At 68.0% G+C, this 115,343-nt stretch carries 93 protein-coding genes and 1 tRNA gene (2 of these 94 running past the window's edge); 35 read left to right on the forward strand and 59 right to left on the reverse strand.

The window, feature by feature from the left end:
• Positions 1-2,512, forward strand: partial view of a TonB-dependent receptor gene (locus tag NMB40_RS13160; RefSeq protein ID WP_494358687.1) — the 3' portion only. 245 nt of this gene lie to the left of the window's left edge; only the last 2,512 of its 2,757 coding nucleotides appear in the window; the start codon falls outside the window, past its left edge; its stop codon occupies positions 2,510-2,512.
• Positions 2,513-2,652: 140 nt separating this feature from the next.
• On the opposite strand, the gene NMB40_RS13165 is transcribed toward NMB40_RS13160, so the two are convergent.
• Positions 2,653-3,255, reverse strand: a complete 603-nt coding sequence (locus tag NMB40_RS13165) for a TetR/AcrR family transcriptional regulator (protein ID WP_068853700.1) — start codon at positions 3,253-3,255, stop codon at positions 2,653-2,655.
• A gap of 177 nt (positions 3,256-3,432) precedes the next feature.
• On the opposite strand from NMB40_RS13165, the gene NMB40_RS13170 reads away from it, so the two are divergent.
• The 3 genes from NMB40_RS13170 to NMB40_RS13180 all read left to right on the forward strand — a co-directional run bounded on the left by NMB40_RS13170 (position 3,433) and on the right by NMB40_RS13180 (position 7,366).
• On the forward strand, positions 3,433-4,353 hold the full coding sequence (locus NMB40_RS13170; RefSeq protein ID WP_494358688.1) for an alpha/beta fold hydrolase: 921 nt from the start codon (positions 3,433-3,435) through the stop codon (positions 4,351-4,353).
• Positions 4,350-6,827 carry an acyl-CoA dehydrogenase gene (locus NMB40_RS13175; RefSeq protein WP_282247602.1) on the forward strand — a complete coding sequence of 826 codons (2,478 nt, stop codon included), beginning with the start codon at positions 4,350-4,352 and terminating at the stop codon, positions 6,825-6,827. The genes NMB40_RS13170 and NMB40_RS13175 overlap by 4 nt, the downstream gene beginning before the upstream one ends.
• A 65-nt stretch (positions 6,828-6,892) precedes the next feature.
• The gene (locus NMB40_RS13180) at positions 6,893-7,366 is read left to right on the forward strand and encodes a hotdog fold domain-containing protein (protein ID WP_494358689.1); all 474 of its coding nucleotides are present in this window, start codon (positions 6,893-6,895) and stop codon (positions 7,364-7,366) included.
• Positions 7,367-7,842: 476 nt separating this feature from the next.
• Here the strand turns inward: NMB40_RS13180 and NMB40_RS13185 are convergent, their stop codons facing one another.
• Together NMB40_RS13185 and NMB40_RS13190 are read right to left on the reverse strand one after the other, a co-directional pair.
• The gene (locus NMB40_RS13185) at positions 7,843-8,199 is read right to left on the reverse strand and encodes a DUF1304 domain-containing protein (RefSeq protein ID WP_494358690.1); all 357 of its coding nucleotides are present in this window, start codon (positions 8,197-8,199) and stop codon (positions 7,843-7,845) included.
• Between the two features lie 29 nt (positions 8,200-8,228).
• The gene (locus NMB40_RS13190) at positions 8,229-9,566 is read right to left on the reverse strand and encodes an NTP/NDP exchange transporter (RefSeq protein WP_282247581.1); all 1,338 of its coding nucleotides are present in this window, start codon (positions 9,564-9,566) and stop codon (positions 8,229-8,231) included.
• A 144-nt stretch (positions 9,567-9,710) separates the two neighbouring features.
• Here NMB40_RS13190 and NMB40_RS13195 point away from each other — a divergent pair, with 144 nt between their 5' ends.
• Positions 9,711-11,303, forward strand: a complete 1,593-nt coding sequence (locus tag NMB40_RS13195) for a GMC family oxidoreductase (RefSeq protein WP_494358691.1) — start codon at positions 9,711-9,713, stop codon at positions 11,301-11,303.
• A 142-nt stretch (positions 11,304-11,445) separates the two neighbouring features.
• Entirely contained in the window at positions 11,446-12,843 is a 1,398-nt protein-coding gene (locus NMB40_RS13200) for a serine hydrolase domain-containing protein (protein WP_494358692.1), read from the forward strand.
• A gap of 121 nt (positions 12,844-12,964) precedes the next feature.
• On the opposite strand, the gene NMB40_RS13205 is transcribed toward NMB40_RS13200, so the two are convergent.
• From NMB40_RS13205 to nudE, 9 genes are all read right to left on the reverse strand, one after another.
• Entirely contained in the window at positions 12,965-13,516 is a 552-nt protein-coding gene (locus NMB40_RS13205; RefSeq protein WP_171966760.1) for a histone, read from the reverse strand.
• Positions 13,517-14,432: 916 nt separating this feature from the next.
• Entirely contained in the window at positions 14,433-14,828 is a 396-nt protein-coding gene (gene gcvH / locus NMB40_RS13210; protein ID WP_282247586.1) for a glycine cleavage system protein GcvH, read from the reverse strand.
• 62 nt (positions 14,829-14,890) lie between these two features.
• Positions 14,891-16,003, reverse strand: coding sequence for a glycine cleavage system aminomethyltransferase GcvT (gcvT, locus tag NMB40_RS13215; RefSeq protein ID WP_448143350.1), 1,113 nt, complete (start codon positions 16,001-16,003; stop codon positions 14,891-14,893).
• An 89-nt stretch (positions 16,004-16,092) separates the two neighbouring features.
• A complete protein-coding gene (locus tag NMB40_RS13220; protein ID WP_448143351.1) occupies positions 16,093-16,524 on the reverse strand; it encodes an NfeD family protein in 432 nt (143 codons plus the stop codon).
• Between the two features lies 1 nt (position 16,525).
• Positions 16,526-17,488, reverse strand: a complete 963-nt coding sequence (locus NMB40_RS13225) for an SPFH domain-containing protein (protein ID WP_282247589.1) — start codon at positions 17,486-17,488, stop codon at positions 16,526-16,528.
• Between the two features lie 58 nt (positions 17,489-17,546).
• On the reverse strand, positions 17,547-17,870 hold the full coding sequence (locus NMB40_RS13230; RefSeq protein ID WP_282247590.1) for a YnfA family protein: 324 nt from the start codon (positions 17,868-17,870) through the stop codon (positions 17,547-17,549).
• Positions 17,867-18,679 carry a nucleoside triphosphate pyrophosphohydrolase gene (gene mazG, locus NMB40_RS13235; protein WP_494358693.1) on the reverse strand — a complete coding sequence of 271 codons (813 nt, stop codon included), beginning with the start codon at positions 18,677-18,679 and terminating at the stop codon, positions 17,867-17,869. The genes NMB40_RS13230 and mazG overlap by 4 nt, the downstream gene beginning before the upstream one ends.
• 11 nt (positions 18,680-18,690) lie before the next feature.
• Positions 18,691-19,494 (reverse strand): 3'(2'),5'-bisphosphate nucleotidase CysQ, encoded by an 804-nt coding sequence (gene cysQ / locus NMB40_RS13240; RefSeq protein WP_282247592.1) that lies wholly within the window; start codon positions 19,492-19,494, stop codon positions 18,691-18,693.
• Positions 19,491-20,039 (reverse strand): ADP compounds hydrolase NudE, encoded by a 549-nt coding sequence (nudE, locus tag NMB40_RS13245; protein ID WP_282247593.1) that lies wholly within the window; start codon positions 20,037-20,039, stop codon positions 19,491-19,493. The genes cysQ and nudE overlap by 4 nt, the downstream gene beginning before the upstream one ends.
• Positions 20,040-20,101: 62 nt before the next feature.
• On the opposite strand from nudE, the gene bioA reads away from it, so the two are divergent.
• Positions 20,102-21,493, forward strand: coding sequence for an adenosylmethionine--8-amino-7-oxononanoate transaminase (gene bioA, locus NMB40_RS13250; protein WP_494358694.1), 1,392 nt, complete (start codon positions 20,102-20,104; stop codon positions 21,491-21,493).
• Positions 21,484-22,218: a 16S rRNA (uracil(1498)-N(3))-methyltransferase gene (locus tag NMB40_RS13255; RefSeq protein ID WP_494358695.1), complete on the forward strand. Its 735-nt coding sequence runs from the start codon at positions 21,484-21,486 to the stop codon at positions 22,216-22,218. The genes bioA and NMB40_RS13255 overlap by 10 nt, the downstream gene beginning before the upstream one ends.
• A 79-nt stretch (positions 22,219-22,297) precedes the next feature.
• On the opposite strand, the gene NMB40_RS13260 is transcribed toward NMB40_RS13255, so the two are convergent.
• The 7 genes from NMB40_RS13260 to pilG all read right to left on the reverse strand — a co-directional run bounded on the left by NMB40_RS13260 (position 22,298) and on the right by pilG (position 34,087).
• Entirely contained in the window at positions 22,298-22,768 is a 471-nt protein-coding gene (locus tag NMB40_RS13260; protein ID WP_494358696.1) for a chemotaxis protein CheW, read from the reverse strand.
• 34 nt (positions 22,769-22,802) lie between these two features.
• The gene (locus NMB40_RS13265) at positions 22,803-24,125 is read right to left on the reverse strand and encodes a chemotaxis protein CheB (RefSeq protein ID WP_494358697.1); all 1,323 of its coding nucleotides are present in this window, start codon (positions 24,123-24,125) and stop codon (positions 22,803-22,805) included.
• Complete coding sequence (locus NMB40_RS13270) at positions 24,112-30,597, reverse strand: hybrid sensor histidine kinase/response regulator (protein ID WP_494358698.1); 6,486 nt, start codon at positions 30,595-30,597, stop codon at positions 24,112-24,114. Before NMB40_RS13270 ends, NMB40_RS13265 begins: the two co-directional genes overlap by 14 nt.
• Positions 30,598-30,691: 94 nt before the next feature.
• Entirely contained in the window at positions 30,692-32,728 is a 2,037-nt protein-coding gene (locus NMB40_RS13275) for a methyl-accepting chemotaxis protein (protein ID WP_068853718.1), read from the reverse strand.
• Between the two features lie 43 nt (positions 32,729-32,771).
• The gene (locus tag NMB40_RS13280) at positions 32,772-33,302 is read right to left on the reverse strand and encodes a chemotaxis protein CheW (protein ID WP_282247345.1); all 531 of its coding nucleotides are present in this window, start codon (positions 33,300-33,302) and stop codon (positions 32,772-32,774) included.
• On the reverse strand, positions 33,302-33,667 hold the full coding sequence (locus NMB40_RS13285; RefSeq protein ID WP_494358699.1) for a response regulator: 366 nt from the start codon (positions 33,665-33,667) through the stop codon (positions 33,302-33,304). Before NMB40_RS13285 ends, NMB40_RS13280 begins: the two co-directional genes overlap by 1 nt.
• A gap of 18 nt (positions 33,668-33,685) precedes the next feature.
• Positions 33,686-34,087, reverse strand: a complete 402-nt coding sequence (pilG, locus tag NMB40_RS13290; protein WP_068853721.1) for a twitching motility response regulator PilG — start codon at positions 34,085-34,087, stop codon at positions 33,686-33,688.
• A 248-nt stretch (positions 34,088-34,335) separates the two neighbouring features.
• Between pilG and gshB the strand changes: the two genes are divergently transcribed.
• Positions 34,336-35,286: a glutathione synthase gene (gshB, locus tag NMB40_RS13295; RefSeq protein ID WP_494358700.1), complete on the forward strand. Its 951-nt coding sequence runs from the start codon at positions 34,336-34,338 to the stop codon at positions 35,284-35,286.
• Positions 35,283-36,170 carry an energy transducer TonB family protein gene (locus NMB40_RS13300; RefSeq protein ID WP_494358701.1) on the forward strand — a complete coding sequence of 296 codons (888 nt, stop codon included), beginning with the start codon at positions 35,283-35,285 and terminating at the stop codon, positions 36,168-36,170. Before gshB ends, NMB40_RS13300 begins: the two co-directional genes overlap by 4 nt.
• 15 nt (positions 36,171-36,185) lie before the next feature.
• Here the strand turns inward: NMB40_RS13300 and tsaB are convergent, their stop codons facing one another.
• From tsaB to mrcB, 4 genes are all read right to left on the reverse strand, one after another.
• Positions 36,186-36,893, reverse strand: a complete 708-nt coding sequence (gene tsaB, locus NMB40_RS13305) for a tRNA (adenosine(37)-N6)-threonylcarbamoyltransferase complex dimerization subunit type 1 TsaB (RefSeq protein ID WP_494358702.1) — start codon at positions 36,891-36,893, stop codon at positions 36,186-36,188.
• Between the two features lie 5 nt (positions 36,894-36,898).
• Positions 36,899-38,935, reverse strand: a complete 2,037-nt coding sequence (gene yoaA / locus NMB40_RS13310; RefSeq protein WP_494358703.1) for a DNA repair helicase YoaA — start codon at positions 38,933-38,935, stop codon at positions 36,899-36,901.
• Between the two features lie 65 nt (positions 38,936-39,000).
• On the reverse strand, positions 39,001-39,531 hold the full coding sequence (locus NMB40_RS13315; protein WP_494358704.1) for a tetratricopeptide repeat protein: 531 nt from the start codon (positions 39,529-39,531) through the stop codon (positions 39,001-39,003).
• A gap of 23 nt (positions 39,532-39,554) precedes the next feature.
• On the reverse strand, positions 39,555-41,993 hold the full coding sequence (gene mrcB, locus NMB40_RS13320; RefSeq protein ID WP_494361079.1) for a penicillin-binding protein 1B: 2,439 nt from the start codon (positions 41,991-41,993) through the stop codon (positions 39,555-39,557).
• A gap of 95 nt (positions 41,994-42,088) precedes the next feature.
• Between mrcB and NMB40_RS13325 the strand changes: the two genes are divergently transcribed.
• On the forward strand, positions 42,089-44,188 hold the full coding sequence (locus NMB40_RS13325; protein ID WP_494358705.1) for a glycosyltransferase: 2,100 nt from the start codon (positions 42,089-42,091) through the stop codon (positions 44,186-44,188).
• A gap of 9 nt (positions 44,189-44,197) precedes the next feature.
• Here NMB40_RS13325 and NMB40_RS13330 read toward each other — a convergent pair whose 3' ends face one another.
• The 3 genes from NMB40_RS13330 to NMB40_RS13340 are packed head-to-tail and all read right to left on the reverse strand — an operon-like array spanning position 44,198 to position 48,811.
• Complete coding sequence (locus NMB40_RS13330) at positions 44,198-45,040, reverse strand: SDR family oxidoreductase (protein ID WP_494358706.1); 843 nt, start codon at positions 45,038-45,040, stop codon at positions 44,198-44,200.
• 28 nt (positions 45,041-45,068) lie between these two features.
• On the reverse strand, positions 45,069-46,628 hold the full coding sequence (locus NMB40_RS13335; RefSeq protein ID WP_494358707.1) for a hypothetical protein: 1,560 nt from the start codon (positions 46,626-46,628) through the stop codon (positions 45,069-45,071).
• 29 nt (positions 46,629-46,657) lie between these two features.
• On the reverse strand, positions 46,658-48,811 hold the full coding sequence (locus tag NMB40_RS13340; protein WP_494358708.1) for a RelA/SpoT family protein: 2,154 nt from the start codon (positions 48,809-48,811) through the stop codon (positions 46,658-46,660).
• Between the two features lie 96 nt (positions 48,812-48,907).
• On the opposite strand from NMB40_RS13340, the gene NMB40_RS13345 reads away from it, so the two are divergent.
• Positions 48,908-49,444, forward strand: coding sequence for a hypothetical protein (locus NMB40_RS13345; RefSeq protein WP_494358709.1), 537 nt, complete (start codon positions 48,908-48,910; stop codon positions 49,442-49,444).
• A gap of 42 nt (positions 49,445-49,486) precedes the next feature.
• Here the strand turns inward: NMB40_RS13345 and hrpA are convergent, their stop codons facing one another.
• Complete coding sequence (gene hrpA / locus NMB40_RS13350) at positions 49,487-53,587, reverse strand: ATP-dependent RNA helicase HrpA (protein ID WP_494358710.1); 4,101 nt, start codon at positions 53,585-53,587, stop codon at positions 49,487-49,489.
• A gap of 89 nt (positions 53,588-53,676) precedes the next feature.
• Here hrpA and NMB40_RS13355 point away from each other — a divergent pair, with 89 nt between their 5' ends.
• From NMB40_RS13355 to NMB40_RS13380, 6 genes are all read left to right on the forward strand, one after another.
• The gene (locus NMB40_RS13355) at positions 53,677-54,240 is read left to right on the forward strand and encodes a Dps family protein (RefSeq protein ID WP_282247186.1); all 564 of its coding nucleotides are present in this window, start codon (positions 53,677-53,679) and stop codon (positions 54,238-54,240) included.
• A 78-nt stretch (positions 54,241-54,318) separates the two neighbouring features.
• Positions 54,319-56,121: a DNA helicase RecQ gene (gene recQ, locus NMB40_RS13360; RefSeq protein ID WP_494358711.1), complete on the forward strand. Its 1,803-nt coding sequence runs from the start codon at positions 54,319-54,321 to the stop codon at positions 56,119-56,121.
• Positions 56,122-56,213: 92 nt separating this feature from the next.
• Positions 56,214-56,597, forward strand: a complete 384-nt coding sequence (locus NMB40_RS13365) for a CopL family metal-binding regulatory protein (RefSeq protein WP_494358712.1) — start codon at positions 56,214-56,216, stop codon at positions 56,595-56,597.
• A gap of 102 nt (positions 56,598-56,699) precedes the next feature.
• Positions 56,700-58,475 (forward strand): copper resistance system multicopper oxidase, encoded by a 1,776-nt coding sequence (locus NMB40_RS13370; RefSeq protein WP_494358713.1) that lies wholly within the window; start codon positions 56,700-56,702, stop codon positions 58,473-58,475.
• The gene (locus tag NMB40_RS13375; protein ID WP_494358714.1) at positions 58,472-59,425 is read left to right on the forward strand and encodes a copper resistance protein B; all 954 of its coding nucleotides are present in this window, start codon (positions 58,472-58,474) and stop codon (positions 59,423-59,425) included. Before NMB40_RS13370 ends, NMB40_RS13375 begins: the two co-directional genes overlap by 4 nt.
• On the forward strand, positions 59,425-59,937 hold the full coding sequence (locus NMB40_RS13380) for a GNAT family N-acetyltransferase (protein WP_494358715.1): 513 nt from the start codon (positions 59,425-59,427) through the stop codon (positions 59,935-59,937). The genes NMB40_RS13375 and NMB40_RS13380 overlap by 1 nt, the downstream gene beginning before the upstream one ends.
• A 3-nt stretch (positions 59,938-59,940) precedes the next feature.
• Here the strand turns inward: NMB40_RS13380 and NMB40_RS13385 are convergent, their stop codons facing one another.
• Positions 59,941-60,255 (reverse strand): TFIIB-type zinc ribbon-containing protein, encoded by a 315-nt coding sequence (locus NMB40_RS13385; protein ID WP_494358716.1) that lies wholly within the window; start codon positions 60,253-60,255, stop codon positions 59,941-59,943.
• A 163-nt stretch (positions 60,256-60,418) separates the two neighbouring features.
• On the opposite strand from NMB40_RS13385, the gene NMB40_RS13390 reads away from it, so the two are divergent.
• Positions 60,419-60,820 (forward strand): response regulator, encoded by a 402-nt coding sequence (locus NMB40_RS13390; protein ID WP_282247194.1) that lies wholly within the window; start codon positions 60,419-60,421, stop codon positions 60,818-60,820.
• Positions 60,821-60,828: 8 nt separating this feature from the next.
• Here NMB40_RS13390 and NMB40_RS13395 read toward each other — a convergent pair whose 3' ends face one another.
• Positions 60,829-61,167, reverse strand: a complete 339-nt coding sequence (locus NMB40_RS13395) for a YdcA family protein (RefSeq protein ID WP_494358717.1) — start codon at positions 61,165-61,167, stop codon at positions 60,829-60,831.
• Positions 61,168-61,300: 133 nt separating this feature from the next.
• Here NMB40_RS13395 and NMB40_RS13400 point away from each other — a divergent pair, with 133 nt between their 5' ends.
• Positions 61,301-61,963, forward strand: coding sequence for a DUF3011 domain-containing protein (locus tag NMB40_RS13400; RefSeq protein WP_494358718.1), 663 nt, complete (start codon positions 61,301-61,303; stop codon positions 61,961-61,963).
• Between the two features lie 44 nt (positions 61,964-62,007).
• On the opposite strand, the gene NMB40_RS13405 is transcribed toward NMB40_RS13400, so the two are convergent.
• From NMB40_RS13405 to aspS, 21 genes are all read right to left on the reverse strand, one after another.
• Positions 62,008-62,688: an MliC family protein gene (locus tag NMB40_RS13405; protein WP_494358719.1), complete on the reverse strand. Its 681-nt coding sequence runs from the start codon at positions 62,686-62,688 to the stop codon at positions 62,008-62,010.
• Positions 62,689-62,760: 72 nt separating this feature from the next.
• Entirely contained in the window at positions 62,761-63,651 is an 891-nt protein-coding gene (locus tag NMB40_RS13410; RefSeq protein WP_494358720.1) for an NAD-dependent epimerase/dehydratase family protein, read from the reverse strand.
• Positions 63,652-63,826: 175 nt separating this feature from the next.
• Positions 63,827-63,902: transfer RNA gene (locus NMB40_RS13415), tRNA-Lys, on the reverse strand.
• A 71-nt stretch (positions 63,903-63,973) separates the two neighbouring features.
• Positions 63,974-64,639 carry a 7-cyano-7-deazaguanine synthase QueC gene (queC, locus tag NMB40_RS13420; RefSeq protein ID WP_068853746.1) on the reverse strand — a complete coding sequence of 222 codons (666 nt, stop codon included), beginning with the start codon at positions 64,637-64,639 and terminating at the stop codon, positions 63,974-63,976.
• A gap of 75 nt (positions 64,640-64,714) precedes the next feature.
• Positions 64,715-65,413, reverse strand: coding sequence for a 7-carboxy-7-deazaguanine synthase QueE (queE, locus tag NMB40_RS13425; protein ID WP_494358721.1), 699 nt, complete (start codon positions 65,411-65,413; stop codon positions 64,715-64,717).
• A gap of 150 nt (positions 65,414-65,563) precedes the next feature.
• Positions 65,564-66,382 (reverse strand): tol-pal system protein YbgF, encoded by an 819-nt coding sequence (ybgF, locus tag NMB40_RS13430; protein WP_494358722.1) that lies wholly within the window; start codon positions 66,380-66,382, stop codon positions 65,564-65,566.
• Between the two features lie 3 nt (positions 66,383-66,385).
• Complete coding sequence (gene pal, locus NMB40_RS13435; protein ID WP_068853749.1) at positions 66,386-66,901, reverse strand: peptidoglycan-associated lipoprotein Pal; 516 nt, start codon at positions 66,899-66,901, stop codon at positions 66,386-66,388.
• Between the two features lie 65 nt (positions 66,902-66,966).
• Positions 66,967-68,289 carry a Tol-Pal system beta propeller repeat protein TolB gene (gene tolB, locus NMB40_RS13440; RefSeq protein WP_068853750.1) on the reverse strand — a complete coding sequence of 441 codons (1,323 nt, stop codon included), beginning with the start codon at positions 68,287-68,289 and terminating at the stop codon, positions 66,967-66,969.
• 154 nt (positions 68,290-68,443) lie between these two features.
• A complete protein-coding gene (gene tolA, locus NMB40_RS13445; RefSeq protein WP_494358723.1) occupies positions 68,444-69,505 on the reverse strand; it encodes a cell envelope integrity protein TolA in 1,062 nt (353 codons plus the stop codon).
• Positions 69,495-69,923, reverse strand: a complete 429-nt coding sequence (tolR, locus tag NMB40_RS13450; RefSeq protein WP_068853752.1) for a protein TolR — start codon at positions 69,921-69,923, stop codon at positions 69,495-69,497. Before tolR ends, tolA begins: the two co-directional genes overlap by 11 nt.
• 23 nt (positions 69,924-69,946) lie before the next feature.
• A complete protein-coding gene (gene tolQ / locus NMB40_RS13455; RefSeq protein WP_448143381.1) occupies positions 69,947-70,726 on the reverse strand; it encodes a protein TolQ in 780 nt (259 codons plus the stop codon).
• Positions 70,727-70,736: 10 nt separating this feature from the next.
• Complete coding sequence (gene ybgC / locus NMB40_RS13460) at positions 70,737-71,168, reverse strand: tol-pal system-associated acyl-CoA thioesterase (RefSeq protein ID WP_494358724.1); 432 nt, start codon at positions 71,166-71,168, stop codon at positions 70,737-70,739.
• The gene (gene ruvB, locus NMB40_RS13465; protein WP_494358725.1) at positions 71,158-72,198 is read right to left on the reverse strand and encodes a Holliday junction branch migration DNA helicase RuvB; all 1,041 of its coding nucleotides are present in this window, start codon (positions 72,196-72,198) and stop codon (positions 71,158-71,160) included. Before ruvB ends, ybgC begins: the two co-directional genes overlap by 11 nt.
• Positions 72,199-72,297: 99 nt before the next feature.
• A complete protein-coding gene (locus tag NMB40_RS13470; RefSeq protein ID WP_494358726.1) occupies positions 72,298-74,217 on the reverse strand; it encodes a potassium transporter Kup in 1,920 nt (639 codons plus the stop codon).
• Between the two features lie 46 nt (positions 74,218-74,263).
• Positions 74,264-74,854 carry a Holliday junction branch migration protein RuvA gene (ruvA, locus tag NMB40_RS13475; protein WP_068853757.1) on the reverse strand — a complete coding sequence of 197 codons (591 nt, stop codon included), beginning with the start codon at positions 74,852-74,854 and terminating at the stop codon, positions 74,264-74,266.
• A 10-nt stretch (positions 74,855-74,864) separates the two neighbouring features.
• A complete protein-coding gene (gene ruvC, locus NMB40_RS13480) occupies positions 74,865-75,386 on the reverse strand; it encodes a crossover junction endodeoxyribonuclease RuvC (RefSeq protein ID WP_282247640.1) in 522 nt (173 codons plus the stop codon).
• 77 nt (positions 75,387-75,463) lie between these two features.
• Positions 75,464-76,195, reverse strand: coding sequence for a YebC/PmpR family DNA-binding transcriptional regulator (locus NMB40_RS13485; protein ID WP_068853759.1), 732 nt, complete (start codon positions 76,193-76,195; stop codon positions 75,464-75,466).
• Between the two features lie 76 nt (positions 76,196-76,271).
• Positions 76,272-76,904, reverse strand: coding sequence for an esterase/lipase family protein (locus NMB40_RS13490; protein ID WP_494358727.1), 633 nt, complete (start codon positions 76,902-76,904; stop codon positions 76,272-76,274).
• 119 nt (positions 76,905-77,023) lie between these two features.
• Complete coding sequence (locus NMB40_RS13495) at positions 77,024-77,545, reverse strand: GNAT family N-acetyltransferase (RefSeq protein WP_210130899.1); 522 nt, start codon at positions 77,543-77,545, stop codon at positions 77,024-77,026.
• A 20-nt stretch (positions 77,546-77,565) separates the two neighbouring features.
• Positions 77,566-77,904, reverse strand: a complete 339-nt coding sequence (locus NMB40_RS13500; RefSeq protein ID WP_282247643.1) for a DNA primase — start codon at positions 77,902-77,904, stop codon at positions 77,566-77,568.
• 71 nt (positions 77,905-77,975) lie between these two features.
• The gene (aspS, locus tag NMB40_RS13505; RefSeq protein WP_494358728.1) at positions 77,976-79,724 is read right to left on the reverse strand and encodes an aspartate--tRNA ligase; all 1,749 of its coding nucleotides are present in this window, start codon (positions 79,722-79,724) and stop codon (positions 77,976-77,978) included.
• Between the two features lie 158 nt (positions 79,725-79,882).
• On the opposite strand from aspS, the gene NMB40_RS13510 reads away from it, so the two are divergent.
• Positions 79,883-80,815: a DUF3011 domain-containing protein gene (locus tag NMB40_RS13510; RefSeq protein WP_494358729.1), complete on the forward strand. Its 933-nt coding sequence runs from the start codon at positions 79,883-79,885 to the stop codon at positions 80,813-80,815.
• Between the two features lie 53 nt (positions 80,816-80,868).
• On the opposite strand, the gene NMB40_RS13515 is transcribed toward NMB40_RS13510, so the two are convergent.
• Positions 80,869-81,507 carry a hypothetical protein gene (locus tag NMB40_RS13515; protein ID WP_494358730.1) on the reverse strand — a complete coding sequence of 213 codons (639 nt, stop codon included), beginning with the start codon at positions 81,505-81,507 and terminating at the stop codon, positions 80,869-80,871.
• 123 nt (positions 81,508-81,630) lie between these two features.
• On the opposite strand from NMB40_RS13515, the gene NMB40_RS13520 reads away from it, so the two are divergent.
• Positions 81,631-82,953 carry an MFS transporter gene (locus tag NMB40_RS13520; RefSeq protein WP_494358731.1) on the forward strand — a complete coding sequence of 441 codons (1,323 nt, stop codon included), beginning with the start codon at positions 81,631-81,633 and terminating at the stop codon, positions 82,951-82,953.
• Between the two features lie 62 nt (positions 82,954-83,015).
• Positions 83,016-85,262: a glucosylglycerol-phosphate synthase gene (gene ggpS, locus NMB40_RS13525; RefSeq protein ID WP_494361080.1), complete on the forward strand. Its 2,247-nt coding sequence runs from the start codon at positions 83,016-83,018 to the stop codon at positions 85,260-85,262.
• A 94-nt stretch (positions 85,263-85,356) separates the two neighbouring features.
• On the opposite strand, the gene blaL2 is transcribed toward ggpS, so the two are convergent.
• Positions 85,357-86,256, reverse strand: coding sequence for a L2 family extended-spectrum class A beta-lactamase (blaL2, locus tag NMB40_RS13530; protein WP_494358732.1), 900 nt, complete (start codon positions 86,254-86,256; stop codon positions 85,357-85,359).
• Between the two features lie 263 nt (positions 86,257-86,519).
• On the opposite strand from blaL2, the gene NMB40_RS13535 reads away from it, so the two are divergent.
• Positions 86,520-87,416 carry a LysR family transcriptional regulator gene (locus NMB40_RS13535; protein WP_282248369.1) on the forward strand — a complete coding sequence of 299 codons (897 nt, stop codon included), beginning with the start codon at positions 86,520-86,522 and terminating at the stop codon, positions 87,414-87,416.
• 43 nt (positions 87,417-87,459) lie between these two features.
• Here the strand turns inward: NMB40_RS13535 and NMB40_RS13540 are convergent, their stop codons facing one another.
• On the reverse strand, positions 87,460-89,313 hold the full coding sequence (locus NMB40_RS13540; protein WP_494358733.1) for an ABC-F family ATP-binding cassette domain-containing protein: 1,854 nt from the start codon (positions 89,311-89,313) through the stop codon (positions 87,460-87,462).
• Between the two features lie 333 nt (positions 89,314-89,646).
• On the opposite strand from NMB40_RS13540, the gene NMB40_RS13545 reads away from it, so the two are divergent.
• Entirely contained in the window at positions 89,647-92,040 is a 2,394-nt protein-coding gene (locus NMB40_RS13545; RefSeq protein WP_494358734.1) for a TonB-dependent receptor plug domain-containing protein, read from the forward strand.
• A 96-nt stretch (positions 92,041-92,136) separates the two neighbouring features.
• Entirely contained in the window at positions 92,137-93,837 is a 1,701-nt protein-coding gene (gene ybaL, locus NMB40_RS13550; RefSeq protein ID WP_494358735.1) for a YbaL family putative K(+) efflux transporter, read from the forward strand.
• Here ybaL and NMB40_RS13555 read toward each other — a convergent pair.
• Positions 93,834-94,721, reverse strand: a complete 888-nt coding sequence (locus NMB40_RS13555) for an AraC family transcriptional regulator (protein ID WP_494358736.1) — start codon at positions 94,719-94,721, stop codon at positions 93,834-93,836. The genes ybaL and NMB40_RS13555 overlap by 4 nt on opposite strands.
• Positions 94,722-94,937: 216 nt before the next feature.
• Here NMB40_RS13555 and NMB40_RS13560 point away from each other — a divergent pair, with 216 nt between their 5' ends.
• Positions 94,938-96,848 (forward strand): M28 family peptidase, encoded by a 1,911-nt coding sequence (locus tag NMB40_RS13560; protein WP_494358737.1) that lies wholly within the window; start codon positions 94,938-94,940, stop codon positions 96,846-96,848.
• A 46-nt stretch (positions 96,849-96,894) separates the two neighbouring features.
• Here NMB40_RS13560 and NMB40_RS13565 read toward each other — a convergent pair whose 3' ends face one another.
• Entirely contained in the window at positions 96,895-98,196 is a 1,302-nt protein-coding gene (locus NMB40_RS13565; RefSeq protein WP_494358738.1) for an O-acetylhomoserine aminocarboxypropyltransferase/cysteine synthase family protein, read from the reverse strand.
• A gap of 181 nt (positions 98,197-98,377) precedes the next feature.
• On the opposite strand from NMB40_RS13565, the gene NMB40_RS13570 reads away from it, so the two are divergent.
• From NMB40_RS13570 to NMB40_RS13580, 3 genes are all read left to right on the forward strand, one after another.
• Positions 98,378-100,858, forward strand: a complete 2,481-nt coding sequence (locus NMB40_RS13570; RefSeq protein ID WP_494358739.1) for a M13 family metallopeptidase — start codon at positions 98,378-98,380, stop codon at positions 100,856-100,858.
• Between the two features lie 120 nt (positions 100,859-100,978).
• Positions 100,979-101,593, forward strand: coding sequence for a hypothetical protein (locus NMB40_RS13575; RefSeq protein WP_494358740.1), 615 nt, complete (start codon positions 100,979-100,981; stop codon positions 101,591-101,593).
• A 13-nt stretch (positions 101,594-101,606) separates the two neighbouring features.
• On the forward strand, positions 101,607-102,230 hold the full coding sequence (locus NMB40_RS13580) for a hypothetical protein (protein ID WP_494358741.1): 624 nt from the start codon (positions 101,607-101,609) through the stop codon (positions 102,228-102,230).
• A 53-nt stretch (positions 102,231-102,283) separates the two neighbouring features.
• On the opposite strand, the gene clpB is transcribed toward NMB40_RS13580, so the two are convergent.
• A complete protein-coding gene (gene clpB, locus NMB40_RS13585) occupies positions 102,284-104,869 on the reverse strand; it encodes an ATP-dependent chaperone ClpB (RefSeq protein WP_494358742.1) in 2,586 nt (861 codons plus the stop codon).
• A 185-nt stretch (positions 104,870-105,054) separates the two neighbouring features.
• Between clpB and NMB40_RS13590 the strand changes: the two genes are divergently transcribed.
• The gene (locus NMB40_RS13590; protein ID WP_494358743.1) at positions 105,055-105,765 is read left to right on the forward strand and encodes a glutathione S-transferase; all 711 of its coding nucleotides are present in this window, start codon (positions 105,055-105,057) and stop codon (positions 105,763-105,765) included.
• Between the two features lie 132 nt (positions 105,766-105,897).
• On the opposite strand, the gene NMB40_RS13595 is transcribed toward NMB40_RS13590, so the two are convergent.
• From NMB40_RS13595 to NMB40_RS13605, 3 genes are all read right to left on the reverse strand, one after another.
• Positions 105,898-107,496: a SulP family inorganic anion transporter gene (locus NMB40_RS13595; RefSeq protein ID WP_494358744.1), complete on the reverse strand. Its 1,599-nt coding sequence runs from the start codon at positions 107,494-107,496 to the stop codon at positions 105,898-105,900.
• Positions 107,497-107,577: 81 nt separating this feature from the next.
• Positions 107,578-109,299, reverse strand: coding sequence for a thiamine pyrophosphate-dependent enzyme (locus NMB40_RS13600; protein WP_494358745.1), 1,722 nt, complete (start codon positions 109,297-109,299; stop codon positions 107,578-107,580).
• 116 nt (positions 109,300-109,415) lie between these two features.
• Complete coding sequence (locus NMB40_RS13605) at positions 109,416-109,901, reverse strand: DUF3574 domain-containing protein (RefSeq protein ID WP_494358746.1); 486 nt, start codon at positions 109,899-109,901, stop codon at positions 109,416-109,418.
• Positions 109,902-110,152: 251 nt separating this feature from the next.
• Here NMB40_RS13605 and NMB40_RS13610 point away from each other — a divergent pair, with 251 nt between their 5' ends.
• The 4 genes from NMB40_RS13610 to otsA all read left to right on the forward strand — a co-directional run.
• Positions 110,153-112,600 carry a TonB-dependent receptor plug domain-containing protein gene (locus NMB40_RS13610; RefSeq protein WP_494358747.1) on the forward strand — a complete coding sequence of 816 codons (2,448 nt, stop codon included), beginning with the start codon at positions 110,153-110,155 and terminating at the stop codon, positions 112,598-112,600.
• A gap of 86 nt (positions 112,601-112,686) precedes the next feature.
• Positions 112,687-113,463: a trehalose-phosphatase gene (gene otsB, locus NMB40_RS13615; RefSeq protein WP_494358748.1), complete on the forward strand. Its 777-nt coding sequence runs from the start codon at positions 112,687-112,689 to the stop codon at positions 113,461-113,463.
• A gap of 22 nt (positions 113,464-113,485) precedes the next feature.
• Complete coding sequence (locus NMB40_RS13620) at positions 113,486-115,267, forward strand: glycoside hydrolase family 15 protein (protein WP_494358749.1); 1,782 nt, start codon at positions 113,486-113,488, stop codon at positions 115,265-115,267.
• Positions 115,264-115,343 carry the 5' portion of an alpha,alpha-trehalose-phosphate synthase (UDP-forming) gene (otsA, locus tag NMB40_RS13625; RefSeq protein WP_282247409.1) on the forward strand. The gene runs 1,288 nt beyond the window's last position, so the window shows 80 of its 1,368 coding nt (coding positions 1-80); it begins with the start codon at positions 115,264-115,266; its stop codon lies beyond the right edge, outside the window. The genes NMB40_RS13620 and otsA overlap by 4 nt, the downstream gene beginning before the upstream one ends.

Below are 115,343 nucleotides of genomic sequence, written 5' to 3' on the forward strand. Positions count from 1 at the left end.
CAACGGCGCTGCGCTGAACCGTACCTTCAACAACGGTGGTGACGGTTCCGCCGGCATCAGCCTGCGTAACCTGGGCACCCAGCGTACCCTGGTGCTGGTCAACGGCCGCCGCTGGACCACCGGCCTGGACGGCAGCGTCGACCTGAACACCATTCCGGTGGCCATGGTCGAGCGCATCGACGTGCTGAAGGACGGCGCTTCGACGATCTACGGTTCCGACGCCATCGCCGGCGTGGTGAACATCATCACCAAGAAGGACTTCGACGGCGCGGAAGCCAACTTCTACAAGGGCCAGTACAGCGCGGGCGACGGCGAGCGTGAAGCCGCCGACTTCGTGCTGGGCACCACCACCGACCGCGCGTCGGTGATGATCGGCGCCTCCTACGTCAACGAACGCGAAGTCATGGCCGGTGATCGCAAGATCTCCGCCGGCGGCCCGCCGTTCTTCAGCGGCCAGAGCGGCACCGGCATCCCGGGTTCGTACCTGTTCAATGGCCGTCGTTACGTCGACATCAACGGCGTGCAGACCCCGTTCGTGTCCAACGTGCACGGCTACAACACCGCCCCGGACAACTACCTGCTGACCCCGAACGAGCGCACCTCGCTGTTCGCCTCGGGTTCGTACAACGTCACCGACAACATCACCTTCCGTACGGAAGCGATGTACAACGAGCGTAAGTCCGAGCAGCTGCTGGCCGCCATGCCGGTGACCGGCATGACCCTCAGCGCCGACAGCATGTACAACCCGTACGGCGTCGACCTGACCGGCGTGAACCGTCGTTTCAATGAAACCGGCGGCCGTTCGTTCAACCAGAACGTCAAGAACTGGCACTTCTACGGTGGCTTCGAAGGCTTCTTCGAGTTCGCTGACCGTACCTTCGACTGGGACGTCGGCTACCGTTACGACAAGACCGACCAGAACGACCTGACCTACGGCCTGTTCAACGTGCAGAACCTGGACGCGGCCTACGGCCCGTCGGGTATCGACCCGGTGACCGGCCAGGCCGTCTGCTTCGGCGCCGGTGGTGCGATCATCCCGGGCTGCTCCCCGATCAACCCGCTGGGTCCGGAAGGCTCGATCTCGCAGGCTGCGCTGGACTACACCTCGTTCACCGCGCATGACTCGGCCTCGCAGGTCTCCAAGGGCTACTACGCCAACATCTCCGGCACGATCGTTCCGCTGCCGGCCGGTGACCTGGCCTTCGCAGCCGGTTACGAGTACCGCAAGGAAACCGGTCAGTTCGATCCGGATGCCTTCATCGCCGCTGGCCTGAGCACCGGCAACGGCGCCAGCCCGACCAAGGGTGGTTACGACCTGGACGAGGTCTACCTCGAACTGTCGATCCCGGTGCTGGCTGACCTGCCGGGCGCCAAGCTGCTGGACTTCAGCGTGGCCACGCGCTACTCGAAGTACAGCAACTTCGGTAACACCACCAACAACAAGTTCGGGTTCCGCTGGAAGCCGATCGACGACCTGATGATCCGCGGTAACTACTCGGAAGGCTTCCGCGCGCCGAGCATCAACGACCTGTTCCGTGGCGACACCGATTCGTTCGAAACCTACGCCGATCCCTGCGCCGCGGCCAACAACCCGACCGGTGGCGTGCTGGCCCAGTGCCAGGCCCAGGGCGTGCCGGCTGGCCTGGTCCAGCCGAACACCGATGGCGAGCCGGGTCCGCTGCAGACTGCCGAGCCGTTCACCTGGCAGTCCAACCCGAACCTGAAGCCGGAAACCTCGACCAGCAAGACGCTGGGCCTGGTGTGGAGCCCGAGCTTCGTGACCGGCCTGAACGTCACGCTGGACTGGTGGCAGATCGAAATCGAAGACTCGATCACCCGTCCGTCGATCGACGACATCATGAGCCGTTGCTACGGCGGTACGCCGCAGGAACAGGCCCAGTACTGCCCGCTGATCATTCGTGACCCGAACTACGGCGCGACCAACGAGCACTACGCGATCGTCAACGTCAACATGCCGCTGCTCAACCTGTCCTCGTACAACGTGGAAGGCTGGGACCTGGGCGTTGCGTACCGTCTGCCGGAAACCTCGTTCGGCCAGTTCACCGTTACCTGGGACAGCACCTACCTGAGCAAGTGGGAAACCAAGGCCACCGAAGACTCCGCAGTCGACGGCCGCCAGGGTGACTACCTGAACCAGGATCCGTACTGGCGCATCCGTTCCAACCTGTACGTGGACTGGACCCTGGGCGATTTCGGCATCAACTACGGCCTGCGCTACAAGTCCGGCCTGACCGAATCGTGCCTGCTGGGCCCGGCGACCCGCGGTTACTGCTCGGATCCGGACAACCAGAAGAACCACATCGGTGCGACCACCTACCACGACGTCCAGTTCCGCTACAACACCCCGTGGAACGGCACCGTCATGCTGGGTCTGAACAACGTGTGGGACAAGCAGCCGCCGGTCTCCTACTCGGTGTCGTACAACATGTTCGACCCGCAGTACGACCTGCCGGGCCGCTACTACTACGTGCAGTACAAGCAGAAGTTCTGATCGATCCACTGATCGGTACCTGATGCAGCAACGGCCCCGAAAGGGGCCGTTGTTTTTTGTGCCGGCGCTGCGTTCGGCACCATCTTCCACGCATGAAAAAGGCCGCATTCCGCGGCCTTTTCGCTACCTGTGCACTGCGCTCAACCGATCGGGATCAGCGTCTCGATCACATGCTCAACATACGCTTCGAAATCCTCGCGCGCCGGCTTGGGCTGCTGCAGCTGCAGCGACAGCTGCAGGAAGCCCACGTAAGCCGCGTAGGCCAGCCGCGCACGATGCTGCGCATCGGTACGGCTCAACCCGGCCTGGCGGAACGAGGCCACCAGGTACTCCAGGCGACGATGCGACACGCGGTCGATCACCGGGCGTACCATCGGATGGTCCAGCGCCTTGAGCAGTTCGCTGTAGATGATGTGCGGCTGCACTTCGTGCGCCACCACCTGGAACAGCTGGCGCAGGCGTGCGCGCGGATCCGGCACGTCTTCCAGGCTGCCGAACACCTGTTCCTGTTCGAACAGCTCCCAACGCTCCAGCGCCGCCTGCAGCAGCGCATCGCGCGAGGGGAAATGCCAGTAGAAACTGCCCTTGGTCACGCCCAGGCGCCGCGCCAGCGGCTCCACCGCCACCGCGCCCACACCCTGTTCAGCGATGAGATCCAAGGCGGCCTGCGCCCAGTCTTCCGCGCTCAGGCGGCTGTTGCGGCCGGCACGGGGCTCGCCGGCGGAAGCTTCAGGTTCATTCATGCGCTGATTTAACCATACGCCGGGGTCGGTTTGTGTGGAATTGCCCGAAACCGCGGCTGTAAAACCCTGTGCTGTAGGGCCCGCCCCCGGTAGAGCCACGCCCTGCGTGGCTGCCTGGGCGTGCCAACCATACTAGAGAGTATTGACATGCCCAAAGCCAGGTCCATACTAACAAGTATGGTAACCCCGACCCCTCTCCCGCCCGCCACCACTGACGAGCGCCTCACCGCAGCGCACGACGCCGTGCTGGCGGCAACCCGCTCGGCCCCCGGCCGCCGCGGCACCGTGCTGTTCGCCCACGGTTTCGGCCAGACCCGGCACGCCTGGACCGCCTCCGCGCAGTCGCTGGCCGCGGCCGGCTACCAGACGCTGGCCTACGACGCGCGCGGCCACGGCGATTCGGATTGGAACCCGGCGACGCTGGCGTACCACGGCGAGCAGTTTGCCGATGACCTGATCGTGCTGGCCGGCGAACAACCGCAGCCGCCGATCCTGGTGGCCGCGTCGATGGGCGGGCTGTTCGGCCTGCTTGCCGAAGCCCGCTGGCCCGGCCTGTTCTCGGCGATGGTGCTGGTGGACATCACCCCGCGCTGGGACACCGCCGGGGTCGAGAAGATCCTGATGTTCATGACCGCGCATCCGGAAGGATTCGCCTCGTTGGAACAGGCGGCCGACGTGATCTCGGCCTACCTGCCGCACCGCCCGCGCAAGTCGGAAGATTCACTGCGCGCGTTGCTGCGCGAAGATGGCCATGGCCGTTGGCGCTGGCATTGGGACCCGCGCCTGGTTGCCGAACTGGCGCGCGACAGCGAACAGCACCAGGATGCGCTTGCAGAAGCAGCGCGCCAGGTGAAATGCCCGGTGCTGCTGGTCAGCGGCGGGCGCAGCACCCTGGTCACCCCGCAAACGGTGGCCGAATTCCTGGCGTTGGTGCCGCACGCACGCCACGTGCAGTTGCCGGAGGCCACGCATATGGTCGCCGGCGACGACAACAACGCCTTTACCGCTACTGTGTTGGACTATCTGGACGTGTTGCCCTCGGCCTCCGCCGTGGCACAGTCCGCCACAACCGAGCACGTCACCGGAGCACGCTCATGAGCATTGTCGTTCCCTTCCTCGCCATCCTGCTGGCAGGCGCCATCGTCGCCTACCATCGGATGCGGCTGATCACCTGGACGCTCGTCAGCCTGGTGCTGCTGGCTGCCTGCTGGTTCGTTCCCTACATCAACCAGACCGCCACGATCGTGGCTGCGGCCATTGTTGCCGTCATCGCCGTGCCGCTGCTGCTGCCGTTCATCCGCAAGCCGCTGCTGACCGCGCCGATGATGAAGGTGTTCCGCAAGGTGCTGCCGCCGCTGTCGCAGACCGAACGCATCGCGCTGGAAACCGGCTCGGTAGGCTTCGAAGGCGAGCTGTTCACCGGCGACCCGGACTGGAACAAGCTGCTGAACTACCCCAAGCCGCAGCTCACCGCCGAAGAACAGGCCTTCCTGGATGGCCCGGTGGAAGAACTGTGCGCGATGGTCAATGACTGGGAAATCACCCACGTCTACGCCGACCTGCCGCCGGACATGTGGGCCTTCATCAAGAAGAACAAATTCTTCGGCATGATCATTCCGAAGGAATACGGTGGCCTGGGCTTCAGCGCGCTGGCCCACCACAAGGTCATCCAGAAGCTGGCATCGGTGTCGAGCGTGGTCAGCTCCACCGTCGGCGTGCCCAACTCGCTGGGCCCGGGCGAACTGCTGGTGCATTACGGCACCCAGGAACAGAAGGACCAGTACCTGCCGCGCCTGGCCGATGGCCGCGAAGTGCCGTGCTTCGGCCTGACCGGTCCGTTCGCCGGTTCGGATGCGACCTCGATTCCCGATTACGGCATTGTCTGCAAGGGCGAGTGGAACGGCGAGCAGGTGCTCGGCGTCAAGCTCACCTTCGACAAGCGCTACATCACCCTGGCCCCGGTCGCGACGCTGATCGGCATGGCCTTCCGCATGTACGACCCGGACGGCCTGATCGGCCCGACCCGGGACATCGGCATCACCCTGGGCCTGCTGCCGCGCGACACCGCCGGCGTTGAAATCGGCCGCCGCCACTTCCCGCTCAACTCGACCTTCCAGAACGGTCCGATCCGCGGCAAGGAAGTGTTCATTCCGCTCACCCAGCTGATCGGCGGTGCCGAGAAGGCCGGCAAGGGCTGGAACATGCTCAACGAGTGCCTGGCCGTGGGCCGCTCGATCACCCTGCCCTCCACCGCCAGTGGCGGTGCCAAGGCCGGCGCGGTGGTCACCGGTGCCTATGCGCGCATCCGCAAGCAGTTCGGCCTGTCGGTCGGCCGCTTCGAAGGCGTGGAAGAAGCGCTGGCCCGCATCGGCGGCAAGGCCTACGCGATCAGCGCGCTGTGCCAGGCCACCGCCGCGGCGGTGGACCGTGGCGACGTACCGTCGGTGCCGTCGGCGATCGCCAAGTACCACTGCACCACCATGAGCCGTGAGGTGATCTCGGATGTCATGGACGTGATCGGCGGCAAGGGCATCATCCTGGGGCCGCGCAACTTCGCCGGCCGCAGCTGGCAGGCCGCGCCGATCGCGATCACGGTGGAAGGCGCCAACATCATGACCCGCAGCCTGCTGATCTTCGGCCAGGGTGCGATCCTCTGCCACCCGTGGGTGCTGCAGGAAATGAAGGCGGCGCAGGATCCAGATACCAAGGCCGGCCTGCAGGCGTTCGACCGCAGCCTGTTCGGGCACATCCGCTTCGGCATTTCCAACGCGGTGCGTTCGTTCTGGCTGGGCCTGACCGGCGCACGCTTCGGCGCCGCCCCGGGCGACGCCTATACCCGCCGCTACTTCCGCAAGCTGGACCGTTACTCGGCCAACCTGGCGCTGATGGCCGACATCTCGATGATGACCCTCGGCGGCAAGCTGAAGTTCAAGGAATCGCTGTCGGGCCGCCTGGGCGACGTGCTGAGCCACGTGTACATGACCAGTGCGATGCTCAAGCGTTACCACGACGAAGGCGCGCCGGTGGCTGACCAGCCGCTGCTGGCCTGGGCGTTCCATGACAGCGTGCACAAGATCGAAGAGTCGCTCTCGGCGGCGCTGCGCAACTTCCCGATCCGTCCGATCGGCTGGCTGATGTGGCTGCTGATCTTCCCGTTCGGCCGCCGTGCCGAAGCGCCGGGCGACCGCCTGGGCCACCGCGTGGCCGCACTGCTGATGGCGCCCAACGAAGCTCGTGACCGCCTGGCCAGTGGCGTGTTCCTGACCCCGTGCGAAAACAACCCGGGTGGCCGCATCAACAGCTACCTGTCCAAGGCGATCATGGCCGAGCCGGTGGAGCGCAAGTTCATCAAGGCGCTCAAGACCAAGGGCATCGAGGCGCTGGACTTCACCGCGCAGCTGGACGAAGCGGTGGCCGAAGGCGTGATCACCCAGGACGAGCGCACGCTGCTGGAAGAGCTGCGCACGCTGACGATGGACACCATCACGGTGGACGACTTCGAGCCGCACGAACTGCGTTCGGCCAGCTACTACGACCGCGAACGCAAGGACGCCCAGTCGCAGGCAGCGTAACGGCTGCGCATGCATGAACGACAACGGCGGACTTCGGTCCGCCGTTTTTTTTGAGGAGACACACCATGGCAGCTCCCCTGTTGAACCTGTACCACCGCATGCAGCGCTGGCCGGCCGGCCAATGGCTGTTCTCGCGCGCGGTGTGCTTCAAGGCGCCCTACTTCGCCAGCATCGCCCCGCGCATCACCCTGCTCGAACCGGGCCGCTGCGAAGGCCGCATCGCGCACCGGCGCAAGGTCACCAACCACATCGGCACCGTGCACGCGATCGCGCTGTGCAACCTGGCCGAGCTCACCGCCGGCCTGATGGTCGACGCCTCGCTGCCCAAGGGCATGCGCTGGATTCCCAAGGGCATGGATGTGAAGTACCTGGCCAAGGCGACCGGCACCCAGCATGCGGTGGCCACGCCTGCGCAGGCGATCGTTGCTGCCGAAGCAGGCTATGCGTTGCCGGTGAATGTGCAGGTCTGCGACGCTTCGGGCACTGCGGTGTTCGAAGCGCGGATTGATATGTGGGTGTCGCCGGTCAAGCGCGGTTGAGTTTCTGCGCCAACGGCAGCGTTTCAATTCACACGAGCTGGGGCGGCCGTCGGGTAGCCCCGCTCCGGGACACGCCGTGAATACGTCCATGTAGGCTTGTCAAAAACATCCATGTTTTTGACAGTCCCTCCGGGGGCTACCCGCCGGCCGCCCCCGACAGATGGTCGCGTGCGGTGGGTAAAAGCAGACACGCATGGCTTGCCGCTGGTAGGTTCGGTTCCCGAACGAACGCACGGAACGCACCAACACCCGGTAACGCATGAAAGAAGATCGGAGCCGCCCTTGATCTCCCTTGGCCACCAACCCACTGTCGAGGGTCGGCGGGGGTGGGTTTGCGGGACCGTAGAGCGCCATGGATGGCGCGAACGAGCCCCCATGGATGGGTTTACGGCGTGTCCCGCAAACCCACACCCGCCGGCCCAGCGCGAGCACGTTCGCAGACCCCGGCTGTGCGCCGTTGATTTTGATTTGAAACCTCAGGCCGGCACGAACTGCCAGGCGATGACCGCCAGGATCGCAGGCACGGCCTGGATGAAGAAGATCCGCTTGTTGACACTGTAGGCGCCATAGCAGCCGGCCACGATCACGCAGCCCAGCATGAAGTTCACCAGCATCGGCAGGTGGTCGAACAGCCCCCACAGCAGGCCTGCTGCCAGGAAGCCGTTGTAGAGGCCCTGGTTGGCCGCCAGCACGCGCGTGGCCTGCGCCTTCTCCGGCGTGTTGCGGAATGTCTTCAGGCCCAGCGGGCGCGTCCACAGGAACATTTCCAGCACCAGGAAGTACACGTGCAGCAGCGCGACCACCAGGGTCAGGATCAGTGCGGTCCAGTACATGGGCAACCCTCGAACAAGATGGAGGAAGCTTACTCCGGCCGCTCGGCCGGCAGCTTCTTTTCTTCGCGCAGCAGCCCGAACGCCGCCGCCGTCATGATGCCCGCCACCACCAGCCCGCCCGCGAACACCGCGTGCGAGCCGAACAGCGACAGCCCCTTGTGCACCCACGCGAAGGTCAGGTCGCCGCCGCGGTACACCACCGTGTCGATCGCCGCGCCCGCCTTGTAGCGCCACTGCCGGTCCACCCGGGTGAAGATCGTCTCGCGGGCCGGCTTGGCCAGCGAGAACTCGCTGGCACGCGTCATCACCTGCACCACCGCCACCAGCATCGGCAGCGGCGAGGCGGCCAGCACCGAGAAGCCAACGATGATCGCAAAGCCCGGGATCAGCAGCGCCGGCGCGATGCCGAAGCGCGACAGCAGCCAGCGCGTCACGCCCAGCTGCAGGATCAGCGTCAGCGCGTTGATCGCCAGGTCCACCCGCGAATAGAACGCCGTGCTGGCCGCCGGGTCCGTGTACAACCGGCGCACGATCGAGGCCTGCTCGTTGTACAGCAGCGTGCCGATGCCCACCCCGAACACCACCATCACCGCCAGCCAGCGCAGCAGCGGCTCGCGCGCGATCAGCTTCAGCCCGTCCAGCACGCCGCCGCCCATCGGTGCCTCGCCCGAGGCCAGCTGCAGCTCCTGCTCGCGCGCCACCGCCCAGAGGCGCAGCCGCCAGATGCAGAACAGGCACACGCTGAGGAAGCCGGCCGAGACCAGCATCAGGTTGGCAATGCCCACCCGCTGCACCAGCGTCGAGGTCAACGTCGGGCCCAGGAACGCGCCGATCGTGCCGGCCGCCCCGATGTAGCCGTAGAACGCACGCGCCTGCACGTTGGAGAACACGTCGGCCATGAAGCTCCAGAACACCGCCACCGCGAACAGGTTGAACACCGTGGTCCAGAAGAAGAACAGCATGCCCCGCCCCGGCACCCCGCTGTCGAACAGCACGTAGAAGCCCAGCAGCGTCACGATGAAGAACCCGTACACCGCCGGCAGGAACACCCGCCGCGGGTAGCGGCTCACCAGCGCCCCGTACAGCGGCTGCAGCACCACCATGATCACGAACACGCAGGTGAACAGCACCTGCAGCACGAAGTCCTGCAGCGCGATGCCATGGCCGTCGAACCACGCGATCAACGCCGGCGGGAACACCGTCTGCAGGTCGGCCGACGCCGCCATCGCCTCGCGCACCGGGCGCAGCACGTAATAGCCGCTGAGCAGGCAGAAGAAATACACGCAGGCCCAGAACAGCGGCGGCGACTGCCGCAGCGCCGCGCGCAGGCCCGGCTGCGCGGGCGCGCTCGGGTCCGGGGCATTCATGGCGCGCAGGTCCCGCACAGGCGGCGTGGCAGCGGCAGCATCGTGGCGATTCCGGGCAGCAAAGCGCGCACGGTAAACGATGCACCGCAACATCGCTAGGGGTGGACTGCCTTATGCTCGTGCCATCACCGTTGGGGAACGGACATGTACGACTACATCATCGTCGGCGCCGGCTCGGCCGGCTGCGTGCTGGCCAACCGGCTCAGCGCCGACCCGCACTGCCGCGTGCTGCTGCTCGAAGCCGGCCCGCGCGACCGCAATCCCTTCATCCACATGCCGGCCGGCTTGGCGCGGCTGGTCAACAACCGCCGCATCAACTGGAACCTGTACACCGAACCCGAGCCGGCGCTCGATGGCCGGCGGCTGTGGTGGCCGCGCGGCAAGGTGCTCGGGGGCTCCAGCGCCATCAATGCCATGTGCTACGTGCGCGGCGTAGCGGCCGACTACGACGGCTGGGCTGCCGCCGGCGCCACCGGCTGGGACTGGTCGCACGTGCTGCCCTGGTTCCTGCACAGCGAAGCCAACAGCCGCGGCGCCGGCCCCTGGCACGGCGGTGGCGGGCCGCTGTCGGTGTCCGACCTGCGCCACCACAACCCGCTCTCCGATGCCTTCCTGGATGCCGCCGTGCAGGCCGGGCACGCGCGCAACGACGACTTCAACGGCGCGCACCAGCTCGGCGTGGGCCTGTACCAGGTCACCCAGCGCGACGGCGTGCGCTGCTCCAGCGCCACCGCCTACCTGCGCCCCGCGCGCGGCCGGCGCAACCTCACCGTGCTCACCGGGGCCCGTGCACGCGCCCTGAGTTTCCAGGGCGACACCGCCACCGGCGTGTACTTCCGCCACCGTGGTGCGCACCGGCATGCGCATGCGGCTGCCGAGGTGATCCTGAGCGCCGGCGCGATCCACTCCCCGCACCTGCTGATGCTCTCGGGCATCGGCCCGCACCGGCAGCTGCGCGCGCACGGCATCAGTACCCGGGTCGACCTGCCCGGGGTGGGCGGCAACCTGCAGGACCACCTGGACATCTGCACGCTGGTGCACACCCAGCCGGGTGTCAGCTACGACCGCAGCAACCAGGCGCGCATCGCCTTCGACTACTTCCTGCGCGGGCGCCGTGGCGCCGGCACCAGCAACATCGCCGAGGCAGGCGGCTTCGCCCGCTCGCCGCTGGCGCAGGGCGACGGCGCCGACGTGCAGTTCCACTTCGTGCCGGCGATGCTGGACGACCATGGCCGCCACCGCCTGCCCGGCGACGGTTACACCCTGCATGCCTGCGCGCTGCACCCACGCAGCCGCGGGCGGATCCTGCTGCGCGATGCCGACCCCGCCTCCGCGCCGCGGATCGAGGCCAACTACCTGGGCGATCCGGAGGGGCACGACCTGGCCATGATGAAGGCCTGCGTGCGCATGTCGCAGCAGATCCTGGCCCAGCCGGCGTTCGACCGCTGGCGCGGTGCGCCGATCTTCCCGGCCAGCAACGACCTGGACGATGCCGCCCTGGACGCCTTCATCCGCGCCAAGGCCGAGACCATCTACCACCCGGTGGGTACCTGTGCGATGGGCCAGCATGCCGACGCCGTGGTCGACCCACAGCTGCGCGTGCGCGGCGTACAGGGCCTGCGCGTGGTGGACGCCTCGGTGATGCCCCGCCTGGTCAGCGGCAATACCAATGCCCCCACCATGATGATTGCCGAACGCGCCGCGCGCTGGCTGGGGGCGCGCGTGCCTGCCACCTGAACAGGGCGTCGACGACACCCCTCCCATTCGATGCAAAAACCGGGCCTTTTCAATGCGATACGCATTCATCTTCGCTTCGTTTGTGCAATCAGGAAAAGCAGCGCTAGAATCGGTCCCAGCAGTTGCGCACGGGCCCCAAACGATGAAAGAGAACAGCAGGCGCCGACCGATCCGTTCGGCGGCAACCGGGTTGCTGGGCATGCTCATGCCCATCGCGATGTCGTCCACCGCACAGACCCCCAGTGCGACACCGGCCGCGTTCCCCGTGAACATCGAGAACAGCGCCGCGTCCGCCATTCCGCACACCCAGCCTGCGGCGTACCGGGCCACCACGACCAACCCGAAGGTGCTGCCGCCGGCCGCCGGGTTCAACGTGGCCAACATCGAATCCATGGCCCAGCAGCTCACCTATGGCGAGCGCGTACCGGGCATGGCGGTGGCCATCGTGCAGGGCGGCCGCGTGCTCAGCGCGCGCGGCTACGGCGTCACCGACGTCAACAACCCGCAGATGGTCGACGCGCACACCGTGTTCCGCCTGGCATCGCTGTCCAAGGCCTTCGCCGGCACCATGGCCGGCCTGCTGGTCAACGATGGCACGCTGCGCTGGGACAGCAAGGTCACCGACTACGTGCCCGGTTTCCAGCTCAGCAGCCCCGAAGCGACCGACCGGTTGACCGTGGCCGATCTGCTCAGCCACCGCGTCGGCCTGCCGTACAACGCCTATGACCGCGACGTGGAAGCCAACGCCGAGTACTACACGCTCACCCACAAGCTGGCCTCGACCTCGCTCAAGTGCCAGCCCGGCGACTGCTACGCTTACCAGAACGTGGCCTTCAGCCTGATCGGCGACGTGGTCTACGCCGCGTCCGGCAGCTTCTACGAGCAGTCGGTGGAACGCCGCCTGTTCAAGCCGCTGGGCATGGACGATGCCAGCCTGGGCCTGGCCGGCATCCAGGCCAGCTCGCGCTGGGCGCGCCCGCACGTGCGCAGCCGCAATGGCTGGGTGTCGCTGAGCCCGAAGCCCACCTACTACCGCCTGGCCCCCGCAGCAGGTGTCAACGCCAGTGCCAGCGACATGGCGCAGTGGCTGCTGGCCCACACCGGGCACCGCCCCGACGTGCTGCCGGCGCCGCTGCTGGCCACGCTGCACTCGACCCTGATCAACACCCCCGGCGAGATGCGCTCGGGCTGGCGTCGCGAGCGCCTGCACTCGGCCGGCTACGCACTGGGCTGGCGCAACTTCGATTACGCCGGGCATGAGGTGATCTTCCATGCCGGTGCCGTGCAGGGCTATCGCGGCCTGGTGGCGCTGGTGCCCGAACGCGACCTGGGCATCGCCATCATGTGGAATGGCGAAAGCAGCCTGCCCAGCGGCCTGCTGCCGACCGTGCTCGACGCGGCCATGGGCCTGCCCACCCAGCGCTGGCTGGACGTGGACACCGACTTCGGCAGCGACAACCTGATGACCGAGGACAGCACGCCGGCGCCGGGCAAGCGCAAGGGTGTTTCGTCGGATCGGGCGGTGGCGTCGCCGAGGTAAACGGCGGCTACAGCTGAAAAGACAAAGGCGGCCGCGATGGCCGCCTTTTTCGTTGGGCAAAAAAAACCCCCTCCCGCTGGGCTGCCGGGAAGGGGGTTTCAGTACGGCTATCGGGAATGGATCAGATCAGCGGTGCCGGGGTTGCCGGCAGGGCGACCGGTGCAGCCTTCTTCTTGCGGACCGCCGGCTTGCGCTTGGCGACCTTCTTCACTGCCTTCTTGGCCGACGCCTTCTTGGCGGCCGGCTTGCGCGCGGTGGCCTTCTTGGCGGTGGCCTTCTTGGCTACCTTGCGGACGGCCTTTTTGGCGGTCTTCTTGGCAGTCTTCTTGGCAGCCGCCTTCTTGGCTACCTTGCGGACGGCCTTCTTGGCAGTCTTCTTGGCAGCCGCCTTCTTGGCTACCTTGCGGACGGCCTTCTTCGCGGTCTTCTTTACTGCCTTCTTTGCGGTCTTCTTGGCGGCGGCCTTCTTGGCGACCTTGCGGACCGCCTTCTTTGCCGTCTTCTTCACTGCCTTGCGGGCAGTCGCCTTCTTGGCTGCCTTCTTTACCGTCTTCTTGGCAGCGGCCTTCTTGGCTACCTTCTTCACGGCCTTCTTGGCAGCCGCCTTCTTGGCGACCTTCTTCACGGCCTTCTTGGCGGCCGGCTTTTTCTTCGCAGCTTTCTTGGTTGCCATGGGATTGGCTCCTCGTCAGTGATCTATGGAGTTGAAACGCCCAGGTAAAGCAAACCCGCCGTTACTGCTGTGCGGGGACCGCCGTCGCGTCGAGCGCGTCGTGACGGATACGGGGATACCTGCCACAGGATGCCAGGCAGGTATCGAATGCGGGGTGCCCTTGCATTTCACCGGAGGTAGCGAAGCCGACTCCACCGTCTTGGGACGCGCGGCGGATGTTCTGGTTGTGCTTCGCGACTGGATGTCGATTCGGCTCACTCGTTTGGCAGGCAAGGTCTGCTGGGCGAAACCTAATCACGCTTTTTTTCACTGTCAACAACCCCCGCGAAAAAAATTCACATGGACGCCCTCCAGCGCACCTCGCCCGGACCCTCCGCAAGCGCTCGGCAGCACCCCTTCAACACGCGTTGTCCGCGTTCGCGCATCCGTTCAAGCGGCGATGCGTTGAAAGAAAAACACTTAAAAGAAGCACTTTCGCAAATTGCACTGCAGCTGCACCGGTGTTGTCGCCGACGACAGGTTCCCGCACTGAAGGCGTCGCAACGGCTTCCCGCACGGGAACAAAACAGGGTCGAAAACTTTTCACATCCGCGAACGCTTTTTGCGTCCGGATTTGCAGAACTGCGCAAACTTTTGGGCGGTGGTCGGCGCCGGGTTCGTGCCGGTTACGTGCATCGACGACCCGTTCGACGGGGGACGATGCGCGTCGATGCGACGTCGATGCGTGCTCATGAGCTGCACGTTGGCATGCCGGCACCGTCCGGCATGAGCACACCAGCGACGGCTAGAACACGTCGACGGCCTGGCCATCCCTCACGCACGGATAACGCAAGGGACGTCGGCAACCGGACGATGGCGCGTGCAGGCAAAAAAAAACGGCCGCACAGGGCGGCCGTCTTTTCCAGGCAGGCGAGGATCAGTGATCCTCGTCTTCCAGCACTTCGGCGTAGGCGTCCGGGTCCAGCAGTTCGTTCAACTCGTCCTTGTTGGACAGCTCGATCACGCAGATCCAGCCTTCGCCGTAGGCGTCTTCGTTGATGGTTTCCGGCTTGCCTTCCAGCGCGTCGTTGACCTCGACCACGGTGCCGGAGATCGGGCTGTACACGTCCGAGGCGGCCTTCACCGACTCCACCACCGCGATCTGCGCGCCGGCCTTGGCCTCGGCGCCGACTTCTGGCAGCTCGACATAGACCAGGTCGCCAAGCAGGCCCTGGGCGTGGTCGGAAATGCCGATGGTGACGCGGCCGTCGCCTTCAACGCGTGCCCACTCGTGGGACTTGAGGAATTTGAGGTCGCCGGGGATCTCGCTCATGGGACTGCTCCGAAGAAATTCAGGGGGGTCAGAAAACGGGGGTAGTGTAAAACAACCGGTGATCAGCCTTCGACCAGCACGCCGGGTTGGGCCTGGCCTTCGCGCACGAACGGGAACTTCACCACGCGCACCGGCACCTGCCGGCCGCGGATGTCCACGTGCACCTGGCCGAGCTCACCGCCCGGCACGCGCGCGAACGCGATGCCCTTGCCCAGCGTCGGCGAGAACGTGCCCGACAGGATCTCGCCGGTGCCGCCAGCGGTGGTCACCGCCTGGCCATGGCGCAGCACGCCCTTCTCGTCCATCACCAGGCCGATCATCTGGCGCGCGTCGCCGGCGGCCTTCTGCGCTTCCAGCACGTCGCGGCCGATGAAGTCGCGGCCTTCGTCCAGCGCCACCGTCCAGGCCAGCGCGGCTTCGAACGGGCTGATCGCTTCGTCCATGTCCTGGCCGTACAGATTCATGCCCGCTTCCAGGCGCAGCGTATCTCGCGCGCCCAGGCCGGCCGGACGCACGCCGGCGGCCGCCAGCGCATTCCAGAAGGCGATCACCTGGTCCTGGGCGACCAGGATTTCAAAACCGTCTTCGCCGGTGTAACCGGTGCGGGCGACGAACAGCGGTGCGCCGCTGGCCGCAGTGGCGTCCACGGCGGCGAAGCGTCCCAGCTTCTGCAGTGCGGCGCGGTCGGCTTCGGCCACCAGGCCGGTGACACGCTCGCGCGCGGTCGGGCCCTGCACGGCGATGATCGCCAGGTCTTCGCGCTCGGTCACCTGCACGTCGAAGGCGGCGGCCTGCTCGCGGATCCAGGCCAGGTCCTTCTCACGGGTGGAGGCGTTGACCACCATGCGGAAGAAGTCGTCGGCCAGGTAGTAGACGATCAGGTCGTCGATCACCCCGCCCTGCGCGTTGAGCATGCACGAGTACAGCGCCTTGCCCGGCACCTTCAGCTTGTCCACCGAGTTGGCCAGCAGGCGGCGCAGGAACGGGCGCACCTGCGCGCCGCGCAGGTCGACCACGGTCATGTGGCTCACATCGAACATGCCGGCATCGGCGCGGACCAGGTGGTGCTCGTCCAGCTGCGACCCGTAGTGGATGGGCATGTCCCAACCGCCGAAATCGACCATCTTGGCGCCAAGCGCGCGGTGGGTATCGTTGAGTAGCGTCTTCTGGGTCATGACCACGGTCCGGGGGATGAAAAATGCAGGATTTCATTATCCCAGAACCGCCCGCGCAACGCCTGCGGCGGTGCGCCATGTCTGCGCCGTCAGGCTTCCTGGACTTTCAGGGTCATGCCATCCACGGCCACCACGCGCACCGGCGTGCCGGCCGGCAGGTCCGGGCCGGCGACCACCCAGAACGCGTCGTCGACCTTGGCGCGGCCAATGCCCGACACGATCGGCTGGTCCAGCGCGACCACCCGCCCTACCAGCTGTTCGGCCCGGCGGTTCAACAACGGCGCGTCGGTTTCCCGCGCACGCTTGCGGCCCCACTGCCGGTAGCACTGGATCGAGACCACGCTGAGCAGCACGAACGCCACCACCTGCCACAGCAGCGGAATGTCGGCGAACACGGCCACCAGCACGAACACCGCGGCCGCGCCTATCCCGATCCACAGCATGAAGGCGCCCGGCGCCAGCGCTTCGGCGGCAAACAGCACCAGCGCCAGCGCACCCCACCCCACCACTTCCCAGCGCATCTCAGCCTCCGATGCGCGGCGGCACCGCGCGGGTGGTCTTCTTTTCTTCCTGCCTGGCGAACGCTTCCTTGGCCAGTTCGGCCACGCCGGCGATCGAACCGATCACGCCACTGGCCTCCATTGGCATCAGCACCAGCTTCTGGTTCGGCGAGGTGGCCAGTTCCTTGAACGCTTCCACGTACTTCTGTGCGATGAAGTAGTTGATGGCCTGCACGTCGCCGTGCGCGATCGCCTCGGACACCACCTGGGTTGCCTTTGCCTCGGCCTCGGCCTGGCGCTCGCGCGCCTCGGCGTCGCGGAAGGCAGCCTCCTTGCGACCCTCGGCCTCCAGCACGGTCGCCTGCTTCTCGCCTTCGGCACGCAGGATTTCCGATTGCCGCGAGCCTTCGGCTTCCAGGATCTGGGCGCGCTTCTCGCGCTCGGCCTTCATCTGCCGCGCCATGGCGTCGAGCAGGTCGCGCGGGGGCTGGATGTCGCGGATCTCGATGCGGTTGACCTTCACGCCCCACGGATTGGTGGCGTGATCGACCACGCTCAACAGCTTGGCGTTGATCACCTCGCGCTGGCTGAGCGATTCGTCCAGGTCCATCGAACCGATCACCGTGCGGATGTTGGTCTGCACCAGGGCGATCATCGCCACTTCCAGGTTGGCGACCTCGTAGGCGGCCTTGGAGGCATCCAGCACCTGGAAGAACACCACCCCGTCCACGCGCACGGCGGCGTTGTCCTTGGTGATCACTTCCTGGCCGGGCACATCCAGCACCTGTTCCATCATGTTCACCTTGCGGCCCACCCCGTACACGATCGGGATCAGGAAATGCAGGCCGGGCGACATGGTGTGGGTGTAGCGGCCGAAGCGCTCCACGGTCCATTCATAGCCCTGCGGCACCATGCGCACGGCCTTGAACAGGATGACCACGGCCACGAAGGCCAGAATCAGCGAGAACAGCACGGTCGGAAACATCGCACACTCCTTTCCCTGGGTCGTGCCGAATATACCGCTGATCCGCCGTCGGCCCCGCCTAGCCCGCGCGCGGCGCGAACATGATCACCGCCATGCCGGCCAGGCACAGCCCGACCCCGAGCAGGTCCCAGCGGCCCGGGCGGATGCCATCCACCACCCACAGCCAGGCCAGCGCGGTGCCGATGTACACCCCGCCGTAGGCGGCATACACGCGCCCGCTGGCGGCCGGGTGCAGGGTCAGCAGCCAGGCGAACAGCGCCAGGCTGGCGGCCGCCGGCAACAGCAGCCAGGCGCTGCCGTCGCGGCGCAACCACAGCCACGGCAGGTAGCAGCCGACGATCTCGGCCACGGCGGTCAGCACGAACAGCAGCAGCGTCTTCACGCCTTGGCTTCGCCGGCCTTGGCCTGCTCCCACAGGCGCTCCTGCGCCTCCAGGTCCAACGCCGCCATCGAAGCACCCTCGGCGGCGGCCTGCGCTTCCATGGCGCGGAAGCGCCGTTCGAACTTGTGGTTGGCGTGGCGCAGCGCGGCACCGACGTCGACCTTGGCGTGCCGCGCCAGGTTGGCGCAGACGAACAGCAGGTCGCCGAGCTCTTCTTCCAGCCGTGCCTGGTTGTCCTGCACCGGCCCGCGCGCGAACTCCGCCGCGACTTCGTCCAGTTCCTCACGCACCTTGTCCAGCACCGGCGCGGGGCCGGGCCAGTCGAAGCCCACGCGCGCCGCGCGCGCCTGCAGCTTCACCGCCCGCTGCCATTCGGGCAGACCGCGCGAGATGCCCGCCAGCGCAGAGCTGTCGCCATCGCCCTTGGCGGCGCGCTCGGCGCGCTTGATCGCTTCCCAGTTGCTGTTGACGTCTTCAGCCCCGTCGACCTGCACCTGCGCGAACACGTGCGGGTGGCGGCGCTGCATCTTGTCGCTGATCGCGCGGGCCACATCGGCAAAGCCGAACGCGCCCTGCTCACTGGCCATCTGCGCGTGGAACACCACCTGCAGCAGCAGATCGCCCAGTTCGTCGCAGAGGTCGTCCAGGTCGCCGCGATCGATCGCATCGGCGACCTCGTAGGCTTCCTCGATGGTGTACGGGGCGATGCTGGCGAAATCCTGCTGCAGGTCCCAGGGGCAGCCCTGCAGCGGGTCGCGCAGGCGCGCCATGATGCCCAGCAGGCGTTCCAGTTCGGCGGGTGCGGACATCGGTGCTCCGGTCAGGCGGGAATCCAGGTGCGCCACGGCAGGCGGGTGTCGCCCAGCGCGATGAAATCGCCGTTCAACAGGGTTTCGCGGCGGTTGTAGCGGAATGGCTTGCCGGTGGCGGCCGACAGCACCGCGCCGCCTGCGGCGTGCAGCACGCACTGGCCGGCGGCGGTATCCCACTCGGCCGTCGGGCCCAGCCGCGGGTACACATCGAGCGTACCTTCCGCCAGCCGGCAGAATTTCAGCGACGAGCCCTGCGCGACGACCTCGATATCACCCATGCGATCCAGCAGCGCCTGGGTTTCCGGGCTGCGGTGCGAGCGGCTGGCGGCCACCTGCAGCGGCGGCAGCGCCGGGGTGCGGGTGCGCAGCACCGAGTCATGCATGCCGTCGCGACGGTAGGCCAGCTCGCCGCGCATGGCGTGCCAGGCCACCCCGCTGACCGGGGCCAGCACCACCCCGAACGCCGGCGCGCCCTGGTAGATCAGGGCGATGTTGACGCTGAACTCGTCGTTGCGCTTGACGAACTCGCGGGTGCCATCGAGCGGGTCCACCAGCCAGTAGGCGCCCCAGTGCCGGCGCACCTCCCACGGCACCTGCGCCGATTCCTCGGACAGGATCGGCAGGTCCGGGGTCAGCTGGCCCAGCCCGCGCAGGATCACCTGGTTGGCGGCCAGGTCGGCGGCGGTCACCGGGCTGCGGTCGGATTTGATCTCGACATCGAAGGGGGTGGCGTACACCGCCATGATGGCGGCGGCGGCGTCCTGGGCAATGGCAATGACCGTTTCGCGCAGATCGGTGGTGAGTTTGATCATTCCCCGCGTTCCAGCCACTGGCGGGCAATGAACAACGCCGCCAGCGAACGCCCTTCGGAAAAGTCCTCGCGCAGCATCAGCTGGTCGAGCTCGGCGAGTTTCCAGGGCACCACTTCCAGCTCTTCGGGCTCATCGCCGACCAGCCGTTCGGGGTACAGGTCACGCGCCACCACCAGGTGCGAGAGGTGGCTCATGTAGGTCGGGGCCAGGGTCATGGCGCGCAGCACGTCCAGGCGGCGCGCGCCGTAACCGGCCTCTTCCTTCAGCTCGCGGTCGGCGGCCTGCTCGGGGGTTTCGCCCGCATCGATGCGTCCCTTGACCAGCCCCAGTTCGTAGCGGTGCACGCCGGCTGCGTATTCACGCACCAGCAGCACGGTCTCGTCATCCAGCATCGGCACCACCACCACCGCACCGTGGCCACGGCTGACCAGGCGTTCGAAACGGCGGCGTTCGCCGTTGGAGAACTCCAGGTCCAGGTGCTGCCGCTGGAACGGGCCGCTTTCCTCGTCCGTGATCTGGTGGATGGTGGGCAGCGGACGGGTCATGCGAACTGGCTCTTGGAGATCGATAGAATGCAGGCAGGTGAAAACGTGGCCATGAGCTCGAAATGCTAGCAGACCCAGCCCCCCTTACGTTGGCCGACCGGTGGCGGCAACGCGACCTGGCCGTGCTGTGGCACCCGTGCACGCAGATGCGCGAGCACCCGGACACCTTGCCGCTGGTGCCGATTGCGCGCGGTGAAGGCCCGTGGCTGGTCGATCACGAGGGACACCGCTACCTGGATGCGGTGAGCAGCTGGTGGACCAACCTGTTCGGCCACGCCGAACCGCGCATCGGCGCGGCCATCGCCCGCCAGGCGACCCAGCTGGAACAGGTGATGCTGGCCGGCTTCAGCCACGAACCGGCGGTGGAACTGGCCGAACGCCTGCTGGCGATCGCGCCGCGGCAGGCCGGGCGTGCGCCGCTGTCCAAGGTGTTCTATGCCGACAACGGCTCGGCCGGGGTCGAGGTGGCGCTGAAGATGGCGTTCCATTACTTCCGCAACCGCGGCGAGGAACACCGTACCCGCTTCGTGGCGCTGGAGAACGGCTACCACGGTGAAACCCTGGGGGCGCTGTCGGTCGGGGATATTCCGCTGTACCGCCGCGTGTACGCGCCGCTGCTGACCGAGGCGCTGTTCGCGCCCTCGCCCGACGCCTACCTGGCCGAACCCGGGCAAAGCGCCGCCGAGCGCGCCCATGAGGCGGCTGATCGCCTGGCCGACCTGTTCGACCAGCACCCGGGCGAGATCTGCGCGGTGATCCTGGAACCGCGCCTGCAGTGCGCCGGCGGCATGCGCATGCACGACCCGGTCTATCTCAAGCGGGCGCGCGAACTGTGCGATGCCAATGGGGCGTTCCTGATCGCCGATGAGATCGCCACCGGCTTTGGCCGCACCGGCACCCTGTTCGCCTGCGAACAGGCCGGGGTGATGCCCGACCTGCTGTGCCTGTCCAAGGGCCTGACCGGCGGCTTCCTGCCGCTGGCGGCGGTATTGGCCACCCAGGCACTGTACGACGCGTTCCTGGACGACAGCCGCGAGCGCGCCTTCCTGCATTCGCACAGCTACACCGGCAACCCGCTGGCCTGTGCGGCGGCGCTGGCCACGCTGGACATCTTCGCCAGCGAGGATGTGATCGCGCGCAACCGCAGCACCGCCGAGGTCATGCGCACCCTGGCCGCGCCCTTCACCGACCACGCCCACGTGGCCGATGTGCGCCAGACCGGCATGGTGGTGGCGTTCGAGCTGACCCGCAACGGCGACAAGCGCACGCCCTTCCCCGCCGAAGCACGGGTGGGGCTGCACGCCTACAACGCCGCGTTGCGGCGCGGCGTGGTGCTGCGCCCGCTGGGCAACGTGCTGTACTGGATGCCTCCCTACTGCGTGGAGGACGAACACCTGGACCTGCTGGCCCAGACCACCCTGGCCGCGATCGAGGAAGCTGTTGCATGCGCGTGACCCGTTCTTATGTGGATGCCCCGCTGGCCGTCGGCCAGACCCTGTCGCTGCCGGAAGAGGTGGCCAATCATCTGGTCCGCGTGATGCGCCTGCGCGAAGGTGAAGGCTGCGTGCTGTTCAATGGCGATGGCCACGACTACAGCGCCACGCTGGTGGAATCGGGCAAGCGCGACGCGCGCGTGCGGATCGAGGCCGCGCAGGCGCTGGACAACGAATCGCCGTTGTCGATCACCCTGCTGCAGGGCATCGCGCGCGGCGAGAAGATGGACCTGATCCTGCAGAAGGCCACCGAACTGGGCGTGCAGGCGATCGTGCCGGTGAATGCCGAGCGCACCGAGGTCAAGCTGGATGCGGCGCGCGCGGAGAAGCGGTTGGCACATTGGCGCAGCGTAGTGGTGTCGGCCTGTGGTCAGTCCGGGCGCGCTCGGGTGCCGGAGGTAGCGGCGCCGCTGGGCGTGCAGGAGGCAGCCAAGGCGATGCCGGCGGAAGCGCTGAAGCTGACGCTGGACCCGCTGGGCGAGCACCGGTTGTCGACGTTGGAGGCCGCGCCCGGGGGCGTGGTGATCGCGATCGGGCCGGAGGGTGGCTGGTCGCCGCGTGACCGGCAGGCCTTGGCGGCCGCCGGGTTCCAGGGGTTGCAGCTGGGGCCGAGGATCCTGCGTACCGAGACCGCGGGGTTGGCTGCTATTGCGGCCTTGCAGGCGCAGTTGGGGGATCTTGGCTGATCCGGCGGCGCGCAGCCACGCAGGGCGTGGCTCTACTGCACCGCCCGTAGAGCCACGCCCTGCGTGGCTGCACGCGATGTCAAACTACGGGAAGCACTTCATCCAGCGCGGCTTCCAGCGCATCCAGGTCGGGCAACAACGCACTCTGTTCACCCAGCAGCACGCGCATGTGCACGCCCTGCGGCAGGGTTTCTTCGGAGGCGTCGGCCAGCAGGCCGTCGCGCGGCACCGCGATCAGCTGCGGGAAGGTCTGGGTCAGCAGTGCGAAGTACGGGCGGTTGGCGTTGCCGCCCAGCGCCTTGAGCACCACGACCTTGTTGTTGCTCACCACCGCTTCCTCGCCCAGCCCGGACAGGCGCGCGAACGACATCAGCGGCACGTCCCAGCCCTGCCAGCGGATCTCGCCGACCAGCCACGCGGGCGCGTTGTCCACCGGGGTAACCGGCACCTTGGACATCATTTCGGCCACCGTCGCATTGGGCAGCAGCACGCGCTCGCTCCCGGCCTGGATCAGTACCCCACGGATTTCGTCGTTGCTGGCGTAGCTCATGAGTCTGCTTCCTGAAAGTGATACGGCGTGGCGATTACTCGCTCACGCCCCAGCGTTCGGCGATGGCGACGGCCAGCTGCGGCGGATCCCCGGCGGCCATGCCGGCGGCAACCACCGCGTTGGCGGCGATCGGGTCGTAGCAGCCTTCACCGGTCTGCCCGGCGACCCAGCCGCCGGCCACGGCCAGCGACAGCACGTCGTCCAGCAGCGCCACGTCACTGCCGCTGAGCATCACCACGGCGCTGTGCGCCGGCGGCAACGCGGCCACCTGGATGCCCTTGGCGTCGGCGGTGAAATGCAGGCCACGGTTGTGCACGGCCACGCCCACGTCATCGGGCAGGATGTAGGCATTGCCTGCCAGCACCGGCTGGTCGGATTCGGCCAGCACCACCGGCAACGCCGATACACGGGCCATCTGCTTGACCAGGTTGCCGTAACGGCCCCCGTCCAGGCGCATGTAGACCAGGATCGGCACCGCCAGCCCGGCCGGCAGCGCGGCCAGCAGGCGGCGCAGTGCGTCGGGCCCACCGATGCCCGCCAGCACCAGCACGGCGCCGGGTGCGGCACCGCTCGGGTCGGCGTCGGCTTCCAGCTCGACCAGCGACAGGCGGTCGATATCGAACGCGCTGGGTTCGATCGGCGCGCTGACCGGCGCGGCCGGCGCGGCAACGGGAACGGCGCTGTCTTCATCCACCAGCGCCCAGCTGCTGTGGTCGCCCAGCGGCGCGCGCGGCGCAGCCGGGGCCGAGGCCGGGACCGGCGGCGGCACGCTGGCCGACGGCGCGACTACCGGGGCCTGCATGGCCGCCAGTGCTTCTTCCAGCGAGATCGGCTCGCTGTAGCCTTCCGGCGCCGGGTACAGGCCATCGGGCGGCACGTCACCGGCCGCGTCGAAGGCTTCGCGCACATGGAATTCCAGCGGCGCGTCGGCATGCAGTTCGGCAGGCGTCTGCGGCAGGCCGGGTTCGGGCTGCAGCAGGCCTTCCTGTTCGGCGCCCGGCGGCAGCACGTCCTGGTGGCCGTGCAGCTTGGCCACCAGGTGGCGCGCCCAGCGCTGGGCTTCCCAGCCTTCGCGGCGGGCAGCCAGTTCGGCTTCGTCGAAGATGACGGTCAGCGACGGCGAGGCCAGCACCGGGTCGAGGCGTTCCAGCGCATCCTCGATGGCCGGTTCCAGCGCGATCAACACCGCGCCGGCGTCGGCGCCGCCCAGGGTTTCCAGATCCACGCTGTTGGGATCTTCTTCCAGCACCACGGTCGCACCGGCCTGGGCCAGCGCTTCGCGCAGGCGCTCACGCGCCGGGCCGACCCGTGCCAGCAATGCCACCGACGGCAGCGGGTTCAGGTCATTCACGGGCACGGGCGATCCCCAGCAGGTCATACACGTTTCGCATCAGGTCCAGCTCCTGGTACGGCTTGCCCAGGTAACGCTGGACACCGATTTCGAAGGCGCGTTGACGGTGCTTGTCGCCGCTGCGCGAGGTGATCATCACGATCGGCACGCCCTTGTAGCGTGGATCGGCGCGCATGGCGGTGGCCAGTTCATAGCCATCCATGCGCGGCATTTCAATATCCAGCAGCATCAGGTCGGGCACCCGCTCTTCCAGGCGCTCCAGCGCTTCGATACCGTCGCGGGCAACGGCCACTTCGAAGTTGTGGCGTTCCAGGATGCGGCCGGTGACCTTGCGCATGGTCAACGAGTCGTCGACCACCATCACCAACGGAGCCTGGCGGTCGGTGGCCTGCGCGGCCGGTGCGATCGGCTTGAGCGGGTTGGCCTGGTAACGGCGCACCAGCGGGGCGACGTCCAGGATCACCACCACGCGGCCATCGCCGGTGATGGTGGCGCCGTAGATGCCCGGTACCGAGGCGATCTGCAGGCCGACCGGCTTCACCACGATTTCGCGGTTGCCCAGCACCTGGTCGATGGCCACGGCCGCGCGCAGTTCACCGGCGCGCACCAGCAGCAGCGGCACCTGGTCCTGCCCTTCGGCACGGGCCTGGCCCTGGCCGACCAGCGTGCCCAGGTCGTGCAGCGCGAATTCTTCGCCGCCGTAGTGGTAGCCGCCGCTGGCCGATTCGAAGCGCTCGCGCGAAATCCGGCCGATACCGCTGACCGAGGCGACCGGCACCGCGAAGGTGGTGTCGCCGATCTGCACGAACACCGCCTGGGTGACCGCCAGGGTCTGCGGCAGGCGCAGGGTGAAGGTGACGCCCTTGCCCGGCACCGAGTGGATGTCCACCGAGCCGCCCAGCTGGCGCACTTCGTTGTGCACCACGTCCATGCCCACGCCACGGCCCGCCAGCTGGCTGACCTGGTCGGCGGTGCTGAAGCCGGGCGAGAAGATCATCGCGTCCAGTTCGGCATCGCCCAGCACGGCATCGGCCTCGACCAGGCCACGCTGTTCGGCGCGGCGACGGATCGCCTCGCGGTTCAGCCCGGCGCCGTCATCGGCCACTTCCAGCACGATTTCCGAGCCTTCGCGGCGCAGGCGGATGGCGATCTCGCCTTCCTCCGGCTTGCCGGCGGCGCGGCGCTGCTCCGGGGTCTCCAGGCCATGGGCCACGGAGTTTCGCAGCATGTGTTCCAGCGGCGCGACCATGCGGTCGAGCACGTTGCGGTCCAGTTCGCCGTGGGTACCGTCCAGGGTGACGTGGACCTGCTTGCCGGTGTCCTGGCCAGCCTGGCGGACCACGCGGCGCAGGCGCGGCACCAGCCCGTCGAACGGCACCATGCGCGCGCGCATCAGGCCATCCTGCAGTTCCGAGCTGACCCGCGACTGCTGCTGCAGCAGGACGTCGTACTGGCGCGACAGGTCGTCCAGCACGCCCTGCAGGCCGCCAAGGTCGGCTGCGGATTCGTTCAGCGCACGGCTGAGCTGCTGCAGCGTGGAGAAGCGGTCCAGTTCCAGCGGGTCGAACTTGTGGTCGACCTGTTCCTGCTCGCGCTGGTAACGGGCCACGATCTGGGCTTCGGTTTCCAGGTCCAGGCGACGCAGCTGGTCGCGCAGACGCGCATTGGTGCGGTCCAGTTCGCCCATTGCGCCACGGAAGGCGCCGAGCTGCTGTTCCAGGCGCGAACGGTAGATCGCCACTTCGCCGGCGTGGTTGACCAGGCGGTCCAGCAGGTCGGCGCGCACGCGCACCTGTTCCTGCTGCGGACGCGCCAGGGTGTCTTCCTCGCTGGACGCTTCCAGCGGCACCGGTGCGGACAATGGTGCCGATGCAACGGCGGTATCGACCACCGCCGGGACCTCGACCGCGGCAGCGGTCGTGGCGGGCGCGTCTTCTGCTTCGGCGCGGCCCAGCGTGCGCGCTTCAAACGCGGCGATCAGGTCGTCCGGCATGGCCACGTCACGGTGGCGACCGGTGCGGGTCAGCATCTGGTGCAGGCGGTCGAAGCCACGCTCCAGCAGGTGGACGTCGCTGCGGTCGATATCGGTACGGTTGGCGGCGACCGCCTCCAGCAGCGATTCGATGCCGTGGCCCAGGTCGCCGATGGCGTTGATGCCGGCCATGCGTGCGCCACCCTTGAGGGTGTGCAGGTCACGCTGCAGCCCGGCGATTGCTTCGCGGTCCTGGGGTGCGGCACGCAGTTCGCTGATCAGGCCATCGCAATGGTCGAGCAGGTCCTTGCCTTCCTCGACGAAGATGTCGACCAGTTCGCGGTCCAGGACGCTAAAGTCCAGCGAACCGGCATCGTCGAGTTCCTCTTCTTCGACGGCCGCTTCGTCCGCCGCAACGGCGGCGGACAACGGAGCGTCTTCCAGTTCGAACAGCGGTGCCGGCGGCGACGCCTCTTCGGCATCGGACAGGCCTGCTTCGGCCTCGGCGAAGGCATCGCGCTCGTCCAGTGCCTCATGGCGGGCATCCAGGCCCAGCACCGGTGCGTCTTCGGCAGTCGCTTCCGCATCAGGGCCGTCGACGATGGTCAGACCATCGTCCAGCGCCTGCTGCAGTTCAACGGTTTCACCGAACGCCGGGGTCGCCGGGAGGATGTCTTCAAGCGCTGCGGCGTCTTCGTTCTCTTCGATGGCCTCCAGGCTGTACCCGGCGCTGTCATCGGCGATGACCGGTGCGTCGGCCTCCGACTCGATCGCGTCGTGCAGCGCCTCGACTTCCACGGCTTCCAGTTCGATGGCCTGGATTTCTTCGGCCACGATTTCGAGCGGCTGCGACGGCTCCGAGGCAGCTACGTCGACGACCTCCAACGACTCCGGCAGAGTGTGTTCGTAGAAGCGCGACAGATCGTCCGCACCCGTCAGCTCCACCGTTTCCAGGCCACGCTCGACGATCGGGGCTTCCACGGTTTCCGGCGTGGTATCGACCGGCGCGCTGGACGGCGCGTCGAACGGGGTCACCAGCTCGGCGTTGAAATAGGCGGAAAGATCGTCGCTGCCGGTCAGCTCATCCACAACCAGGGCATCGTCCGCAGTTTCGCCGGCGTCGACCACCGACAGCGCGTCGGCCTCGACGATGGCCTGCTGCAGCCCGGTGTCGGTGCTGTCGTCGGCAACGGCATAGCCATTGCGCTCATCGAACTGTGCGGAGAACGCGGCCAGCTCATGGGCGGTGACGTCGTGCGCGGCCTGGGATGCATCGGCCTCCGCATCGGCATCGGCGACGGCGACTGCATCCAGTTCGTCAGCGTCATCACCGTCCAGGTCCACGCCATCGTCGGCAACCAGTGCCGGCCAGCGTGCTTCGGGCAGCGTTTCGGCCAGCGCCTGCAGGCGTTCGGCCAGCGCAGCCTGCGACGGAATGCGCGGGGATTCGGCCTGCAGCGCCACCATCGTGGTACGGATCGCAACGGCGGCAGCGGCCAGTGCCTCGACGCCTTCGGTGCCCGGAACCGCATCGGCGGCCAGCGAGCGCTTGATGAAGCTCTCGGCGTTACCGGTGACAGCGGTGATTTCCGGCACGTCGGTCATCGCGAACGCACCGTTCATGGTGTGCACCGCGCGCAGCAGGGTATCAGTGACCGGTTGCGGCGCCGACTGTGCTTCTTCCAGCCAGGCCTGCAGCGTGGCGTGGTGGGCCTCGACTTCGGCCTCCAGGATCTCGCGCAGTACCTCGTCGATGTTGGCCGGGGTACCCGTGATCTCTTCCACTGCTTCGACGGCCTCGACGTCGGCGGCTTCCTGCGCGACGTCGGGCACGACCACGTCGGTCGGTTCCACCGGCGCGGCGGCCGGGGTCGGCCGCTGCAGCGGCACATGGAAGGTTTCCTCGCCCGCGGCAACGCGGTCGGCGATGCCCTGCATGGCCTGCAGGTCGGCGCTCACGCGGCTGCCATCGCGCAGCGCAGCGTTGAGCTGCGGCAGCACTTCATAGGCCTGGGTGACCATCGCCACCACCGCCGGCGATGCCGGGCGGCTGCCGTCCAGCACGCGGTTGAGCATGCCTTCGATCTTCCAGCTGAACTCGCCCAGGGTGCGCGCGCCCACCAGGCGGCCACTGCCCTTCAGGGTGTGGAACACGCGGCGGATCGGACGCAGGCGGTCCATGTTGTCCGGGGCCATGCGCCAGACCGGCAGCAGGTTGCCCAGGTTGACCAGTTCCTCGTCGAACTCTTCGATGAAGACCTCGCGGATGTCCTGGTCGATGTTCTCGCCATCGTCCTCGAAGCCGGCCTCGATGGTGCCCGGCTCGTCGACGGCAACCGGCGCGTCGACGACGGCAGGCGACTCGACCGCCGGCGCGGTGGAGAACTGCGCTGCGGCGGCATCCAGCTCGGCAAGGAAGCGCGCGGATTCGTCGTCCAGCTCGATCTTGCTGATCACCGCTTCCTGCACGCCAGCGACGGAGCCTACGCCCGTTGCTTCAACGGCAGCTTCGTCTTCGCGAGCCTCGTCCTGACGGGCCTCGATGAGGTCGTCGGCCGGTACGGCGACCGCTTCAACCGGTTCGTCTTCAACCGGTTCGGCCTGCTCCTGCAGGAACGCCGGCAGTGCCTGTACATCCAGCTCGTCGCTGTCGGTGGCCGGCGCGTCGTCGATCTGCAGCGAGAGCACGTCGCCGGCATTGTGCAGCGGCTCGTCGAAGGTGAATTCGATCGGCTCGTCGCTCAGTTCCAGTGCATCGTGTTCGGCGGCGACCGGGTCGAACCCGGTGGCGATCGGTGCCGCGGTGTCGGACGGCGAGGCGGCCACGCCATCCAGGGCGATCGGGGCGATGTCGGATGCTGCTGCAACCTCCCACGTCGTACCCGCGCTGGCATCTTCCGCCAGCACCGGATCGAAGTTGGCGAAGGTGGGCGCGTCATCGGTACGCAGGGCTTCGCTGTGCAGCGTCCACTGCGGCGCGTCCGCGGCGACCGGGGCGGTCGAGGCTTCGAACACCAGCGTCGGCGCGGGCTTGCCGGCCGGCGCGACGGGCGCGACGGGCGCGGCGGCAGCGACCTCAGGCAGCGGCTCGAACGTGAAGTCCGGCAGCGGCGGCGAAGGAACCTCGCCCGGTGCCGGGGCGGCCGGTGTGACCGCCGTTTCCACCGGGGCCACCACGGGCGCATCCCAGCCACTCAGTTCTACGTGTTCCGGGGCCACCGGCAGCGCCTCGGCGCTGGCATCGACCGGCGCCGCGTTCTCGTCCGGCAGCGGCCAGTAGCGCAGCGTTTCCAGACTGGTGCGGGTGATGTCGAGAATGTCGTCGCGACCCTGGCGGCGTTCGCGCAGGGCTTCCAGGTAATACTCCAGGCTGGCCATGGCGTCGGCCAGGGTGTCCAGCTGGCGGCCGCTGGGCACGCGCTGGCGGCCGATCAGCTCGACCGCGATGTACTGGCGCACGCCCTGCAGGTAATCGGCTGGCGTGGACAGGTCGAGCATGCGCAGCGCGCCGGCGACCTCGCCCAGCAGGCGCGGCACTTCGTGCAGCTGCTCGTGGTTCCAGTTGGTTTCGATGAAGGCGACGAAATGCTCGCGCGCGGCCGAGAAGTTGGCGATCGCCTCATGGGCAAGCACTTCAACGGTACGCCGGCCTTCGGCCGCACTCGGATCGTCTTCGCCACTGCCGCCGGCGCCCAGGTGGGCGACCTGGTCGTCCAGCGAGGCATCCACGTACAGCAGCGCCCCGGCGATATCCAGCAGCAGGGTTTCATCGATCTGCTGCTGGCCGTCGACCACGCCGCGCAGCGCATCGCGCTGCTGCACGACCACGCCACGGGCCACGCCCAGGCCCATCATCCCCAGGGTGTCGGCGACCGCGCCCAGTTCGTTGACCTGGGTCTGCAGCTGGGCCGGCTCGCCGCCGGTACGCAGGTGCAGGTCCAGCGCGTCCTTGATCCGCAGCAGCTCTTCCTTGACCGCATTGCCCACGGTGTCGAGCAGCTCGCGGTTGCGCCCGCTCAGGCTGCCACGTGCGTGGTCCAGTTCGGCCTCGGTGGCGCTGGCGCTGTCCGGCGCGAACGCGAACAGCACGCTTTCATTGATCACCGGCGCGGCGCGCGCCAGGCGGATGTCGTTGAGCAGCGGCAGCAGCACGATCGGGATGTCGCGGTGACCGTTCTGCAGGCGCTCCAGATAGTCGGGCAGCAGCACGCTGCCGCGCATCAGGGTGGCGCAGGCTTCGTCGCGGTCGGGGACTTCCCCCGCGCCGATGGCATTGGCCAGCTGTTCCATCTCCTCGGCCACCATCGCCGGGGCATACAGCTCGACCATGCGCAGGGTGCCCTGCACCTGGTGCAGGTAGCCGGCGCAGAAGCGCATGCGGCTGCCATCGGCAGGGTCTTCGGCGTAGTACTCGAGCTCGTTGCGCACCTGGCGCAGGGTCTCGTCCAGCTCCGGCTTCACCCAGCCCAGGGCGGCGTGGCTCATGGCATCGCGCAGCGTGCTCATGCCAGGTCTCCCGGCAGGTGGGCGCGCATGTCGTGCTGTGCTTTATCGCGATGCATCATCTGCTGATTCCTTCCCTCTCCGCCCTGCCCGCGGCTCACGCGGGCAGCTTGAAGTCGGCAACCGAGCGGCGCAGGTCGGCCGCCAGCTGTGCCAAATGACCGATCGACTCGGCGGTCTGTCCCGCGCCCTGCGAGGTCTGGCCGGTAATCTGACGGATCACGCCCATGGTGCGGGTGATGTCCGACGCGGCCGACGACTGCTGCTGGGCGGCGATCGAGATGTTCTTGATGAGGTTGTTGAGCGCGTTGGACACGCGTTCGATTTCAGTCAGTGCCGTACCGGCATCCTCGGCCAGGCGTGCACCGGACACCACTTCGGCGGTGGTCTGCTCCATCGAGCTGACCGCTTCGTTGGTATCGGCCTGAATGGCCTGGACCAGGTTTTCAATTCGGCGGGTCGCACCGGAGGTGCGTTCTGCCAGGCGCTGCACTTCGTCGGCCACGACCGCGAAACCACGACCGGCTTCACCGGCCGAGGCGGCCTGCACCGCGGCGTTCAACGCCAGGATGTTGGTCTGCTCGGAAATGTCGTTGATCAGTTCCACGATCGAGCCGATTTCCTGCGAGGACTCGCCCAGGCGCTTGATGCGCTTGGAGGTTTCCTGGATCTGGTCGCGGATCTGGTCCATGCCCTGGATGGTTTCACGCACCACGCCGGCACCTTCGGCGGCGATGACCACCGAGCGCTGTGCCACGTCGGCCGATTCGGCCGAGTTGCGCGACACCTGCTCAATGCTCGACGCGATTTCGCCGATGCGGTCCGATGCCGAGGTGATCTGGTTGGCCTGGTGGCCGGCCGCTTCGGCCAGCTGCATGGCCGTGGCCTGGGTTTCCTGGGTGGACACGGCGACCTTGGCCGAGGTGTCGTTGATGGTGGTCACCAGGTGGCGCAGTTCGTCCACGGCGTAGTTGATTGCGTCGGCGATCGCGCCGGTCATGTCCTCGGTCACCGAGGCCTTCACCGTCAGGTCGCCTTCACCCAGCGAGCTGATTTCGTCCAGCAGCCGCATGATGGCCTGCTGGTTGCGGCTGTTGAATTCCACCTGGGTCTGGTAGCGCAGTTCCTGTTCGCGCGAACGGCTGCGCACGGTGCTGCTGACGAAGCCGATGATGGCGATCAGCGACAGCGCGCCGGAGATCACGCCCAGCCAGAAGTTCGGGAACAGGCGGGTATCACGCACCGAACCGAACGAGGAGAACGCCTCGAACAGCTTCTTGCTGTCATCCAGCATCTTGGTCGAACCGCCGGTCAGCGCCGCGGCCGAGGACTGCGCCGAGAACAGCTGGCGCGAGCTGGCCAGGATCGCGTCGGCGTCCTGCTTCATGGTGTCCCACTGCTTCTGCGACTGCTCCAGGGCGGCCAGCGCGGCGGCATTGCGGACCGGGGCGATGCCCAGTTCTTCGTTGCCGTTGCGCAGCGCGTCCAGCACCTGGGTGAACACCACCGAGTCGCGGGCCAGCGCATCGCCCGCGGCGGCGGCGTTGCCGCCACCGGCGCGCATTTCGGTCACGCGGCGGGCCATCGAGCCCACCACCACGACCTGCTGCAGGGCGTTGTACACCTGCGACGCCGGGGCGCCGCTGGCCGACATGGCGCGCACCACTTCATTCAGCTGGGCCTGCAGGGCAGGCACGCCGTTGACGAAGTTGTTGGCGTTGCCAGCCAAGGCCAGCACGGCCGGTTCGCTGGCCACCAGCTGGGCGGCGCTCTTGCCGAGCGGCTCCCAGGTCTGGGTCAGCTGGTTGAGCGGACCGGACACGTTGGCTTCGCTGCCGTAGCGGCCCTGCAGGCTGCTCACGGTGCTTTCGATGCGGGCCTTGGTGTCCTTGAAGGCGGTGAACGCCTGGGCGTTGCCCGAGACCGCTTCACGGCCCTGGTTGGCCAGCTGCTGGGACAGCACCTGGAGATCGGCCGCGCCGGTGCTGGCGCCGGCCAGGCGACTGCCCTGCCAGGTGGCCACGCCGGTGTTGACGCCGAACACGATCATCGACAGGGCAAGCAGGCCCAGCCAGAAATTGGTTCCTACCGTGCCCAGCTTGCCGGCCTTGGCGGTTTCCGAAGAAGTACTCATCGTTCAACCTCGATCTTCAATGCAGTGAGGCAGGCAGCAGCGATCACGCCGCGGCCTGCCTGAATTCGGGGGTACGCGACAACAGCGACAGCGAGAACACGCCCCAGTCGTGGCCGTCGCCATGGAACGCGCGGTCGATGAAATGGGCGTAGCGGCCGCTGGCCAGGTCACCGCTCTCGATGTCCTGGTCCAGCTCGAAACTGCGCTGGCCGAACAGTTCATCGATGGTCAGGGCAACGTCGCCGCCGGCCTGGCGCATGATCAGCACCCGCTGGCCTTCCTGCTGCACGGTGCGCTCGCCTTCCATGAAGTACTTCAGGTCGACCACCGGGAACAGGTTGCCGCGCAGGTTGCCCACGCCCAGCAGCCACGGCTGCGCGCCGGGCACCGGGGTGATCGGCGGCATCGGCACGATTTCGACCACCTCGCGGAAGTCCGAGACCAGGTGGCGCTTGCCGACCCGGTAGCCGACGCCGCGCCACAGGTCCTGGGCGAACTGCCGCTCGGGCAGCTGCACCGCATGGGCCAGGCTGCGCCGTTCGTAGGCTTCAAGGATGTCGAAGGGAGAACGCATCAGGACACCAGCAGTTCATTGATCTGCGCGATCAGGTCTTCTTCGCGCGGTGGCTTGACCACATAGGCGGCCGCGCCCTGGCGCAGCCCCCAGGCCTTGTCGGTTTCCATCGCCTTGGTGCTCACGATGATCACCGGGATGGCCTTGGTCTTGTCATCGCGGTTCAGCGCGCGGGTAGCCTGGAAGCCGCTCATGCCCGGCAGCACCACGTCCATCAGCACGAGCTGCGGCTGGTGTTCCTGGACGAGCTTGATCCCGTCCTCGGCGTTGCCGGCCTCGAGCACTTCGTGCCCGGCCTTGGTCAACCATTGGATGAACACCGCCCGGTCGGTCGGTGAGTCCTCGATCAGAACGATTCGAGCCATTGTGCCTTTCCCCCCTGGTCAGGCGTTTACGTATGTGCGGATGGCACCCAGCAGTTCTTCACGCGTGAAAGGCTTGGTCAGGTACTGCTCCGAGCCCACGATGCGACCGCGCGCCTTGTCGAACAGGCCGTCCTTGGACGACAGCATGATCACTGGCGTGGCCTTGAACAGCTGGTTGTTCTTGATCAGCGCGCAGGTCTGATACCCGTCGAGACGGGGCATCATGATGTCCACGAAGATGATCTGCGGCTGTGTGTCGGCGATCTTCGCCAACGCCTCGAAACCATCGGTCGCGGTCACTACTTCGCAGCCTTCACGCTTGAGCAGCGTTTCGGCCGTTCTGCGGATGGTCTTCGAATCATCGATGACCATCACCCTGAGCCCTGCGAGTTCCCCACCCGCAGCCATGTTTTCAGTCATTACCTTTCCCCGAGCGCGCGACGCTTCTGCTTTGGTCCGGCGCCGCTGCGAAAGCGTATCTATATCCCACCACGCGGCCGTCATCAAGGGTGTGCTTCCGAAGCCAAGCCGGGAGCGCCTCCCCGGAACCGGCCCGGCCCGGAATTGCGCAAAGCGTGAAGACCGCCGGACGCTGCGTTCCGCCGCTCCGGGCAGGCAATACGGGCGCATTGCCGCTACCATCAGCGCCTGCCCGCCAGGTTGCGACCATGCCGTTGAACGTCATCGTGGTGATGGATGCCATCGCCCACATCAAGATCGCCAAGGACACCACCTTCGCCATGCTGCTGGAAGCCCAGCGCCGTGGCCACGCCCTGCATTACGTCAGCCCCGGTGGGCTGGCGCTGCGCGACGGGGTGGCGGTGGCCCGTACCGCGCCGCTGCAGGTGCGCGACGACAAGCATGACTGGTTCACGCTGGGCGAATTCAGCCAGACCACCTTCGGCCCCGGCCAGGTGGTGCTGATGCGCAAGGATCCGCCGGTGGATGCCGAATTCATCTACGACACCCAGGTGCTGGGCGTGGCCCAGCAGGCCGGTGCGCTGGTGGTGAACGACCCGCAGGGCCTGCGCGACTACAACGAGAAGCTGGCCGCCCTTCTCTTCCCGCAGTGCTGCCCGCCGACCCTGGTCAGCCGCCGCCACGCCGACCTCAAGGCGTTCGTGCTGGAACATGGCCAGGCCGTGCTCAAGCCGCTGGACGGCATGGGCGGGCGCTCGATCTTCCGCAGCGGCACCGGTGATCCGAATCTCAACGTGATCCTGGAAACGCTCACCGATGGCGAGCGCAAGCTGACCCTGGCGCAGAAGTTCATCCCCGACATCACCGCCGGCGACAAGCGCATCCTGCTGGTCGACGGCGAGCCTGTGGACTACTGCCTGGCGCGGATTCCGCAGGGCGACGAGTTCCGCGGCAACCTGGCCGCCGGCGGCCGCGGCGAAGGCCGCCCGCTGAGCGAGCGCGACCGCTGGATCGCCGCCCAGGTCGGGCCGGAGATGAAGCGCCGCGGCATGCGCTTCGTGGGGTTGGACGTGATCGGCGATTACCTGACCGAGGTCAACGTCACCAGCCCCACCTGCGTGCGTGAGCTGGATGCGCAGTTCGGGCTGAACATCGCCGGCACCCTGTTCGATGCGATCGAGGCCAGCCTGGCGCAATGAATACGGCGGTCGCTCCGATGGTGCCCCTGCAGGCCCGCGAATCGCAGCGCCTGGGCGCGACCCTGGCGCTGTCGGCGCTGGTGCATGCGCTGTTGATCCTCGGGGTGGGCTTCGCGGTCAGCGACAACGCCGCGCTGGTGCCGACCCTGGACGTGATCTTCAGCCAGACCCAGACCCCGCTGACGCCCAAGCAGGCCGACTTCCTGGCCCAGGCCAACCAGCAGGGCGGCGGCGACCACGACAAGGCGCAGCGGCCGCGTGACAACCAGACCGGCATCGTGCCGCAGCCGCAGGCCGGGCTGTCGCCGGTGCCGCAACAACGCCAGGATGCCGCGCGCCCGCCACCGCCGCAGGCGCGCGTGGTGGCCAGCCGCAACAGCCCCGACCAGGTCGCCGAGGCGCAGCCACAGCCGCTGCCGGAGAATCCGCAGCCGGACGCGGCGCTGACCGCACGCGAGCAGCGCGATGCCGAAATGGCCCGCCTGGCCGCCGAGGTGCACCTGCGCTCGGCGCAGTACGCCAAGCGCCCGAACCGCAAGTTCGTGTCGGCCAGTACCCGCGAGTATGCCTACGCCAATTACCTGCGCGCCTGGGTGGACCGCGCCGAGCGCGTGGGCAACCTCAACTACCCCGATGAGGCGCGCCAGCGCCGGCTGGGCGGCCAGGTGGTGATCACCGTGGGCGTGCGCCGCGATGGCAGCGTGGAAAGCAGCCGGATCCTGCGCAGCAGCGGCACGCCGCTGCTGGATGAAACCGCGCTGCGGGTGATCCGCCTGGCCCAGCCGTTCCCGCCGTTGCCCAAGACCGATGACGGCGTGGATATCCTGCAGGTCACCCGGACCTGGGTGTTCCTGCCCGGCGGCGAGCTGCGCGACGACCGGTAACGCCGGCCGCTGGAATCATCCCCCGTGTTTCGCAGCGCGCGCGGCCTGCTGTTCCACCAACGTCAACGCCACGTTGTTGCGCAGGTAGGCCGGTTCCACCAGCTCCGGCGCCATCGCCTCACCGCGCTCGAACATCGGCACTGCCAGCGTCAGCAGGTCGGAGGCACGCGGCAACGCCTGCGCATCGACACCCTCCAGCTGATCGGCCAATCGCATGGCCAGCACGCCGTCGGCCGCACCGAAGCCCGTACCGACACCGAACCAGCGCGTGCCATCGGGCAGTTCCACGGCCTCCGGCGAACACACCACTTCCTCGCCCTGCAACTGCCACTGGCCGTCTACGCGCACGTGGCGCGCCGCATAGACCTCGCCCATGCGTGCATCGATGCTGCTCAGCACGTGGGTGGCCGCGGCCGGCGCGCGCAGCGCCAGCACCTGCAGGGTGGACACCGGAATCAGCGGGCGGTCCAGCGCCAGTGCGATGCCCTGGGCAATGGCAATCGCCAGCCGCACGCCGGTGAAGGCGCCGGGACCGCGCCCCAGGGCGATCGCGTCGAGCTGCGAGCGCGCCAGCCCGGCCTCGGCCAGCAGTTCCTCGGCCCAGGGCAGGCTCAGTTCGGCATGGCGGCGCGGGGCGATCTCGAAGCGCTCACGGACCTGCCCGTCCACGTACAGGGCGACGGAACAGGCTTCGGTGGCGGTTTCAAAGGCGAGCAGTTTCATGGGGATCAGAACAGGGAAGTAGGAAAGGCGTCAGCCACCGGGGCGGGACTGGCAGTCCCGATGTCGGCAGCAGCGGCGGGCCATTGTGGCGCAAAGAAGGTCTGCACATCGCCCAGCGAGCGGGTGCGCCGGAACGGCGGCAGCGAATCCAGGAAGGTGCGGCCGTAGCTGCGGCTGACCAGGCGCGGGTCGCACAGCACCAGCACGCCGCGGTCGGTCTCGCTGCGGATCAGCCGTCCCACGCCCTGCTTGAGCGCGATCACCGCCTGCGGCAGCTGCTCGTCGCGGAAGGGATTGCCGCCGTCGCGGCGGATCGCATCCAGCCGTGCCTCGAACACCGGGTCGTCGGGGGCGGCGAACGGCAGCTTGTCGATGACCACCACGCTCAACGCATCGCCCACCACGTCCACGCCCTCGCGGAAGCTGGCCGAGCCCAGCAGCACGCCATTGCCCGATTCGCGGAAGCGCTGCAGCAGCGTGGCGCGCGGCGCCTCGCCCTGCACGAACAGCGGCCAGGGTGCGTCGCGCAGCGCTTCGGCCGCCTCGCGCAGCGCGCGATGCGAAGCGAACAGCAGGAACGCGCGCCCGCCCGATGCCTCCAGCACCGGGGTCAGCGCGCGGATCAGCGCGGTACCAAAGCCGCGCGCGGCCGGATCCGGCAGGTCGGTCGGCAGGTAGCACAGCGCCTGGTGGGCCCAGTCGAACGGGCTGGGCTGCAGCAGCGTGATCGGGTCGTCCAACCCCAGTCGCTGCGCGATGTGCTCGAACTTTCCATCCACCGTCAGCGTGGCCGAGGTGAAGATCCACGCCGCCATCGAGCGGTCTCGATGCTCGCGCAGCGGCCCGGACACGTCCATCGGCGTGCGCTGGCAGCGGAAGCCACGCGGGGTGAGTTCGTACCACAGCACGTCGGCCGCGGCCGGCACCTGTTCCGGGTCGGCGTCGAAATCCAGCAGCGGCGCGTCATCGCCCAACCAGCGCGACAACCGCGACACCGCCTCCATCGCCCGCGCGTGGCAGGCATCCAGCCCCGGCGATGCGGCGCGCACGCCATCCAGCACGTCGCGCAGCGCCACCAGCGAACTCATCGCGGCATCGAAGCCGTCGCGCACCTGCGGCACCGCCAGGGCGCGCCACTGGGTGCCCCGCGCCGGCAGGCCGTCCATCGCCGTGCGCAGATCGCGCAGGGTCTGCTCCAGCGTGCCGGCATGCGCCTGCAGCGCGGCCTGGGCGCCGGCCACGCTGCGGCTCTCGGCCAGGCAGTCGCGGGCCAGCTCCTGCCACGGCCGCATGCCGAAGCCTTCGCCGAAGAAGTTGGCCGCCAGCTCCGGCAACTGGTGTGCTTCGTCGATCACGAACGCCTGCGCGCCCGGCAGGATTTCGCCGAAGCCCTCCTGCTTGAGCGCCAGGTCGGCCAGCAGCAGGTGGTGGTTGACCACCACCACGTCGGCCGCCTGTGCACGCTGGCGCGCCTGCACCACGAAGCAGTCATCCCAGAACGGGCACTCGGTGCCCAGGCAGTTGTCCACCGTGGAGGTGACCATCGGGTACAGCGGCGAGTCGTCAGGCAGCGCTTCCAGTTCGGCCATGTCGCCGAACTTCGTGCGCCCCGACCAGGCCAGGATGCGCTGGAACTGCGCCACTTCCTGCGGCGAGGTGAAGCGCGGTTCACCCCGCGCCTGCTGCAGCCGGTACCGGCACAGGTAGTTGGAACGGCCCTTGAGCAGCGCGCTGCTGTGTCCCACCCCGAGTGCGGCGCGCACGCGCGGCAGGTCACGGTGGTACAGCTGGTCCTGCAGTGCGCGGGTACCGGTGGAAATGATGGTCTTCAGCCCCGACAGCAGTGCCGGCACCAGGTAGGCGAAGGTCTTGCCGGTGCCGGTGCCGGCTTCGGCCAGCAGCACCTCGCGCTGGTCGAAGGCCTCGGCGATGGCCGTGGTCAGGCGCAGCTGCGCCGGGCGCGCAACGAACGCATCGAGTTGGCTGGCGAGCGTGCCGCCCTCGCTGAGGGCTTCACTGCTGGCGTGGGCAAGGCGGGACATGTGGACATGATAATGCGTCGCCCGATGACGCGTGCCGTAGAGCCGGGCCCTGCCCGGCTGAACCGTCAATAGCGCTTGATGCCAGGCACCGTGCAACCCTCGAGCTGGGCGTGCGCCGACACCGCGTTTTCCTTCTCGCCGCGCGCCAGGCGCGCCTGTTCGATGGTGGCCCAGTGGCGGCGGCACAGCGGGCCGGTCTTCGAGCCCAGTTCCACCGCCTTGCGCGCCAGCGTTTCAGCGCGGGCCCAGTCGCCCTGCAGCAGCGCGATCTCCGCGCGTTCCTGCACGATCGACGGATCGCCTTCGTTGATCAGCAGCGCCTGGTCCAGCGCTTCGGCCGCGCCCGCCAGGTCATTGGCCTGGCGCTTGGCCTTGGCCACCACGCGCAGGTCTTCGATGCCGGCATCACGCAGCGGCTGCACATCCAGCTCCTTGTCGTCCTTGCCGGCGCTGGCATCCACGGCGGCCATGCGCTGGGCCGGCGTGGTGGTATCGACCGGCGGCTTCACCGGCGGCGCGGTGGACACGCAGGCGGCCAACGCCAGGCCGAGCGCGAGCGCGGAAGCGGTACGGATCACGGTGCGGGAGGTCGTCATGCGGAGCTGCCTTGCGTTGCGCTTCATCGAGCGGGGGGAGTGGCCGCGGGTGCGGCCTGCGCCGGCTCGGCGGCCGGTTCGGGCTTCTTGTCCAGGCCGAACCAGCTGCGCCAGCCACCGCCTTCGCCACCCTCGCCGCCTTCGCCTTCCGGCAATGCGGTGGGGGCCACGCAGGCAGTGTAGGCCGGCGCGTAGCCAACCACGAACGGGAAGCGGCGCGCGCCCGGGCAGGACTCGTCGGTGGCGGCGGTACCGCCGGCTTCCACCGGCTGCCAGTCCAGGCCCTTGTTGCTGACCTTCAACGGTGCGCTCGGCAGGCGGCTGAAGATGCCCGACCACACCCGCATGGCGCCGGTGGCGCCGAACAGGCCGGTCTGCTCGTTCTGGTCGTTGCCCATCCAGACCACCGCCAGGTGGTCGCCGGTGTAGCCGGCATACCAGCTGTCGCGGCCGTCGTTGGAGGTGCCGGTCTTGCCGGCGGCCTGCAGGCGCGACAGGCCGTCGGCATTGAGGCGCGCCGCGGTGCCGCTGGAGACCACCTGCTGCAGGCCGATGCTGATCAGGTTGGCCGCGATGGAGTCGCCTTCCTGGGCCGGTGCCGGAGTCTTGTCATAGCGTTTGAGCAGCTTGCCCTGCGGATCGAGCACGCCGCGCACCGCGTGCAGCGGCTGGATCTCGCCACCGGACGCCAGGAACTGGTACAGCTGCGCCATCGCGTACGGGCTCTGGTCGGTCGCGCCCAGGATCACCGATGGATTGCTCTCGGCCTTCAACCCGGCCAGCACGTGGATCAGCTGGGTAACCCGCTCCGGGCCCACCTGCATGCCCACGCGCACGGTGGCCTGGTTGTAGGAATTGGCCAGCGCATCGACCAGGCGCACGGTGCCGTGGCTGCGGTTGTCCGCGTTGCCCGGGGTCCAGCGCTTGCCACGGCTGAGCTGCACGGTCACCGGCGAATCGTCGACGAAGGTGGCCAGCGAATACTTGTCCGGTTGCGCCAGCGCCAGCAGGTACACGAACGGCTTGAGCAGCGAACCGACCTGCCGCTGCGCCTCGATGGCGCGGTTGAAGCCCGGTTCGGACACGTCGCGGCTGCCGACCACGGCCAGCACGTCACCGTTGTGCACGTCGGTCAGCACCAGCCCGGCCTGCAGTTCGGGACGGCGCTTGTTTTCCAGCGACTTCAGCGTCTTGGTCACCGCGCCTTCGGCATAGGCCTGGGCAGACGGCGCCATGCCGGTCATCACGCTCAGGCCGGCGCCCTGCAGCACCGCTTCCGGGTAGTCATGGCCCAGCTGGCGGCGCACCAGGTCGACGTAGGCCGGGAACCGGTTCGCCGCGATCAGGCCCGGGTTCTTCGGCACGCCCAGTGGCGCCTTCAGCGCGCGCTGCAGTTCGGCGTCGTCGATCAGGCCGTTTTCGTGCAGCTTGCCGAGCACGAAGTTGCGGCGGTCCAGCGCACGCTCGGGATTGCGGCGCGGGTCGTAGTAGGACGGCCCCTTGACCAGCCCGATCAGCAGCGCGATGTGTTCGGTGTTGAGCGAGGACAGGTCGCGACCGAACCAGAATTCGGCGCCGGAGGACATGCCGTGGATCGCCTGGCTGCCGCGCTGGCCCAGGTACACCTGGTTGAGGTAGGCCTCCAGGATGGTGCGCTTGTCGTAGCGCGCTTCCATGATCAGCGCGTACAGCACCTCGTTGAACTTGCGGGTGACGGTCTGTTCCTTGCCGATCCCGAGCAGGCCGCTGCGGGCCAGCTGCTGGGTCAGCGTGGAGGCGCCCTGGCGGCTCTGGCCGCCGGAGCGCACGGTGACCCAGACCGCGCGCGCGATGCCGCTCAGGTCGATGCCGTGGTGCCGGTTGAAGTCCTTGTCTTCCACCGCCTGCAGGCCGGTGACCAGCAGCTCGGGGGTGTCCTCCAGCCGGACCAGGCGACGCTCTTCCTGCTTCTGGCCGTACAGCGTGGCGATACGCGCCGGGTCCAGGCGCGCGGCCTTGAGCGCCTTGCGGCTGTCGGCATCGCGCAGCGAGGCGATCTGGCCACCGGAGAGGCTCAGCTCGATCCGTCGCGGCGCGACCTTGCCGTCCACGTCGTTGTAGCCGCGGCTGGACACCACGAAGCGACCGCCCTCCTGGCTGAAGGTGGCCGGCGACTTGCCGGTGCCGTCATCGCGGTAGGCCGATGCCGCCAGCTCGGTCTTGAGCGTCTGCGCATCCATGACCACGCCCGGCGCCAGCGCCAGCGGCCGTGCATAGACGCGGGTGGGAATCTGCCAGCGCAGCTCGCCGAAGCGCTGGGTGACCTGGGTGTTCAGGTACACCGTATAGGGAATGAGGAAGCCCAGCGCGAGCGCAACGGCGGCCATGCCCCAGGTGATCAGGCGACGACGCCACTGCGGCCAGCGGCTGTCGGTGTCGTCCTCGAACGCGTCGTTGTCGTCGGAATCGTAGCGTGGGGGCACGGGCATGCAAGAATGTAAAAGTCCGGCGAGTCTAGCGCAGCCTTGGTGGCGCGCGTGTTCCCCGGTTTTCCCCGCTTAGCTGGAGTTGTAACGGGATGTCCACATCCTTGGCCGATGCACGCTACTTCCTGAACCGCATGATCGGCCTGTTCCGGCGCAGCCTGGCCAGCCTGCGGACACGGGGCTGGCAGGCCACCTGGCAGCGTATCCGGGTGCATACCCGTGCCCTGCCCGAGCTCCAGCGCGAGCCGCTGTACCTGCCCGCCGCCGCCCCGTTCGCGCCGGTTTCGGTGCCGCACAGCGTTGAGCCGCGGGTCAGCATTGTGATCCCGGTGTACAACCATGTGGGCCACACCCTGGCCTGCCTGCGCGCCCTGGCGGCCCACCCGCCGCAGGTGGCCTGCGAGATCCTGGTGGTCGACGACGGCAGCAGCGATCACACGGCGACGTGGATGCCGCAGGTGCAGGGGCTGCGTTATGAGGTGCGCGCAGCCAACGGCGGTTTCATCGAGGCCTGCAACGATGGCGTGGCACGTTCGCGCGGCACCTACGTGGTGCTGCTCAACAATGACACCGTGCCGCAGCCCGGCTGGCTGGACGCGCTGCTGGACACCTTCGACGCGGTACCCGACGCCGGCCTGGTGGGCTCGCAGCTGTTGTATCCGGACGGCCGCCTGCAGGAATCGGGCGGCGTGGTGTTCAACGATGGCAGTGCCTGGAGCTACGGCCGCTTCGAATCGCCCGACGACCCGCGCTACCGCGCGCTGCGCGACGTGGACTACTGCTCCGGTGCGGCGTTGATGCTGACGCGCGCGCTCTGGGACCAGCTCGACGGGCTGGATACGCGTTACCGCCCGGCGTACTACGAAGACACCGACCTGGCCTTCGCGGTGCGCGCGGCCGGCCGCCGGGTGCTGGTGCAGCCGGCCAGCCGGGTGGTGCACGACGAAGGCACCAGCAACGGCACCGATACCGGCAGCGGGGTCAAGGCCTACCAGGTCCGCAACCAGGGCGTATTCGCCGCCAAGTGGGCGCAGGTACTGGCCGGCCATCCTGCCGTGGGCAGCGTGCCCACGCCGGCACTGCTGCACCGCCAGCAGCGCCAGGTGCTGATCCTGGACGAACGGGTGCCGCAGCCGGACCGCGATTCCGGCTCGCTGCGCCAGTACAACCTGATCCGCATGCTGCTGGCCGAAGGCCTGCACGTGGTGTTCGTGCCGACCCTGCGCGAACATGCCGGCGCGCCCACCGAAGCGCTGCAGAAGCTGGGCGTGGAGGTCTGGTACGCCCCGTTCCTGGAAGGCGTCGGCGCGTGGCTGCGCGAGCACGGGCCGCGCTTTGCGGTGGTGATGATGGTGCGCCACCACGTGGCCAGCGAATGCCTGCCGCTGCTGCGGCGCTATGCACCGCAAGCACGCCGCGTGTTCGACACCGTAGACCTGCATTACCTGCGCGAACGCCGCGGCGCGGAGCTGGCCGGCGATGCCGGGCTGCTGCGCAATGCCCAGCGCACCCGCAGCCGCGAACTGGCGGTGATGGCCGCCAGCGATGTGACCGTGCTGGTCAGCGAGGCCGAGCGCGTGCAGCTGCAGGTCGATGCCCCGGCCGTGCACGTGGAGCTGATCTCCAACCTGCATGAAGTGGCCGGTGGCGGCGCCAGCTGGGCGCAGCGCCGCGACCTGGTGTTCGTCGGCGGCTTCCGTCATCCGCCGAACGTGGATGCCATGCACTGGTTCATCGGCGAGGTGTTCGCGCGCATCCGCGCGCAGTTGCCGGAGGTGCGCTTCCACTGCATCGGCGCCGACGTTCCCCCTGCCCTGCAGGCGCTGGCCGCCACCCAGCCGGGCGTGCAGATCCATGGCTTCGTGCCGGTGGTGACGCCCTACATGGACGAGGTGCGCATCGCGGTGGCACCGCTGCGCTTCGGCGCCGGCGTGAAGGGCAAGGTCAACCTGAGCATGGCCCACGGCCAGCCGGTGGTGGCCACCACCGTGGGGGTCGAAGGCATGCACCTGCGCGATGGCGAGGATGTGCTGGTAGCCGACGATGCCGACGCGTTCGCCGACGCCGTGGTCCGCCTGTATCGCGACGAAGCGCTGTGGCAGAAGCTGTCGACCGCCGGGCTGCACAACGTGGCCGACCACTTCTCGCTGGATGCCGCGCGCGACACGGTGCGGCGGGTGTTCGTCCAGTAACCGCCTGCGTCAGGGGCGGCTCGGCCGCCAGGTGTCGGGCGTGGGCTGGAACGCGCGCGGTACCACGCCCAGGCGTCGGGTCAGTTCGGTGTTGTCCGCCACCAGGTCCTGCTGCAGCCGCGACACCGGACCGCGGGCGCGCGGCACGGCGGCCGCAAGCAGGCCAAGCGCCGCCTGCGGCAGGTACAGCGGCAGCGTGACGCTGCCCATGCTCGCCCGCACGCGCTGGAACATCTGCTGGTAATCCAGCCGTTCGCCACCGCCGATCTGCAGGGTCTGGCCGGATCCCGCATCGCAGCGCAGCACCGCCATCACCGCCAGCGCGATGTCATCGGCGTGGACCGGCTGGCGCAGCCCGTGGGCCATGGGAATGGGAAACAGGCGCGTGCGCCGCGCCCGCGCCACGATCGGGGTCAGGCTGCGGTCGACCCCCGCGCCATACACCAGCGTGGGACGCAGCACGGTCCACTGCATGCCCAGCCGCTCGGCCTGTTCGGCCAGGTTCCGCTCGCCCCGCTGCAGCAGCGCCACCAACGCCTGTTCATCGGCTTGTGCCGATCCCTGCTTGGTCAGCACGCTCATGGAGCTGGTGACGATGATCTTCGCCGCCGGCGCGGTGTGCTGCCGGGCCAGCCAGTCGCCCCATGCATCCAGCGGCGCGAAACTGACGATCGCCTGCAGCGGTTGCGGCGGTGCCGGCAGCGCGCGCATGTCCCCCACCTGCCAGTCCACCCCCGGCTGTGCCGGCTGTGCATGCCGGCTCAAGGCCCACACGGGCACCTGCGCCGCCACCAGCCGCGGCAACAGGAACCGGCCAATCTGGCTGGTCGCACCCGAAACAAGTACCGTCATCGCCTTCCCACGTTGGAACGAGCGCGCACTATAGCCGACCGGGTGCATCGCGCAGGCGCTGCTGCAGCGCCTCGTACTCGGCCGTCGCCGGGGAAACACCCCAACGCGCGGCCTGTTTCAGCGCTTCCTGCGCGAACGCCACGTCGCCCCGTCCCAGGCGCTCGCTGCCAATGGCCAGCCAGCGTTGGCCCAGGCGCTGGGCGGCATCGGCCTGGCCACCACCGCGCGACAGCGCCTGCCACGCTTCCAGGCACGCGCCTGCGGCCTGCACGCGGTTCTCGCGCAGGCGATCTTCGACGCATTGCCGAGTGGCGGGCACCAGCTGCTGCGCGGCCGCACGCACCCGCGCATCCTGCGGGGCCAGCGCCTGCGCTTCGCGCAGTGCGTCATAGGCGCTGCTGCCGGGCGGCGACAGGATGTCGCCACGCGCCTGCGCCTCCTCGAAACGCTCAAGAAGGGCGCGCACGGCCTGCTCGCGGCGCCGGTTCGGTGCGGCGGGTGCGCTCAGCGCCCGCTCGGCCTGGCGCGCCTGCGCAACGGCCTGGCGCGACGCCGCCAACTGGCGTTCGGACGCGCCAAACTTCTGCGCCGTGGCCAGCGCCTGTGCTGCCAGATCGAAACGGAAATCCGCGGCCTGCCGGGTCGCTGCCGCCAGCAGCGCCTCGATCACCTGCTGCAGCCCGCGCTGCGCGACGGCGTCCTCCGGGCGCACCGCCAGCACGGCCTGGAAGGCGTCACCGGCCGATTGCCAGCGCTGCCGGCGCAGCAACCGCTGCCCGTCGCGCACGCGCGCCTCCAGCGCGGCGTTCAAGGCGGCTTCGCTTGCCGGCAGGTCGACATGGCCTGCATCAAAGTCACGTGCGCGCTGCACGCGCGCCGCCGCACCGGCGACATCGCCCTGCGCCGCCGCGTCGCGTGCCTGCTGCAGCAGGTCTGAGAGCGCATCCTCGCGCCCTTCCAGTGCGCGCAGGTGGTTCGGCGCGCGCGCCAGTACCTGCTGGAACAATGGCAAGGCGCTGTCATCACTGCCATCCAGCCGTTGCGCCTGCAGCGCCGATTCGGCCCAGCCCAACAACGCGCCGATACCGGCGCCCTCCTGCTGGTGGTCGCGCAGCCGCCGCGCCACGGCATCGGCGTCGCGCTGCGGCACCTGCAGCTCGCGGGCCAGGGCCAACGCGCGTTGCGCGGTGGCCGCATCGCCGGCATCGAGTGCGGCATTGGCCTGTGCCAGTGCGGCCTGCGCGGTACGCGCCAGGCCTGCGCGGGCCTGCGGACGATCGCTGTCCAGTGCCAGCGCCGCCTGGTACCACTCGCGCGCGCCGCTGCCATCGGCTGCGGTCAGGCGGCCGGCCGCCAGCGCACGGTCGCCCCGGTCCAGCAGCTGCTCCACCTGCGGTTCGTTCCAGAACCAGTTCGCCAGCGGGCGCCGGAACGCCACCAGCAGCACGAACACCGCCACCGCCACCAGCAGCGCCCAGCGCCAGATGCGCCGCGACTGCCACGCCTGCACCCACCACCAGCGGCCTTCGCGGCGCACGCGGCGCAGGGCGGCATGCGCGGCGTCCTCATGGTCGGGGTGGCGGCTCATTCCGTGAGCGTAGCGTGGGTCACGTGAGGTCAGCCCAGACGCCGCGCGTCGCTGACGCCGGGCAAGGCATCCAGTTTCCCCAGCAGGGTCGAGAGCTGGCCGTAATCGCTCACCTTCAGGCGCAGGCGCAGGTGCGCACGGCCGCTGTTGCGGACGTTGTCGCTGTGGATGTCCAGCACGTAGGCATCTTCCTGCGCGATCAGGTTGGTGATGTCCTTGAGCAGCCAGCGCCGATCCACCGCATCGACCACCACATCCACCTCGTAGCCACCGCCTGCCTGGCCCCATTCGACCGGCAGGATGCGCTGCGGGCTGGCGGCGGACAGCCGCGCCAATGCGGCACAGTCAGTGCGGTGCACGGTGACTCCGCGGGTGCGGGTGAGGTAGCCGACGATGGGTTCGCCGGCCACCGGCTGGCAGCAGCGCGCCAGCTGCACCAGCAGGTTGCCCACGCCCTGCACGGTGAACTTGGACTTGCCCAGGCTGTCGCGGCGCGCGGTGGGCCGGGGCAGCGCGGGCACCGCCGGCTGCGTGGCCGCGCGTTCGGCTTCGAGCAGGGCCCGGCTGACCTGGTGCGGGCCGGTGTCGCCGAGCGCGACCTGGATGTACAGGTCATCGACGCTGTCGGCATGGAACTTCTTCGCCGCCACGGCCAGGTCGGCCTGCGCCAGCCCGAGCCGCTTCAGTTCGCGGTCGAGCAGGTCGCGCCCGGCCTGCACGTTGCGCGCCCGGTCCAGCTTGTGGAACCAGCCGCGCACCTTTTCGCGCGAGCGGTTGCTGGCCAGGTACCCGTTGGAGGCCAGCAGCCAGTCGCGGCGCGGGTCGGCCTCCTTGCCGGTGAGGATTTCCACCCGGTCGCCACTGCGCAGGCGGTAGGTGAGCGGCACGATGCGCCCGTTGACCTTCGCACCGCGGCAGCGGTGGCCGACCATGGTGTGCACGTGGTACGCGAAATCCAGCGGCGTGGCGCCCTGCGGCAGGTCCATCACCTCGTCCTTGGGGCTGAGCGCGTAGACCCGGTCCTCGGTCAGTTCCGCATCCAGCGCGCCGGCCAGCTCACCGCCATGGCCTTCCTGCGACTGCTCCAGCAGCTGGCGCATCCAGGTGATCTTGCGGTCGAACGCCTTTTCCGCGCCCTTGCTGCCTTCCTTGTAGCGCCAGTGCGCAGCCACGCCGAGCTCGGCCTGGGCATGCATGTCGTGGCTGCGGATCTGCACCTCGATCGTGCGCCCTTCCGGCCCCACCACGGCGGTATGCAGGGAGCGGTAGTCATTGGCCTTGGGCCGGGCGATGTAGTCATCGAACTCGCTCGGCACCGGCGCCCACAGCGAGTGCACCACGCCCAGCGCGGCGTAGCAGGCCGCCACGTCCTTGACCATCACCCGCACCGCGCGGATGTCGTAGAGCTGCTCGTAGGCGAGCCGCTTCTTCTGCATCTTCCGCCAGATGCTGTAGATGTGCTTCGGGCGCCCGCTGACCTCGGCCTCGATGCCCTGCGCCAGCAGCTCGCGCGACAGCACCTTCTTGACCGATTCCACGTAACGTTCGCGCGCCAGCCGTGTTTCGTCGACTTCACGTGCGATGCGCCGGTAGGTCTCCGGCTCCAGGTGGCGGAACGCCAGGTCTTCCAGTTCCCACTTCAGCTGCCAGATGCCGAGCCGGTTGGCCAGCGGCGCATGGATGTCGCGGGTCAGCTGGGCCAGCGCGCGGCGTTCTTCTTCGGGCAGGCGATCAGCCGCGCGCATGCGCGCCAGCTGCCGGGCCAGCAGGATCGGCACCACCCGCAGGTCCTGGATGATCGACAGCAGCAGCCGGCGGAGGCCTTCGCTGTTGCGCCCGGCATCGCGCCCGGCGTGCAGCGCCCAGACCTGGTCGGCCGCGTCCAGGCCCTCGAGCAGGCCGACCACGGCGGTCTTGTGGCTGCCCAGCGGAAGCGCGTCCAGCCCGGCACGCAGCCACGGCAGGTCGAACAACAGGGCCGCCAGCAGCGCGCTGTCGTCGGCCGACAGCAGGGCCAGTGCATCCAGGGTATCGGCCAGCACCGGCCACGGGGCGGCCTGGGCGTGGTCGGCATCGTCGGCCCGCCAGCGCTGCAGCAGCGCCTCGCGCAGCGCGGGGGACAGCGAGGCCGCCGAGGGTCGGTTCAACAAGCCATCCAGGCCGGGGACAGAAGCGCGGTTCACAGCATCATGCAGACAAGATAGAGAGCCCTACACTAGCGCTGGTATCGTTGCCGGACAATCAGAACCGGTTCCATCGTGCATTCCTGGAGAGCTGCCATGCGTTTTTCCCGTCTTAGAGTGTTGGCCGCTGCGGCCGTCCTGCTGGCCATGGCCGGGCCCGCCCTCGCCCAGCGCGTGGTCGAAGGCGACCTTCAGCAGCAGATGTCCCCGGCTGAATTCAAGGCGGCCGGCCTGGACAAGCTGAGTTCCACCGAACTGGCCGCCCTCAACGGCTGGCTGCAGGGCAAGGTGGCCGCGGTCAGCGCCGACGTGCGTGAGCAGGTGCGCGAGCAGGTGCGCGAAGAAGCGCGCGAGGAAGGCCGCCAGGAAGTGATCGTGAAGAACCGCGGCTTCTTCGACTTCGGCAGCAATGAGCCGATCGTGAGCACGCTGCAGGGCGAATTCCGCGGCTTCGGCAAGGGCCGCCGTTACGTGCTGGCCAACAAGCAGGAATGGGAACAGACCGACGAGACCACGCTGGCCGGCGTGCGCCGCACCGATCCGGAAGTGTCCATCGCGCCGGGCATGATCGGTGCGTGGTACCTGCAGATCAAGGGCGTGAACACCCGCGCGAAGGTCCGCCGGGTCAAGTGATGGTGCACGCCCCGCGCGGTTGCCGCGCGGGGCGCTGCAGGTTCAGGCCTGGCGCAGGGCGGCCACCCGCTGGGCCAGTTTCTTGGCCGAAATGCCGGTCTTGGCCCCCAGCTCCTGCGCGAACAGCGATACCCGCAATTCTTCCAGGTCCCAGCGCAGCGCCTGCCACTGCGGGCGCTCGCGCAGGCCGCGTGCCTGCGCTTCTTCCAGCGCATCCAGGAACGGACGCAGTTCCAGCATCCGGGCCTGGTCGCGGGGCGGATCGCGCTTGGCCCGCTCGCTGCGCAGGATCATCGCGCGCAGGTAGCGCGGGTACTGCGCCAGCGCATCGGCCGGCGTTTCGCGCAGGAACCCGGGATGGACCAGCGCCGCCAGCTGCTGCTCCAGGTCATCCAGGTTGCCGCGCGCCCAGCCCATCAGCGGTGCTTCCAGCAGCGGCTTGAGTTCGGCCACATGCGCCAGGATGTTCTCGGCCAGTTTCAGCCGTGACATCGCCTCGCCGAACAGCTCGCGGCCAACCGCATCGCGCCGCTTGGCAAAGGCCGCCGGGTCGCGGATCTCACCCAGGCCGTCGGCCAGCACGGCGTTCATGGCCGCGTCGACCAGGTCACCGCGCAGGCGCTCCTGCGATTCGATCGAGGCGTACAGCAGCCCGGTCTTGGGCGGCACCGGCAACTGCTTGCGCGCCTGCTTGGCCTTGTCGGCCAGCGCGATATCCATCAGCCGGCGAACGCCGCGCGGGTGCTGTTCCAGTGCTTCGTTGCGGTCGGCGAAGATGCGCAGTGACGCGGATTCACCGGCATCCACCAGCGCCGGATACGCCGGCACGCCGGCTTCACCGGGCACCTGCAGTGGAATCGGCGCCGCCGGGAAATCACGCAGCCCTTCGGCCGCCAACGCACGGCCCGCGCGTGCGGCGAACGCATCGCCGGCCTGCTCGCCGAAGCGGGCGCGCAGCGCGTCCAGGTCGCGCGAGGCGGCCAGCAGCTTGCCCTGCGCATCGTGCAGGCGCAGGTTCATGCGCAGGTGCGCATCCAGCGCACTTTCATCGAAATCGATGGCCGCCACCTGCGCGCCGGTTGCGCGCGACAGGAACCGGGCAAGCTCGCCACGCAGGTCATCGGCGCTGGGCGCGGGGAACGCCTCGGCGAAGGCACGCCCGAAGTCCGGCGCCGGCACGTAATTGCGGCGCATGGCCTTGGGCAGGCTGCGGATCAACGCGGAGGCCTTGTCGGCCACGAAGCCGGGCGCCAGCCACGACAGCCGTGCCGGATCCAATGCATTGAGCAGGTGCAGCGGCACATCCAGGCTGACGCCGTCTTCGTCGCTGCCCGGCTCAAAGCGGTAGTGCAGCGCCAGCCGCGCATCGCCCAGCGGCAGGTACTTCGGGTAGCGCTCGGCATCGCTGCCCTCGCCCGGCAGCAGGTCGGCCAGCGTCCACGCCAGCGCGCGCTTCTTCTCCGGGGCCAGCGCCTTCCACCAGGTATCCAGCCCGGTGGCCGAATGGATCTCGGCCGGAATCCGGTCCAGGTACCAGCGCGCCTGCCAGCCTTCATCGGCCACGATGCCGGCGCGGCGCAGCTTGGCTTCTTCTTCGCGTGCCTGCTCCAGCACCTTAAGGTTGTCGGCGATGACACTGGCGCGGGTGTTGATCTCGCCGGTGACCAGCGCCTGGCGCACGAAGATGTCGTGCGCCTCGCCCGGGGCGATGCGCCCGTAGTGCACCGGCTTCTTCGGCGCCAGCACCAGCCCGAACAGGCTGATCTGCTCCGAGGCCAGCACCTGGCCCTGCGCACGCGACCAGTGCGGATCAAAGTGTTTGCGCAGCAGCAGGTGCGGCAGCTCGGCGATCACCCAGTCCGGTTCGATCGCCGCATTGGTCAGGCCCCACACCTTCTGCGTATCCAGCAGGGTGGCCGCCAGCAGCCACGGCGGCGGCCGCTTGGCCATGACCGAGCCGGGGAACGGCAGGAAGCGGCGCTGGCGCGGGGCCAGGAAATCGCCCTTGTCGCTGCGGTGGCCGATCTGGGTCGGCAGGCCGGCGATCAGCGCGCGGTGCAGGGTCTGGTAGGCCGCGGCACGCACGCGCTCGCTGAAGGCACTGCGGGCCTCGTCGGTCGCTGCCGGGACGGCGGCGGGCGCAGCGGCGGGAGGCGTTTCGGTCTTGCCCTCGCGGGCCAGGCGGGCGGCGCGGTGCTGCTGGCCACGGGTGGCCTTGGCCTTCTCGGCATCATCGCGACCCGGCGCAGGGGCCGACGAACCGGCCAGCAACGGCGCCATCGCACTGTCCGCCGGCTCTTCGCTCCAGCCAAGCTCTTCGCACAGCACACGCAGCTGGCGGTGCAGCTCGCGCCATTCGCGCATGCGCAGGAAGCCCAGGAAGTGGCGGTCGCACCAGCCGCGCAGCTTGGATTGGGTCAGGTCTTCGTGGGCCTGGCGGTAACCTTCCCACAGGCGCAGCACGCCGACGAATTCAGAACGCCCATCGGCAAACAGCGCGTGTGCGTTGTCGGCAGCGGCACGCGCTTCCGGCGGGCGTTCGCGCGGATCCTGGATGCCCAGGAACGAGGCGATCACCAGCATCGGGCGCAGGCAGCCCTGCGCCTGCGCGGCGACCAGCATGCGGGCCAGCTTCACATCCACCGGCAGGCGCGCCATCTGGCGACCGATCGGGGTAAGCCGGCGCTCGTTGTCCACCGCACCCAGCTCGCCCAGCTGCTGCCAGCCATCGGCAATGGCGCGCTCGTCGGGGGCTTCCAGGAACGGGAAATCCTCGATCCGGCCCAGGCCCAGCTGCAGCATGCGCAGGATCACCCCGGACAGGCTGGAACGGCGGATTTCCGGATCGGTGAATTCGGCGCGCGACTGGAAGTCCGCTTCCGAGTACAGCCGGTAGCAGATGCCTGCAGAGACGCGCCCGCAACGGCCCTTGCGCTGGTTGGCGCTGGCCTGCGAAATCGCCTCGATATGCAGCCGGTCCAGCTTCTGGCGCGGGCTGTAGCGCTTGACCCGGGCCAGGCCCGGATCGATCACGTAGCGGATGCGCGGCACCGTGAGCGAGGTTTCGGCCACGTTGGTGGCCAGCACGATGCGGCGCTTGCTGCCCGGGTTGAACACCGCATCCTGGTCTTTCACCGACAGCCGCGCGTACAGCGGCAGCACTTCGGTTTCGCGGTATTTGCGCCGTTCAAGGGCCTGGTGCGCATCGCGGATCTCGCGTTCGCCCGGGAAGAACAGCAGGATGTCGCCGCGCGGATCGAGCCGGGTGATTTCATCCACCGCGGCCACCACCGCATCGTTGACGGTGCGTTCGCCATCGCGGCCGCCGTCCTCGTCGCCACCGCCCTCGCCTTCCAGCGGGCGGTAGCGCACGTCCACCGGGAAGGTGCGCCCTTCCACGCTGATCACCGGCGCATCGTCGAAGTGCTGGGCGAAACGCGAGGTATCGATCGTCGCCGAGGTGACGATCAGCTTCAGGTCCGGCCGCTTGCGCAGCAGCTGCTTGAGGTAGCCGAGCAGGAAATCGATATTGAGGCTGCGTTCGTGCGCCTCGTCGACGATGATCGTGTCGTACTGCGACAGCCAGCGGTCGCTGCTGATTTCGGCCAGCAGGATGCCGTCGGTCATGAACTTGATGCGGGTATCGTCGCCCACGCGGTCGGTGAAGCGCACCTGGTAGCCGACCGTGGTGCCCAGCTCGGAGTGCAGCTCCTGCGCCACGCGGGTGGCCACCGCACGCGCGGCAATCCGTCGCGGCTGGGTGCAGCCGATCATCCCGGCCACGCCACGGCCAGCGGCCAGGCACAGCTTGGGCAGCTGGGTGGTCTTGCCCGAGCCGGTTTCACCGGCGATGACCACCACCTGGTGTTCGCGGATCAGCGCGGTGATGCGTTCGGCTTCACGCGCGATCGGCAGGCTGTCGTCCAGACTGATCGACGGCTGGTTGAGTGCCCGCGCCTGGCGCCGCTGCACCGACGCCTGCAGCGCCTGCTGGAATGCCGCCGCCACGCCGGCATCGGCCGGTTTGGCCCGCCAGCGCGAGAGCATGCCGAGCAGGCGGCCGCGATCACGGCTCATGGCCCCGTCAATGGCAGCCTGCTGCGAAGACAGGGACGAAGCATCGGGTTGTTTGATAGCGGTCATCAATCGAATCGTTTAGAACTTATGAGTACAACTGAAGGTTAGTCTGACTTATTGTGAAGGCCATCCCATCCAACAGGAGGATTTCCCCCATGGCGAAGACCAAGACCCCGGCCAAACCCAAGGCCGCCAAGCCCCAGGGCGCCAAGCAGAAGCTGGCAGCAGCGGCACCCTCGGCCCCGAACATTGATATCGGGATCAAGGAGAGCGATCGCAAGAAGATTGCCGATGGCCTGTCGTCCTTCCAGGCGGACGCGTTCACGCTCTACCTGAAGACCCACAACTTCCATTGGAACGTGACGGGTTCGATGTTCAACTCGCTGCACCTGATGTTCGAAACCCAGTACACCGAACAGTGGGCTGCCCTGGACGACGTGGCCGAACGCATCCGCGCACTGGGCTTCAATGCCCCGGGCTCCTACCGCGAATTCGCCGCCCTGACCTCGATCGCCGAGGAACCGGGCCTGACCGACAGCGCGGACTGGCGTGAAATGGTACGCCAGTTGGTGGCCGCCAACGAGGCCGTGTGCCGGACCGCCCGCAAGGTGCTGGACGTGGCCGACGACGCCGACGACGCCCCGACCGAAGACCTGATGACCCAGCGCCTGCAGACCCACGAGAAGTACGCCTGGATGCTCCGCTCGCTCCTCCAGTAACGCCGGGCCCGTTCCCCCGATGCTCCATCGGGGGAATTCCGGACGGGGAACGCCCCCCGGAACCGGTAAACTAGCGCGATGTCTTCCCGCCCCGCGCACGAACTGCTGCACCGCATCTTTGGTTACGACGATTTCCGCGGTCCGCAGCAGGCGATCGTCGAGCATGTCGCGGCCGGTAATGACGCGCTTGTGCTGATGCCCACCGGCGGCGGCAAGTCGCTGTGCTACCAGGTGCCTTCCCTGCTGCGCGAGGGCACCGGCATCGTCATCTCGCCGCTGATCGCGCTGATGCAGGACCAGGTGGAAGCCCTGCGCCAGCTGGGCGTGCGCGCCGAATACCTGAATTCGACCCTGGATGGCGAAACCGCGGCCCGGGTCGAGCGCGAGCTGGCCGCTGGCGAGCTGGAGCTGCTGTATGTCGCGCCCGAGCGACTGCTGACCGGCCGCTTCCTGTCCCTGCTGGCGCGCAGCCGCATCGCCCTGTTCGCCATCGACGAAGCCCACTGCGTGTCGCAGTGGGGCCACGATTTCCGGCCCGAATACCGCCAGCTCACCGTGCTGCACGAGCGCTGGCCCGACGTACCGCGCATCGCGCTGACCGCCACCGCCGACCCGCCGACCCAGCGCGAGATCGCCGAGCGGCTGGACCTGACCACCGCCCAGCACTTCGTCAGCTCCTTCGACCGCCCCAACATCCGCTACACCGTGGTGCAGAAGGACAACGCCAAGCGCCAGCTGCTGGATTTCCTGCGCGGCCACCGCGATGAAGCGGGCATCGTCTACTGCATGTCGCGGCGCAAGGTCGAGGAAACGGCGGAGTTCCTGTGCAAGGAGGGCATGAACGCCCTGCCCTACCACGCCGGCCTGCCGGCCGAGGTGCGAGCGACCAACCAGCGCCGCTTCCTGCGCGAGGACGGCATCGTGATGTGCGCCACCATCGCCTTCGGCATGGGCATCGACAAGCCGGACGTGCGCTTCGTGGCGCATACCGACCTGCCCAAGTCGATGGAAGGCTATTACCAGGAAACCGGCCGTGCCGGCCGCGACAGCGAACCGGCCGAGGCCTGGCTCTGCTATGGCCTGGGCGACGTGGTGCTGCTCAAGCAGATGATCGAGCAGTCCGAGGCGGGCGAAGAGCGCAAGGCGCTGGAACGCTCCAAGCTCGACCACCTGCTGGGCTATTGCGAATCCATGCAGTGCCGCCGCCAGGTGCTGCTGGCCGGGTTCGGTGAAACCTATCCGCAGCCGTGCGGCAACTGCGACAACTGCCTGCAGCCGCCCGATGCCTGGGATGCCAGCGTGGCGGCGCAGAAGGCACTGAGCTGCGTGTACCGCAGCGGCCAGCGGTTCGGCGTGGGCCACCTGATCGACATCCTGCGCGGCGGCGAGAACGACAAGATCCGCCAGTTCGGGCATACCGAGCTGAGCACCTACGGCATCGGCAAGGACCTCGATGCCCGCACCTGGCGCAGCGTGTTCCGCCAGCTGGTCGCCGCGAGCCTGCTGGAAGTGGACAGCGACGCCTACGGCGGCCTGCGCCTGACCGACGGCAGCCGCCAGGTGCTCAAGGGCGAGCGCAAGGTGATGATGCGCCGCGAAAGCCCCAAGACCCGCGAACGCGAGCGCGGCGGCCAGCGCACGGGCCTGTCGGTGCTGCCGCAGGACCTGGCCCTGTTCAACGCCCTGCGCGGCCTGCGTGCCGAGCTGGCGCGCGAACAGAACGTGCCGGCCTTCGTGATCTTCCACGACAGCACCCTGCGCAACATCGCCGAACAGCGCCCCACCAGCATCGATGCGCTGGGGCGCGTGGGCGGCATCGGTGGCACCAAGCTGTCCCGCTACGGCGAGCGGCTGGTCGAGATCGTCCGCGAAGAAGGCTGATGCGCGCGGCCCCAGCCAGACCCACGTCCAACGTTGAACCTGCCGTTCAGGCACGGGTGCGTGGTGGGCGCTTTGGCGTTAAGGTGGCGCCCATGTCCGCCGGTGGCCTGCTCCTGCGAGTGGTATTGATGCTCAGCCTGTTGCTCAACGGGCTGAACGCGGCCATGGCCGGCCCCATGGTGCTGGCGATGGCCACGCCTGCCGCTGCCGCAGACGCGCCTGCACCGCCCTGCCATGGCCAGGATCATGCCGCCATGCACGGTGCCCCGGCCGAACCACCGGCCCAGGCACCGGACGACAGCGAGCACTGCAGGATCAAGGACTGCCTGCGCAACTGCGCCCAGCAGCCCAGCCTGGCCGTCCAGATCGCCTGGCTTCCGGTACCGCCACCGCCGTCGCCGGTGCTGCTGCGCGTTGCCCATCCCGCCCTGCCCAGCCCGCCGCTGGACCGCATCACCCGCCCTCCCATCGCCTGAGCGCGCGTTCGCCACGAACGCCTGCGTGACGCGATGCCGTGCTGACGCACGTGCGTCCTGCCGGCACCTGCGCGTGCCCCTCGGATCCGATTCGGAGTTGCAATGTCACACCCCTCTTCCCCCGGCGCGGGCGCCCCGCCCCTGCCGTCGCGGCGCCTGTTCGTGCAGGGCCTGGCCGCCGGCGGCGTGGTCGCCGGCCTGGCCGGTCCCGTGCCGGCGCGCGCTCTGGCCAACGCCGGCCCCCGCGTGGCCACCGCCCCGCAGGTGCTCAGCGGCCAGCAGTTCCAGCTGAGCATCGGCGAATCGCTGGCCAACTTCACCGGCCGCAACCGCCCGGCGATCACCGTCAACGGCAGCCTGCCCGCGCCGATCCTGCGCTGGCGCGAAGGCGACACCGTCAGCGTGCGCGTGGCCAACGCCCTGCAGGGCCACCCCACCTCCATCCACTGGCACGGCATCCTGCTGCCGGCCAACATGGACGGCGTACCCGGCCTGAGCTTCAACGGCATCGCCCCGGGCGAGGCCTACCAGTACCGGTTCACCCTGAAGCAGTCCGGCACCTACTGGTACCACAGCCATTCCATGTTCCAGGAACAGGCCGGCCTGTACGGCGCACTGATCATCGACCCGCTGCAGCCGGCGCCGTACCGGTTCGACCGCGAGCACGTGATCCTGCTCTCGGACTGGACCGACATGGACCCCGGCGCGCTGTTCCGGCGCATGAAGAAGCTCGCCGAGCACGACAACTACTACAAGCGCACGCTGCCCGATTTCCTGCGCGACGTGCGCCGCGATGGCTGGAGCGCGGCCACTGCCGACCGCGGCATGTGGGGCCGGATGCGGATGACGCCCACCGACATCTCCGACATCAACGCCCACACCTACACCTACCTGCTCAACGGCACCGCGCCGGCCGGCAACTGGACCGGCCTGTTCCGCAGCGGCGAAAAGGTGCTGCTGCGCTTCATCAACGGCGGTTCGATGACCTACTTCGACGTGCGCATTCCCGGCCTGAAGATGACCGTGGTGGCCGCCGACGGGCAGTACATCCACCCGGTGAGCATCGATGAGTTCCGTATCGCACCGGCGGAAACCTTCGATGTGATCGTCGAACCCACTGGCCAGGATGCGTTCACCATCTTCTGCCAGGACATGGGCCGCACCGGCTACGCCGCCGGCACCCTGGCCGTGCGCCACGGACTGCAGGCGCCCATTCCCGCGCGCGACCCGCGCCCGCTGCTGACCATGAGCGACATGGGGCATGACATGGGTGCCATGGGCCACGACATGAAGGGAATGGAAGGCGGCTGCGGCGCGAACATGGGCCACGCCGGCCATGGCAGCGCCGGCAAGGCACCGCGCCACGCGCCGAGCGAGAACGGCAACCCGCTGATCGACATGCAGAGCTCGGCCACCGAGCCCAAGCTTGATGACCCCGGCATCGGCCTGCGCGACAACGGCCGCCAGGTACTCACCTATGGCGCCATGCGCAGCCTGTTCGAGGATCCGGACGGACGCGAGCCGTCGCGCGAAGTCGAACTGCACCTCACCGGCCACATGGAAAAATTCAGCTGGTCGTTCGATGGCATTCCGTTTGCCAGCGCCGAACCGCTGCGCCTGAACTATGGCGAGCGCATGCGCATCGTGCTGGTCAACGACACCATGATGCAGCACCCCATCCACCTGCACGGCGTGTGGAGCGACCTGGAGAACGCCGACGGCGAATTCAAGCTGCGCAAGCACACCATCGACATGCCGCCCGGCACCCGCCGCAGCTACCGCGTGCGCGCCGACGCGCTGGGCCGCTGGGCCTACCACTGCCACCTGCTTTACCACATGGAAGCCGGGATGATGCGCGAAGTGAGGATCGAAGAATGAAGATGCTTACCGTTGCACTTCTGACCGCCATCGCGGGACCGGCGTGGGCACAGTCGCATGCGCACGCACACACCGATGCAGCTCCCGCGGCTGCACCGGCGGCGGTCGACCATTCGAAGATGGACCATTCGAAGATGGACCACTCGAAAATGGACCATTCAACGATGGATCACTCGACCATGGATCACTCGACCATGGATCACTCGACCATGGGCCATGGCACCGTGCCGAGCGCACCGCGCGAACCCATTCCCGAGGTCACCGATGCCGACCGGGCGGCCGCCTTCCCACCCATCAACCATGATGCGATGGAGCACGCGCCCAACGTGCACAGCCTGCTGCTGATCAACCGTCTGGAGCACTGGGATGGCCAGCACGGCACCGGCCAGGCGTGGGAAGCCAGCGGCTGGGTCGGTGGCAACATCAACCGCCTGTGGCTGCGCAGCGAAGGCGAACGCAGCGGGGGGCGCACCGAATCGTCCGATCTCGAAGTGCTGTACGGGCGCAGCGTGTCGCCATGGTGGGACGTGCTGGTGGGCGTGAAGCAGGACTTCCGCCCGGCGGATTCGCGCACCTGGGCCGCGCTCGGCATCCAGGGGCTGGCCCCGTACAAGTTCGAAACCTCGGCGACGGCGTATGTCGGCGAAGGCGGCCAGCTGGCTGCCACCCTGGAGGTCGAGTACGAGCTGCTGCTCACCAACCGCTTGATCCTGCAGCCGCTGGTGGAGGCCACGCTCGCCGCCAAGGACGAACCCGAGCACGGCATGGGCTCCGGCCTGAACAAGGTCGAGGCAGGGTTGCGCCTGCGCTACGAGTTCAGCCGCCGCTTCGCCCCGTACATCGGCATCAGCCATGAGCGCCTGTTCGGCGACACGGCCGACTACCACCAAGTGGCGGGCGAGCACACCCGTGACACCCGCTGGGTGGCCGGCGTGCGGGTCTGGTTCTGATGGCAGTGCAGATCCGCCGTGCAATGCCTGCCGATGCAGAGCTGCTCTCTGCATTGGCCATGGCCACCTACACCGAGACCTTCGGCGATTCATATCCGCCCCAGGACCTGCATGACTTCCTCGACGCGCACTACTCACCCGCACCACAGCGTCGTGAACTGGAAGATCCGCTCAGCGCCGCATGGCTGTTGTTCGATGGCGACCAGGCAATTGGCTATCTCGCGGCGGGGCCGAACAGCCTGGCCCATGCATTGGCGGCGGAAGGCGACATTGAACTGAAGCGGCTGTACGTGCTCGCCACCCATCAAGGTGGCGGGCACGGTGCCCAGTTGATGGACGCGTTCCTGGACTGGCTGGACCAGCCCCGGCGCCGCACGCTGTGGGTGGGCGTGTGGTCGGAAAATTCCGGCGCGCAGCGCTTCTACGCGCGCTACGGCTGTGTGCAGGTTGGCAGCTATGAATTCCCGGTGGGCGAAAGCCGCGATCTGGAATTCATCCTGCGCCGGCCCTGAGCATCAGAAATCGAACAGGTCGGACAGGAAGCTTTCTTTCTTCTTCTTGCGGTAGCCCTGTCCATCGCCGTAGTGCTGCTGGCCCAGGTGGCGGGTGTCGCGGTGCTGCACCTGCTGGTGCACCTGCTGCGGCGGCGGAGGCGGCGGCGCGGCGGCACGCACCGGGGCGGGCGCGGCGGCACCGGCCGAGCGCTCGATGATCTTGTCCAGCTCACCACGGTCCAGCCACACGCCCCGGCACTGCGGGCAGTAATCGATTTCGATGCCCTGGCGCTCGGACATCACCAGCGCTTGGGTAGTACAGACGGGGCATTGCATCGATCAGGCTCCAATCAGGGGTCAGATCCTGACTGTACCGGGGCCTACCTGACCGGCGCACAACAAACCGACACCCAATGACGCTGTTTGCACGATCCCCTCACCTGCCGCTGGCCCATACTGCCGCGCCTTTCCACCCAAACCCTGCAGGGGAACCCGCGTCATGTTGTTGTCCAAGCGCCATGTTGCACCGCGCGTGCTGTTGATCGAAGACACTGAAGACACCCGTGAACTGAGCCGCATGGCGCTGGAAAGCCAAGCCTGCGATGTGGCCGCGGTCAGCTCGGCCGAAGCCGCCCTGGGCCTGCTGCAGGCCGGCGAGCGCTTCGACCTCGTGTTCACCGACGTCTGCCTGGGCGGCCTGAGCGGCATCGAAGCTGCGCACCGCATCCGCCAGCACCAGCCCAGCCTGCCGGTACTGGTCACCTCCGGCCTGCAGCCGGACCGGGTCACCCCGCAGCTGGCCCCGGGCATCCACTTCCTGCCCAAGCCGTATTCGATGAGCGAGCTGCTGGACGCGATCCGCGCCTGCTTTGGCGATCACGACGTGGACCGGGCGGCCTGAGGCCCCCATCAATCGCGCGGCTTGTAGCTCTTGTTGCCTGCGGGTGTAAGGCAGTAGCGACCGCCGCGCGGCCCGGTGCACAGGTTACCGCTGCTGCAAGGGCAACTGCCCGCGCCCACCGGAGCCGCCCTCGCCGGTGCGAGCCGCGCGCCGCCGCCGACGGCGGTGCCGGCCGTGCAGATCTTCTTCGACGCACTGATCGAGCCGTCATTGCAGACGAACGATCCACCGGCACAGCGGGAGATACCCCCTTTCTTTCCCGAGCACGGTGTATTGCCCGCTTCGGCCTGACCGACGCATAGCCCGGCCAGGAGCAACAGCCCCAGTAGTCCCTTCTGTATACGCATGAAGCTCCTTCCGCATGTACGCGCGCCTGGCGCGGGGAAAGCCTACCCTTTCATGCGGATTTCATCCAAGTCTGCGCATCGTTCGCCGGACGGGGCCGCGCCGCGGTCCCACTCGCTGACTGGAAGCCGAAACATGCAGACCCGAATACTGCTGGGCACCCCGTTGCTGTTGCTCGCCTCACTGACCGACGTGCGCGCGGATGACTTTGTCACCTGCGAAAGCCGCGACAACCGCTACCAGTCCTGTGCAGTGCCTTACGCTGGCTATGTCACGCTGGACCGAAAGCTGTCCGGCGCGGACTGCCGCCAGGGGCGCAGCTGGGACTATGACCGCCGCAATGTGTGGGTCGATGACGGCTGCCGCGCCTCGTTCCGGGTGCGCGGCGATGACCGCCACCATGACCGCGATGACGACAACCACGATGCGAAGGTGGCTGCCGGCGTGCTGGTCGGTGCGGCCATCCTGGGCGCGCTGGTGCATAACGCCAACAAGCAGGATGCGCGCTACGACGATGACAACTACCAGGGCGCGCGCCATACCTCGTACGTGCCCGAATGGATGGTCGGTGAGTTCGAGGGCTACAACCCTATGTACAACCGCGACATCCGCATGCGCATCGAAGCCGATGGCCGGATGTCGGCGCAGGCCGACGGCCAGAACCTGTCCGGCTGGGTCAATGGTGGCCAGCTCAACGTGGGCAACAGCGTGTTCGACATCAACCAGAGCCGCGACGGCTTCGTGACCACCGAAGTGGGCGACCGACAGAACGAAGTGCGCTACCGCCGCGTGCGCTGAGCGGTGAGGCGGTGCCGGCGGACACCACCGGCACCGCCTTGGTTTTACTTGCCCGCGACCTTGCAGCTCAGGCGCGTACCGTAGAACTCCAGCGTGGCCTCGCCCTGGTGCTCCCAGAATTCCACGCCCTCGCGGGTGTAGCGGCTGCCACTGGCTGAGGGCGCGGCAAAGGCAATGGCCTGGTCGCGGCCCAGGCGTATCACCGCCACCTGCGGTTCAAAATTATTGTGGAAGACCACCGAGAGCGGCTTGCTGGCGTCGTCGCACTGATACTGCGTTGCCGCCGGTGCCGGCCCATTGGCTGCCGCCAAGCGGAGCTCGACGATACGGGTCTGATACGACTCCAGCAGGCAGCGATTGGCGTCCACCGCCTGCCAGCAGGCGTCGCGACCCTTGATCCAGCCGCGCTGCTCAGCAGCCACGTCCAGCTCGCCCGGCCCGGTCTGCGCCGCCTTGTACAACCCGGCCAGCTCCCGATCCAACGCCGACAGCCGTGCGTCACCGCATACGGCCTTCTCCGCATCGGAGCCGGCCTTGGCGCAATCGAACGACGGGCCCTCGGAACCCGCCGCTGGCAGCGCGGCCGGCGCGGCTGCCGGCTTCGGCGATTCGGACGCGGCTTCGCTCGTGGCGGGCGCGGTGGGTGCAGCCGTCGTTTCGGTCGGCGTGGGTTTGCAGGCCGCCAGCGCCAGCGCGCCCAGGCCGATCAGGACAAAACGGTTCATGGCACCTCCACAGCGCCTGTCATTCACCCGCATAGTCTGCGCCACGCCGCGCTCAGGCGGCGTGTACGCGCGCTATTCGATGGTGCAGTCATCGACGCGGACGGTATCGGGCAGCACCTCGATGCTGCCCACCGCCAGCTGCTCCAGGATCGTTTCGGGCCCACGCCAACTGCGCCACTGCAACCCGACGCTGGCGGCGCGCGCGTCGTGGATGCGATCTACCACTGGCAGTGTCCAGCCGCGACGGTCGTACTCGGCCAGCCATTGCGGGCAGCGCTGGGCCAGTACGTCACGCGGGTGCGTCACCAGCGCCTCGCAATCCTCCCGCTGGAACGGCGTCCAGCCGCTGGCCAGGTAACGCTGGAACGCCGGGCCGCCGTTGGTCAGCGCGGCCACATGCGCATCCGCCACGTCACGGACGTCGATGCCGCGATGTAAGCGGTACAGCATCATCCGTTCCGGTGGCTCCGGGAAGCAGCGCGACATCCGGATCACACGCACGTCCATATCCGGGCCGGCCGCGCCTTCCAGCCACTGTTCGGCCGCAAGCTTGGAACGGTGGTAAACGGTGCGGGGCTGGGGCGTGGTCTGCTCATCCACCCAGGTGCAACGCCCCGGCACGATGGCGTGCCCGTACAGCGCGGTGGTGCTGGTGAACACCAGCCGCCGCACGCCCGCCTCGCGCGCCAGCATCGCCAGCGTGCGCGTGCCTTCCACGTTGATGCGTTGGAATTCGCTGTCGCTGAAGAGTCCCACATGGGGCGCGTGCAGCGCAGCGGCATGGATGACCGCATCCACGCCCTGCAGCGCCTTGGCCAGCACCCGGGTATCGGTGAAATCGGCCACGTGACGCGTGGTCGCAAAGGGACTGCGGTCGATGCCCACCACCTCGTGGCGAGCGGCCAGGGCACCAAAGATGGCGCGACCTACCCGGCCTGAACTTCCTGTCAGGAGAATCTTCACTGGAGAGCACATGTCAGCGCCCGGGAGCTACCGGGATCGATGGATTGTATCCATCGGGAACACGCTCTGGCGTACAACGTGGATGACACCGGTGGCGAGTGCCGCGCGTTGTGACCGACGTCTTCGCCAGAAACAAAAAAGGCGCCCATGGGGCGCCTTTAATGATCTGATGCAGTGGTGGGCCGTGATGGATTCGAACCATCGACCAAAAGATTAAAAGTCTTCTGCTCTACCGACTGAGCTAACGGCCCATTGCATGCCCCGACTTCGCGCCGGGGGTGCGCATTCTAACCCATCTTGCGCCGCAGGCGTACCCCGCCGATCAGGCGTAGCGGGTCGGGTCGGCCACGCCGGCGTCGGCGAAGCCCTGCGCGCGCAGGCGGCAGGCGTCGCAGTGGCCGCAGGCGGCGCCGCTGTCGTCGGCGTTGTAGCAGGACACGGTGAGGCCGAAGTCCACGCCCAGGCGCACGCCTTCACGCACGATGTCGGCCTTGCTCAGGAACTGCAGCGGCGCGTGCACCTGGATGCCCGCCCCTTCCACGCCGGCCTTGGTGGCCAGGTTGGCCAGGGTCTGAAAGGCGCTGATGAACTCGGGGCGGCAGTCCGGGTAGCCGGAGTAGTCCACGGCGTTGACGCCGCAGAAGATGTCGTTGGCGCCCAGCACTTCGGCCCAGCCCAGCGCAACCGACAGCATGATGGTGTTGCGCGCCGGCACGTAGGTGACCGGGATGCCCTCGCCGCCCGCTTCGGGCACGTCGATGTCGTCGGTCAGCGCCGAGCCGCCGATGCTGCGCAGGTCCACGTTGACGGTCTTGTGCGCGACCACGCCCAGCGCCTTGGCCACGGCGGCGGCGGCATCCAGCTCGGAGGTGTGGCGCTGGCCGTAGCGCACGCTCAGCGCATGCACGGCGAAGCCCTGCTCGCGGGCCATGGCGACGACGGCGGCGGAATCCATGCCGCCGGACAGGAGGACAACTGCGTTCTTCATGAGGGTGTTTCCGGTGGGTTGCGGGAAAGCCAGCACGCTGTCCCGCGCCGGTACATCAAGGGGCAACGAGCGGGCTCAGCGGCCCGGCTCGTCGTCCCAGAGGATTTTGTGGAGCTGCATCTGGAAGCGCACCGGCAGGCGGTCCTCCACGATCCAGTCGGCCAGCTCGCGCGGGCTCACCTGGCCCTTGCTGGGCGAGAACAGCACCATCGAGCGCTCGTTCAAGCGGTGCTCGCGGACCATGCCGCGCGCCCAGTCGTAGTCCTCGCGGCTGCACAGCACGAACTTGATCTGGTCACGGCGGGTCAGCAGCGGCAGGTTTTCCAGGCGGTTGCGCGCCATTTCGCCGGAACCGGGGGTCTTGAGGTCGACCACGCGCGACACGCGCGGGTCCACGCCGCTGACATCCAGTGCGCCGGAGGTTTCCAGCGAGACGTCCAGGCCGGCGTCGCAGAGCTTCTCCAGCAGCACCAGGCAGCGCTTCTGCGCCAGCGGCTCGCCGCCGGTCACGCACACGTGGTGGACGCCCTGGGCCAGCACTTCGCGCACGATCTCGTCGATGTCCCACCAGGTGCCGCCGTGGAAGGCGTAGGCGGTGTCGCAGTAGGTGCAGCGCAGCGGGCAGCCGGTCAGGCGCACGAACACGGTCGGCCAGCCGGCGGTATCGGCTTCGCCCTGCAGGGAGGTGAAGATCTCGGTGATCTTCAGCCGTGGCAGGGGCGACTGCACGATCTCGCTGGGGAGCGCGGCGGCGGCGGACAGGGTGGTGGTCATCGTGGGCGTCTGGGAATGCGGTTTACGGAAACGAGAGCAGCCAGGCAGGGCCTGGCTCTACGGGGCCGCGCGGGCGTTTTCAGCCGCGCGGGTGCACCGGCTTGGCCGGCGCGCAACAGATGATTATACCGGCCTTAGCCGGTCGGGGCCTCAGCGGATCTGCTGGCCGAGGCGGATGGCCTGCAGACGGTCCTGCGCGGTGCGCGCGGCGTCCGAGCCGGGATAGGTGTTCACGACCTGCTCCAGGGTGGCCTGGGCTTCATCGATCCTGCCTTCGCCGTACTGGGAAAGGCCGATCTTCAACAGGCCACCAGAGGCCTTGTCGTGGGTCGGGTAACGCGCGATGAGGTCGCGGAACTGCGCCTCGGCGAGCGGGAAATTGCGGGTGGCGTAGTAGCTTTCACCCAGCCAGTACAGCGCGTTGGGGGTGTAGACGCCATTGGGGTAGAGCTCGAGGAAGCTCAGGAACAGCTGGGCCGAGTCGTCGTACTTGCCGGCCTTGAGCGAATCAAAGGCCACGTTGTACGCGGTGCGCTCGTCGCCACTGGCGGCAAGGCTGCCCGGGTCGCCGTGCACGGAGGGCGGCCGCTCGGTGGCGGCCGCTGCCGGTGCGGCGGGCTTGGGGGCGACGGCCGGTGCATTCGCGGCCGGAGCGGCCGGAAGGATCGGGGCCGAGCCACCTTCAATACGGTTCAGACGCCCGTCCAGGTCCAGGTACTGGTCCTGCGAGGTCTGCTTGAGCTGGGCGTTTTCGTTCTGGAGCTGCTCAACCGTGCTCTGCAGCTGCTGGATCTGCTGCCGAAGCTGGTTGACCTGGTTCAACAGGTCCTGGTTGGAACTGTTGTTGTAGGCCTGCTGCTCAAGCGCGCCAACGCGGTCGGCGAGGCTCTGCCGCTGGGCCTGCGCCGGTGCGGCAGCCACGAGGGCTGACGCAACGACCAGCATCAGGGATGTGATGCCGATGCGCATGGATTACTGCGCGGTGTAGACGATTTCGACGCGACGGTTCTGCGACCAGCAACCTTCGTTCGACTCGGTGCAGGTCGGACGCTCTTCACCGTAGGAAACGACGGTGATCTGGCTGGCCGAGCCACCGTTGGCCTGCAGCGCCGAGGACACGGCATTGGCACGACGCTCACCCAGGGCCTGGTTGTAGGCGCGCGAACCACGCTCGTCGGTGTGACCCTGCAGGGTCATGCGGGCCGACGGACGGTCACGCAGGTACTTGGCGTGGCAAGCCATCTGGGCCTGGAATTCCGGCTTGATTGCATCCTGGTCCAGGTCGAAGAACACAACGCGCTGGCGCAGGCAGGCGTCGGTGTCCAGGTCGCCCGGGCCGTACAGGCCGGAGGTCGACGGGCCGGTCGGCTGCGAGGTGCTGCCGGTGTCGACCGGAGCAGCAGGCTGTTCCTTGACCTTCTTGGAGCAACCGGCCAGAGCGGCCACGGACAGCAGGGAGACAAGCAAAACGCGGGTGGTCTTGTTCATGTAGTTACCTTTGAGGCTCCTAAAGCCGGATGTAGGGATGAATACGTGCGGATCTTAACACTCTGTTAGCGCTTTGTACGGTATGGCGACCAAGAAGGTTCGCGAACATCACCGTCGGCCAGGACCAGCCGCTGGCGCACGCGCGCATCAGCCGACACGGCATACAACACTCCACGACCACCCTCGCGGGCGGCATACAGCACCATGCTTGCGTTGGGCGCAAACGTGGGGGACTCGTCAAGCGAACCCGGCGACAGCGTGCTCCAGCGCGGCGAGCCCAAGCTGCTGTCCATCATCGCGATCTTGTAGGTATTGCCGCTGCCCTGCGCCACGACCAGCTTCTTGCCGTCGTAGGACATGCTCGGGGTGGCGTTGTAGTTGCCCTGGAAGGTCACGCGCGAGGCGCTGCCACCGCTGGAGGAGACCTGGTAGATCTGCGGGCGGCCGCCACGGTCGGAGGTGAAGTAGACGCTGGAACCGTCTGCGCTCCAGGTCGGCTCGGTGTCGATGGCGAAGTGGTTGGTGAGCTGGGTGAGCTGCTTGCTGCCCAGGTCCATCACGTAGATTTCCGGGTTGCCGCTGCGCGACAGCGACAGGGCCAGGCGGCGGCCGTCCGGGGAGAACGACGGGGCGCTGTTGATGCCGCGGAAGCTGGTGACCAGCTCACGGGCGCCGGTGGCGATGTTCTGGATGTAGATCGCCGAATTGCCACGCTCGAAGCTGACGTAGGCCAGGCGGTTGCCGTCCGGGCTCCACGAGGGCGACAGCAGCGGTTCGGCCGAGCGCACGATGGTCTGCGGGTTGAAGCCGTCCGAATCGGCCACCATCAGCGCGTAGCGCATGGCATCGCCCTTGCCGCTGGCGGTGACATAGGCGATGCGGGTCCAGAAGGCGCCGCGCACACCGGTGATCTTTTCGTAGATGGCATCGGCCATCTGGTGGGCAACGTCGCGCATGGCGTTGCCACGGGCGGTCATCGCCAGGCCCAGCAGGCGCTCGCCCTTGGGCACGTCATACAGCTCGTACTCGACCCGGTAGGCGCCGGCACCGGCGTCCATGACCCGGCCGACCACGATGTAGTTCTGCTTCAGCGCGCGCCAGGTGGCGAACTGGATCTCGCCGCCACGGGTGGGCTTTTCGACGATCTGCGCTTCGGGGAGGGTGCGGAACTGGCCCGAACGCTCCAGGTCGGCGCGGACCACCTGCGCCACGTCGGTCTGCGGGGCGGCCGCCGAGCCCTGGTAGGGCATGGGCACCACGGTGATGGGCAGCGCGGAGGCGTTGCCGCCGATGATGTCGATGTCCAGGCCCCTCTGCTGCGCAGCGGCGGCAAGTGGCAGGAACAACAAAGCCGCGAACACGGCAAACCAGCGAGGCATCTTCTTCATGGGCGCTCTATAGGGGGAAAACCAGAACGAGGGATAACAGCAGTGCGGTGAACAGTTTCGCAATCATGAACCAACCGGGTGTGAAATCCGAGTGGTCACCCCACGAAAAATCACGGGCCATTAACGAAACCGGGCACCGCCTGCCCGCCCGGGATCAGTTGTCCTGGGCGGTAAAGGTGAAGTTGAGCTGGCGCGAGAACACCTCTTCGAAGCCGCGGTACGGCAGCGGCTGGGCGTTGAGCACGGCCGCTTCGATGGAGCGGCGGCCGGCCTCGTCGAACGGGCAATCCGGGCTGACCTTGGCCGAATTCACGTTGCCACCGGGCAGCTGCACGATCACGATCTTGCAGCGCTGGCCGAACGGCACGTTGTCCGGGCGGGTCCACGACGCCAGCACCTTCTGCTGGATCGCTGCCGCGTACTTGGCGCGCAGGTCGTCGCTGGTACCACCGCCACCGGCGGCCGGCTGGGCGGCGCCGCTGGAGCCGGCGGTGGACTGGCCTGCCGCGGCGCGGGCGGCGGCCAGCTGGCGCAGCTTCTGCTCGGCCAGCTTGGCTTCCTTCTCTGCCGCCTCGCGGCGGCTGCGGATTTCGGCGATCTTCTTCTGGCGCTCGGCTTCGGCCTTTACGTCGTTGGCCTTCTGCTCCTGCTCGGCCAGCTTCTTCTTCTGCGCGGCCTCTTCCTGCTGCTTGGCCAGGCGCAGTTTCTGTTCGGCCTCTTCCACGCGCTTGCGCTCGGTCAGGTCGATCTGCTCCTGGCGGCGCTTGGCTTCCTGTTCCTGCTTGGCCTTCTCGGCCGAGATCGACATCGCGTTGACCGCGGCCTGGTCGACCGTGTCGGGCTGGGCGATGCGTTCCTGGGCGTTCTGCTGCTGCGGGGTGGGTGCGTCCTGCGGGCGCGGCTCGGGCAGCGGCTGCGGCGGCGGCACGGTGTCTTCTTCCACCGGGATCGGCTCGGCCACCGGCTCGGGCAGGTCAGGCAGTTTTTCCGAGGCGCGCAGCGCCTGGCGTGCCGCGGCGGCTTCCGAGGCCGACAGCTGCAGGCTGGCTTCAATGGCCGGATCGCCGGCGGCCGCTTCGGTGCTGCGCTGGGGTGACCACAGCCAGGCGGCGATGAACACCAGCGCGAGCAGTACGTGGACCAGGATCGCCAAGGCGATCGGCAGGCCCCACTGGCCTTCCGGCTGGCGCTGCGGTGGCAGGGCTTCAGCGTGCATCGGTCGCCAGGCCTACCTTTTCCACGTTGGCGCGCTTGATCACGTCCATCGCCGCGACCACCTTTTCATAGGCCACGGCCTTGTCGGCGGCCACGATCACGCGCAGGTTCTTGTCCTGTGCGGCGAGCGCGCCGAGCTGGGCCTGCAGCTGGCCGGCGTCCATCGGCGCCGGCTCCTTGGCTTCGGGCAGCTTGAGGCTGAGCTGGCCGTCCAGGCGGACCGAGACGATCACCGGGTCCTGCTTGCTCTCCAGCGCCTTGGCCTGCGAACTGGGCAGGTCCACTTCAAAGCTCAGGGTGAGCAGCGGCGCGGTGACCATGAAGATGATCAACAACACCAGCATGACGTCGATGTACGGCACGACGTTGATTTCGGATTTGAGCTTGCGGCGCTTGCGGCGGCCGATGGCAGCGGTCATGGCAGTGTCCTTGTGCTGGGCGCTTACTCGTCGCCCGCGGACTGGCGCTGCAGGATCGAGCTGAACTCTTCGGCGAAGGTTTCGAAGCGGACCGACAGGCGCTCGACGCGGGTGGTGAAGCGGTTGTAGGCCCACACCGCCGGGATGGCCACGAACAGGCCGATGGCGGTGGCGAACAGGGCTTCGGAAATACCCGGCGCGACCGAGGCGATACCGGCCTGCTCACCGCTGTTGATCATGTCGTGCATGGTCACCATGATGCCGAACACGGTGCCGACCAGGCCCACGTACGGGGCGGTGGAACCGATGTTGGCCAGCAGCTCCAGGCTGCGCTCCATCTGGTCCACTTCACGGGTGAAGGTGGTGCGCATGGCGCGCTGGGCGCCTTCCAGCTGGGCGCGGCCATCCAGGCGGCGCTTGTCGCGCAGGCGGGTGAATTCGCGGAAACCGGCTTCGAAGATCGCCTCCAGGCCGCCTACCTTGCGGTTGCGGTCGGTGGCGGCGCTGTACAGCTTGCCCAGGTCGGCGCCCGACCAGAAGCGGCTTTCGAACTCGTCGGCTTCGCGGTTGGCGGCGTTGAACACGCGCGACTTGCGGAAGATGATCACCCAGCTGATGAACGAACCGGCCAGCAGCAGCAGCACGATGATCTTCACCGGCAGGCTGGCCTTGATCATCAGGTCCAGGTAATTGATGCCACCGCCGTGCGCGGCTTGGGCGACGGTCTGCGACGCGGCGCTGGTGACTTCCTGCGGCAGCGCTTCGACCACCGTGGCCTGCAGGGCCAGGAGCATTCCGATCATCCGTTGTTCCTCAATATGCGGCTATTTGAATTTCGTGGGGTTTCAGCGCGGCGTGGAGAACATCGTCCATGCCGCGCGGCTTGAATGTGGCAGCGTCCAGTGCCGCGATTTTCACCTGCGCGGTCAGCAGCGTTTCATCGCCGCGACGCACCGCCTGGTCGAACACCATGCTGGCGCGCTTGCACTGCACCAGCGTGGCGGTCACGTCCAGCGCGTCGTCCAGCCGCGCCGGCCTGAGGAACTCCATGGTCATCGACCGGACCGCGAACACCAGGCCATGCTCGGTGCGGGTGCGTTCCTGGCCGTAGCCAAGGGCCCGCATCCATTCGGTGCGCGCCCGCTCCATGAAGGCCACGTAGCGGGCGTGGTAGACCACCCCGCCAGCGTCGGTATCTTCCCAATATATGCGTGTCGGCCAACTGAACCGCGGGTCAACCGACATCGGGGACCTCCGCGAACAGGTCGGCCGGGGGGGTCTTCGGCTTCAGGCCCAGGTGGCGGTAGGCCTTCTGGGTGGCCATGCGGCCGCGCGCGGTGCGCACCAGGAAGCCCTGCTGGATCAGGTAGGGTTCGACCACGTCTTCCAGCGTGCCACGCTCTTCGGACAGGGCCGCGGCCATCGATTCCACGCCGACCGGGCCGCCGTCGAAGTAATCGATCAGCGTGCGCAGCATGCGCCGGTCGAGGTCGTCGAAGCCTTCCGGGTCCACCTTCAGCATCTGCATGGCGGCCTGCGCCACGGCCTGGTCGATGTGGCCGGCGGCCTTGACCTGGGCGTAATCGCGCACCCGGCGCAGCAGCCGGTTGGCGATACGCGGGGTGCCGCGCGAACGCCGCGCGATTTCCGCCGCGCCGTCGGCGGTGCAGTCGATGCCAAGGATGGCGGCCGAGCGCCGGACGATCTTCGTCAGCTCTTCGGGGGTGTAGAACTCCAGCCGGTGCACGATGCCGAAGCGGTCGCGCAGCGGCGCGGTCAGCAGGCCGGCCCGGGTGGTGGCGCCAATCAGGGTGAACGGCGGCAGGTCGATCTTGATCGAGCGGGCCGCAGGGCCCTCGCCGATCATGATGTCGATCTGGAAATCTTCCATCGCCGGGTACAGCACTTCTTCCACCACCGGCGACAGGCGGTGGATTTCATCGATGAACAGCACGTCGTGCGGCTGCAGGTTGGTGAGCAGCGCGGCCAGGTCGCCGGCTTTTTCGATCACCGGCCCGGAGGTCACCCGCAGCGCCACGCCCAGCTCGTTGGCGATCACGTGGCTCAAGGTGGTCTTGCCCAGGCCGGGCGGCCCGAAGATCAGCACATGGTCCAGCGCATCGCCACGGGCCTTGGCCGCTTCGATGTAGATCGACAGCTGCTCGCGCACGGGCGCCTGGCCAAGGTAATCGGCCATGCGCTTGGGGCGGATGCTGGCGTCGGTGGTGTCATCCTCGCGGGTGGCACCGGCGCCGATGATGCGGTCGTCGGTCATCCCGCGATTATGCGGCAAAACGGGTGACGACCAACGGTCGTCACCTACCGGGGCATTGAAAATCAAGCGGTAGCGGCCGACCGTTGGTCGGTCGTCGCCTCAGATCTCGACCTGGGCGCCCAGCTCAACCAGGCGATTCCCCGGAATCCGGAAGAACCCGGTCGCCGGCGCCGCGTTCCGGTGCATCAGCGCGAACAGCTTGTCGCGCCAGATCGGCATGCCGCGGTTGGCGGTGGCCACGATGGTTTCGCGGCTGGCGAAGAAGGTGGTGTCCATCGGGTCGAAGTAGATCCCGCCGTGGTCGCACGAGCGCATCAGCGCCAGCGGCACGTCCGGGGTTTCCATGAACCCGAAGCGCACGAACACGCGGTAGAACTCATCGCCCACCGATTCGATCTTCAGGCGCTTGCCTTCCATCGCGTACGGGATGGGCAGGGTTTCCACGTGCAGGAACACGTTGCGCTCGTGCAGCACCTTGTTGTGCTTGAGGTTGTGCATCAGCGCATGCGGGGCCACCGAGGGGTCGGCGGTGAGGAACACCGCCGTGCCCGGCACCCGTACCGGCGGGGCCAGCATCAGCCCGGGCAGGAAGGTATCCAGCCGGATGCCGTCCTTGCGGATTTCATCGCGCAGCAGCTCGCGGCCGCGCCGCCAGGTGCGCATCATGGTGAACAGCACGATGCCCAGCACCACAGGGAACCAGGCGCCCTGCAGCAGCTTGGCGCCGTTGGCGATGACAAAGCCCAGGTCGATGACGAAGAACACCACGCACAGCGGGATGATCCAGTAGCGCGAGGTCGGCCACAGCGCGCGGGCCACCAGGGCCAGCAGCAGGGTATCGATGAGCATCGTGGCCGACACCGAGATGCCGTAGGCCACCGCCAGGTTGGAGGAGCTGCGGAAGGCCAGCACCAGCCCGATCACCATCACCGCGATGCCCCAGTTGATGCCGGGGATGTAGATCTGGCCGATGGTGTCGTGCGAGGTATGGGTGATGCGCATGCGCGGGATGTAGCCCAGCTGCATGGCCTGGCGCGAGACAGAGAACGCGCCGGTGATCACCGACTGCGAGGCGATCACCGCGGCCATGGTGGCCAGGATGATCATCGGGTACAGCGCCCACTCCGGCACCGCTTCGAAGAACGGGTTCTTCACCGCTTCGGGGTTGTTGAGCACCAGCGCGCCCTGCCCCAGGTAGTTCAGCACCAGGCACGGCAGCACGAAGAAGTACCAGGCGTGGCGGATCGGCTTGGCCCCGAAGTGGCCCATGTCCGCGTACAGCGCCTCGCCACCGGTCACCGCCAGCACCACCGCGCCGAGGATGAAGATGCCGTGCCAGCCGTGTTCCATGAAGAAGCGCAGCGCCCACATCGGGTTGAAGGCCTTGAGCACTTCCGGTGAATCCACGATGTTCCAGATGCCGATCGCGGCCAGTGAAATGAACCAGATCGAGGTGATCGGCCCGAACAGCTTGCCGATTTTCTCGGTGCCGAAGCGCTGCACGGCAAACACCGCCAGCAGCACCACCACGGTGATCGGCACGATGAAGGCATGCAGGCCGGGGGCGGCCACTTCCAGGCCCTCGACCGCGCCCAGCACCGAAATGGCCGGGGTGATCACCCCATCGCCGAAGAACAGCGAGGCACCGAAGATGCCCAGGATGCCCACCACGTAGGCCGAGCGTGACCCATGGCGCAGGGTGCGCTGGGTCAGCGCCATCAGCGCCATGATGCCGCCCTCGCCGTCATTGTCGGCGCGCATGATGATGGTGACGTACTTCAGCGTCACCACGATGTTCAGCGCCCAGAACGCCAGCGACAGCACGCCCAGCACGGTGTCGTGGTCGCTGTTGAGGCCGTAATGCGGCGAGAACGCTTCCTTCAGGGTGTACAGCGGGCTGGTACCGATGTCGCCGAACACCACGCCGATGGCGCCGACGATCAGGGCCAGGCCGCTGGCGGCCGGCGCGTGGCCGTGCGCGTGGTGGCCGCTGTCGTGCTGGGTGGAAGAGGTGGACATGGGACTCCGGGAGGGCGTCGGTCGGTATGGGAAAAGGCCGGCGCGCTCAGCGCAGCGCGGCCTGCAGGGCCTTGCGGATCACGGTGGCGACATCATCGCCTTCGGCGTTGGCATCGCGCGCCATGCGCGCGGCCTCGGTCGGCTTGTAGCCCAGCTGCTGCAGGGCCACGGTGGCTTCGGACACCGGGTCGGTGGCCGGCGCGGCGCCGGCAATGGGGGCACCGCCGCCGCCAAAGTTGGCCGCGCGGTCGCGCAGCTCCAGCACCATGCGCTCGGCAGTCTTCTTGCCGATGCCCGGGATGCGGGTCAGCGCAGTGATGTCACCGGCCTGCACCATCTTGGCGAACTCATCCACGCTCACCCCGGACAGCACCGCCAGCGCGATCTTCGCGCCGATGCCGCTGACCTTCTGCACGTCGCGGAACAGCCGGCGCTCGCCCTCGCGCAGGAAACCGTACAGCGACACGCTGTCTTCCTTCTGCGCGTAGTGGGTGAACAGGGTCACCTCGCGCCCCAGTTCGGGCAGGTCGTAGAAGGTGCTCATCGGCGCCTCCAGCTCGTAGCCGACGCCGTTGACGTCGATCAGCAGCCACGGCGGCGCCTTGTACGCCACGATCCCACGCAGACGACCAATCATGCAGATGTCCTCATTTCCGGCTCCAGGCCTGGCGGGCATTGACGCCAAGGCGCTGCGCCGTTGCCCTTACATGGGCGTGGGTGATGGCCACGGCCAACGCATCGGCGGCGTCGGCCTGCAGCTTGGTTTTCAGGTTGAGCATAAGCCCGACCATGTGTTGGACCTGTTGCTTCTCCGCCCCACCCCGGCCCACCACCGCCAGCTTGATCTCGCTGGCCGCGTATTCGTGCACCGGCAGGTCGCGCATGACCACCGCCGAGATGGCCGCGCCGCGCGCCTGGCCCAGCTTCAGGGCCGAATCGGGGTTGCGCGCCATGAACACCTTCTCGATGGCCACTTCGTGCGGGCGGTATTCCTCCACCAGCGCGTTGAGCCCCAGCACCAGCAGCTTCATGCGGTTGGGGAAGTCGTCGGCGCCCAGCAGCACCAGCGGCAGGTGGTGCACGTGCAGCACCTTGCCGGTGGGGTCCACGTCAATGATGCCCACCCCGGTGCGTTGCGAACCGGGGTCGATGCCGAGGATGCGGATCATGCGTGGAACGTCGGGAGTCATCATGGTCCGCATTGTCCGCCCCCGACGTCGCACTTGGCGAGACGGGGGCATGGACATCAGGCGTAGGCGTCCGCGCCGAGGTCGGCGTTGGAGAACACGTCCTGCACATCGTCCAGGTCTTCCAGCATGTCCAGCAGCTTCTTGACCTGCAGGGCGGTGTCACCCTCGACCTTGATGTCGTTGTCGGCGCGGAAGGTCAGTTCGGCGTGGTCCGGCTTCAGCCCGCCCGCTTCCAGCGCATCCTTGACCGCGTGGTACATGTCGGCCGCGGTCAGCACGTCGATGGCGCCGTCTTCCGGGTACACCACGATGTCATCGGCGCCGGCCTCGATGGCCGCTTCGGTCACCGCGTCCTCGTTGGCGCCGCCGGCGAAGTGCAGCACGCCCATGCGCTTGAACATGAAAGAGACCGAGCCTTCGGTGCCCATGTTGCCGCCGCACTTGCTGAACGCGTGGCGGACATCGGCCACGGTACGCACGCGGTTGTCGGTCAGGCAGTCCACGATCACGGCCACGCCACCGGGGGCATAGCCCTCGTAGCGGATCTCTTCGTATTCAACGCCTTCCAGCTCGCCGGTGGCCTTCTTGATGGCCCGTTCGATCACGTCCTTGGACATGTTCGAGGCCAGGCCCTTGTCCATGGCCACCCGCAGGCGCGGGTTGTTGTTGGGGTCGCCTCCACCGCCGCGCGCGGCTACGCCGATCTCACGGATGATCTTGGTGAAAATCTTGCCGCGCTTCGCGTCAGACGCGTTTTTGCGGTTTTCGATGGAAGGGCCTCTACCCATGGGTGTTTCCGTGCTTGCGTCAGGAACAGGGCGCGGATTCTACCTGATCGGCCGCCCTCACCGTGTTAGCCGGGTCTCAGGCGGCGTGCGCGGCCCGGTCCGGGCGGAAGCAGCCGTCGCGCAGGAAGGCGGCGGTCTGGCGGGCGGCATCGGGGGAAAACACCAGCCCGCTGTGGCTGGCGGCCACCACGCAGTGGTCGGCCAGGCCCGGCAGGCGGGTCTCGTCCAGCGCCACGGTGCCGTCGGAGGCGTCGCCACAGGCCCCCAGCAGGCTGCCCAGCCCATGCGGCACCGAACCGGCGATCAGCCCCACCCGCGCCCTGCCCTCCCAGGCCGGCAGGCCATCCAGCAGCAGCTCGCTGCTGCGGCCCAGCGCCAGCGACCAGCCGTGCTCGGCCAGCGAACGGGCCGTACCGCTGCCGCGCAGCGGCGAGCCCAGGCAGACCACCCGCGACACCGGCAGGTCCGGCTGGCGGCGCAGGGCCTCCAGCGCCACCAGGCCACCCAGGCTGTGCCCGACCAGCGCCACCGGGCCACTGTCCTGCAGCCGCTTCAACAGCTGCGGCACAGCCACGTCGGGGCCGCCGAACACGCTGGAATAGCCGAAGGTGTCCACGCTGAAGCCGCGTGCGCGCAGGCGCCAGGCCAACGGGCCAACCCAGGCGCGGGCATTCCAGATGCCGTGCAGCAGTAAAACGGGGGGAGTCATGTGCTCAGCGTAGCCGGTGCGAAACCGATCCAGAGGTAGGAAACGGTGTCATTAGACAAATGGACGAAGGAACGGCGGGTGAAACCCGCCGCTCACGTCGTTTCCTGGAGAAGGGCCGTTCAGGCCGCCTGCGGCGGGCGGCGCAGGATGAATTCCAGGTCGCGCACCTGGCCGACCGGGAATTCGTAGGTGCCCACCTTGCTGAACCCGTAGCGGGCGTAGAAGCGCTGGGCGCCGAAGTTCTCCGACCACACCCCCAGCCACAGGGTGCGCGGGCCGTTGCGCTCCAGCCAGGTCAGCGCGGTTTCGAGCAGGCGGCTGCCCCAGCCGCAGCTCTGCTGCTCCTTGATCAGGTACAGGCGCTTGAGCTCGCCATCACCCGGTTGAACGTCCGGGTGCGGCAGGCCACACGGGCCGGCGGCGGCATGGCCGACGGCCACGCCATCCAGCTCCAGCAGCCACACCGCGTAATCGGGATGGGACAGGATCACGCGCTGGCGGTCTTCGGCGTAGGCCTCGTCCAGGAAGTCCTGCAGGTCCTGGGCCGGGTACAGGTGGCCGAAGGTTTCCACGAAGGTACGGGTGGCCAGCACCGACAGGGTCGGTGCGTCTTCGGGGCCGGCGCGGCGGATGGTGTACATGGACGGGTGCGGGGCAGGCCTCAGGCCTGCGTCCCCTTGGCGGCGTCTTCCTCTTCGCCGTCTTCTTCGTCCTCTTCCTCGTACTCCTCCTCGTCCTCGTCTTCCTCGCCCTCTTCGTACTCTTCGTCTTCGTCCTCGCCCTCTTCCTCTTCGTCGTCCTCGTAATCCTCGACGCCGAAGTCCTCACCGTCCCAGCGGCCTTCGCCATCGGCGACGAAAGTCAGCGCCATCGCGGCCGGGTTGGTACCCACGCGCACCAGCCAGCCACCGAACACGCGCGCGCGCTCGGTCACCAGGTTGGCATCGGCACCTGCGTTGCCCAGCTTTTCCCATTCCACTACGAATGCAAACTCGCTCACTGCTGGATCTCCTGGACGATGTGGTGGTGGTGCAGCCGGGCAGGGCCCGGCTCTACGGTTTGGGCGATGATTTATTTCTTGGGGCGGACCTGGATGTGCACTTCGGCCAGCTGCTCATCCGGGATCGGCGACGGGGCGCCGGTCATCAGGCACTGCGCGCCGGTGGTCTTCGGGAACGGAATCACGTCGCGGATCGATTCGGTGCCGGCCATCAGCGCGGCGATGCGGTCGATGCCGAAGGCGATGCCACCGTGCGGCGGCGCGCCGAAGCGCAGCGCGTCGAGCAGGAAGCCGAACTTGGCTTCGGCCTCTTCGGCGCCGATGCCCAGCAGCTCGAACACCGTGCTCTGCATGTCCGAGCGGTGGATACGGATGGAGCCGCCACCGATCTCGTTGCCGTTGAGCACCATGTCATAGCCGCGCGACACGGCCGTCTTCGCGTTGGCGCGCAGGTCGGCGATGTCGTCCACCGCCGGGGCGGTGAAGGGGTGGTGCAGGGCCACGTAGCGCTGGGCTTCGTCGTCGTACTCGAACATCGGGAAATCGGTGACCCACAGCGGCGCCCAGCCGGCGGCGACCAGGTCGAAGTCCTTGCCGGCCTTCAGGCGCAGCGCGCCCATGAAGTCGGACACCTTGTTGTAGCCACCGGCGCCGAAGAACACGATGTCGCCGTTGCCGGCGCCTACGTGGGCCACCAGCGCGGCGAACGCCTCTTCGCTGAAGAACTTGGCGATCGGCGAGCTGATTTCGCCGTTCTCGGCGATCTTGATGTAGGCCAGGCCCTTGGCGCCGTACTTGGCGGCGTGCGCGGCGTACTCATCGATCTGCTTGCGCGACAGGCTGGCACCGCCCGGGATGCGCAGCGCGGCCACGCGGCCATCGGGGTCGGCCGCGGCGCTGGCGAACACCGGGAACTCGCTGGCCTGGACCAGCTCGGCCACGTCCACCAGTTCCAGGGGGATGCGCAGGTCCGGCTTGTCCGAACCATAGCGACGCATCGCCTCGGCCCAGGTCATGCGCGGGAAGCTGGCAGCCAGCTCCACGTCGACCACTTCCTTGAAGATGGCGCGGATCATGCCTTCCACGTAGTCCTGCACGTCGCGCTCGCGCACGAAGGCGAACTCCATGTCCAGCTGGGTGAATTCCAGCTGGCGGTCGGCACGCAGGGCTTCGTCGCGGAAGCAGCGGGCAATCTGGTAGTAGCGGTCGAAGCCGGCCACCATCAGGATCTGCTTGAACAGCTGCGGCGACTGCGGCAGGGCGTAGAACTCGCCCGGGTGCATGCGCGCCGGCACCAGGAAGTCGCGCGCGCCTTCCGGGGTGGCCTTGGTCAGGATCGGGGTTTCGATGTCCTGGAAGCCGTCGCCATCAAGGTGGCGGCGCAGCGCCTGCACCAGCTTGATGCGGGTGCGCTGCATGCGCTGCATTTCCGGGCGGCGCAGGTCCAGGTAGCGGTACTTCAGGCGGGTTTCTTCGCCCGGGTTCTCGTGGGCGTGGAACGGCAGCGGCTCGGCCTTGTTGAGCACGGTGATGCGGGTGGCGACGATCTCCACCTGGCCGGTACGGATCTTGTCGTTCACCGCATGGCGCCTGCGCACCACGCCTTCCACCTGCAGCACGTCCTCGTAGCCGAGGCTGGCGGCGACCTTGAACACCTCCGCGTTTTCAGGCTCCACCGTCACCTGCACGATGCCCTCATGATCGCGAAGATCGATGAAGCACACGCCGCCCAGGTTGCGGGCAACGTCGGTCCAGCCGGCGAGGGTGACAGTCTGGCCAATCAGGGTCTCGTCGACCAGGCCACAGAAGTGGGTACGCATGGGGGTAAAGCTCCGCAGGAGATTGCCGGCGCCAGGCGGCACCGGTCAGCCCGTTATTCTGCGGCCGGCGACCCGATCGGGCAAATCCGGACGGTCACACGGGCTTAATCCGGCCCGTACCTATAGTCCGCGCACCACCATGCGCAAGGGGATTTGCCATGAACCGCCTCGCTGTTGCTTGTTTCACCGCCCTGCTGGCCTGCGGCGCCCCGTCGCTGCCGGCCCAGGCCCAGGTCAATGCCCGGGCCTACGCCCCGGAGAACCTCCGCACCCTGTCGGTCCAGGACCAGCAGCGGGTCATCTCCCAGGAATATGCCGAGCAGTCCGGGGGGCGGCGCATTCCCGACGACCAGATGCGCTTCTACCTGGACCAGGTGAACCGCTCCTCCTGGGGCTTCTCCCGCATCAAACAGGACATCGCCACCTCGCTGGGCGGCTCCGGGGGCGGCTGGAACCCGGGCGGCGGCGGCAACAACGGGGTCGTCCGCTGCGAAAGCAACGACAACCGCCAGCGGGTCTGTACCACCGGCTGGCGCAGCGCGCGCCTGTCCCGGCAGATCTCCGGCACCCGCTGCGTGGAAGGCAACAATTGGGGCTCGCGCAATGGCCAGGTCTGGGTCAGCGGCGGCTGCCGGGCCGAATTCGTCGAAGGCCGTGGGGGCGGCTGGGGCCCCGGTACCGGCGGTCCGGGCAGCACCATCCGCTGCGAAAGCAACGACAACCGTGAGCGCAGCTGCCCTACCCCGTGGCGCAATGCCGCACTGGTGCGGCAGATCTCCGGCTCGGCCTGCGTGCAGAACCAGACCTGGGGCATGCGCGGCAACACGATCTGGGTCACCCGCGGCTGCCGCGGTGAATTCGCCGAATCGCGCGGCAACTGGGGCGGTGGCGGGGGCGGCAGCAATTACAGCGTGACCTGCAGCAGCAACGGCAACCGCCAGCAGACCTGCGCCTGGGACTCGCGCCAGGGCCGGCCGGTGCTGCTGGAGCAGCTGTCGGGCAGCAGTTGTGTCGAAAACCGCAGCTGGGGCTATCGGCCGAGCATGGTGTGGGTCAGCAATGGGTGCCGGGCGAGGTTCGGCGCGCGTTGACCAGACGGCGGCCCGACCAACGGTCGGGCCCTACCGGCAGGCGTCGATCGGCATTACGGGGCCGGTGGCGCCTCGGCGCCCCAGGGCGCGGGCGGCAACGCCACCGGGTGGGCCAGGTCGAACACCACCTGGAACCTGCGTCCACCCGGGCGGGTGAGCTCGTACACGAACGTCTTGTCCGGCTCGACTTCCATCGCCCACGTGTTGGTCACCGACGCTTCCATGCCGGCCTTGCGGAACATCGCCACCGAATCGGCATCCACCGGGAACGACTGGCGCTGCGCGGTGCCCGGCGGCGCACTGTCGCCCCCGTACATCGTGACCGCATCCGGACTGCCATCTGCATGGCGGTGATCGTGCTTGAGGCGCAGCCCGGTATCGGTGCGGCTCAACACCCAGGTACGCGAGTGATCGTCACCCACGTGGAACGGAATGCGCAGCGTATGCGAGGCGTCATCGCAACCGCGCACATGCATCACCAGGCGCTTGCCGTCGAACGGGTCCGGCGCGGTGCCCTTCGGCTCATTGACGGCGATATGGCCTTCGAACGCCTTGCCGCAATGCGCGGCGACAGCAGCGAGAAACGCATCGGCCGGCGCCATCGCAACATCGTGGGCCACGCTGTCACGCTGGCCACCACACGCGGCGAGCAGGGATGCAGCCGCGAGCGGCAGGAACTTGTACACAGTCATGCGGACACCGTAGCCCGCATGGGCGCACAGCGCAAATCCGGGCCATCGGCGACAAAGGATTAATCACGTCTGTGTTAGGGTCGTTGTCGTGACCGGTTCGCCTTCCCCACGAAGGTCGCACGCGTGTTGCGGCTGACCGCCCTGCTGACGGGAGTAGCGCTGCTTTTGACCGGCAGCGGGCTTCTGGGCACCCTGCTGGCGGTAAGCGGCGGTGAGGCCGGCTTTGGTGCCGGTACGTTGGGCCTGGTGATGTCCGGTTATTTTGCCGGCTTCTTCATGGGCACCTTCTTTGCTCCGTCGCTGATCGGCCGTATCGGGCATATCCGTGCGTTCGCCTTCTTTGCCGCCCTCGCCGCCATCGCGGTGCTGCTGCATCCGCTGTGGCTCAACGCCTGGCTGTGGGGGCTGCTGCGCATCATCACCGGCATCGCGCTGGTGGGCCTGTACACGGTGATCGAAAGCTGGCTCAACGCCGAGCCGGATCCGCGCCAGCGCAGCCGCGCCTTCTCGCTGTACATGGTGGTGAACCTTTCCGCGCTGGCGCTGGGCCAGATCCTGCTGATGGTCAGCAATGCGCCGGCCATGTCGATGTTCATGCTGATCGCCATGCTGGTCTGCGCCGCGGTGCTGCCGATCACCGCCACCCGGCTCACCCCACCGGAAGTGCCGTCGGTGCCGCGCCTGACGCTGTCGCGGCTGTACGCGATGGCGCCAGTGGCCACGGTCGCCGCCGGGCTGTCGGGCCTGGCCATGGGCGCGTTCTGGGGCCTGCTGCCGGTGTATGCCGGCGAGGTGGGCCTCAACAACGACGGCGTGGCCCGCTTCATGCTCACCGCCATCGCTGGCGGCGCGCTGCTGCAGTGGCCGCTGGGCCACATCAGCGATGGCCATGACCGTCGCGTGGGGCTGGTGGCGCTGTGCGTGGCCGCCGGCGCTATCGCGGTCATTGCCGCGCTGCCGATGATCCAGGTGCAGACGTACCTGTTGTTCGGGCTGTTCTTCTTCTATGGCGGCCTGGCGTTCTCGCTGTATCCCTTCGCAGTGGCGCACATGCTCGATTACCTGCCGCGCCAGGACCTGCTGTCGGGCTGTTCCAGCCTGCTGCTGGTGCACGGCGTCGGCGCGGCGATCGGCCCGACACTGGCCGGCGCGGCCATGCAGCAATTCGGCCCGGCCGCCCTGCCCCTGTATTTCGCCGGGGTGCTCGGCGTGCTGGCGCTGTTCACCACCGCGCGCCTGCTCCGCTTCGACCGGCTGCGCACGCACCCGGTGGTGTTCCGGTTGATGCTGCGCACCACGCCGGCGGCGCTGGAACTTATTCCTGAAACCGATGCTGTTGCGCCGTCGGACGGCCACCCGACCAACGGTCGGGTGCTACCGGCGGACGACGCACCGGCGGATACATCCCCCCCTTCACCCATCGACTCCGATAAGGAAGTGCATTGACTGTTTTGACACCCACCCCGTCCACCTCATCCCGCACGCCGGCGGCTCCCCCGGCCCAGCAACTGATTCTCGCCACCGACCTGGATGGCACATTTCTCGCCGGCGACGCCGCCGCGCGCCACCGCCTGTACCGGCTGGTCGACCAGCACCCCGGTATCCGCCTGATCTTCATCACCGGCCGCGGCCTGGAAGCGGTGATGCCACTGCTCTCCGATCCGGCCATTCCCCGCCCCGATTACGTGGTCTGCGATGTCGGCGCAACCGTGGTCGATGGCCACACCCTGCAGCCGCTGCAGCCGCTGCAATCGATGATCGACGCGCACTGGCCGGGTGAGCAGGTGGTGGCCGCCGCGATGCGGCCGTTCACCGCGCTGCAGCGCCAGGACGTGCCGCAGGAGCGCCGCTGCTCCTACTTCTGCGACCCGGCCACGCTGGCGCCGCTGCGTTCGCAGATCCAGGCTGCCGCGCAGGCGCTGGGCTGCGACGTGCTGTATTCGGCCGACCGCTACCTGGACATCCTGCCGCCGGACACCGACAAGGGCCGCACCCTGGCTGCGCTGGCGCGCCTGCTGGACCTGCCGCGTGACCGCATCCTGGTAGCCGGTGACACCCTCAACGACCTGTCGATGTACACCGCCGGTTTCCGCGGCGTGTGCGTGGGCGATTCCGAACCGGCGCTTACTGCCGCCACCACCGGGCTGGCGCACACCTACCATGCGCAGGCGCCGGGCTGCGGCGGCATCCTGGAGGCAATCGAACACTTCGCCCTGCTGCCGGCCGACGATGCGTGGCTGAAGCCGCCTGCGGCCAAGCGCGCCGAAGGCGCCGACCTGGTGATGCTCTACCACCGCATGCCCTTCGATGAAGTGATGGAAGACGGCGTGCTGGTGCAGCGCCCACCGCGCTCGCCCAACGGCATCATTCCCTCGCTGCTGAGCTTCTTCCAGGGCGGCCAGACCGGTTCGTGGGTGGCCTGGGGCATCGACGACCCAAAGCGCGGCCCGTTCCAGACCCACATGGCGGTGGACGCCGAGCGCTACCCCACCCTGACCGCCGCGCGCGTGCCGTTGACCCGGCAGGAAGTGGACATCTTCTACAAGCGCTTCTCCAAGGAAGCGTTCTGGCCGATGCTGCATGTGTTCTGGGAGCGCGCGCGCTTCCGCGAGGATGACTGGCAGGTGTTCCTGAAGGTCAACCGGCGCTTCGCCGAGGCCACCGCGGCCGAAGCCGCGCACGGCGCCACCGTGTGGATCCACGACTACAACCTGTGGATGGTGCCGGCCACGCTGCGCGAGCTGCGCCCGGACCTGAAGATCGCCTTCTTCCACCACACCTACTTCCCGTCGGCCGACGTGTTCAACGTGGTGCCGTGGCGCCGCGAGATCATCGGCAGCCTGCTCAGCTGCGACTACATCGGCTTCCACATCCCGCGCCAGGTGGAGAACTTCGTGGATGTGGTGCGCGGGGCGATGCCGGCCGAACGTTTGTCCTGGGAAAGCTGCGCGCCGCGCTTCCTGACCTATGGCTGCGCGGTGGGGCTGGATACCATGACCACGCGCATCCGCGTGGGTGACCGTGAAGTGGCCTTGGGTGCGCACCCGGTCGGCACCGACCTGCGCCGCATCCACGACGTACTGGCCCGGCCCAGCGTGCGCAACGACATCTTCAAGCTGCGCCGCGAGATCGGCGCGCGCAAGCTGGTGCTGTCGGTGGAGCGGCTGGATTACACCAAGGGCACGCTGGCCAAGCTGGAAGCGTTCGAGCGGCTGCTGGAACAGCATCCGGACCGCCAGGGCAAGGTCACCCTGCTGATGGTGTGCGTGCCGGCCGCGCGCGAAATGACCGTGTACCGCACGCTGCAGAACCAGATCGAACAGGCGGTGGGCCGCATCAACGGGCGCTTCTCGCGGCTGGACTGGACCCCGGTGCGCTTCTTCGCACAGGCATTGCCGTTCGAAGACGTGGTGGCGCATTATGCGGCGGCGCAGGTGATGTGGATCACCCCGCTGCGCGATGGCCTGAATCTGGTGGCCAAAGAATTCGTGGCCACCCACGGCATCGAAGGCAGCAATGGCGTGCTGGTGCTGAGCGAATTCGCCGGCGCGGCGGCAGAGTTGAAGGGTGCGGTATTGACCAACCCGCACGATCCGGCCGACCTCACCGCCGGGCTGCTGCAGGCCCTGTCGATGCCCGACGAAGAAGCCGGCGGTCGCATGCGCCAGCTGTTCGGCACGGTGGAGTACCACGATGTGGATCGCTGGGGCCGCGAGTTCCTGGATGCGGTAAAGGAGACCGGCAACCCGGTGTAACGACGCAGCTTGGGTGGCCTCCGGCTCCGGACGTAGAGCCACGCCCTGCGTGGCTTTGCGGTCCCGCCGAAGAGCAGCCACGCAGGGCGTGGCTCTACGCGCCGATCATGCGCTCGGCAATTACCCCCACCTGGCGCAGCACGTCGTTGCGCCCGGCATCATCCACCGTGGCGCCCTGCAGGTAGCTGGTCAGCACCCACGGGGCGCCGCCGGCCAGCGGCCACAGGATCGCGATGTCATTGGTGGTGTCTTCGCCATTGCTGCCGGTCTTGTCGCCCACCCGCCACGCCGGCGACAGCCCGGCACGCAGGCGGGTATCGCCGGTTTCGTTGTCGATCAACCAGTCGGCCAGTTGCAGGCGCGACGCTGGCTTGAGCACATCCCCCAGCACGAACCGCTGCAGGCTGGCCGCCATCGCGGCGGGGCTGGTGGTGTCGCGCGGGTCATCGGGCGCGAACCGGTTCATCTCCGGCTCCAGCCGATCGTTGCGGGTCACCGCATCGCCATTGGCGCGCAGGAACGACGTCACCCCGGCCGGCCCCCCGACCACACCCAGCAGCAGGTTCGCGGCCGGGTTGTCGCTGGTCACCATGGTCGCGCGGCACAGGTCGCGCACGGTCAGGTCCTTGCCCACATGGCGCTTGGTCACCGGTGCGTGCGAGAGCATGTCCTGCTGGCGCACCGGCAAGCGCCGGTCCAGCGACAGCGTGCCCTGGTCGGCCAGGTGCAGCACCGTCGCCGAGAGCACGAACTTGAAGGTGCTGCACATCGGGAAGCGCTCGTCCTGGCGATGGCCGATGCGACGGCCGCTGGCGGTGTCGAGCAGGGTCACGCCGAGCCGCCCGCCGCTGGCTTTTTCCAGCGCGGCGAAATCGGCTGCCTGCGGCTTGTCACCCGCCAGTGCGGTCGGAGGCGCTTTGGCCAGCACGGTGGCGGCCAGGGCCGAGGCGGCGGCAGCACCGGACCATTGCAGGAATTGGCGGCGGGCAATCATGGGCGGTTCCTTGTTGGGCAGGACTGCAGTATCGACACGCCAGCGGCGCAGGCACCAGCGCGAAATTTGAAGGAGAGGCATTAGTTTGAATAATGCCTGGTAGCGCCGACCGTTGGTCGGCCCAAGCGGTGCCGGACGCAACGCCAGCGGTGATTTCACCCTGCTGCGTGAAGGACCGTCCGGGCCGGCCAACGGCCGGCGCTACCGCTCCACCGCAGTTTGCCGGGTTACCATCAGGCATCAACATTCCTCACGGCTCGCTAATGCTCCGCCCCCAGCTCCCGCTCAACGCGCTGCGTGCCTTCGAGGCCGCCGCGCGCCACCAGAACTTCACCCGCGCCGCGCTGGAGCTGTGCGTGAGCCAGGCCGCACTGAGCCACCAGATCCGTGGCTTGGAGGAGCGACTGGGGGCGGTGCTGTTCCACCGGCTGCCGCGTGGGGTGGCCCTGACCGACGAAGGCGCGCGCCTATACCCGGTGCTCAACGAGGCATTCGACCGCATCGCGGTGAGCCTGGACCGGTTCGTGGGTGGGCATTTCCGCGAGGTGCTCGGGGTCGGCGTGGTGGGCACCTTCGCCACCGGCTGGCTGCTGCCACGGCTGGCCGACTTCAACGCGCGGCACCCGGATATCGAGCTCCGCCTGCAGACCCACAACAACCGCATCGACCTGGCCGGCGAAGGGCTGGACCTGGCGATCCGCTTTGGCGACGGCGACTGGCAGGGCCAGGTGTCCACGCCGGTGCTGGCCGCACCCTTCGCACCGGTGTGCGCGCCGGCACTGGCGCGCACGCTGCGGCAACCGCGCGACCTGGCCAGCGTGGCGCTGCTGCGCTCCTACCGCAGCGATGAGTGGCCGCAGTGGCTGCAGGCCGCTGGCGTGGGCGAGCTGGAGGCGCGCGGCCCGGTGTTCGATTCGTCGCTGACCCTGGCCAGCGCGGCGGCGGCAGGCGCCGGCGTGGCATTGCTGCCGCTGCGCATGTTCGAACAGGACCTGGCGCAGGGACGGCTGGTGCAGCCGTTCGCGCAGACGCTGGCGCTGGGGAGCTACTGGCTCACCCGGCTGCGCTCGCGCGCGGAAAGCGATGCGGCGGCGCGATTCCGGATATGGCTGGAAGCGCAGGGCGACGTGCCCACCAACGGTGGGCACCTACCGAAATAGGGTCGCGGATGCGGTAGTGCCGACCGTTGGTCGGCACGCGGGTTCAGGCCATCAACTCCATCCAGCTTGCTTCGGCCTTTTCCAGCTGCTGCGCGGTGGCTTCGCGGTCGCGGCCGAGCACCGCCATGCGGGTGGCGTCGGCGTAGTTGGCCGGGTCGGCCAGCTGCCGGTCCAGCTCGGCCAGCTGGCCTTCCAGCTGGTTGACCTTGGCTTCGGCGGCGGCCAGCTTGACCGGGTTGACCGTCTTCTTCGGCGGCAGCGGCGGGGTCGGCGGCACCGGCTCCGGCGCGGCGGCGGCCATCTTCTGCTTGGTGCCCTGCGCGGCCGGGCGCGAACGCAGCCACGCCGCGTACTCGTCCAGGTCGCCGTCGAACGGCTCCACCACACCGTCGGCCACGCGCCAGAAGGTGTCGCAGACCAGGCCGATCAGGTGGCGGTCGTGCGAGACCATCACGATCGCCCCTTCAAAGGTCGCCAGCGCTTCGGCCAGCGCTTCGCGCATTTCCAGGTCAAGGTGGTTGGTCGGTTCGTCGAGCAGCAGCACGTTCGGCTGCTGCCAGGCGATCATCGCCAGCGCCAGGCGCGCGCGCTCACCACCGGAGAAACCGTCCACCGGCTCGAAGGCACGGTCGCCGGCGAAGTTCCACTTGCCGAGGAAATCTCGGAAAGCCTGGTTGCTGCCATCCGGGGAGATATCCCGGAAGTGGTCCATCGGCGACTGGCCTTCATGCAGCGACTCCACCGTGTGCTGGGCGAAGTAGCCGATGCGCAGGTCCGGGTGCGCCGAGCGATCGCCGGCCACCGGCTCCAGCTCACCGACCAGGGTCCGTACCAGCGTGGTCTTACCCGCGCCGTTGGGACCCAGCAGGCCGATGCGCTGCCCCGCTTCCAGGCCGAAGCCCACGTTGTGCAGGATCACCGCATCCGGGCTGTAACCGGCTTCCACATCGTTGAGGCGGATCAGCGAGAAAGGCAGCTTGGCCGGCGGCGCGAATTCGATGCGGAACTCGCGCTCGGCACGCACCGCTTCGGTGCCGGTCAGCTTGGCCAGGCGCTTCATGCGGCTCTGTGCCTGGGTGGCCTTGCTGGCCAGCGCCTTGAACCGGTCGATGAAGCTCTGCAGGTGGGCGCGCTCGGCTTGTTCCTTCTCGTGCGCGATCTGCTGCTGGCGCAGCTGTTCGGCGCGCTGGCGCTCGAAGTCGGTGTAGCCGCCCGGGTACAGCTTGGCGCCGCCGCCATGCAGGTGCAGGGTGTGGGTGGCCACGTTGTCCAGGAACTCGCGGTCATGCGAGATCAGCAGCAGCGTGCCCGGGTACTTGAGCAGCCACTGTTCCAGCCAGAACACCGCGTCCAGGTCGAGGTGGTTGGTCGGTTCGTCGAGCAGCAGCAGGTCGCTGGGCATCATCAGCGCGCGCGCCAGGTTCAGTCGTGCGCGCCAGCCACCGGAGAACGTCGCCACCGGCCGTGAATGGGTGTCGGACGGGAAGCCCAGGCCATGCAGCAGCTTGCCCGCACGCGACTCGGCGTCGTACGCGCCGATCTCGGCCATCTTCTGGTGGGCATTGGCCACCGCTTCCCAGTCCTCACGCGCGGTCGCCTCGGCTTCCTCGCGCAGCACGGCCGCCACTTCGGTGTCGCCTTCCAGCACGAACTGCAGCGCCGGGTCCTGCAGCGCCGGGGTCTCCTGGGCCACGCTGGCGATGCGGATTTTGCCGGGCAGGTCCACATCGCCCTTGTCGGCTTCCAGCTCGCCCTGCACGGCCGCGAACAGGCTGGACTTGCCGGCCCCGTTGCGGCCGACCACGCCCACGCGGTAGCCCGCATGCAGGGTCAGGTCGACATTGGACAACAGCAGCCGCTCGCCGCGGCGCAAGGCGAAGTTACGAAGGGAAATCATCTGGGGGGTCCATATAACGGAATGGAATGTGCTGGTGAGCACCTTTCCTGCGACGCAATTCTAGCGTTAACGAATACTTGACGCGCCCCGGGATGCGCGGCAGGCCTCGTCTCTCTCCCACGAACCTGCCTGCGCTTTCCCCGGGACCCTCTCCCGCCTGATTGCTCAAATCTTCCTAAATCGTTGCTTTTGCAACGTTTTTTCAATTTGACAGTCAGTAAAAATACCGTTAATCCGTTAATTGCGCACCGCAACACCCGCCCTCGCTGACCCGCTTTGCCGCAGTCGTGATGTCGCCCGGTGCCGCCTTGTCCCAACCGGAGCCACATCCTGATGAACCGCAAGACCCGTACGCTTGCCGCCGCCGTCGCCGTCGCCCTCGGGGCCTCCGCCTTCAGTGTCGCCGCCCAGGACGCCCCTGCCCGCGCCACCGCCAACACCCTGGACACGGTCATCGTGACCGGCACCCGCGTGGCCGACCGCACCGTGGCCGAGTCGCAGTCGCCGATCGACATCATCACCCCCGAAGCCCTGCAGTCCACCGGCACCACCGAACTGGCCACCGCGCTGGCGCGCGCCCTGCCCTCGCTGAACTTCCCGCGCCCGGCACTGACCGACGGCACCAGCGGCATCCGCCCGGCGCAGCTGCGCGGCCTGTCCCCGGACCAGGTGCTGGTGCTGGTCAACGGCAAGCGCCGCCATACCTCGGCCCAGATCAACGTCAACGGCAGCATCGGCCGTGGCTCGTCGGCAGTGGACATCAACGCCATTCCGATCGCCTCCATCGAGCGCGTGGAAGTGCTGCGTGACGGCGCCTCGGCGCAGTACGGCTCGGACGCCATCGCCGGCGTGATCAACATCGTGCTCAAGGGCTCCAGCGCCGGCGGCAGCCTGGCCCTGGACGCCGGCCAGTACTCGGCCGGCGACGGCAACAAGTACCAGCTCTCCGGCGACACCGGCATCGGCTTCGCCGACGGCCGCGGCAGCGTGCACGTGGCCGGCCAGATCACCCAGCAGGATGAAAGCAACCGCGCCGGGCCGTACCAGGGCACCGCGCCGAACACCGGCAACTTCCCCAGCGTGGGCCAGACCACCTTCGTGGTCGGCGACCCGCAGGTGGATGCCACCGCCGCCTCGGCCAACGCCAGCTTCCAGTTCAGCGACCACGTCTCGGCCTACGCCACCGCGCTGGCCAGCAACCGCGACATCACCTCGTTCGCGTTCTACCGCTCGCGCACCAACAGCGGCCAGGGCGCGCTGCTGGCGCAGACCTATCCGGACGGCTTCGTGCCGGAAATCAACCAGTACTCCAAGGACCGCTCGCTGGTGGCCGGCGTGAAGGGCGACACCGAAAGCGGCTGGACCTGGGACGTGAGCTACAACCACGGCACCAACAAGATCGATTTCCACACCCGCAACAGCATCAACTACGCGCTGGGCGTGGACAGCCCGCGTTCGTTCTACGCCGGCGCGCTGGAATACACCCAGGACATCGGCAACGTGGACATCACCAAGCAGCTGGACTGGGGCCTGGCCTACCCGGTCACGCTGTCCTTCGGCGGCGAGTACCGCCGCGAGAAGTGGGAACAGAGCGCGGGCGAGCCCAATTCGTACTTCGGCAGCGGTTCGCAGGGCTTCGGCGGCTTCACCCCGCTCAACGCGGTGGATGCCGACCGTGACAACTACGCCGTCTACGCCGGCCTGGAAGCGGACCTGACCGACAAGTTCTCGGCCGGCGTCACCGGCCGCTATGAGGACTACTCGGACTTCGGCGACAAGTTCTCCGGCAAGCTGTCGGCGCGCTACGCCTTCACCGACAAGGTCGCGCTGCGCGCCACTGCCTCGTCCGGCTTCCGCGCCCCGTCGCTGGCCCAGCAGAGCTACCAGGCCGTGACCAGCACGATCGTCAATGGCGTGTTCGTCGAACGCGGCACCTTCCCCACCACCAGCACCGCCGCGCAGGCGCTGGGGGCCAGCCCGCTGAAGGCCGAAAGCTCCACCTCCTACAGCCTGGGCCTGGTGCTGCAGCCGATCGACCGCCTCTACCTGACCGTGGATGCGTACCAGATCGACATCGACGACCGCATCATCCTGTCCACCAACATCACCACCAACGCGGCCACCAATGCGCTGCTGGCCGACCTGGGCCTGCCGCAGGTCACCGCGTTCTCCTACTTCACCAACGGCGTGGATACCCGCACCCGCGGCGTGGATGCAGTGTCCAGCTACACCATCCCGTTCAGCGCCAGCTCGCTGGAACTGACTGCGGCCTACAGCTACAACGACACCGAGGTGAAGAAGTTCATCGCCTCGCCGGCCGTGTTCGGCTCGCTGGGCCTGACCCAGTCGCTGATCGGCCGCGATGAAGTGGGCCGCATCGAAGACAGCTACCCGCGCGACAAGACCATCCTCAGCGGCACCTGGCGTTCGGACCACTGGGACCTGAACCTGGCCGCCACCCGCTACGGCTCGTTCACCGTGCGCAATTCGGCCACCCCGACCCGCGACCAGACCTACGACGCCTCGTGGGTGCTGGATGCCTCGGTGGCCTACAAGCCCAGCGAGAACTGGACCCTGACCCTGGGTGCGGACAACCTGCTGGACGAATACCCCGACCGCACCGTGGACCTGCAGAACTCCACCTGGGGCATGCTCCCGTACAGCAACTACTCGCCGTACGGCTTCAACGGCGCCTATGTGTACGGCCGCGTGACCTACAAGTGGTAAGCGCCGGGTGACACCGGATCCGGCAGACCGCACCGCGGTTTGCCGGATCGGGCCGCATCGGTGAAAATCGGGGCATCCCCCAAGTTGCGAGCCCCGATGCACCATGACACCGACCTGATCAACATCGTCGCCGTTGGCCTTGGGCTCGCCTTCATTCTCGGCGCGCTGGCCAACAAGCTGCGTTTGTCTCCGCTGGTCGGTTACCTGGTTGCGGGCATCTGCGTAGGACCGTTCACTCCCGGCTTCGTTGCCGACCAGGCGCTGGCCAACCAGCTGGCCGAAATCGGCGTGATGTTGCTGATGTTCGGTGTCGGCCTGCACTTCTCACTGAAAGACCTGATGGCGGTCAAGGCGATCGCCATCCCCGGCGCGGTCGGCCAGATCCTGGTCGCCACCCTGCTGGGCTGGGGCCTGGCCTGGTTGATGGGCTGGCCGGTGATCCACGGCATTGTGTTCGGCTTCGCGCTGGCCACCGCCAGTACCGTGGTGCTGCTGCGCGCAATGGAAGAACGCCGCCTGCTGGAAACCCAGCGCGGCAAGATCGCGGTCGGCTGGCTGATCGTCGAAGACCTGGCCTGCGTACTGGCACTGGTGATGATGCCGGTGCTGGCCGGCGTGTTCGGGCCGGATGCGGCCAATGAAACCCACACCGTCGGCAGCGTGCTGGCCAGCATCGGCTGGACCTTCGTGCAGCTGGGTCTGTTCGTGGCGGTGATGCTGGTGGTCGGCCGCCGGGTGATTCCGTGGATCCTGGAGCGCATTGCCGGAACCGGTTCGCGCGAACTGTTCACCCTGGCGGTGCTGGCCATCGCGCTGGGCGTGGCGTTCGGCTCGGCCATGCTGTTCGGCGTGTCGTTCGCGCTGGGCGCGTTCTTCGCCGGCATGCTGCTCAACGAATCCGAACTCAGCCACAAGGCCGCCAACGATTCACTGCCGCTGCGCGATGCGTTCGCGGTGCTGTTCTTCGTCTCCGTGGGCATGCTGTTCAACCCGGCCATCCTGGTCGAGCACCCGTGGCAGGTGCTGGCCACCGCCGCCATCATCATGTTCGGCAAGTCCGCCGCCGCGTTCTTCATCGTGCGTGCGTTCGGCCACCCCAACGGCACCGCGCTGACCATTTCGGCCAGCCTGGCGCAGATCGGCGAGTTCGCCTTCATCATCGCCGGCCTGGGCGTGAGCCTGAAGATCCTGCCGCCCACCGGGCAGGCGCTGGTGCTGGCCGGCGCGCTGATCTCGATCATGCTCAACCCGCTGGTGTTCGGCCTGCTCGACCGCTGGCTGGTGAAAAACCAGGAAACCCCCGCCGCCGCAGTGGAAACCGAACTGCCGCCCGGCCCCTCGCTGGACCTGCACGACCACGCCATCGTGATCGGCTATGGCCGGGTCGGCAGCGCGCTGGCGCAGGTGCTGCGCGACCGTGGCGTGCCGGTGCTGGTGATCGATGACAACAAGGAACACGTGGCCGAAGCGCATGCGGCAGGGCTGCCGGCGATCCGTGGCAGCGCCGCCTCCGACCGCGTGCTGGCCGAGGCCCATCCCGAACGCGCCAAGATCGCGGTGCTGGCCATTCCGCAGCCGCTGGAAGCCGGCGAAACCCTGGCCAAGCTGCGCGCGCTCAACCCGGGCCTGACCCTGCTGGCGCGCGCGCACAGCGACGCCGAGGTCAAGCACCTGCTCGAACACGGCGCCGACGGCACCGTGATGGCCGAGCGCGAGCTGGCGTACTCGCTGGCCGAGATGGTCATGGCCACCCCGCCCTACCGCAACATCGGCAAGCACACCATTCCAGTGGTTTAACGGACCGCCAGCGGCACGCAGATATCGGCGCGCAGGATCGCCTCGGGCACTTCCTCGGGATCGTCCAGGTAGTGGTAGTACAACGGCGCATCGCGCAGCACGCGCCCGCTGTCCGGCAGCCACTGCCGCAGCAGCGCGTCGGTGGCGGCTTCAAGACCGGCGTAGCTGCCCACGTGGCGCAGCACGGCATGCTCACCGCCGCCGAGGGTCACGTGGCGCAGCGGCGGATGGACGGCCTGCGTGAGCGGGCCGAAGCCCATTCCGCAGTCGAACCGGCAGTCGTTGGGGGCCACATCGCGGTGATCGTTGAGCGCGATGCCCACCAGCTGCTGCAGCTGTTCGGCCAGCCCTGCCCCTGCCGCCCAGGCAAACACCTGGCCGAACGCCTGGTCGAGGTCGTCGAACGCGCCCTGCGTGCGCAGTACCACCACGTCGAACGGTTCCAGCTCCGCCACCCGCACCTGCAGCGCGGCGGCCGGTTCGGCATGGTCGCCGGCCGGGACGGCCAGGTGCTGCTGCCAGCGTGCACGCAATGCGATGTCGTCGCGCAGCGCCGCCGGGGTGGCATCCAGCTCCCGCCGGCAGGCGCGAGCCAGAGCCTGCGAACTCTCCAAGCCCACCTGCAGGGCCACATCGGTCACCCGCGCGCCGGGTTTTCCCAGCAGGTGCAGCGCCTGCGCCAGCCGCAACCGCGCCACGCTGCGTCCGGGGGTTTCGCCGGTCAGCGCGCGGTACAGCCGGTGGAAGTGGTACGGCGACTGATGCGCGATGGCGGCCAGTGCATCCAGGTCGGGCAATGGCTCGCCCGCGCGCAGGCAGTGTTGCAGCTGGGCGATGACGCGATCGATACCGTGGCGCTGGCGGATCTGGGCAAGGCGGTTCATGTCGGGCTCCATCCGGGGGTGGGTCCAGCGTGCAGCGCGCGCCAACGCCGCGCGTGCCCGATCTTGCGCAGTTGCGGCTCCTGGATCGTAGCGGTTCGCCATCGCTGCATGTGACGGCGGTCCCATCCAGGCACCACCCGCAACTGCTCCGATGGGCAGCGGCGCCGCAATGCGGCACGGTGCAATGGACCTGCGCCCGCCATTGGAGAGATTGCCATGCCGCTCGACATCCCGTTTGCCCGCCACGTCCAGGGCCACTTCGACAACACCGTGGCGCGCAACCTGCGCTCGCGCGGCGTGCCGCGACAGCCGCTGCCGCCCTCCGGGGCGCGCCCCCTGACCGTGCGCAATGGCCGCGAATGGCTGGTCAACGCACTGGCGCTGTCCTCGGCGATGGCGCTTGCCCGCGTGCCGCCGCGCGCGCCGCAGGGAGCAGGCACTGCCACGGTCGCCGCCTTCCTGCCCGGCGCACAGGCCCATGGCGGTGCCGGCTACCAGGCGGTACCGATGGCGACCGATGTGCCCACCACACCCTCCGCGGCACTGGGCCACATCGCCAATGCCGCTACCCTCAGCTGCGTTGCGCAACCGCGCCAGTGCCCGCTCACGCTTGCCGCCGGCACGTTGGCTGCCGCAACGGTGATGACCAGTGCGGGCGCCGGCGCCGTGGTGGGGTTCGTGCTGGGCCGCGACAGCGCATTGGACGCCAACAACGCCGACCGCACGCCCGCACCTGCCTCGCTTCCGCTGACCCTGTACGACCTGCTACCCGACGAACAACGCCACCGGCTGCTGGAAATCGTCCGCGACTGCGGCACCGACGCGGCGGCCTGCACCGCGCCGGCGATCCGGTCGTTGTTGCAGGACCTGCCTGAGGACACGCGCCGCCAGATTATGGTGACGCTCGGCGTGGCCCGCCAAGCGGAAACGCACGGGCACGGCGGCTGGCCGAGCGGCGCCGAGGCCGCCGCGCTGGCGCCCATGCTGTCGTGGGTGGATTGGGCGGCCGAACTGCTGGGCAGCGTGGCGAGCCCGGCACAGGCCCGCTTCGAGCTGGACCTGGAACAGATCGCGCAGGCCACGCTCGGCGCGCAGCAGCCGGGCATGACCGGCGCGCTGCGCGAGTCGGCTGCCAACGCCGCCCGCTTCGATACGATCCGCGCGCTGTTCAAGCGCGACGGCCACACCCTGCAGCAGCTGCCGTTCACCGGCAGCACGCGCGACAGCTTCGGTTTCAACCAGACCTACCACGGCTGCAACCTGATGCTGGAATTCGCGGGCGTGGGTACCCCGGCCCGGACCCTGATGGTGCTTGCCCATGGCGACATGACCGGCGCACGCGACGGCTCCAGCGGTGCCAGCGACAACGGCACCGGGCTGGCCACGCTGCTGGCGCTTGCCCGGAAGCTGGGCGCGGAAACACTGCCCGAGGGCATGCGCGTGCAGCTGATGGTGACCGATCTGGAAGAGCACGGCATGCTGGGCGCCAAGGCCTACGCCGAGCAGTGCCTGGCGCAGGCCAGCTGTCCGGACGTGGCGCTCAACCTGGACATGACCGGGCGCGGCGATGGCATGACGTTGTCCGGCTCGGACCGCCATCACCTGTACATGGATGGCGATTCGCGCGCGCTGCAACCGCCTCCCGCGCCGGTGACCGCCCACGAAGCACAGTTGCGTCGATTGCTCGAAAGCGCTGCCACCGATGTCGGGCTGACCGTGCATGACAGCGCTGGCTGGGTGATGCAGTCGGATCAGATTGCCCTCCAGCGCGAAGGCATTCCAGCGCTGGGCATGAACCTGGCCGACGCCGCCGACATCCCCCTTGAACGCGACATGCAGCAGGCGCGTGCGCGGTTGTGGCTTGCCAATGCAGACGTGGACTGGAGCCGGTTCGAGCACTACCTCAAGGGCACCCTGGGACCGGACGAGACGCAGGCGATGGAAACCCGGATGGATGCCATGGAGCACGCCATGCACACCTACAAGGCGTTGCCGCTGTCACCTGCGATGGCGCGCATCCACAACCGGTACGACCAGCTGGACCAGGTCGACCCGCGCCGCGCGATGGCCGCGCTGGCGGTGCTGGAAGGCGCCATCGACGCGTGGCTGCACGCGCCGGCCCCCTGATAAAAACCCACCCCGGCCGGCCCGCACCGGCCGGGATGGTCCCGCCTCACGCCTTGGCCAGCGCCTGCTCCAGATCGGCCAGCAGGTCGTCCACGTGTTCGATGCCGATCGACAGCCGCACCGTGTCTTCGCTCACCCCGGCCCGCTCCAGTTCCGCCGCATCCAGCTGGCGGTGCGTGGTCGATGCCGGATGGGTAGCCAGCGACTTGGCATCGCCCAGGTTCACCAACCGGGTAAACAGCTGCAGGGCATCCAGGAAGCGCGCACCTGCTTCGCGCCCGCCCGGCAAACCGAAGGTCAGCACGCCGGAGCCGTGCCCGCGCAGGTAGCGCTGCACCAGCGCGTGCTCGGGGTGGTCGGGCAGCGCCGCGTAGTTCACCCACGCCACCTTGGCGTGGTCGCGCAGGAAGTCGGCAATGGCCAGCGCGTTGGCATTGATCCGGTCCAGCCGCAGCGCCAGCGTTTCAATGCCCTGCAGGATCAGGAAGGCATTGAACGGCGACAACGCCGCGCCGGTATTTCGCAGCGGCACCACCCGGGCGCGCCCGATGTAGGCCGCCGGACCCAGCGCCTCGGTATAGACCACGCCGTGGTAGCTCACATCCGGCTCGTTGAGGCGGCGGAAGCGCTGCTTGTGTTCGGCCCACGGGAACCGGCCCGAATCGACGATCGCCCCACCTACGCTGGTGCCGTGCCCGCCCAGGTACTTGGTCAGCGAATGCACCACGATGTCCGCGCCGAAGTCGAATGAGCGCTGCAGGTACGGGGTGGCCACGGTGTTGTCGACGATCAGCGGCACCCCGTGCGCATGCGCGATGTCGGCCACCGCCTGGATGTCGGTGATGTTGCCGCGCGGGTTGCCGATGGACTCGACGAACACCGCCTTGGTGCGGTCATCGATGAGCCCGGCGAACGCATCGGGATCGCGGTAATCGGCGAACCGGGTCTGGATGCCGAACTGCGGCAGCGTGTGCGCGAACAGGTTGTAGGTGCCACCGTACAACGCGCTGGACGCCACGATGTTGTCGCCCGCTTCGGCGATGGTCTGGATCGCGTAGGTGATGGCCGCCTGCCCCGACGCCAGCGCCAGTGCGCCGATGCCGCCTTCCAGCGCGGCCAGGCGCTGCTCCAGCACGTCGGTGGTCGGGTTCATGATGCGCGTGTAGATGTTGCCCGGCACCTTCAGGTCGAACAGGTCCGCCGCGTGCTGGGTATCGTCGAAGGCGTAGGCCACGGTCTGGTAGATCGGCACGGCCACCGCCCGCGTGGTCGGATCGGGGCTATACCCGCCATGCACGGCGATGGTTTCCGCTTTCCACGGCGGCAGCGAGCTGTCCGGTTCCGACATCGTGAGGTCTCCGCGCACGGTGCGTGCGAAAACGCACCATAGCCGAGCCCCGCCGCGCCCCGTCATTCCGGTTGCTCATGATTTCATTCCCGTCCTATGGGCGACCCCGCGCGGCACCGGCATCATCGCGCTCGGCCTGCAACCGGCAGGGACCCGCACGACTGATAGGGGAGGACACGCCATGCGTGCCGATGCCGTACAACACCACCGCCGCAGCGTGGGCGAATTCGATCGGTCGCTGCGCGGGCGACAGCCCGCGCAGGACCACGCCCGCCACCAGCGGTTCGGTTCCGCCCATCCACCGCTGCTGCGCGTGGGCAACGCGGGCGTGCTCACCCTTGCCGCGCTCTCCAGCCTGATCGTGCCGGCGGCGGCGGCGGGCGCGGCGCGCGCGGATTCGACCCCACCGGCAAGGCCAGCGCTGCTGCCTGGCGCGGCCGCTACCCGTGGTGAGGCGTACCTGGCCGTGCCGGTGCAGGAGCCATTGAACGGGATTGCATCCGCAGCTGCTGCAGGCTGCCTTTCCCGCCCTCGCCAGTGTCCGCAACTCCTCGCCGGTGCCGCCGTCACCGCGCTGGGCGGTGCGCTCGTCGGCGGGTGGTTGGGCTACCAGGCTGGCCACCGCGCAGCGCGGGACGAGTGCATTGCACGCTTCGCGGGTCATCCTGCCGCTGACGCGCAGGTCCAGCCCCCGGAAACGGCCGATGGCCTGCCAGCGCCGTTGCGCTTCAACCCGGCCGACATCGACCCGTCGCAACCGCCTTGCGAATCGCTCTATGCGCACATCAACCACCGCTGGCATGAAACGGCGCAGCTGCCGCCCGACCAGTCGCGCTGGGACATGCCGACCATGCTGCAGGAACGTTCGCTGGCATTGCAGCGGCGGGTGGCGGAACAGGCCGCCAACCTGGACATGCCAACCCACGTGGAAAAGGTCGTGGCTGACCTCTGGCGCACCGGCATGAACCAGCGCCAGATCAATGCCGACGGCATCGCACCACTGCGCGCCGAGCTGGCGGCCATCGACGCGCTGCAGACATCTGAGGCGATCGAGGCGCATCTGCACGCGCTCACTGCGGTCGGTCTCAACCCGGTGTTCGGGTTCGGTGTGGACCTGGACATGGACGCGCGCGACAGCCAGATCGCCTACGCCTTCCAGGGCGGGCTGGGGCTGCCGGACCGCAATTACTACCTGGACCCCGAACATGCCGAAGCCGCCCTCGCCTATCGCGCGCATATCGCGCACGTGTCGCGCCTGGCCGGTGATTCGCCGGCCGAGGCCGAGCGCCAGGCCGACGCGGTCCTGGCGCTGGAACGCCGCCTTGCCAACGCGTCAGCGCCGTGGGACGAGCTCAACGACAACGTCACCAACTTCTATCACCCGCTGACGGTGCCGGAGGCCGATGCGCTCACCCCCGGGTTCCGCTGGAGCGCCTTGTTCCAGGCGTTGGGCGTGGCCCCGCCGGACCGCTTCTCACTGGCCACGCCCGCCTTCCACCAGGCGGTGGGCCGGGCGTTGAGCTACGAAGCGCCGGCCACGTGGCGTGCCTACCTGCGCTTCCATACCCTTGATTCGGCCAGCCCTTTCCTGGGCGACGACTTCGTCCGCGCCCACCATGCATTCCACGCCAAGGCGCTGCAGGGCCAGGACGCGATGCCACCGCGCTGGAAGCAGGTGCTGGCCGCCATCGAACGCGTGGCCGGTGAAGCGCTCAGCGAACTGTACGTTCCGGTCGCGCTTCCGGCGGAGACCCGCGCGCGGGCGGTCGCGCTGATCGAGCAGATCATGGCCGCGTTGAAGCGTCGCCTGGCTGTGGTGCCGTGGATGGATGCCGAAACGCGCGCCACCGCACTTCGCAAGGCCGATACGTTCCGGCCGCGCATCGGCCATCCCGAACGCTGGCCCGACTGGTCCGGGCTGCACACCGAGTCGTGCGGCTACCTGCGCAACCTGCGCGCGGCCACCGCGTATGCCCAGCGCAACGAACTGGCCCGGTTGGGTGCACCGGTGGACGATGCACGCTGGCGGATGACCGCGCAGACCGTTGACGCGTACCACGACGTGATGAACAACGACATCGCCTTTTCGGCGGCGCTGCTGCAGCCGCCTTACTTCGACGTGGAGGCAGACGACGCGCTCAACTACGGCGCAATCGGCGCGGTCATCGGGCATGAGATTTCGCATGCGTTCTCGGCTGAGTCCAGCCAGTTCGGGCTGGACGGCAGCCTGCACAGCTGGTGGAGCGATACCGACCGGCAGAATGCCGCCGCGATCTCCGCACGGCTTGCCGCGCAGTTCGACCAGCAGGAAGTGGACGGCCTGCCGCTCAATGGGCGGCTGACCGCCAATGAGAACCTGGCCGACCTGAGCGGGCTGACGATTGCCTTGGACGCCCTGGAATTTGCCACCCGCAATGAGAGCGATCCCATGATCGACGGGCTCAGCCGCGAACAGCGCTTCTTCCTCAATTGGGGCTTGCTGTACCGCCGCCTGCACACCCCGGAGCGGCTGCAGCGAGACGTGGAAACCGACGTCCATGCCTTCGGGCCGCCACGCGCCGACGTCGGCCCAGCCAACCTGCCCGCCTACGCACAGGCCTTCCAGTGCCCCCCTGGAACCCCCATGACCCGCAGCAATGCCGAACGGGTCGTTTACCTCTAGCCACTACTCACATTACAAACCGCCAGCTGAACGTGCATACTCCGCGACGGTCGCCCGGGAAGCTTCCGGCGACGTCGCAGCAGGGGCGGGGTCCCTGCGATTGTCATCAAGGGACGGAACATGCGCTTTGCCTTACGAACGCTGCTGGCGGCTGCGCTGCTGTCGGGCAGTTTCGCCTGCCTGGCCGAGACGGCCACCGGCACGCTGGTCATGGAAGTGGACAAGCTGCAATCGGAAGTACCGCTCAGCAAGGATCTGCAGGAACTGATCCGCACCGGCGGCGTGGACTGGGGCATCAAGGGCAACGAACTGGTACTCACCGTCGTCGATACCCGGTACCTCGACTTCGACTACGGCTTCACCACCCGCTATGGGTACCGGCACGCGTTGCAGTTGCCGGTGGGCACCTACCGGATCACCGCCGTGAGCCGGGAGCCGCGCCGCAGCTACAGCGAACAGCGGCTGCTGGACCGGGCCACCTTCGTCAACCGGAACGTGGCGTCATTCACGATCGAAGCCGGCAAGACCGTCACCCTGCAGGTGGGGCCCGTGATCCTGGATGAGGACGCCCTCAACCCGGCAGTGTTCATCCCCACCCTGTTCGCCGGCGTGTCCAGCGCGGACGGCGAGGCACCGGGCGGCGCAGCGCCCCGGCGCAAGGCAGTCACCCTGCGCGACAACACCTCCACCGCCTGGCCGGATTACCGCGGCCCCATCAAGTTCATTCCACGCTGACCAAGGACGATATATGCGTTTTGCCATCCGTTTTGCATTGGCTTCGGTGCTGCTGCTGGGCAGCTTCACCAGCTCGGCCGAATCCGAACCCGCTACCGGTACGCTGGTGCTGGATCTCAAGCCGTTCCGTTCCGAAGTGGCGCTCAAGCCCAAGATCGAGTCGCAGCTCAAGACCGGCGGCATCGAGTGGGGGCTTCGCGATGGGCAGATGGTGGTCACCATGCTCAACAAGCGTTTCGTCGACTTCGATGTCAATTACATGACCCGCTTTGGCAGCACCCAGACCCTGCAGGTGCCCGCCGGCAGCTATCGGCTGACCACCGTCGGGTTCGAACCGCACACCGGCTTCAACGTCGAAAAAGTGGTCGCCAAGGGTGCCTACGTGAACCAGGACGTGCTGTCGTTCACCGTGGAGCCGGGCAAGACCACCACCATGACCATGGAACCGCTGATCGTGGACGAGGAGCGCACGCTGTTCGTCACGTTCTTCATCCCCACGCTGTTCACCACGGTGGCGGTGGAAGGCAGCGCTGACGCTACGGCAGCGCCCGCCGAGCCGGTGGCGCTCAACGTGCGCGACGAGCGCTCCATCTCGTGGCCCGATTACAAAGGGCCGCTGAAGTTCGTCGCCAAGTAAAGAAAAAAAAGGCCCCGGAAAACCGGGGCCTTCTGTCTGGGTCACCTCGCTACTCAACCCTTGGCGAACGCCAGCCGGCCTTCGGCCGCATCCACCCGGATCACATCACCGCCGACGAACTCGCCGGACAGGATCTTCTGCGCCAACGGGTTCTCCAGCTGCGCCTGGATCGCACGCTTGAGCGGACGGGCACCGTAGATCGGATCGAAGCCGACGTTGCCCAGCAGCTCGAACGCCGCGTCGCTGACCTCGATGCGCAGGCCACGTTCGGCCAGGCGCTTTTCCAGGCCCTGCATCTGGATGCGTGCGATCTGCTTGATCTGCACCTTGTCCAGCGGGTGGAACACCACGATGTCGTCCAGCCGGTTGATGAACTCCGGGCGGAAGTGCGCCTGCACCACGCCCATCACCGCCGCCTTCATCTGCGTGTAGGCCTCCGGGCTGTCATCGCTGGACATGTCCTGGATCTGGTGCGAGCCCAGGTTGGAGGTCATCACGATGACGGTGTTGCGGAAGTCCACGGTGCGACCCTGGCCATCGGTGAGGCGGCCATCGTCCAGCACCTGCAGCAGGATGTTGAACACATCGGTGTGCGCCTTCTCCACTTCGTCGAGCAGGATCAGCGAGTACGGGCGACGACGCACGGCCTCGGTGAGGTAACCGCCCTCTTCGTAGCCCACGTAACCCGGGGGCGCACCGATCAGGCGCGCCACGCTGTGCTTTTCCATGAACTCGCTCATGTCGATGCGGATCATGGCGTCGCTGCTGTCGAACAGGAACTCGGCCAGCGACTTGCACAGCTCGGTCTTGCCCACGCCGGTCGGGCCCAGGAACAGGAACGAGCCGCTCGGCCGGTTCGGGTCGGACAGGCCGGCACGCGAACGGCGCACCGCATCGGAAACGACCTTGATCGCCTCTTCCTGACCCACCACCCGCTCATGCAGCACGTCTTCCATGCGCAGCAGCTTGTCGCGCTCGCCTTCCAGCATGCGGTTGACCGGGATGCCGGTCCAGCGCGACACCACCTCGGCGATCTCCTCGGCGGTGACCCGGTCCTGGACCAGCTTGAACTCGGTGTTCTCCGCTTCCTGCGCCACGTGCAGCTGCTTCTCCAGCTGCGGCAGCTGGCCATACTGCAGCTCGCTCATGCGGCCGAAATCCTGGCGCCGCTGCGCCGCTTCCAGTTCCAGCTTCACCTGTTCGATCTGTTCCTTGATCTTGGTGGTGCCCTGCAGCGCCGCCTTCTCCGACTTCCATATCTCGTCCAGGTCGGAGAACTCGCGCTCGAGCGCATCGATCTCGGTTTCCAGGTCGGCCAGGCGCTGGCGCGAGGCGTCGTCCTTTTCCTTCTTCAGCATCTCGCGCTGGATCTTGAGCTGGATCAGGCGCCGTTCCAGGCGGTCCAGTTCTTCCGGCTTGGAGTCGATCTCCATGCGGATGCGCGAGGCCGCCTCGTCCATCAGGTCGATGGCCTTGTCCGGCAGCTGGCGGTCGGCGATGTAGCGGTGCGACAGCGTGGCCGCGGCCACGATCGCCGGGTCGGTGATTTCCACCCCGTGGTGCACCGCGTACTTCTCCTTCAAGCCACGCAGGATCGCGATGGTGTCTTCCACGCTCGGCTCGCCCACGAACACCTTCTGGAAGCGGCGCTCCAGCGCGGCATCCTTCTCGATGTACTTGCGGTACTCGTCCAAGGTGGTGGCACCCACGCAGTGCAGCTCGCCGCGCGCCAGCGCCGGCTTGAGCATGTTGCCCGCGTCCATCGCGCCATCGGCCTTGCCCGCGCCGACCATGGTGTGCAGCTCGTCGATGAACAGGATGATCTGCCCTTCGCTCTTGGACAGGTCGTTGAGCACGCCCTTCAGGCGCTCTTCGAATTCACCACGGAACTTCGCACCGGCGATCAGCGCGCCCATGTCCAGCGACAGCACGCGCTTGCCGCGCAGGCCCTCGGGCACTTCGTCGTTGATGATGCGCTGGGCCAGCCCTTCCACGATGGCGGTCTTGCCCACGCCGGGTTCGCCGATCAGCACCGGGTTGTTCTTGGTGCGGCGCTGCAGGACCTGGATGGTGCGGCGGATTTCCTCGTCGCGGCCGATCACCGGGTCCAGCTTGCCGCTCTCGGCACGCGCGGTCAGGTCGATGGTGTACTTCTCCAGCGCTTGCCGCTGCTCTTCCGCGTTCTCACTCTGCACGCTGTCGCCACCGCGGATCTTCTCGATGGCCGCATCGATCTTTTTCTTGTCCGCACCGGCCGCGCGCAGCGCCATGCCCAGCGTGCCGCCATCGTCCAGCGCCGCGCGCACGAACCATTCGCTGGCGATGAACGCATCGCCATGCTGCTGGGCCAGCTTGTCGGTACTGTTGAGCAGCCGGTTCAGGTCATTGCCGATCGACAGGCTGCCGGCCTGGCCGGAGACCTTCGGCAGCGCATCCAGCGCCTCGGTCAGCCGCTCGCGCAGCACCGGCACGTTGACCCCGGCCTGGGCCAGCAGCGGGCGCGTGCTGCCGCCCTGCTGGTCCAGCAGCGCGGTCAGTACGTGCACCGGTTCAATGATGTTGTGGTCGCGGCCCACGGCCAGCGACTGTGCGTCCGCCAGCGCCTGCTGGAAACGCGAGGTGAGCTTGTCCATCCGCATGGGGGAATCCTCGATATGTTGCCGCTGGCCGAGCCAGCACTATCTGACAGATGCGGTTATGCAGGCGTGTTTCAAGGGGGGATGAGAACGCATTCAGGCCCCGGACGACGTGGCAGCGACATCCCCATCACGCCTGCTTGGCAGCGCGGGCGGGAGGCTGGGGGTCCCTGTCGCGGAGCATGCGCATGCATTACGAGCTGTACTACTGGACCGGCATCCAGGGCCGTGGCGAATACATCCGGCTGGCGCTGGAAGATGCCGGCGCGTCCTACACCGACATGGCGCGCGTGCACGGCGACAAGGTGATGCAGCCGTTCCTGGACGGCAAGGCCGAGGGGTTGCGTCCGTTCGCGCCGCCGTTCCTGGTCAGTGGGCGGCAGGTGATCGCGCAGGTGGCGGCGATCCTCGACCATCTGGGGCCGGAGCTGGGGCTGGTACCCGAAGCGGCCTCACGCCGCGTGCAGGCATTGCAGCTGCAGCTGACCATCGCCGACCTGGTCGCGGAGGTCCACGACACCCACCATCCCATGGCGGCCTCGAAGTACTACGAAGACCAGAAGAAGGAAGCCAAGGCGCGCGCCGCTGCGATGCGCAGCGAGCGGCTGCCGAAGTATCTGGGCTGGTTTGAAAGCGTGCTGGAGGCCAATGGCGGCCTGCACCCGCTGCGCGAGCATTCCTACGTGGACCTGTCGCTGTTCCAGCTGCTCAGCGGGCTGCACTACATGTTCCCGCAGCGGATGCAGGCGCTGCGTCCCTCGTTGCCGCTGCTGCATTCCTTGAAGGACCGGGTGGAGCGGCGACCCAATGTCGCCGCCTACCTGGCCTCCGAACGCCGGTTGGCGTTCAACACCAATGGCATCTTCCGCCATTACCCGGAGCTGGACGGCGATGAATGACGCCCGGTCACGACCAACGGTCGTGACCTACCGTCGGCGCCAGATGCGGTTGGCGGTTGATCACGACCGTTGGTCGCGATGCAGTTGGCCGGTAGATCACGACCGTTGGTCGTGATGCAGTTGGCCGGTAGATCACGACCGTTGGTCGTGATTGCTCTTCTGCAGCGACAACAGTCCCAACAACGCCGCCAGCGCGACATAGGCGCCCGCGAACTGCCACATGATCTGCTGCGGCAGGCCGGCCAGCTGCCACGGCAGGTAGATGCCGCCGCGCGGGTCCACCGAATGGATCAGCCCGAACAGGGTCAGCGCGGCCGCCACCAGCAGGATGCCCGAGGCACGCAGCAGCCGCCCGTCGATCATTGCCACCACCGCGGCAATCCACAGCATCGAGGTGATGATGAAGCCATTGCCCAGGGTGAAGATCACCGCCAGCTCCGGCAGCCCGTGGCCATCGAGCGTGGTGGTCATCGCCACCAGCTGCTCCGGCGGGATCCAGCCCGGTGCCTTGATCGCCAGCAGATAAGCCACCGACGGCAGGAAGCCCAGCACCATCGCACCGGCGTGTTCGCGTGGGGTGGCCTGGAAGGCCTGGGTGGTGATGTCGATGGCCACGTACACGATGATCGGCGCCAGCACCGCCAGCGGCAGCCACTGCACCAGCCCGGAAATTACCCCCAGCATGCCGCCGATACCCACGAACAGGCCGGTCAGCAGCGTGTAGCCGCTGCGAGCGCCCATGTGCTTGTAGGCCGGCTGGCCGATGTACGGCGTGGTCTGCGCCACGCCACCGCACAGGCCGGCCACCAGCGTGGCCACCGCCTCCACCAGCAGGATGTCGCGCGTGCGGTAGTCATCGCCGGCCGCGCGTGCGCTTTCGGAAACGTTGATGCCGCCCACCACCATGAGCAGGCCGAACGGCAGCAGCAGCGGCAGGTAGGTGATCGCCGTGGGCAGGCCATCGATGAAGCCCAGCGTCGGCCACGGCAGCACCATCTGCAGCGGGGTCCACTCGGGCACCTTGAAGCCCGGTGCACCCAGCCCGGCCAGGCCGAGCCCGTAATACAGCACCGTGCCGAACACGAACGCCACCAGCACGCCCGGCGCGCGGATCGGCAGCTTGCGCTTGGCCACCAGCACGTACAGCAGCAGGCCCAGCGTGACGAAGCCGACCACCGGCGAGCGCAGCGTTTCCAGCAGCGGCAGGAAGCCCATCAGCACGATCGCGATGCCGGCGATGGAGCCCAGCAGCGAAGCACGCGGCAGCGCGCGGGTGACCGCTTCGCCGAAGAACGAGAGCACGGTCTTGAGCACGCCCATGATCACCAGCGACGCCATGCCCAGCTGCCAGGTGGCAATGGCCGCATCGTGCGGGGCCAGCCCCTGCGCCTTGAAGGCCAGGAACGCCGGGCCCAGCACCAGCAGCGCCATGCCGATGCTGGTCGGCGCATCCAGGCCGAGCGGCATGGCGGTGACATCGTCGCGGCCGGTACGCGCGGCCAGCCGCCGCGCCATCCAGGTGTAGAGCACGTTGCCGACCAGCACGCCGAAGGCGGTGCCGGGGAACATGCGCCCGAAAACCACGTCGGCCGGAAACTGGAAGATGCCGACCAGCGCCATCGCGATGAAGCCCAGGATCGACAGGTTGTCGACCACCAGGCCGAAGAAGCCGTTGAGATCGCCGGCGACGAACCAGCGGGGGCGTCCGGAGACAGGAGCGGATGCAGGCATGCGAGGGGGCACGGGGTGGGGGGTACCCGATGGTAGGCCCTCCCCGCCCCCGCGCACAGGTGCATGGATGGAACAGCGGAACTACGGTTTGTTGAGGAAATTGTTCGCCAGCAGGTCCCGCACGTCCCCCACGCGCCCGTGCAGCAGCGCCTTGGCCGCATACAGGGCGGTGCCGGCCACCTGCTTGGCCTCCACCTGCGGCGGCATCACCAGCTCGGTCGGGCTGGTGTGCACGTCCAGCAGCGCCGGGCCGGGGTGGGCCAGCACGTCCTGCACTGCCTGTTCCAGGTCCTCACTGCGGGTCACGGTGCGCCCGTAGAAGCCGATCACCTCGGCCAGGCGGCCGAAATCGGGGTTCTTCAGGTCGGTGTAGTTGTCCAGCAGGCCCTGCACCTTCTGCTCCAGCTCCACGAAGTTCAGCGAGCTGTTGTTGTAGACCACCACCTTGATCGGCAGGTTTTCCTGTACCGCGGTGAGCAGCTCGCCGAGCAGCATCGCGATCCCGCCATCGCCGCACATCGCGATCACCTGCCGGCCCGGGAACGCCTTCTGCAGGCCCAGCGCCTGCGGCAGGGCATTCGCCATCGTGCCGTGCAGCAGGCTGGTCAGCGTGCGGCGGCGGCCGTTGGCGCGGATATGGCGCAGGATCCACACCATCGGCGAACCGCAGTCGGCGGTGAACAGCGCATCGTCATCGCCATGCCGGTCGAGCAGCGCGGTGAGGTGCTGCGGATGGATCAGCTCGCCCTCGCCCGGGTGCTCTTCCTTCGCGCGGGTTTCCAGCGCCTTCTCGCGGTGGCCGATGCACTCGTCCAGGAAGCTGCGGTCATCGCGTTCGGGCAGCAGCGGCAGCAGGGCCTCCAGGGTCGGGCCGATGTCGCCCACCACGCCCAGGTGCACCGGATGGCGCCTGCCCAGGTGGCTGCCATCGCGGTCGACCTGGATCAGCGTCGCCTTGTCCGGGTAGTACTGGCCCCAGGCGAAATCAGCACCGAGCAGCAGCAGCGTGTCGCACGCCATCAGCGTGTGGTAGCCCGATTCAATGCCGAAAATGCCGGTCATGCCCATGTTGTACGGATTGTCATGCTCGACGAAGTCCTTGGCCCGCGAGGTATGCGCGACCGGCGCCTTCAAGCGCGCGGCGAGTGCTACCAGCGCGTCATGCGCATGCTCGCAGCCCGCGCCTGCGTAGATGCCGATGCGCTTGCCCGTGCCGATCAGCGCGGCGATGCGCTGCAGTTCGTCGTCATTCGGGCGCAGCACCGGCTGGGTGTAGTGGACGGAGAACGGCTGCTCGTCCTTGACCTCCGCTTCGGCAATGTCCGCCGGCAGGATCAGCACCGCCACGCCGCGCCGGCTGATCGCCGCCTGGCAGGCCAGCGTCGCCATCCGCCGCGCCTGGAGCGGCGTGGATACCTGCTCGCAGAACACGCTGCAACTGGCGTACACCGCCTTGAAATCCACCTCCTGCGGGAACTCCATGCCCAGCTCGGTGGTGACCACCTGGCTGGCGATCAGCACCAGCGGGGTGCGGTTGCGGTTGGCCTCGAAGATGCCGTTGATGAAATGCAGCCCACCGGGGCCGCACGAGCCCGCGCACGCCGCCAGGCGGCCGCTGACCAGCGAATCGGCCCCCGCCGCGAACGCGGCCGCCTCCTCATGGCGCACGTGCACCCACGCGATATCGCTGTTGTGGATGGCATCGGTGACATGGTTGAGGGTGTCGCCGACGATGCCGTAACAGTGCCGCACACCGGCGGCCTGCAGGGTATCAACGACGATTTCGGCAACGCGCTTGCTCATGACGGCACTTCCACGTTCTGGGGGAAGTCCGAGCCTAGACCCGCGCAGGTGACACCGGCGTGCGAATGCACGCCGATTCATACGAAGGTAGGTACCGACCGTTGGTCGGTACGCCGTTAGAACGAAACCTCGACCGCCTGTTGCGACCACAGCACCGACTGGTGTCTGGTGGCCTGCTTCCATGCCAAGCGGATCGCCTCGATGTCCGAGCGCCGCTGCGGGGTGTTTTCGTGCAGCACCACCAGCACTTTGGTGCGCAGGCGGTTGGGTTCCTTCGCGCCGCGGAACAGCCACTGGCCGTAGGCATCGAACACGGTCAGGCCATCCGGGAAGCGCGGGGTGACCTGCTTGTCCAGGAACTCGCGCCACTGCGCCTCGCTGATCGCATCGGTCTGCTCGCGGTCGGAAGCGCCGCTTTCCTCGCCCACCCCGAAGTACAGCTCGCTGCGCACCCAGCCGGCGGCGGCATCCGGGCGGGCGGCATCGCCCTGCAGGCTGGCCGTGGTGGTCGTGGATTCGGGTGCGCGCGTGACCGGAGCGGTGGCGGTGGCGCAGCCGCTGAGGGCGAGGAAGGCGGCTAGCAGGAGGGGATGGGGCTTCATTTTTGGTCTCTGGGGGTGGGGCGACGTGGGACACGCATGGCGTGTCGCTACGTGGTCATGCTGGGTTGCAAGGGTGACGGACATCGCGCGGCTGCGCAGATGCCCAACGGCTATCAGCTGATGCCCCCTCGTATTGGGACTTGCATCACAGGGTGCCGTCACGCCAAGATAATATATCGCTTCATCCGGATGGATTGGAACTCCAATCGCATCCCTCCCCCCTCCCCCCTCGTCGTACTGCTGGAGCCCGCATGTCCCGTCCGTCCGCGTCGCGCCTTGGCCTTGCCATTGCCCTGGTCCTGTCTTCCCCCCTGCTGGCCCAGGACCTCCACGCGCAGGACGCGCCCGCCTCCGCCACCACGCTGGACACGGTGATCGTCACCGGCACCCGCGCCATCGACCGCACCGTGCTCGAATCCACCTCCCCGGTGGACGTGCTCACCGCCGAGGACATCCGCCGCGCCGGCGTGGTCAACGGCGAGCTGGGCAGCGCGCTGCAGGCGCTGCTGCCCTCGTTCAACTTCCCGCGCCAGTCCAATTCCGGCGGTGCCGACCACGTGCGCGCCGCCCAGCTGCGCGGGCTGTCGCCCGACCAGGTGCTGGTGCTGGTGAACGGCAAGCGCCGCCACACCAGCGCGCTGGTGAACACCGACAGCAAGATCGGCAAGGGCACCACCCCGGTCGATTTCAACTCGATCCCGGTCAGCGCCATCAAGCGCATCGAAGTGCTGCGCGACGGCGCCGGTGCGCTGTACGGTTCCGATGCCGTGGCCGGTGTGATCAACGTGATCCTGGATGACGCCCCGGAAGGCGGCGCCATTGAAGCCAGCTTCGGTGCCAACCACACCGACCTCGAGCCGATCGACCGCACCATCACCGATGGCCAGACCAGCTTCGCCAGCGCCAAGGTCGGCACCCGGCTGGGCGAAGACGGCGGCTTCCTGCGCGTGGGCCTGGAGCTGAAGAACCGCGAAGGCACCAACCGCGCCGGCTTCGACCAGATTCCGCCGTGGGACCAGAGCGATGCGAACCTGGCCCTGCAGGGCCAGCGCAACTACGTGCTGGGCGATGGCAAGACCAAGGACCTCAACGCCTGGATCAACACCGAACTGCCGTTCGGTGAAACCTCGAAGTTCTACTTCTTCAGCACCTTCAACCAGCGCGACAGCGAAGGCGCCAACTACTTCCGTTACCCCGACAGCGACGCCAACTGGACCGAGCTGTACCCCAACGGCTACCGCCCGATTTCCGAAGGCGAGAACCGCGACGTGCAGGCCGTGGCCGGTGCCAAGGGCCAGTGGGGCGAGTGGAACTACGACGCCAGCCTGGATTACGGCTTCAATGACTTCACCTACCGCCTGCGCAACTCGCTCAATGCCTCGCTGGGCCCGGGCAGCCCGACCCGGTTCAAGACCGGCGATTACCGCAATGAACTGACCGTGGGCAACTTCGACCTGGGCCGGGTGTTCACCCAGGGCGAAAACACCCACAGCCTGGGCCTGGGCCTGGAAGCGCGCCGCGACCACTTCCAGACCCGCCCCGGTGACCCGGCCAGCTACGCCGCCGGCCCCTACACCGACCGCCCGACCGGCTCGCAGGCCGGCGGTGGCCTGACCCCGCAGGACGCCACCTCGCTCACCCGCGACGTGACCAGTGCGTACGCCAGCCTGTCCAGCCAGTTCGGCGAGCACTTCTCCAGCGACCTGGCCGCGCGCTACGAACACAGCGACGATTACGGCGGCGAGCTCACCGGCAAGCTGGGCCTGCGCTATGAATTCACCCCGGCCTTCGCGCTGCGTGGCGCCATCTCCAACAACTTCCGTGCGCCGTCGCTGGCGCAGATCGGCTATGAATCCACCTCCACCGGTTACAACGCCGCCGGCCAGCTGGTGCAGGGCCGCACGCTGTCGGTGAACAACCCGATCGCACGCGGGCTGGGGGCCACCGACCTCAAGCCGGAGAAGTCGATCAACACCAGCCTGGGCTTCACCAGCCGCATCGGCGATCACTTCGACCTGTCGCTGGATTTCTACCAGATCGATATCGATGACCGCATCGCGCTGTCGGAGAGCATCACCGGTGATGCACTCACCGATTACGTGCAGCAGCAGTTCGGCGTCGCCGGGCTGCAGAGCGCCAACTTCTTCGTCAACGCCGCCGATACCCGCACCCGTGGTGCCGAGCTGGTGACCAACTGGCGGCAGGGGCTCGGCGATGGCCAGCTGGTGCTGACCGGTACCTATGCCTACAACAAGACCACGCTGAAGAACGTGCTGGCCACGCCGGCGAGCCTGTTGGTGCTGGATCCGGATTACGTGCTGTTTGGTGTGGAAGAAACCAACACGCTGACCGATGCCACCCCGCGCACGCGTGCGCAGCTGGCGGCGACCTGGACCAATGATCGTTGGACGCTGAGCAGCCGCCTGAGCCGTTATGGCAGCGTGACCCGGGTGTTCAACTTCGGCGATGGGTTCGTGCCGCGGCAGACGTATGGCGCCGAGTGGCAGCTGGATGCCGAGGTGGAGTACAGGATCACGCCGCAGTGGAGCGTGGCGCTGGGTGGGCAGAACCTGACCGACAATTACTCGGACCTGTCCAACGAGGACATCTACTACTACGGCAACCTGCCGTATGACGTGTTGTCGCCGATTGGTAGCAATGGTGCCTATTATTACGGGCGCGTTCGTTACACGTTCTGATCATTGGTGCAGCCAGGCAGGGCCTGGCTCTACCGGACGCGTGATCGTCTACTGGACGATCACGCTTCCGGTGGCATGTTGGCGGCATGGCCAACGACTACCCCCTCCGTCCGCCGCCGCCACTGCTGGACGATGCGTGCGCGCTGTTCCTGGACGTGGACGGCACCCTCATTGAATTTGCCGAAGACCCCGAGGCAGTCACCCTGCTGCCCGAGGTGCGCGAGGCCATCGGCCGCATCAGCGACCGCCTCGAAGGCGCGGTTGCGCTGATCAGCGGACGACCGCTGGCCCAGCTGGACCGCCTGTTCGCGCCGCTGCACCTGCCCGCCGCCGGCCTGCATGGCCACCAGGTGCGTGGCCTGAACGGTGACACCCACGCCGTTGACGGGCTCACCGGCAACGCCACCGACAGCGACACCAGCGAATGGCTGCACGCCGTGCACCAGCAGGCCATGCGGTTCGCGCACGGCCACCCCGGTGTGCTGGTGGAAGACAAGGGCCGCAGCCTCGCGTTGCACTGGCGCGGCGCACCGCACGCGGCGAACGAGGTGCGCGCGTTTGCCGAACGCCACATCGGCGGCAACCCCGGCTACCGGCTGCAGCCCGGCGACCACGTGGTGGAATTCATTCCCGAAGGTAGCGACAAGGGCCGCGCGATCCGCCAGCTCATGCAGCAGCTGCCCTTCCGTGGCCGCATTCCCGTGTTCCTGGGCGACGACCTGACCGACGAATACGGCTTCGATGCCGCCAACACCCTGCACGGCTGGAGCGTGCTGGTGGGCGAACGTGAGCCCAGTGCCGCGGTCTTCGCCCTGCCCCGTGTGCGCGACGTACACGGCTGGCTGCAGGAAAACGCTTACTGATGTACCCAGAGACCCCCACCCCATGACTGATTCCACCCTGGACCTTGGCGTTGTCGGCAACGGCAGCTTCGGTGCGTTGATCGACCGCCACGCCCGCGTTGTGTGGAGCTGCCTGCCCACCTTCGACGGCGACCCCACCTTATGCGCGCTGCTACAGCCCAACCAGCAGGTCGGCGGCGATTTCGCCATCGAACTGGAAGACATGGTCAGCAGCGAACAGAGCTACCTGACCAACACCGCCATCCTGCGCACCGTGCTGCACGACAAGCACGGCGGCTCGCTGGAAATCATCGATTTCGCGCCGCGCTGGCGCCAGAACGACCGTTTCTATCGGCCGGTCAGCCTGATCCGCCAGGTGCGCCCGCTCGGCGGCAACCCGCGCATCATCGTGCGCGCCCGCCCGCTGGCCGACTGGGGCGCGCGCGTGCCCGAGGCCACGTGGGGCAGCAACCACATCCGCTGGATCCTGCCCGACCACGTGCTGCGACTGACCACCGACGTGCCGCTGCGCTTCGTGCGCGATGAGCTGCCGTTCGTGCTCAGCCACCCCGTGCACCTGGTGCTGGGCGTGGATGAATCGCTCAACCGCTCGCTCAGCGGCTACGTGCAGGAGTCCTTCCAGCGCACGCGCGACTACTGGCGCGAATGGGTGCGTTACCTGTCCATTCCGCTGGAATGGCAGGACGCGGTGATCCGCAGTGCCATCACCCTTAAGCTGTGCCAGTACGAAGACAGCGGCGCCATCATCGCCGCGATGACCACCTCCATTCCCGAGGCCCCGGGCAGCATCCGCAACTGGGATTACCGCTACTGCTGGCTGCGCGATGCCGCATTCGTGGTGCGCGCGCTCAACCGCCTGGGTGCCACCCGCACCATGGAACAGTTCCTGGGCTACATCTTCAACCTGGCCACCGGCGATGGCAGCCTGCAACCGCTGTACGGCATCGGCTTCGAGGCCAAGCTGGAAGAAAGCGAAGTGGCCTCGCTCGATGGCTACCGTGGCATGGGCCCGGTGCGGCGCGGCAACCTGGCCTGGGTGCAGCGCCAGCACGATGTGTACGGCAGCGTGGTGCTGGCCTCCACCCAGCTGTTCTTCGACCGCCGCCTGCAGGACCCCGGCGACGCCCACACCTTCGCGCGGCTGGAACCGCTGGGCGAACAGGCCTTCGCCCTGCACGATGTGCCCGATGCCGGCCTGTGGGAATTCCGCGGCCGCACCGAAGTGCACACCTACACCAGCGCCATGTGCTGGGCCGCCTGCGACCGCCTGTGCAAGATCGCCGTGCGCCTGAAGCTGGACCACCGCGCCGAATACTGGCGCGACCGCGCCAACACCATCCATGCCCGCATCCTGCGTGAATCGTGGAGCGAAGAGCTCGGCCACTTCACCGACACCTACGGCGGCCACCGCCTGGATGCCTCGCTGCTGCTGTTGGCCGACATCGGCTTCATCGCCGCCGACGATGCACGCTTCGTCGCCACCGTCGAAGCCATCGGCCGCGACCTCAAGCACGGCAACGCGCTGTACCGGTACGTAGCACCGGATGATTTCGGCGAGCCCGAAACCAGCTTCACCATCTGCACGTTCTGGTACATCGACGCGCTGGCCGCCATCGGCCGCCTGGACGAAGCCCGCGAGATGTTCGAAATGCTGCTCGAGCGCCGCAACCACCTCGGCCTGCTGTCCGAAGACCTCGCCTTCGACAACGGCGAAGCCTGGGGCAACTTCCCGCAGACCTATTCGCACGTGGGCCTGGTCACGGCCGCCATGAGGCTGTCGCGCAGCTGGCAGGAAGCCTCATGAGCCGTCTCGTGGTGGTCTCCAACCGCGTGGCTGCGCCCGGCGTGGCCGCACCCGGCGGGCTGGCGGTGGGCCTGCT

Source organism: Stenotrophomonas sp. FBCC-B152 (genome assembly GCF_059134105.1).

Coding starts and splice junctions, on each gene's coding strand:
- NMB40_RS13495 (WP_210130899.1), bottom strand. CDS start 77,545: ATGTACACCATCCGCCGCGCCGGCCCCGAAGACGCACCGACCCTGTCG.
- NMB40_RS13335 (WP_494358707.1), bottom strand. CDS start 46,628: ATGAGCCGCCACCCCGACCATGAGGACGCCGCGCATGCCGCCCTGCGC.
- NMB40_RS13255 (WP_494358695.1), top strand. CDS start 21,484: ATGCGCGTGACCCGTTCTTATGTGGATGCCCCGCTGGCCGTCGGCCAG.
- NMB40_RS13485 (WP_068853759.1), bottom strand. CDS start 76,195: ATGGGTAGAGGCCCTTCCATCGAAAACCGCAAAAACGCGTCTGACGCG.
- NMB40_RS13180 (WP_494358689.1), top strand. CDS start 6,893: ATGGCAGCTCCCCTGTTGAACCTGTACCACCGCATGCAGCGCTGGCCG.
- NMB40_RS13570 (WP_494358739.1), top strand. CDS start 98,378: ATGCGTGCCGATGCCGTACAACACCACCGCCGCAGCGTGGGCGAATTC.
- blaL2 (WP_494358732.1), bottom strand. CDS start 86,256: ATGATTGCCCGCCGCCAATTCCTGCAATGGTCCGGTGCTGCCGCCGCC.
- NMB40_RS13315 (WP_494358704.1), bottom strand. CDS start 39,531: ATGACGACCTCCCGCACCGTGATCCGTACCGCTTCCGCGCTCGCGCTC.
- NMB40_RS13365 (WP_494358712.1), top strand. CDS start 56,214: ATGTCCGCCGGTGGCCTGCTCCTGCGAGTGGTATTGATGCTCAGCCTG.
- gshB (WP_494358700.1), top strand. CDS start 34,336: ATGCCGTTGAACGTCATCGTGGTGATGGATGCCATCGCCCACATCAAG.
- NMB40_RS13515 (WP_494358730.1), bottom strand. CDS start 81,507: ATGACTGTGTACAAGTTCCTGCCGCTCGCGGCTGCATCCCTGCTCGCC.
- NMB40_RS13565 (WP_494358738.1), bottom strand. CDS start 98,196: ATGTCGGAACCGGACAGCTCGCTGCCGCCGTGGAAAGCGGAAACCATC.
- NMB40_RS13395 (WP_494358717.1), bottom strand. CDS start 61,167: ATGCGTATACAGAAGGGACTACTGGGGCTGTTGCTCCTGGCCGGGCTA.
- NMB40_RS13405 (WP_494358719.1), bottom strand. CDS start 62,688: ATGAACCGTTTTGTCCTGATCGGCCTGGGCGCGCTGGCGCTGGCGGCC.
- tolB (WP_068853750.1), bottom strand. CDS start 68,289: ATGAAGAAGATGCCTCGCTGGTTTGCCGTGTTCGCGGCTTTGTTGTTC.
- tolR (WP_068853752.1), bottom strand. CDS start 69,923: ATGACCGCTGCCATCGGCCGCCGCAAGCGCCGCAAGCTCAAATCCGAA.
- NMB40_RS13175 (WP_282247602.1), top strand. CDS start 4,350: ATGAGCATTGTCGTTCCCTTCCTCGCCATCCTGCTGGCAGGCGCCATC.
- NMB40_RS13610 (WP_494358747.1), top strand. CDS start 110,153: ATGTCCCGTCCGTCCGCGTCGCGCCTTGGCCTTGCCATTGCCCTGGTC.
- recQ (WP_494358711.1), top strand. CDS start 54,319: ATGTCTTCCCGCCCCGCGCACGAACTGCTGCACCGCATCTTTGGTTAC.
- NMB40_RS13400 (WP_494358718.1), top strand. CDS start 61,301: ATGCAGACCCGAATACTGCTGGGCACCCCGTTGCTGTTGCTCGCCTCA.
- NMB40_RS13595 (WP_494358744.1), bottom strand. CDS start 107,496: ATGCCTGCATCCGCTCCTGTCTCCGGACGCCCCCGCTGGTTCGTCGCC.
- bioA (WP_494358694.1), top strand. CDS start 20,102: ATGCTAGCAGACCCAGCCCCCCTTACGTTGGCCGACCGGTGGCGGCAA.
- NMB40_RS13560 (WP_494358737.1), top strand. CDS start 94,938: ATGCCGCTCGACATCCCGTTTGCCCGCCACGTCCAGGGCCACTTCGAC.
- NMB40_RS13200 (WP_494358692.1), top strand. CDS start 11,446: ATGAAAGAGAACAGCAGGCGCCGACCGATCCGTTCGGCGGCAACCGGG.
- NMB40_RS13390 (WP_282247194.1), top strand. CDS start 60,419: ATGTTGTTGTCCAAGCGCCATGTTGCACCGCGCGTGCTGTTGATCGAA.
- NMB40_RS13185 (WP_494358690.1), bottom strand. CDS start 8,199: ATGTACTGGACCGCACTGATCCTGACCCTGGTGGTCGCGCTGCTGCAC.
- NMB40_RS13205 (WP_171966760.1), bottom strand. CDS start 13,516: ATGGCAACCAAGAAAGCTGCGAAGAAAAAGCCGGCCGCCAAGAAGGCC.
- queE (WP_494358721.1), bottom strand. CDS start 65,413: ATGACCACCACCCTGTCCGCCGCCGCCGCGCTCCCCAGCGAGATCGTG.
- NMB40_RS13280 (WP_282247345.1), bottom strand. CDS start 33,302: ATGCGTTCTCCCTTCGACATCCTTGAAGCCTACGAACGGCGCAGCCTG.
- mazG (WP_494358693.1), bottom strand. CDS start 18,679: ATGTCCGCACCCGCCGAACTGGAACGCCTGCTGGGCATCATGGCGCGC.
- tolQ (WP_448143381.1), bottom strand. CDS start 70,726: ATGATCGGAATGCTCCTGGCCCTGCAGGCCACGGTGGTCGAAGCGCTG.
- NMB40_RS13345 (WP_494358709.1), top strand. CDS start 48,908: ATGCGTTTTTCCCGTCTTAGAGTGTTGGCCGCTGCGGCCGTCCTGCTG.
- ybgF (WP_494358722.1), bottom strand. CDS start 66,382: ATGCGCATCGGCATCACATCCCTGATGCTGGTCGTTGCGTCAGCCCTC.
- NMB40_RS13470 (WP_494358726.1), bottom strand. CDS start 74,217: ATGTCCACCTCTTCCACCCAGCACGACAGCGGCCACCACGCGCACGGC.
- otsB (WP_494358748.1), top strand. CDS start 112,687: ATGGCCAACGACTACCCCCTCCGTCCGCCGCCGCCACTGCTGGACGAT.
- NMB40_RS13575 (WP_494358740.1), top strand. CDS start 100,979: ATGCGCTTTGCCTTACGAACGCTGCTGGCGGCTGCGCTGCTGTCGGGC.
- NMB40_RS13275 (WP_068853718.1), bottom strand. CDS start 32,728: ATGAGTACTTCTTCGGAAACCGCCAAGGCCGGCAAGCTGGGCACGGTA.
- NMB40_RS13170 (WP_494358688.1), top strand. CDS start 3,433: ATGGTAACCCCGACCCCTCTCCCGCCCGCCACCACTGACGAGCGCCTC.
- pilG (WP_068853721.1), bottom strand. CDS start 34,087: ATGACTGAAAACATGGCTGCGGGTGGGGAACTCGCAGGGCTCAGGGTG.
- NMB40_RS13330 (WP_494358706.1), bottom strand. CDS start 45,040: ATGACGGTACTTGTTTCGGGTGCGACCAGCCAGATTGGCCGGTTCCTG.
- cysQ (WP_282247592.1), bottom strand. CDS start 19,494: ATGATCAAACTCACCACCGATCTGCGCGAAACGGTCATTGCCATTGCC.
- NMB40_RS13580 (WP_494358741.1), top strand. CDS start 101,607: ATGCGTTTTGCCATCCGTTTTGCATTGGCTTCGGTGCTGCTGCTGGGC.
- NMB40_RS13285 (WP_494358699.1), bottom strand. CDS start 33,667: ATGGCTCGAATCGTTCTGATCGAGGACTCACCGACCGACCGGGCGGTG.
- NMB40_RS13270 (WP_494358698.1), bottom strand. CDS start 30,597: ATGAGCACGCTGCGCGATGCCATGAGCCACGCCGCCCTGGGCTGGGTG.
- tolA (WP_494358723.1), bottom strand. CDS start 69,505: ATGCACGCTGAAGCCCTGCCACCGCAGCGCCAGCCGGAAGGCCAGTGG.
- NMB40_RS13375 (WP_494358714.1), top strand. CDS start 58,472: ATGAAGATGCTTACCGTTGCACTTCTGACCGCCATCGCGGGACCGGCG.
- ybgC (WP_494358724.1), bottom strand. CDS start 71,168: ATGTCGGTTGACCCGCGGTTCAGTTGGCCGACACGCATATATTGGGAA.
- NMB40_RS13195 (WP_494358691.1), top strand. CDS start 9,711: ATGTACGACTACATCATCGTCGGCGCCGGCTCGGCCGGCTGCGTGCTG.
- NMB40_RS13620 (WP_494358749.1), top strand. CDS start 113,486: ATGACTGATTCCACCCTGGACCTTGGCGTTGTCGGCAACGGCAGCTTC.
- NMB40_RS13325 (WP_494358705.1), top strand. CDS start 42,089: ATGTCCACATCCTTGGCCGATGCACGCTACTTCCTGAACCGCATGATC.
- NMB40_RS13300 (WP_494358701.1), top strand. CDS start 35,283: ATGAATACGGCGGTCGCTCCGATGGTGCCCCTGCAGGCCCGCGAATCG.
- NMB40_RS13535 (WP_282248369.1), top strand. CDS start 86,520: ATGCTCCGCCCCCAGCTCCCGCTCAACGCGCTGCGTGCCTTCGAGGCC.
- NMB40_RS13490 (WP_494358727.1), bottom strand. CDS start 76,904: ATGACTCCCCCCGTTTTACTGCTGCACGGCATCTGGAATGCCCGCGCC.
- NMB40_RS13370 (WP_494358713.1), top strand. CDS start 56,700: ATGTCACACCCCTCTTCCCCCGGCGCGGGCGCCCCGCCCCTGCCGTCG.
- NMB40_RS13545 (WP_494358734.1), top strand. CDS start 89,647: ATGAACCGCAAGACCCGTACGCTTGCCGCCGCCGTCGCCGTCGCCCTC.
- NMB40_RS13225 (WP_282247589.1), bottom strand. CDS start 17,488: ATGTTTCCGACCGTGCTGTTCTCGCTGATTCTGGCCTTCGTGGCCGTG.
- aspS (WP_494358728.1), bottom strand. CDS start 79,724: ATGCGTACCCACTTCTGTGGCCTGGTCGACGAGACCCTGATTGGCCAG.
- yoaA (WP_494358703.1), bottom strand. CDS start 38,935: ATGTCCCGCCTTGCCCACGCCAGCAGTGAAGCCCTCAGCGAGGGCGGC.
- ybaL (WP_494358735.1), top strand. CDS start 92,137: ATGCACCATGACACCGACCTGATCAACATCGTCGCCGTTGGCCTTGGG.
- NMB40_RS13590 (WP_494358743.1), top strand. CDS start 105,055: ATGCATTACGAGCTGTACTACTGGACCGGCATCCAGGGCCGTGGCGAA.
- pal (WP_068853749.1), bottom strand. CDS start 66,901: ATGAACAAGACCACCCGCGTTTTGCTTGTCTCCCTGCTGTCCGTGGCC.
- NMB40_RS13600 (WP_494358745.1), bottom strand. CDS start 109,299: ATGAGCAAGCGCGTTGCCGAAATCGTCGTTGATACCCTGCAGGCCGCC.
- nudE (WP_282247593.1), bottom strand. CDS start 20,039: ATGACCCGTCCGCTGCCCACCATCCACCAGATCACGGACGAGGAAAGC.
- NMB40_RS13190 (WP_282247581.1), bottom strand. CDS start 9,566: ATGAATGCCCCGGACCCGAGCGCGCCCGCGCAGCCGGGCCTGCGCGCG.
- NMB40_RS13605 (WP_494358746.1), bottom strand. CDS start 109,901: ATGAAGCCCCATCCCCTCCTGCTAGCCGCCTTCCTCGCCCTCAGCGGC.
- hrpA (WP_494358710.1), bottom strand. CDS start 53,587: ATGACCGCTATCAAACAACCCGATGCTTCGTCCCTGTCTTCGCAGCAG.
- NMB40_RS13220 (WP_448143351.1), bottom strand. CDS start 16,524: ATGCGCTGGGAAGTGGTGGGGTGGGGTGCGCTGGCGCTGGTGCTGTTT.
- gcvT (WP_448143350.1), bottom strand. CDS start 16,003: ATGACCCAGAAGACGCTACTCAACGATACCCACCGCGCGCTTGGCGCC.
- NMB40_RS13260 (WP_494358696.1), bottom strand. CDS start 22,768: ATGAGCTACGCCAGCAACGACGAAATCCGTGGGGTACTGATCCAGGCC.
- gcvH (WP_282247586.1), bottom strand. CDS start 14,828: ATGAGCGAGATCCCCGGCGACCTCAAATTCCTCAAGTCCCACGAGTGG.
- ruvC (WP_282247640.1), bottom strand. CDS start 75,386: ATGATCCGCATCCTCGGCATCGACCCCGGTTCGCAACGCACCGGGGTG.
- ruvB (WP_494358725.1), bottom strand. CDS start 72,198: ATGACCGACGACCGCATCATCGGCGCCGGTGCCACCCGCGAGGATGAC.
- NMB40_RS13385 (WP_494358716.1), bottom strand. CDS start 60,255: ATGCAATGCCCCGTCTGTACTACCCAAGCGCTGGTGATGTCCGAGCGC.
- ruvA (WP_068853757.1), bottom strand. CDS start 74,854: ATGATTGGTCGTCTGCGTGGGATCGTGGCGTACAAGGCGCCGCCGTGG.
- tsaB (WP_494358702.1), bottom strand. CDS start 36,893: ATGAAACTGCTCGCCTTTGAAACCGCCACCGAAGCCTGTTCCGTCGCC.
- NMB40_RS13165 (WP_068853700.1), bottom strand. CDS start 3,255: ATGAATGAACCTGAAGCTTCCGCCGGCGAGCCCCGTGCCGGCCGCAAC.
- NMB40_RS13555 (WP_494358736.1), bottom strand. CDS start 94,721: ATGAACCGCCTTGCCCAGATCCGCCAGCGCCACGGTATCGATCGCGTC.
- NMB40_RS13380 (WP_494358715.1), top strand. CDS start 59,425: ATGGCAGTGCAGATCCGCCGTGCAATGCCTGCCGATGCAGAGCTGCTC.
- clpB (WP_494358742.1), bottom strand. CDS start 104,869: ATGCGGATGGACAAGCTCACCTCGCGTTTCCAGCAGGCGCTGGCGGAC.
- NMB40_RS13510 (WP_494358729.1), top strand. CDS start 79,883: ATGAACCGCCTCGCTGTTGCTTGTTTCACCGCCCTGCTGGCCTGCGGC.
- NMB40_RS13355 (WP_282247186.1), top strand. CDS start 53,677: ATGGCGAAGACCAAGACCCCGGCCAAACCCAAGGCCGCCAAGCCCCAG.
- NMB40_RS13540 (WP_494358733.1), bottom strand. CDS start 89,313: ATGATTTCCCTTCGTAACTTCGCCTTGCGCCGCGGCGAGCGGCTGCTG.
- queC (WP_068853746.1), bottom strand. CDS start 64,639: ATGAAGAACGCAGTTGTCCTCCTGTCCGGCGGCATGGATTCCGCCGCC.